General features: G+C 65.8%; 118 protein-coding genes, 4 pseudogenes and 1 riboswitch (1 of these 123 running past the window's edge). Of the genes and pseudogenes, 64 read left to right on the top strand and 58 right to left on the bottom strand.

Going from position 1 to position 110,552, the window contains the following annotated elements:
- The 9 genes from ACWEO2_RS20230 to ACWEO2_RS20190 all read left to right on the top strand — a co-directional run.
- Nucleotides 1–364, top strand: partial view of a DNA-formamidopyrimidine glycosylase family protein gene (locus ACWEO2_RS20230; RefSeq protein ID WP_452406709.1) — the 3' portion only. Its footprint begins 449 nt before the window's first position; only the last 364 of its 813 coding nucleotides appear in the window; the start codon falls outside the window, past its left edge; it ends in the stop codon at nt 362–364.
- Nucleotides 365–481: 117 nt separating this feature from the next.
- Nucleotides 482–667 (top strand): hypothetical protein, encoded by a 186-nt coding sequence (locus ACWEO2_RS20225; RefSeq protein ID WP_452406708.1) that lies wholly within the window; start codon nt 482–484, stop codon nt 665–667.
- A gap of 33 nt (nt 668–700) precedes the next feature.
- Nucleotides 701–1,267, top strand: a complete 567-nt coding sequence (locus ACWEO2_RS20220) for a TetR/AcrR family transcriptional regulator (protein ID WP_452406707.1) — start codon at nt 701–703, stop codon at nt 1,265–1,267.
- A gap of 111 nt (nt 1,268–1,378) precedes the next feature.
- On the top strand, nt 1,379–1,531 hold the full coding sequence (locus ACWEO2_RS20215) for a hypothetical protein (RefSeq protein WP_452406706.1): 153 nt from the start codon (nt 1,379–1,381) through the stop codon (nt 1,529–1,531).
- A gap of 77 nt (nt 1,532–1,608) precedes the next feature.
- A complete protein-coding gene (gene hpnE / locus ACWEO2_RS20210; protein ID WP_452406805.1) occupies nt 1,609–2,967 on the top strand; it encodes a hydroxysqualene dehydroxylase HpnE in 1,359 nt (452 codons plus the stop codon).
- Nucleotides 2,968–3,029: 62 nt separating this feature from the next.
- Nucleotides 3,030–3,611, top strand: coding sequence for a TetR/AcrR family transcriptional regulator (locus ACWEO2_RS20205; protein ID WP_452406804.1), 582 nt, complete (start codon nt 3,030–3,032; stop codon nt 3,609–3,611).
- Between the two features lie 94 nt (nt 3,612–3,705).
- Entirely contained in the window at nt 3,706–3,927 is a 222-nt protein-coding gene (locus tag ACWEO2_RS20200) for a hypothetical protein (protein ID WP_354958127.1), read from the top strand.
- A gap of 91 nt (nt 3,928–4,018) precedes the next feature.
- Complete coding sequence (locus ACWEO2_RS20195) at nt 4,019–4,693, top strand: winged helix-turn-helix domain-containing protein (RefSeq protein ID WP_452406705.1); 675 nt, start codon at nt 4,019–4,021, stop codon at nt 4,691–4,693.
- Nucleotides 4,690–5,961, top strand: coding sequence for a sensor histidine kinase (locus ACWEO2_RS20190; RefSeq protein ID WP_452406704.1), 1,272 nt, complete (start codon nt 4,690–4,692; stop codon nt 5,959–5,961). Before ACWEO2_RS20195 ends, ACWEO2_RS20190 begins: the two co-directional genes overlap by 4 nt.
- A 3-nt stretch (nt 5,962–5,964) precedes the next feature.
- On the opposite strand, the gene ACWEO2_RS20185 is transcribed toward ACWEO2_RS20190, so the two are convergent.
- On the bottom strand, nt 5,965–7,698 hold the full coding sequence (locus ACWEO2_RS20185; RefSeq protein ID WP_452406703.1) for a glycerol-3-phosphate dehydrogenase/oxidase: 1,734 nt from the start codon (nt 7,696–7,698) through the stop codon (nt 5,965–5,967).
- A gap of 262 nt (nt 7,699–7,960) precedes the next feature.
- Between ACWEO2_RS20185 and glpK the strand changes: the two genes are divergently transcribed.
- Complete coding sequence (gene glpK, locus ACWEO2_RS20180) at nt 7,961–9,481, top strand: glycerol kinase GlpK (protein WP_452406702.1); 1,521 nt, start codon at nt 7,961–7,963, stop codon at nt 9,479–9,481.
- Between the two features lie 124 nt (nt 9,482–9,605).
- Here the strand turns inward: glpK and ACWEO2_RS20175 are convergent, their stop codons facing one another.
- The 4 genes from ACWEO2_RS20175 to ACWEO2_RS20160 all read right to left on the bottom strand — a co-directional run bounded on the left by ACWEO2_RS20175 (nt 9,606) and on the right by ACWEO2_RS20160 (nt 15,033).
- Entirely contained in the window at nt 9,606–10,781 is a 1,176-nt protein-coding gene (locus ACWEO2_RS20175; RefSeq protein WP_452406701.1) for an aminotransferase-like domain-containing protein, read from the bottom strand.
- Nucleotides 10,782–11,006: 225 nt separating this feature from the next.
- Nucleotides 11,007–12,089 carry a hypothetical protein gene (locus ACWEO2_RS20170; protein WP_452406700.1) on the bottom strand — a complete coding sequence of 361 codons (1,083 nt, stop codon included), beginning with the start codon at nt 12,087–12,089 and terminating at the stop codon, nt 11,007–11,009.
- 73 nt (nt 12,090–12,162) lie between these two features.
- A complete protein-coding gene (locus tag ACWEO2_RS20165; protein WP_452406699.1) occupies nt 12,163–13,173 on the bottom strand; it encodes a hypothetical protein in 1,011 nt (336 codons plus the stop codon).
- Between the two features lie 456 nt (nt 13,174–13,629).
- Nucleotides 13,630–15,033, bottom strand: coding sequence for an NAD(P)H-quinone dehydrogenase (locus tag ACWEO2_RS20160; protein WP_452406698.1), 1,404 nt, complete (start codon nt 15,031–15,033; stop codon nt 13,630–13,632).
- A gap of 125 nt (nt 15,034–15,158) precedes the next feature.
- On the opposite strand from ACWEO2_RS20160, the gene ACWEO2_RS20155 reads away from it, so the two are divergent.
- Nucleotides 15,159–15,638, top strand: a complete 480-nt coding sequence (locus ACWEO2_RS20155) for a gamma-glutamylcyclotransferase (protein WP_355187001.1) — start codon at nt 15,159–15,161, stop codon at nt 15,636–15,638.
- Nucleotides 15,639–15,714: 76 nt separating this feature from the next.
- Here ACWEO2_RS20155 and ACWEO2_RS20150 read toward each other — a convergent pair whose 3' ends face one another.
- The 3 genes from ACWEO2_RS20150 to ACWEO2_RS20140 all read right to left on the bottom strand — a co-directional run bounded on the left by ACWEO2_RS20150 (nt 15,715) and on the right by ACWEO2_RS20140 (nt 19,041).
- Nucleotides 15,715–16,881, bottom strand: a complete 1,167-nt coding sequence (locus ACWEO2_RS20150) for a M20 family metallopeptidase (protein ID WP_452406803.1) — start codon at nt 16,879–16,881, stop codon at nt 15,715–15,717.
- Between the two features lie 89 nt (nt 16,882–16,970).
- The gene (locus ACWEO2_RS20145; RefSeq protein WP_452406697.1) at nt 16,971–18,242 is read right to left on the bottom strand and encodes a M20 family metallopeptidase; all 1,272 of its coding nucleotides are present in this window, start codon (nt 18,240–18,242) and stop codon (nt 16,971–16,973) included.
- Nucleotides 18,243–18,336: 94 nt separating this feature from the next.
- Complete coding sequence (locus tag ACWEO2_RS20140) at nt 18,337–19,041, bottom strand: enoyl-CoA hydratase-related protein (RefSeq protein WP_452406696.1); 705 nt, start codon at nt 19,039–19,041, stop codon at nt 18,337–18,339.
- A gap of 504 nt (nt 19,042–19,545) precedes the next feature.
- Between ACWEO2_RS20140 and ACWEO2_RS20135 the strand changes: the two genes are divergently transcribed.
- Together ACWEO2_RS20135 and ACWEO2_RS20130 are read left to right on the top strand one after the other, a co-directional pair.
- Nucleotides 19,546–20,325 carry a purine-nucleoside phosphorylase gene (locus tag ACWEO2_RS20135; protein WP_452406802.1) on the top strand — a complete coding sequence of 260 codons (780 nt, stop codon included), beginning with the start codon at nt 19,546–19,548 and terminating at the stop codon, nt 20,323–20,325.
- On the top strand, nt 20,326–21,822 hold the full coding sequence (locus ACWEO2_RS20130) for a phospho-sugar mutase (protein WP_452406695.1): 1,497 nt from the start codon (nt 20,326–20,328) through the stop codon (nt 21,820–21,822).
- Nucleotides 21,823–21,935: 113 nt separating this feature from the next.
- On the opposite strand, the gene upp is transcribed toward ACWEO2_RS20130, so the two are convergent.
- Nucleotides 21,936–22,559, bottom strand: coding sequence for a uracil phosphoribosyltransferase (upp, locus tag ACWEO2_RS20125; protein ID WP_452406694.1), 624 nt, complete (start codon nt 22,557–22,559; stop codon nt 21,936–21,938).
- 153 nt (nt 22,560–22,712) lie between these two features.
- Between upp and ACWEO2_RS20120 the strand changes: the two genes are divergently transcribed.
- From ACWEO2_RS20120 to ACWEO2_RS20100, 5 genes are read left to right on the top strand one after another with little or no spacing between them, the layout of a single operon-like run.
- Nucleotides 22,713–23,021, top strand: a complete 309-nt coding sequence (locus ACWEO2_RS20120; protein WP_452406693.1) for a hypothetical protein — start codon at nt 22,713–22,715, stop codon at nt 23,019–23,021.
- A 4-nt stretch (nt 23,022–23,025) separates the two neighbouring features.
- Complete coding sequence (locus ACWEO2_RS20115; protein WP_452406692.1) at nt 23,026–24,150, top strand: bifunctional WXG100 family type VII secretion target/C40 family peptidase; 1,125 nt, start codon at nt 23,026–23,028, stop codon at nt 24,148–24,150.
- Between the two features lie 20 nt (nt 24,151–24,170).
- The gene (locus tag ACWEO2_RS20110; RefSeq protein ID WP_354961722.1) at nt 24,171–24,521 is read left to right on the top strand and encodes a hypothetical protein; all 351 of its coding nucleotides are present in this window, start codon (nt 24,171–24,173) and stop codon (nt 24,519–24,521) included.
- Between the two features lie 55 nt (nt 24,522–24,576).
- Entirely contained in the window at nt 24,577–24,924 is a 348-nt protein-coding gene (locus ACWEO2_RS20105) for a YbaB/EbfC family nucleoid-associated protein (RefSeq protein ID WP_354961721.1), read from the top strand.
- 26 nt (nt 24,925–24,950) lie between these two features.
- Nucleotides 24,951–26,219: a primosomal protein gene (locus tag ACWEO2_RS20100; RefSeq protein ID WP_452406691.1), complete on the top strand. Its 1,269-nt coding sequence runs from the start codon at nt 24,951–24,953 to the stop codon at nt 26,217–26,219.
- A 277-nt stretch (nt 26,220–26,496) separates the two neighbouring features.
- Here ACWEO2_RS20100 and ACWEO2_RS20095 read toward each other — a convergent pair whose 3' ends face one another.
- The 4 genes from ACWEO2_RS20095 to ACWEO2_RS20080 form a co-directional block, all read right to left on the bottom strand.
- Nucleotides 26,497–27,159: a hypothetical protein gene (locus ACWEO2_RS20095; protein ID WP_452406801.1), complete on the bottom strand. Its 663-nt coding sequence runs from the start codon at nt 27,157–27,159 to the stop codon at nt 26,497–26,499.
- Between the two features lie 546 nt (nt 27,160–27,705).
- A complete protein-coding gene (locus ACWEO2_RS20090; RefSeq protein ID WP_452406690.1) occupies nt 27,706–28,803 on the bottom strand; it encodes an adenosine deaminase in 1,098 nt (365 codons plus the stop codon).
- Nucleotides 28,804–29,278: 475 nt separating this feature from the next.
- Entirely contained in the window at nt 29,279–30,562 is a 1,284-nt protein-coding gene (locus ACWEO2_RS20085) for a thymidine phosphorylase (protein ID WP_452406689.1), read from the bottom strand.
- A 347-nt stretch (nt 30,563–30,909) separates the two neighbouring features.
- A complete protein-coding gene (locus ACWEO2_RS20080; protein ID WP_452406688.1) occupies nt 30,910–31,311 on the bottom strand; it encodes a cytidine deaminase in 402 nt (133 codons plus the stop codon).
- A 298-nt stretch (nt 31,312–31,609) separates the two neighbouring features.
- On the opposite strand from ACWEO2_RS20080, the gene sdhC reads away from it, so the two are divergent.
- The 4 genes from sdhC to ACWEO2_RS20060 all read left to right on the top strand — a co-directional run bounded on the left by sdhC (nt 31,610) and on the right by ACWEO2_RS20060 (nt 35,074).
- Nucleotides 31,610–32,008, top strand: coding sequence for a succinate dehydrogenase, cytochrome b556 subunit (gene sdhC / locus ACWEO2_RS20075; protein WP_355187027.1), 399 nt, complete (start codon nt 31,610–31,612; stop codon nt 32,006–32,008).
- Nucleotides 32,009–32,090: 82 nt separating this feature from the next.
- Entirely contained in the window at nt 32,091–32,522 is a 432-nt protein-coding gene (locus ACWEO2_RS20070) for a succinate dehydrogenase hydrophobic membrane anchor subunit (RefSeq protein ID WP_354960950.1), read from the top strand.
- Nucleotides 32,523–32,537: 15 nt separating this feature from the next.
- Nucleotides 32,538–34,304 (top strand): succinate dehydrogenase flavoprotein subunit, encoded by a 1,767-nt coding sequence (gene sdhA, locus ACWEO2_RS20065; protein ID WP_452406687.1) that lies wholly within the window; start codon nt 32,538–32,540, stop codon nt 34,302–34,304.
- Complete coding sequence (locus ACWEO2_RS20060; RefSeq protein ID WP_354960948.1) at nt 34,304–35,074, top strand: succinate dehydrogenase iron-sulfur subunit; 771 nt, start codon at nt 34,304–34,306, stop codon at nt 35,072–35,074. The genes sdhA and ACWEO2_RS20060 overlap by 1 nt, the downstream gene beginning before the upstream one ends.
- A 67-nt stretch (nt 35,075–35,141) precedes the next feature.
- Here ACWEO2_RS20060 and ACWEO2_RS20055 read toward each other — a convergent pair whose 3' ends face one another.
- Entirely contained in the window at nt 35,142–35,825 is a 684-nt protein-coding gene (locus ACWEO2_RS20055; RefSeq protein ID WP_452406686.1) for a JAB domain-containing protein, read from the bottom strand.
- A 148-nt stretch (nt 35,826–35,973) separates the two neighbouring features.
- Between ACWEO2_RS20055 and ACWEO2_RS20050 the strand changes: the two genes are divergently transcribed.
- A complete protein-coding gene (locus tag ACWEO2_RS20050) occupies nt 35,974–37,512 on the top strand; it encodes an alpha/beta hydrolase (protein ID WP_452406685.1) in 1,539 nt (512 codons plus the stop codon).
- A gap of 8 nt (nt 37,513–37,520) precedes the next feature.
- Here the strand turns inward: ACWEO2_RS20050 and ACWEO2_RS20045 are convergent, their stop codons facing one another.
- Nucleotides 37,521–37,724, bottom strand: a complete 204-nt coding sequence (locus ACWEO2_RS20045) for a type II toxin-antitoxin system VapB family antitoxin (RefSeq protein WP_354960944.1) — start codon at nt 37,722–37,724, stop codon at nt 37,521–37,523.
- A 149-nt stretch (nt 37,725–37,873) separates the two neighbouring features.
- Here ACWEO2_RS20045 and ACWEO2_RS20040 point away from each other — a divergent pair, with 149 nt between their 5' ends.
- From ACWEO2_RS20040 to ACWEO2_RS20030, 3 genes are all read left to right on the top strand, one after another.
- Entirely contained in the window at nt 37,874–38,305 is a 432-nt protein-coding gene (locus ACWEO2_RS20040) for a DUF4396 domain-containing protein (protein ID WP_452406684.1), read from the top strand.
- A 63-nt stretch (nt 38,306–38,368) separates the two neighbouring features.
- Nucleotides 38,369–39,259, top strand: coding sequence for a phenylalanine 4-monooxygenase (locus ACWEO2_RS20035; RefSeq protein WP_452406683.1), 891 nt, complete (start codon nt 38,369–38,371; stop codon nt 39,257–39,259).
- 143 nt (nt 39,260–39,402) lie between these two features.
- Entirely contained in the window at nt 39,403–40,074 is a 672-nt protein-coding gene (locus ACWEO2_RS20030) for an ester cyclase (protein ID WP_354960941.1), read from the top strand.
- A gap of 22 nt (nt 40,075–40,096) precedes the next feature.
- Here the strand turns inward: ACWEO2_RS20030 and ACWEO2_RS20025 are convergent, their stop codons facing one another.
- Together ACWEO2_RS20025 and ACWEO2_RS20020 are read right to left on the bottom strand one after the other, a co-directional pair.
- On the bottom strand, nt 40,097–40,702 hold the full coding sequence (locus ACWEO2_RS20025) for a TetR family transcriptional regulator (protein ID WP_452406682.1): 606 nt from the start codon (nt 40,700–40,702) through the stop codon (nt 40,097–40,099).
- Nucleotides 40,692–42,236 carry an MFS transporter gene (locus ACWEO2_RS20020; RefSeq protein ID WP_452406681.1) on the bottom strand — a complete coding sequence of 515 codons (1,545 nt, stop codon included), beginning with the start codon at nt 42,234–42,236 and terminating at the stop codon, nt 40,692–40,694. Before ACWEO2_RS20020 ends, ACWEO2_RS20025 begins: the two co-directional genes overlap by 11 nt.
- A 199-nt stretch (nt 42,237–42,435) precedes the next feature.
- Between ACWEO2_RS20020 and ACWEO2_RS20015 the strand changes: the two genes are divergently transcribed.
- The gene (locus ACWEO2_RS20015) at nt 42,436–43,728 is read left to right on the top strand and encodes a serine hydrolase (protein WP_452406800.1); all 1,293 of its coding nucleotides are present in this window, start codon (nt 42,436–42,438) and stop codon (nt 43,726–43,728) included.
- A 338-nt stretch (nt 43,729–44,066) separates the two neighbouring features.
- Here the strand turns inward: ACWEO2_RS20015 and ACWEO2_RS20010 are convergent, their stop codons facing one another.
- Complete coding sequence (locus ACWEO2_RS20010) at nt 44,067–45,113, bottom strand: SEC-C metal-binding domain-containing protein (RefSeq protein ID WP_452406680.1); 1,047 nt, start codon at nt 45,111–45,113, stop codon at nt 44,067–44,069.
- Between the two features lie 397 nt (nt 45,114–45,510).
- On the opposite strand from ACWEO2_RS20010, the pseudogene ACWEO2_RS20005 reads away from it, so the two are divergent.
- Nucleotides 45,511–45,648, top strand: a pseudogene (locus tag ACWEO2_RS20005) (IS701 family transposase); the annotation flags it as partial.
- A gap of 139 nt (nt 45,649–45,787) precedes the next feature.
- Here ACWEO2_RS20005 and ACWEO2_RS20000 read toward each other — a convergent pair.
- The gene (locus tag ACWEO2_RS20000) at nt 45,788–46,462 is read right to left on the bottom strand and encodes a class I SAM-dependent methyltransferase (protein ID WP_452406679.1); all 675 of its coding nucleotides are present in this window, start codon (nt 46,460–46,462) and stop codon (nt 45,788–45,790) included.
- A 29-nt stretch (nt 46,463–46,491) separates the two neighbouring features.
- Nucleotides 46,492–47,409, bottom strand: coding sequence for an SDR family NAD(P)-dependent oxidoreductase (locus ACWEO2_RS19995; RefSeq protein WP_452406678.1), 918 nt, complete (start codon nt 47,407–47,409; stop codon nt 46,492–46,494).
- A 102-nt stretch (nt 47,410–47,511) separates the two neighbouring features.
- Between ACWEO2_RS19995 and ACWEO2_RS19990 the strand changes: the two genes are divergently transcribed.
- The 4 genes from ACWEO2_RS19990 to ACWEO2_RS19975 all read left to right on the top strand — a co-directional run bounded on the left by ACWEO2_RS19990 (nt 47,512) and on the right by ACWEO2_RS19975 (nt 50,295).
- Entirely contained in the window at nt 47,512–48,177 is a 666-nt protein-coding gene (locus tag ACWEO2_RS19990) for a TetR family transcriptional regulator (protein WP_452406677.1), read from the top strand.
- 821 nt (nt 48,178–48,998) lie between these two features.
- Nucleotides 48,999–49,877 (top strand): helix-turn-helix domain-containing protein, encoded by an 879-nt coding sequence (locus ACWEO2_RS19985; protein WP_452406676.1) that lies wholly within the window; start codon nt 48,999–49,001, stop codon nt 49,875–49,877.
- The gene (locus tag ACWEO2_RS19980; protein WP_452406675.1) at nt 49,874–50,077 is read left to right on the top strand and encodes a DUF397 domain-containing protein; all 204 of its coding nucleotides are present in this window, start codon (nt 49,874–49,876) and stop codon (nt 50,075–50,077) included. Before ACWEO2_RS19985 ends, ACWEO2_RS19980 begins: the two co-directional genes overlap by 4 nt.
- Nucleotides 50,078–50,094: 17 nt before the next feature.
- A complete protein-coding gene (locus tag ACWEO2_RS19975) occupies nt 50,095–50,295 on the top strand; it encodes a DUF397 domain-containing protein (RefSeq protein WP_452406674.1) in 201 nt (66 codons plus the stop codon).
- 140 nt (nt 50,296–50,435) lie between these two features.
- Here ACWEO2_RS19975 and ACWEO2_RS19970 read toward each other — a convergent pair whose 3' ends face one another.
- A complete protein-coding gene (locus ACWEO2_RS19970; protein WP_452406673.1) occupies nt 50,436–50,690 on the bottom strand; it encodes a hypothetical protein in 255 nt (84 codons plus the stop codon).
- A gap of 348 nt (nt 50,691–51,038) precedes the next feature.
- Nucleotides 51,039–51,470, bottom strand: coding sequence for a YbaB/EbfC family nucleoid-associated protein (locus ACWEO2_RS19965; protein ID WP_452406672.1), 432 nt, complete (start codon nt 51,468–51,470; stop codon nt 51,039–51,041).
- A gap of 85 nt (nt 51,471–51,555) precedes the next feature.
- Between ACWEO2_RS19965 and ACWEO2_RS19960 the strand changes: the two genes are divergently transcribed.
- The 5 genes from ACWEO2_RS19960 (at nt 51,556) to ACWEO2_RS19940 (ending at nt 56,534) form a co-directional block, all read left to right on the top strand.
- Nucleotides 51,556–51,873, top strand: a complete 318-nt coding sequence (locus ACWEO2_RS19960; protein WP_452406671.1) for a hypothetical protein — start codon at nt 51,556–51,558, stop codon at nt 51,871–51,873.
- Nucleotides 51,870–53,126: a DUF6973 domain-containing protein gene (locus ACWEO2_RS19955; RefSeq protein ID WP_452406670.1), complete on the top strand. Its 1,257-nt coding sequence runs from the start codon at nt 51,870–51,872 to the stop codon at nt 53,124–53,126. The genes ACWEO2_RS19960 and ACWEO2_RS19955 overlap by 4 nt, the downstream gene beginning before the upstream one ends.
- A gap of 35 nt (nt 53,127–53,161) precedes the next feature.
- Nucleotides 53,162–53,671 (top strand): hypothetical protein, encoded by a 510-nt coding sequence (locus ACWEO2_RS19950; protein ID WP_452406669.1) that lies wholly within the window; start codon nt 53,162–53,164, stop codon nt 53,669–53,671.
- Between the two features lie 1,070 nt (nt 53,672–54,741).
- Entirely contained in the window at nt 54,742–55,878 is a 1,137-nt protein-coding gene (locus tag ACWEO2_RS19945) for an LLM class flavin-dependent oxidoreductase (protein WP_452406668.1), read from the top strand.
- Nucleotides 55,875–56,534 carry an FMN reductase gene (locus ACWEO2_RS19940; protein ID WP_452406667.1) on the top strand — a complete coding sequence of 220 codons (660 nt, stop codon included), beginning with the start codon at nt 55,875–55,877 and terminating at the stop codon, nt 56,532–56,534. The genes ACWEO2_RS19945 and ACWEO2_RS19940 overlap by 4 nt, the downstream gene beginning before the upstream one ends.
- Before the next feature lie 335 nt (nt 56,535–56,869).
- On the opposite strand, the gene yhjD is transcribed toward ACWEO2_RS19940, so the two are convergent.
- The 3 genes from yhjD to ACWEO2_RS19925 form a co-directional block, all read right to left on the bottom strand.
- Nucleotides 56,870–57,889 carry an inner membrane protein YhjD gene (yhjD, locus tag ACWEO2_RS19935; RefSeq protein ID WP_452406666.1) on the bottom strand — a complete coding sequence of 340 codons (1,020 nt, stop codon included), beginning with the start codon at nt 57,887–57,889 and terminating at the stop codon, nt 56,870–56,872.
- 66 nt (nt 57,890–57,955) lie between these two features.
- Nucleotides 57,956–58,990, bottom strand: coding sequence for a tryptophan--tRNA ligase (gene trpS, locus ACWEO2_RS19930; protein ID WP_452406665.1), 1,035 nt, complete (start codon nt 58,988–58,990; stop codon nt 57,956–57,958).
- A 210-nt stretch (nt 58,991–59,200) separates the two neighbouring features.
- Nucleotides 59,201–60,133: an oxygenase MpaB family protein gene (locus ACWEO2_RS19925; RefSeq protein WP_452406664.1), complete on the bottom strand. Its 933-nt coding sequence runs from the start codon at nt 60,131–60,133 to the stop codon at nt 59,201–59,203.
- A 223-nt stretch (nt 60,134–60,356) separates the two neighbouring features.
- Between ACWEO2_RS19925 and ACWEO2_RS19920 the strand changes: the two genes are divergently transcribed.
- Nucleotides 60,357–61,310, top strand: a complete 954-nt coding sequence (locus tag ACWEO2_RS19920) for a TetR family transcriptional regulator (protein WP_452406663.1) — start codon at nt 60,357–60,359, stop codon at nt 61,308–61,310.
- Between the two features lie 48 nt (nt 61,311–61,358).
- On the opposite strand, the gene ACWEO2_RS19915 is transcribed toward ACWEO2_RS19920, so the two are convergent.
- From ACWEO2_RS19915 to ACWEO2_RS19905, 3 genes are all read right to left on the bottom strand, one after another.
- Complete coding sequence (locus tag ACWEO2_RS19915; protein WP_452406662.1) at nt 61,359–61,844, bottom strand: barstar family protein; 486 nt, start codon at nt 61,842–61,844, stop codon at nt 61,359–61,361.
- The gene (locus tag ACWEO2_RS19910) at nt 61,844–62,332 is read right to left on the bottom strand and encodes a ribonuclease domain-containing protein (RefSeq protein ID WP_452406661.1); all 489 of its coding nucleotides are present in this window, start codon (nt 62,330–62,332) and stop codon (nt 61,844–61,846) included. Before ACWEO2_RS19910 ends, ACWEO2_RS19915 begins: the two co-directional genes overlap by 1 nt.
- Before the next feature lie 130 nt (nt 62,333–62,462).
- On the bottom strand, nt 62,463–63,278 hold the full coding sequence (locus ACWEO2_RS19905; protein WP_452406660.1) for an exodeoxyribonuclease III: 816 nt from the start codon (nt 63,276–63,278) through the stop codon (nt 62,463–62,465).
- Nucleotides 63,279–63,346: 68 nt separating this feature from the next.
- Between ACWEO2_RS19905 and ACWEO2_RS19900 the strand changes: the two genes are divergently transcribed.
- Both ACWEO2_RS19900 and ACWEO2_RS19895 read left to right on the top strand, forming a co-directional pair.
- Nucleotides 63,347–64,201, top strand: coding sequence for an alpha/beta fold hydrolase (locus tag ACWEO2_RS19900; RefSeq protein WP_452406659.1), 855 nt, complete (start codon nt 63,347–63,349; stop codon nt 64,199–64,201).
- Nucleotides 64,202–64,289: 88 nt separating this feature from the next.
- Nucleotides 64,290–64,562, top strand: coding sequence for a hypothetical protein (locus ACWEO2_RS19895; RefSeq protein WP_452406658.1), 273 nt, complete (start codon nt 64,290–64,292; stop codon nt 64,560–64,562).
- 349 nt (nt 64,563–64,911) lie between these two features.
- Here ACWEO2_RS19895 and ACWEO2_RS19890 read toward each other — a convergent pair whose 3' ends face one another.
- The 7 genes from ACWEO2_RS19890 to ACWEO2_RS19860 form a co-directional block, all read right to left on the bottom strand.
- Nucleotides 64,912–66,198, bottom strand: coding sequence for an acyl-CoA dehydrogenase family protein (locus ACWEO2_RS19890; protein ID WP_452406657.1), 1,287 nt, complete (start codon nt 66,196–66,198; stop codon nt 64,912–64,914).
- Between the two features lie 26 nt (nt 66,199–66,224).
- Nucleotides 66,225–67,103, bottom strand: coding sequence for an SDR family oxidoreductase (locus ACWEO2_RS19885; protein WP_452406656.1), 879 nt, complete (start codon nt 67,101–67,103; stop codon nt 66,225–66,227).
- Nucleotides 67,104–67,130: 27 nt separating this feature from the next.
- Nucleotides 67,131–68,009, bottom strand: a complete 879-nt coding sequence (locus ACWEO2_RS19880; protein WP_452406655.1) for a MaoC/PaaZ C-terminal domain-containing protein — start codon at nt 68,007–68,009, stop codon at nt 67,131–67,133.
- 17 nt (nt 68,010–68,026) lie between these two features.
- Nucleotides 68,027–68,461, bottom strand: coding sequence for a type II toxin-antitoxin system Rv0910 family toxin (locus ACWEO2_RS19875; protein ID WP_433680814.1), 435 nt, complete (start codon nt 68,459–68,461; stop codon nt 68,027–68,029).
- Between the two features lie 57 nt (nt 68,462–68,518).
- Nucleotides 68,519–69,724 (bottom strand): lipid-transfer protein, encoded by a 1,206-nt coding sequence (locus ACWEO2_RS19870; protein ID WP_452406654.1) that lies wholly within the window; start codon nt 69,722–69,724, stop codon nt 68,519–68,521.
- 397 nt (nt 69,725–70,121) lie between these two features.
- Complete coding sequence (locus ACWEO2_RS19865) at nt 70,122–70,781, bottom strand: TetR/AcrR family transcriptional regulator (protein WP_452406653.1); 660 nt, start codon at nt 70,779–70,781, stop codon at nt 70,122–70,124.
- Between the two features lie 46 nt (nt 70,782–70,827).
- Nucleotides 70,828–71,388 carry a TIGR03086 family metal-binding protein gene (locus ACWEO2_RS19860; RefSeq protein WP_452406652.1) on the bottom strand — a complete coding sequence of 187 codons (561 nt, stop codon included), beginning with the start codon at nt 71,386–71,388 and terminating at the stop codon, nt 70,828–70,830.
- A gap of 180 nt (nt 71,389–71,568) precedes the next feature.
- On the opposite strand from ACWEO2_RS19860, the gene ACWEO2_RS19855 reads away from it, so the two are divergent.
- The 5 genes from ACWEO2_RS19855 (at nt 71,569) to ACWEO2_RS19835 (ending at nt 75,440) form a co-directional block, all read left to right on the top strand.
- On the top strand, nt 71,569–72,153 hold the full coding sequence (locus tag ACWEO2_RS19855) for a TetR/AcrR family transcriptional regulator (protein WP_452406651.1): 585 nt from the start codon (nt 71,569–71,571) through the stop codon (nt 72,151–72,153).
- A 96-nt stretch (nt 72,154–72,249) separates the two neighbouring features.
- Nucleotides 72,250–73,389 carry an epoxide hydrolase family protein gene (locus tag ACWEO2_RS19850; RefSeq protein WP_452406650.1) on the top strand — a complete coding sequence of 380 codons (1,140 nt, stop codon included), beginning with the start codon at nt 72,250–72,252 and terminating at the stop codon, nt 73,387–73,389.
- A gap of 3 nt (nt 73,390–73,392) precedes the next feature.
- Complete coding sequence (locus ACWEO2_RS19845) at nt 73,393–73,965, top strand: hypothetical protein (RefSeq protein WP_452406649.1); 573 nt, start codon at nt 73,393–73,395, stop codon at nt 73,963–73,965.
- A gap of 53 nt (nt 73,966–74,018) precedes the next feature.
- Nucleotides 74,019–74,915, top strand: coding sequence for a LysR family transcriptional regulator (locus tag ACWEO2_RS19840; protein WP_452406648.1), 897 nt, complete (start codon nt 74,019–74,021; stop codon nt 74,913–74,915).
- A 114-nt stretch (nt 74,916–75,029) separates the two neighbouring features.
- Entirely contained in the window at nt 75,030–75,440 is a 411-nt protein-coding gene (locus ACWEO2_RS19835) for a nitroreductase family deazaflavin-dependent oxidoreductase (protein WP_452406647.1), read from the top strand.
- Between the two features lie 3 nt (nt 75,441–75,443).
- On the opposite strand, the pseudogene ACWEO2_RS19830 reads toward ACWEO2_RS19835, so the two are convergent.
- Both ACWEO2_RS19830 and ACWEO2_RS19825 read right to left on the bottom strand, forming a co-directional pair.
- Nucleotides 75,444–75,629, bottom strand: a pseudogene (locus ACWEO2_RS19830) (MFS transporter); the annotation flags it as partial.
- A gap of 75 nt (nt 75,630–75,704) precedes the next feature.
- Complete coding sequence (locus ACWEO2_RS19825) at nt 75,705–76,922, bottom strand: helix-turn-helix domain-containing protein (RefSeq protein WP_452406646.1); 1,218 nt, start codon at nt 76,920–76,922, stop codon at nt 75,705–75,707.
- A gap of 236 nt (nt 76,923–77,158) precedes the next feature.
- Here ACWEO2_RS19825 and ACWEO2_RS19820 point away from each other — a divergent pair, with 236 nt between their 5' ends.
- The 3 genes from ACWEO2_RS19820 to ACWEO2_RS19810 all read left to right on the top strand — a co-directional run bounded on the left by ACWEO2_RS19820 (nt 77,159) and on the right by ACWEO2_RS19810 (nt 78,025).
- Complete coding sequence (locus tag ACWEO2_RS19820) at nt 77,159–77,383, top strand: hypothetical protein (protein ID WP_452406645.1); 225 nt, start codon at nt 77,159–77,161, stop codon at nt 77,381–77,383.
- Nucleotides 77,380–77,538 (top strand): hypothetical protein, encoded by a 159-nt coding sequence (locus tag ACWEO2_RS19815; RefSeq protein WP_452406644.1) that lies wholly within the window; start codon nt 77,380–77,382, stop codon nt 77,536–77,538. Before ACWEO2_RS19820 ends, ACWEO2_RS19815 begins: the two co-directional genes overlap by 4 nt.
- 241 nt (nt 77,539–77,779) lie before the next feature.
- Entirely contained in the window at nt 77,780–78,025 is a 246-nt protein-coding gene (locus tag ACWEO2_RS19810; RefSeq protein WP_452406643.1) for a hypothetical protein, read from the top strand.
- A 197-nt stretch (nt 78,026–78,222) separates the two neighbouring features.
- Here ACWEO2_RS19810 and ACWEO2_RS19805 read toward each other — a convergent pair whose 3' ends face one another.
- On the bottom strand, nt 78,223–78,549 hold the full coding sequence (locus ACWEO2_RS19805; protein WP_452406642.1) for a hypothetical protein: 327 nt from the start codon (nt 78,547–78,549) through the stop codon (nt 78,223–78,225).
- A gap of 330 nt (nt 78,550–78,879) precedes the next feature.
- Between ACWEO2_RS19805 and ACWEO2_RS19800 the strand changes: the two genes are divergently transcribed.
- Nucleotides 78,880–79,956 carry a serine hydrolase domain-containing protein gene (locus tag ACWEO2_RS19800; protein WP_452406641.1) on the top strand — a complete coding sequence of 359 codons (1,077 nt, stop codon included), beginning with the start codon at nt 78,880–78,882 and terminating at the stop codon, nt 79,954–79,956.
- 395 nt (nt 79,957–80,351) lie between these two features.
- Here the strand turns inward: ACWEO2_RS19800 and ACWEO2_RS19795 are convergent, their stop codons facing one another.
- The 4 genes from ACWEO2_RS19795 to ACWEO2_RS19780 all read right to left on the bottom strand — a co-directional run bounded on the left by ACWEO2_RS19795 (nt 80,352) and on the right by ACWEO2_RS19780 (nt 84,953).
- Nucleotides 80,352–81,485, bottom strand: coding sequence for an MFS transporter (locus tag ACWEO2_RS19795; protein WP_452406799.1), 1,134 nt, complete (start codon nt 81,483–81,485; stop codon nt 80,352–80,354).
- Nucleotides 81,486–81,618: 133 nt separating this feature from the next.
- The gene (locus ACWEO2_RS19790) at nt 81,619–81,765 is read right to left on the bottom strand and encodes a hypothetical protein (protein WP_452406640.1); all 147 of its coding nucleotides are present in this window, start codon (nt 81,763–81,765) and stop codon (nt 81,619–81,621) included.
- A gap of 187 nt (nt 81,766–81,952) precedes the next feature.
- Nucleotides 81,953–83,170, bottom strand: a complete 1,218-nt coding sequence (locus ACWEO2_RS19785; protein ID WP_452406639.1) for an NADP-dependent isocitrate dehydrogenase — start codon at nt 83,168–83,170, stop codon at nt 81,953–81,955.
- Nucleotides 83,171–83,459: 289 nt separating this feature from the next.
- Nucleotides 83,460–84,953 (bottom strand): MFS transporter, encoded by a 1,494-nt coding sequence (locus ACWEO2_RS19780; protein ID WP_452406638.1) that lies wholly within the window; start codon nt 84,951–84,953, stop codon nt 83,460–83,462.
- A 134-nt stretch (nt 84,954–85,087) separates the two neighbouring features.
- On the opposite strand from ACWEO2_RS19780, the gene ACWEO2_RS19775 reads away from it, so the two are divergent.
- The 3 genes from ACWEO2_RS19775 to metX all read left to right on the top strand — a co-directional run bounded on the left by ACWEO2_RS19775 (nt 85,088) and on the right by metX (nt 88,581).
- Nucleotides 85,088–85,840 (top strand): TetR family transcriptional regulator, encoded by a 753-nt coding sequence (locus ACWEO2_RS19775; RefSeq protein WP_452406637.1) that lies wholly within the window; start codon nt 85,088–85,090, stop codon nt 85,838–85,840.
- A gap of 43 nt (nt 85,841–85,883) precedes the next feature.
- Nucleotides 85,884–85,994, top strand: a riboswitch (SAM riboswitch).
- 86 nt (nt 85,995–86,080) lie between these two features.
- The gene (locus ACWEO2_RS19770; RefSeq protein ID WP_354960170.1) at nt 86,081–87,430 is read left to right on the top strand and encodes a bifunctional o-acetylhomoserine/o-acetylserine sulfhydrylase; all 1,350 of its coding nucleotides are present in this window, start codon (nt 86,081–86,083) and stop codon (nt 87,428–87,430) included.
- On the top strand, nt 87,427–88,581 hold the full coding sequence (gene metX, locus ACWEO2_RS19765) for a homoserine O-acetyltransferase MetX (RefSeq protein ID WP_452406636.1): 1,155 nt from the start codon (nt 87,427–87,429) through the stop codon (nt 88,579–88,581). Before ACWEO2_RS19770 ends, metX begins: the two co-directional genes overlap by 4 nt.
- Nucleotides 88,582–88,714: 133 nt before the next feature.
- On the opposite strand, the gene ACWEO2_RS19760 is transcribed toward metX, so the two are convergent.
- Both ACWEO2_RS19760 and ACWEO2_RS19755 read right to left on the bottom strand, forming a co-directional pair.
- Nucleotides 88,715–89,146 carry a hypothetical protein gene (locus tag ACWEO2_RS19760; RefSeq protein WP_452406635.1) on the bottom strand — a complete coding sequence of 144 codons (432 nt, stop codon included), beginning with the start codon at nt 89,144–89,146 and terminating at the stop codon, nt 88,715–88,717.
- Nucleotides 89,147–89,210: 64 nt separating this feature from the next.
- Nucleotides 89,211–89,894 carry a TetR/AcrR family transcriptional regulator gene (locus ACWEO2_RS19755; RefSeq protein WP_452406634.1) on the bottom strand — a complete coding sequence of 228 codons (684 nt, stop codon included), beginning with the start codon at nt 89,892–89,894 and terminating at the stop codon, nt 89,211–89,213.
- Nucleotides 89,895–90,057: 163 nt separating this feature from the next.
- Between ACWEO2_RS19755 and ACWEO2_RS19750 the strand changes: the two genes are divergently transcribed.
- Entirely contained in the window at nt 90,058–91,005 is a 948-nt protein-coding gene (locus ACWEO2_RS19750; protein WP_452406633.1) for an oxygenase MpaB family protein, read from the top strand.
- Nucleotides 91,006–91,204: 199 nt separating this feature from the next.
- Here ACWEO2_RS19750 and ACWEO2_RS19745 read toward each other — a convergent pair whose 3' ends face one another.
- Entirely contained in the window at nt 91,205–91,582 is a 378-nt protein-coding gene (locus tag ACWEO2_RS19745) for a winged helix-turn-helix transcriptional regulator (protein WP_452406632.1), read from the bottom strand.
- Nucleotides 91,583–91,651: 69 nt separating this feature from the next.
- Here ACWEO2_RS19745 and ACWEO2_RS19740 point away from each other — a divergent pair, with 69 nt between their 5' ends.
- The 4 genes from ACWEO2_RS19740 to ACWEO2_RS19725 all read left to right on the top strand — a co-directional run bounded on the left by ACWEO2_RS19740 (nt 91,652) and on the right by ACWEO2_RS19725 (nt 95,062).
- A complete protein-coding gene (locus ACWEO2_RS19740) occupies nt 91,652–92,296 on the top strand; it encodes a nitroreductase family protein (protein ID WP_452406631.1) in 645 nt (214 codons plus the stop codon).
- 132 nt (nt 92,297–92,428) lie between these two features.
- Complete coding sequence (locus ACWEO2_RS19735; protein WP_452406630.1) at nt 92,429–93,421, top strand: zinc-binding dehydrogenase; 993 nt, start codon at nt 92,429–92,431, stop codon at nt 93,419–93,421.
- 75 nt (nt 93,422–93,496) lie between these two features.
- Nucleotides 93,497–93,805, top strand: coding sequence for an EthD family reductase (locus ACWEO2_RS19730; protein WP_452406629.1), 309 nt, complete (start codon nt 93,497–93,499; stop codon nt 93,803–93,805).
- 261 nt (nt 93,806–94,066) lie between these two features.
- Nucleotides 94,067–95,062, top strand: a complete 996-nt coding sequence (locus ACWEO2_RS19725) for an RNA polymerase subunit sigma-70 (RefSeq protein WP_452406628.1) — start codon at nt 94,067–94,069, stop codon at nt 95,060–95,062.
- A gap of 33 nt (nt 95,063–95,095) precedes the next feature.
- Here ACWEO2_RS19725 and ACWEO2_RS19720 read toward each other — a convergent pair.
- Nucleotides 95,096–95,261: pseudogene (locus ACWEO2_RS19720) on the bottom strand (serine/threonine protein phosphatase); the annotation flags it as partial.
- A 311-nt stretch (nt 95,262–95,572) separates the two neighbouring features.
- Between ACWEO2_RS19720 and ACWEO2_RS19715 the strand changes: the two are divergent.
- Nucleotides 95,573–96,088: a hypothetical protein gene (locus ACWEO2_RS19715; RefSeq protein ID WP_452406627.1), complete on the top strand. Its 516-nt coding sequence runs from the start codon at nt 95,573–95,575 to the stop codon at nt 96,086–96,088.
- Nucleotides 96,089–96,127: 39 nt separating this feature from the next.
- On the opposite strand, the gene ACWEO2_RS19710 is transcribed toward ACWEO2_RS19715, so the two are convergent.
- Complete coding sequence (locus ACWEO2_RS19710; RefSeq protein ID WP_354960176.1) at nt 96,128–96,373, bottom strand: DUF3017 domain-containing protein; 246 nt, start codon at nt 96,371–96,373, stop codon at nt 96,128–96,130.
- Between the two features lie 286 nt (nt 96,374–96,659).
- Between ACWEO2_RS19710 and ACWEO2_RS19705 the strand changes: the two genes are divergently transcribed.
- Entirely contained in the window at nt 96,660–97,205 is a 546-nt protein-coding gene (locus ACWEO2_RS19705; RefSeq protein ID WP_452406626.1) for a carboxymuconolactone decarboxylase family protein, read from the top strand.
- A 131-nt stretch (nt 97,206–97,336) separates the two neighbouring features.
- Nucleotides 97,337–97,588, top strand: coding sequence for a hypothetical protein (locus ACWEO2_RS19700; RefSeq protein WP_452406625.1), 252 nt, complete (start codon nt 97,337–97,339; stop codon nt 97,586–97,588).
- Nucleotides 97,589–97,744: 156 nt separating this feature from the next.
- On the opposite strand, the gene ACWEO2_RS19695 is transcribed toward ACWEO2_RS19700, so the two are convergent.
- The 3 genes from ACWEO2_RS19695 to ACWEO2_RS19685 are packed head-to-tail and all read right to left on the bottom strand — an operon-like array spanning nt 97,745 to nt 99,391.
- Nucleotides 97,745–98,641, bottom strand: coding sequence for a helix-turn-helix domain-containing protein (locus ACWEO2_RS19695; protein WP_452406624.1), 897 nt, complete (start codon nt 98,639–98,641; stop codon nt 97,745–97,747).
- Nucleotides 98,578–99,084 carry a DUF6879 family protein gene (locus ACWEO2_RS19690; protein WP_452406623.1) on the bottom strand — a complete coding sequence of 169 codons (507 nt, stop codon included), beginning with the start codon at nt 99,082–99,084 and terminating at the stop codon, nt 98,578–98,580. Before ACWEO2_RS19690 ends, ACWEO2_RS19695 begins: the two co-directional genes overlap by 64 nt.
- Complete coding sequence (locus ACWEO2_RS19685; RefSeq protein ID WP_452406622.1) at nt 99,062–99,391, bottom strand: hypothetical protein; 330 nt, start codon at nt 99,389–99,391, stop codon at nt 99,062–99,064. Before ACWEO2_RS19685 ends, ACWEO2_RS19690 begins: the two co-directional genes overlap by 23 nt.
- A 222-nt stretch (nt 99,392–99,613) precedes the next feature.
- On the opposite strand from ACWEO2_RS19685, the gene ACWEO2_RS19680 reads away from it, so the two are divergent.
- Nucleotides 99,614–99,841 carry a hypothetical protein gene (locus ACWEO2_RS19680; RefSeq protein ID WP_452406621.1) on the top strand — a complete coding sequence of 76 codons (228 nt, stop codon included), beginning with the start codon at nt 99,614–99,616 and terminating at the stop codon, nt 99,839–99,841.
- Between the two features lie 536 nt (nt 99,842–100,377).
- Here the strand turns inward: ACWEO2_RS19680 and ACWEO2_RS19675 are convergent.
- On the bottom strand, nt 100,378–100,620 hold the full coding sequence (locus ACWEO2_RS19675; protein WP_452406620.1) for a hypothetical protein: 243 nt from the start codon (nt 100,618–100,620) through the stop codon (nt 100,378–100,380).
- Nucleotides 100,621–100,900: 280 nt separating this feature from the next.
- Between ACWEO2_RS19675 and ACWEO2_RS19670 the strand changes: the two are divergent.
- Nucleotides 100,901–101,095: pseudogene (locus tag ACWEO2_RS19670) on the top strand (carboxymuconolactone decarboxylase family protein); the annotation flags it as partial.
- 46 nt (nt 101,096–101,141) lie between these two features.
- Nucleotides 101,142–101,606: a tRNA (cytidine(34)-2'-O)-methyltransferase gene (locus tag ACWEO2_RS19665; RefSeq protein ID WP_452406619.1), complete on the top strand. Its 465-nt coding sequence runs from the start codon at nt 101,142–101,144 to the stop codon at nt 101,604–101,606.
- Between the two features lie 20 nt (nt 101,607–101,626).
- Here the strand turns inward: ACWEO2_RS19665 and ACWEO2_RS19660 are convergent, their stop codons facing one another.
- The 4 genes from ACWEO2_RS19660 to ACWEO2_RS19645 form a co-directional block, all read right to left on the bottom strand.
- Complete coding sequence (locus ACWEO2_RS19660) at nt 101,627–101,851, bottom strand: DUF167 domain-containing protein (protein ID WP_452406798.1); 225 nt, start codon at nt 101,849–101,851, stop codon at nt 101,627–101,629.
- The gene (locus tag ACWEO2_RS19655) at nt 101,814–103,019 is read right to left on the bottom strand and encodes a DUF4349 domain-containing protein (RefSeq protein WP_452406618.1); all 1,206 of its coding nucleotides are present in this window, start codon (nt 103,017–103,019) and stop codon (nt 101,814–101,816) included. The genes ACWEO2_RS19660 and ACWEO2_RS19655 overlap by 38 nt, the downstream gene beginning before the upstream one ends.
- Nucleotides 103,020–103,247: 228 nt before the next feature.
- Nucleotides 103,248–106,634 (bottom strand): error-prone DNA polymerase, encoded by a 3,387-nt coding sequence (locus ACWEO2_RS19650; RefSeq protein WP_452406617.1) that lies wholly within the window; start codon nt 106,632–106,634, stop codon nt 103,248–103,250.
- A 68-nt stretch (nt 106,635–106,702) separates the two neighbouring features.
- Entirely contained in the window at nt 106,703–107,158 is a 456-nt protein-coding gene (locus ACWEO2_RS19645; RefSeq protein ID WP_452406616.1) for a hypothetical protein, read from the bottom strand.
- A gap of 154 nt (nt 107,159–107,312) precedes the next feature.
- Between ACWEO2_RS19645 and ACWEO2_RS19640 the strand changes: the two genes are divergently transcribed.
- Entirely contained in the window at nt 107,313–108,293 is a 981-nt protein-coding gene (locus tag ACWEO2_RS19640; RefSeq protein WP_452406615.1) for an SDR family NAD(P)-dependent oxidoreductase, read from the top strand.
- A 119-nt stretch (nt 108,294–108,412) separates the two neighbouring features.
- On the opposite strand, the gene ACWEO2_RS19635 is transcribed toward ACWEO2_RS19640, so the two are convergent.
- The 3 genes from ACWEO2_RS19635 to ACWEO2_RS19625 all read right to left on the bottom strand — a co-directional run bounded on the left by ACWEO2_RS19635 (nt 108,413) and on the right by ACWEO2_RS19625 (nt 110,418).
- Nucleotides 108,413–109,330, bottom strand: a complete 918-nt coding sequence (locus ACWEO2_RS19635) for a sucrase ferredoxin (protein ID WP_452406614.1) — start codon at nt 109,328–109,330, stop codon at nt 108,413–108,415.
- Nucleotides 109,330–109,572, bottom strand: a complete 243-nt coding sequence (locus ACWEO2_RS19630; RefSeq protein WP_452406613.1) for a hypothetical protein — start codon at nt 109,570–109,572, stop codon at nt 109,330–109,332. The genes ACWEO2_RS19635 and ACWEO2_RS19630 overlap by 1 nt, the downstream gene beginning before the upstream one ends.
- Before the next feature lie 93 nt (nt 109,573–109,665).
- Nucleotides 109,666–110,418: an alpha/beta fold hydrolase gene (locus ACWEO2_RS19625; RefSeq protein ID WP_452406797.1), complete on the bottom strand. Its 753-nt coding sequence runs from the start codon at nt 110,416–110,418 to the stop codon at nt 109,666–109,668.
- Nucleotides 110,419–110,552 lie beyond the last annotated feature (134 nt).

Genomic DNA, 110,552 nt, shown 5'->3' with positions numbered 1-110,552 from the left:
TGCCCTGCTCGACCAGCGCAATCTGGCCGGCATCGGCAATATCTACCGCAGCGAAATCTGTTTCCTGCGCCGCGTGCACCCGGCCACCCCGGTCGGCGCGGTCCCTGACCTGCTCGCACTGGTGCACGAGGCGCATCGCGTACTCACCAAGGCCGCCACCGAACCGCCATGGCGGCCACTGGCCTACGGCCGGGCCCGCCGCCCGTGCCAGCGTTGTGGCACCCGCATGGTCGTCCATCTGCTCGGCGAACCCGAAGCCGAGCCCAAGCCCGGCCGAACCGCACGGATCACCCAGTCCGACCGCATCACCCAGCGCGAGCGCGGCATCTACTTCTGCCCGCGGTGCCAGCCCGAACCCACCTGAGCGCCGTCGCGCACAAGAACCAGCAGAATCATTTGCCATTCAGTTGCTAACACTTGTCCAATTTTCAACGACTAGCACCTTGGAACAAGCACCGAGGAGCTGGCAACAGTGATAGCAATGGGCACGGACGCGCGTCGCGCGATCGCGATTGCCAGTCGGCTGTTCACCGCGCTGCTCGCCATCGCCGCGACCGCGGTTTTCAGTTATCTACTCCTGCACGCATTTTCACCCGTCGGCGACGCGAGCACCCCGCAACCAACACCACCCACCACATCGACGGTGCGTCAGTCCATAGCTCACTAGACCGGTCGTCATAGTTCACGTACCGTAAGGCAGGTGGCACCTCGCACCGACTCGCGCCAACGCTTCATCGATGCCGCGGCCGACCTCTTCCATACCCAGGGCTATCACGCCACCGGCTTGAATCAACTCGTCAGCGCGGGCGGCGCACCCAAGGGCTCGCTGTATTTCCATTTTCCGGGCGGCAAGGAACAGCTCGCCGCGGAGGCCCTCGCCCAGTCGGGCAAACAACTGCACGACCAACTCGACGCGATCCTCACCAATGGCGGTGATATCAATGCCGTCTTCGACGCCCTGACCGCGCCGCTGGTCGATTCCGACTTCGAACGCGGCTGCCCGATCGCGACCATCGCACTCGACGCCGGACGCGAGAGCGAACCGATCAGGCAGGCCTGCGTCACCGGTTTCGAATCCTGGCGGGTGTCGATCGAAAAGTTCCTGCGGGACAAGGGGATCGACCGACCGCGCGCCGCCGAATTGTCCACCGTCGCGCTCGCCATGATCGAGGGCGCCCTGCTGCTCGCCAAGACCCAGCGCGATATCGCTCCGCTGCGGGCGGTCGCCGCTCATCTGCGCACCACCTTCGAACAGGAGCTTTCCTGATGCGAGTGCACCACCTCAACTGCGGAACCATGCGCCCACTCGGCGGGCGACTCGTACTTCCATCCTGGCGTCCTCGATCTGGTGCGTCCGCGTCAGCCCATCGGGACGGCGATGTTCGAAAAGAGTGCGCAGACACTTCCGACCGCGCGCATCGAGAATCAGCGGCGGATGGGCGAACTCGTACGCGACCACGTCGATGAGGTCACGGTGTTCTCCGCGCACAGCTCGATCGAATTCCATGCCCTGGAGCAGGTTGTCGTTTAGAAGACCCCGAAACCCTTGACGGCCCAAGCACTCCCGGTTAACTTGCAAAATGTAAGTTAACTAGGGAGGGCATCGTGCTGGATCCACGGCAGTACGTGGTCATCGGTGGCGGCCTGGCCGGACTCGCATCCGCGGTCTGGCTGGCCGAGGCGGGCAAGCAGGTCATCCTGTTGGAACGTCGTGGCAGACTGGGCGGCCGGACGCATGCGATGAAGGTCGACGCGGTCGACGACCTCCCCGATAACGGCCAACACGTGATCGCCAGCGGTTATGAGCATCTGTTCCGCTATCTGACCAGCGTCGGCACCCGCCAGCACGTCGCCTTCCCACACGGTGGGACGCTGCGCTGGCCCGGCGGGCGCAGCGTGTTCATGTCGACCAAGGGCTGGGGCGCATGGCGCACCCTGTTCGGCGCACATCCCGACGCGAGCCTGCTCGATCGGCTGCGCGCGGCCCGCGCCACCGTGCGACTGGGCTGGCAGAGCCTGCACCAGCCCGCCGACCTGGCCGACCTCACCACCGAACAGTGGTTCAACCGGGTGGGTATGCCCGCCGCGGCGCGAGAAGCGTTGTGGGACTGGCTCGCTCTCGGTCTCGCGGCCGAGCCGGTGCAGCTGGAATCGGCCAAGATCCTCGCCGATTTGCTGGCAACCGGCATCCGGCTCGGGATCGAACACCGCAGGGCGGTCACCATCGGCTACCCGACCACCGACCTCGATACGCTCTTCATCGGCGGCGCCCAAAGGGTTTTCGAGAAATTCGGTGTCGAGGTCCGGCACCGCGCGGTGGCTCGCCGCATCAATATCGACAATGGTGTTGTGACCGGGGTGGTACTCGCCGACGGATCGGTCGTCCCGGCCGATGCCGTCGTCTGCGCGGTGCCGAATTCGAATATCGGCGGACTTCTCGACGAACTGCCCGAACATGCCGAAATCTACGCCGCCGCGGACAAATTGGGCTACACGCCGATTGTCAGCACCAACCTCTACCTGGACCGTCCGCTCGGCACCAAGGCCGAATTCGAGGCGCTGATCGGCGGCACCGGCATTATCGACGAGGTCTTCGACCGGCAGTTGATGACCGGCCGCAGCACCGACCGGGCCTGGCTGTACTGCCTGACCACCAGCGGTGCCTACGAACAGATCCACAAGACCAACGAGGAGATCATCGACGAGCAGATGCGGCTGCTGCGCCGCTACTACCCCGCCGCGGAAAACGCGAAGGTCGTTCAGGGACACGTGGTTCGGATGCCGAAGGCAACCTTCTCGCAGGTAGTCGGCACTCACGGCCTGCGCCCGGACCAGCGCACCTCGATACCGACGCTGGTACTGGCCGGTGACTGGACCGCGACCGACTGGTCGGCCACCATGGAGAGCGCGGTGCAGAGCGCCGCCAAGGCGGTGGATCTGCTGCTTGCGCTACCGTCATTGCCGTGACCACGGAGCGCTCGACGTCCGAGCACCCCAGCGCGAAACCATGCACTACGCCCAAGCGCCGCATGTCCGCGGCCGACCGGCGCGCACAACTGCTGGACGTGGCGCGCGATATCGTCGCCGCCGACGGCTTCGGCGCGGTGAGCATCGAACGGGTCGCGCGCGAGGCACGGGTCGCGAGAGCCCTTGTGTATCAGCAGTTCACCGATCTGTCCGGGCTGATGACCGCCCTGGTGGATCGGGAATCGGCGATCGCACTCGCCGGCATCGGCAGTGTCGATCGGACCGGTACCGCCGACGACGTCGATGAGCTCGGCCGCGGCATCCTCGCCTATCTGCACACCGCGCCGACCAGTTGGCGGATCATTCTCAGCCCACCCGACGGCGGACCACCCGATCTGCGCGACCGGCTCGAACTCGGCCGGGCCTATGCGCGGGCCATCGGCGCGCGGCAGCTGTCGCGCTATGCCGGGGTCACGGTCGATCCGAACGGCGCGACCGAGCGCATCCTGCTCGCGGCATTGGAGGAGCTGGCCCGACTGCACCTGGCCGATGCGCAGCAATATCCGGATGAGCTTGTGCTGCACTATATTCGGTCCCTCATCGCGTGGGCGATTCACGTCGAGGCACCGAAAGATACGCACTGAACTGCGGTTTCACCTCCATCACGAAATTCTCATGGACGCATTGGTTTTCTTGTTCCAGCGCGGGAACGACCCGCGAGAACGAGAGGAAACGACCATGAAGATCCGCTCCGCAATCGCCGCCGGAATGTTCGCCCTCGGTGCCGTCGCCGCGGGCGCCGGTGTTGCCTCAGCCGCGCCGACCCCGATGCACACCCCCTTCATCGGCAACTACGCGACCTACGATGCCTGCGCCGCCGACGGGAATTCGCCGAAGACCGGTGGCACCCAGTGGGAGTGCCGCGAGGTCGCCGACGGCTGGGATCTCTACACCTACTGAGCACCACGTGCGGATCGAGTGGCCGGCAGGGGGTCGGCCACTCGGACTCCCCCCTGCGCACGGAGTGTGAAGTACCTTATTCTCGGACCTCGTGCGGGTGCTGGTGATCGAGGATGATGCGGGTCTTGGCAACGAAGTCGCCGCGGGATTGCGATCGGCCGGTTTCGCGGTCGACCTCGCACCCAACCTCGCGGATGCCGATTTCAAGATCTCCGTCAATGTCTATGACGTCCTTGTCGTCGACCGTGGCCTGCCCGACGGCGATGGCCTGCAATTGGTTTCGGCGCATCGGGCCAGGGGCCAGCGGGTTCCGGTGCTTATGCTCACCGCCCGCGACGCACTGGCCGATCGCATCGCCGGATTCGATAGCGGCGCCGACGACTATCTCGTCAAACCCTTCGCACTGCCCGAACTCGCGGCGCGGGTCCGGGCGCTGTCGCGGCGACGCGAGCATCCGGCACCGGCCCGGATCCTGCTCGGCGATATAGATATCGACCTGCCGCGCCGTCGGGTGCAGCGCGCGGGCATCCTGCGCTCGCTGACGCCGAAGGAATTCGCCGTCCTCGAACTGCTCGCCACCCGGGCCGGCAACGTCGTCTCGCGCTCGGAGCTGATCGAATGCTGCTGGGACGAAATGGCCGAACCCGCATCGAATGTCGTCGACGCCGTGATCGCGCAACTGCGCCGCAAGCTCGGCGCACCGCCGGTCATCGAAACCGTGCGCGGCACCGGCTTCATGATCGGAAGTGACCCATTCGCACCTTGATCTCCACGGCGGACGCCCGCCCCGCCGTGGCCCGGCTGCGCCGCACCCGCTGGCAGCTCACCGCGCTGATCACCGCGATCACCGCGACCTGTCTGATCATTCTCGGCATCGTCGCGGCGACCATCGACGCCCGCTCACGCGCGAGCGCCCTCGATGATTCCCTCGATCGGGTGGTGAGCGGGCTCGTCCGTGCTGTCGAACTGCCCGAGGGCGAGGAAACCGTCGATGTGAGCCAGCTCGAGAACGACGCACTCGCCAATGGTGAGATGGCGGTGCTGGTACTCAGTTCACCGGGCGACGGCAAGTGGCAGGAGGACTTCGCACATCTGCGCTCCTGGCTGCCCAAGGACGACGGTGCCGCGGGACTCGCCGATGATGCCGACCTGGCCGATGAAACCATCTTCCGCGACGGATACGACAGTGCCGGTCGCCCGGTCCGGATCGCGGCGACACCGATCAACTGGGAGGACTCCAAGACCAAGGCGGTCGTCATCGCGGGCACGAATCCCGGTATGTTCGACCGTGATCGGGCCCTGCTGATCTGGGGGCTCGTTGTCGGCGGGCTCACGTTGGTCGCGCTGTCCGCGGTGGCCGGACATCTGCTCTCGAGTCGGAGCATGCGCCAGGCCATCGTCATGCTCGAAGAGCAGGAGCGCTTCCTCGGCGACGCCGCGCACGAATTGCGGACACCGCTCACGACGCTCGGATTGGTCACCGCGCCGCGCCGTCGCAATCCGCATGAGGTCGAGCGGGCGCTGGCCGATGCCAGGGCGCTGGGCGCACGAATGGAGCGGATCGTCGCCGGACTGTTGGCGCGCGCCCGGATGCAGGCGGGCGTCACCACCATGGAGCAGGTGCAGCTGCTGCTGGATCAGCTCACCGAATCGGTGGTCGAGGAGTTCCCGAAGGCCGGTATCGTGCTGCGGGCCGATCCCACTGTGGTGGTCGGCGATCCGAATCTGTTGAGCCTGGCGGTGCGCAATCTCATCGAGAACGCGATCACCCACGGCGCGGTCAATCGTGGTGCGCCCGTTGAGGTGCATGTCGCCGACGGCCGCGTCAGCGTGCGCGACCACGGCGCGGGCCTGACGCCACAGCTGTCGAGCAATCCGTTCCAGCGCGGGGTGACCGCCGGTCGCGGCAGCGGCATCGGACTGGCCCTGGTGGCGTGGATCGCCGAACTGCACGGCGGCACCGCGACAATGGAACCGGCCGCCGGTGGCGGCACCATCGCATCGATCGTGCTGCCACCACCGCCGATCGGGTAATCCTCAGGTGTCCAACGGGACCGGTTCCAGAATCTCCGGGCGCGGTTCCGGGGCCACGATGCGCAGGGCGTCGGCGGATTCGTCGTCCGGCTGGGTCTGGGAACGGATCTCGGCCGCGACCCGGGCCTGATAAGTCCTTACCTCCCAATCTATTTCGTCATTGTCCCAGCCGAGCACCGGCGCAACCAGCCGGGCCACCTGCTCGGCGCAGTTGGCGCCGCGGTGCGAATATTCGATGGAGATCCTGGTCCGGCGGGCCAGAATGTCCTCGAGGTGCAGCGCGCCCTCCGCCGCCACCGCGTACACGGCCTCCACCTGCAGATACGACGGTGCGTCCATAATCGGTTGCAGCAGTTCGGGTTTGCCATCGGCCATGGCCATCACCTCGTCGATGAGCGAGCCGTAGCGATCGAGCAGATGCTTGATCCGGTACGGATGGACGCCGTATGCGTCGGCAAGCTGCACCGTCTGGTTGATGAGCGCGAAATAGCCGTCGGCGCCGAGCAGCGGGACCTTCGCGGTTATGGATGGCGAGACGCGCGCCGGAATATCCTGGGCCGCTTCGTCCACCGCGTCATAGGCCATTACCCGGTAGGTGGTGTACTTGCCGCCCGCGATGCCGACCAGCCCCGGTGCCACCCGCGCGACGGCGTGCTCACGCGACAGCTTGGATGTCGAATCGCTTTCGCCCGCGAGCAAAGGTCGCAGACCCGCGTAGACGCCGTCGATATCACCAGGGGTGAGCGGCGTGACCAGCACCTGGTTGACCCGGTTCAGCAGATAGTCGATATCGGCCCTGGTCGCCGCCGGATGGGCCAGATCCAGATTCCAGTCGGTATCGGTGGTGCCGATGATCCAGTGCGCACCCCACGGAATCACGAACAGCACCGAAGTGGCGGTGCGCAGAATGATCGCGGCATCGCTGACGATGCGGTCGCGCGGCACCACGACGTGCACCCCCTTGGAGGCGCGCACATGGAAGCGACCGCGATTGTGCGAGAGCGCCTGCACCTCATCGGTCCAGATTCCGGTCGCATTGATCACCACATGCGCGCGGATCTCGCCGGTGCGCCCGTCCTCGCTGTCGCGCACCTTCACCCCGACGAACCGGTCGGCCTCGCGCAGGAAACCGACGACCTGGGTGGAGGTGCGGATCACCGCGCTGTAGTGCGCGGCGGTGCGGGCGACCATCATGGTGTGGCGGGCGTCGTCGACGACGGTGTCGTAATAGCTGACGCCGCCGATCAGCGAATCGCGGCGCAGGCCGGGGGCCAGCCGCAATGCGGCGTGCCGGGATAGATGATGTTGGCCGGGAACGGATTTCGCGCCGCCCATGGTGTCGTAGAGCACCAGTCCGGCCGCCACGTACGGGCGCTCCCAGCCGCGATGGGTCAGCGGGTAGAGGAAGCGCAGCGGTTTCACCAGATGCGGCGCGAGGGTGGACAGTGCGAGTTCGCGCTCCCGCAGGGCCTCGCGCACCAGTCCGAATTCCAGCTGCTCCAGGTACCGCAGACCGCCGTGGAACATCTTCGAGGACCGGCTGGAGGTGCCGGAGGCGAGATCACGCGCCTCGACCAGCGCGACCTTCAGACCACGGGTCGCGGCATCGAGCGCGATGCCGGAGCCGACCACACCGCCACCGACGACGACCACATCGAAGTGATCCTTGCCGAAGCGCTCCCATGCCGTCGCGCGCTGCTCGGGGCCGAGAAACTGCGATTCCGGTTTCTTGTTCATGCTCGACTCCTCCCGCCGACGCGGCGTCGGGGTGTAGACGGCGTTTGTGGTCTTCGGGCATGCGCTCGAGCTGCACGGTAAGGCGGTGTTCTGTTGTACAGGCTAAGGGAGTCGGCCGGGATCCCCGGTCGAGGCCGAAGCCGTGTCGCCAACCTACGCTACCCGCCGGTAACCGATACCAACACTAGTCCGGCAACCCGCTGGCCGCGATGTGATGCGCGGTTTCCTACGCGGGCCGCGCCGCTTTTAGTAGCCTGCACGAATGCGTCGCTATGTGGCCGCCATCGATCAGGGCACGACCTCGAGTCGGTGCATCATCTTCGACCGGCAGGGCCGCGTCGTGGGTGTCGCGCAACGCGAGCACGAGCAGATCTTCCCGCGGCCGGGCTGGGTCGAACACGACCCGGAAACCATCTGGCGCAATACCGAATTCGTACTCGGCGAGGTGCTGCGGAGCACGGGTATCGCCGCCGATGAGATCAACGCGGTCGGGCTCACCAATCAGCGCGAGACGACGGTGGTGTGGGATCGGGCCAGCGGCAAGCCGATTCACCACGCGATCGTCTGGCAGGACACCCGCACCGATCGTCTGGTGAGCGAACTCGGCGGCGAATTCGGACCGACGCGCTACCAGGAGCGCACCGGTCTACCACTGTCCACCTACTTCGCCGGGCCGAAACTGCGCTGGATCCTCGACAAGGTCGAGGGCGCGCGGGCCCGTGCCGAGGCGGGCGAGCTGTGTTTCGGCACCATGGACAGCTGGGTGCTGTGGAATCTCACCGGTCAGCACATCACCGATGTGACCAATGCGTCGCGCACCATGCTGATGGATCTTCGTACGCTGCAATGGGATCCGCAGCTCTGCGCGGAATTCGGCGTGCCGGAGTCGATGCTGCCCGAGATCCGCAGCTCATCGGAGATCTATGCGGAGATCGGCTCCGGCCCGCTGGCCGGGATACCCGTCGCGGGCATCCTCGGCGATCAGCAGGCGGCGACCTTCGGCCAGGCCTGCCTATCCCCCGGCGAGGCCAAGAACACCTATGGCACCGGCAATTTCATGCTCCTCAACACCGGAACCACACCGGTATTCAGCAAGCACGGGCTGCTCACCACGGTCTGCTACCGGCTCGGCGGCGAGGCGGCGGTATACGCGTTGGAGGGATCCATCGCGGTGACCGGCTCCCTGGTGCAATGGTTCCGGGACAATCTCGGCATCATCTCCACCGCCGATGACATCGAGCCGCTGGCCCGCAGCGTCGAGGACAATGGCGGCGCCTATATCGTCCCCGCGTTCTCCGGCCTCTTCGCGCCACGCTGGCGCCCGGACGCCCGCGGCGTCATCGCGGGCCTGACCCGCTTCGTCAACAAGGGGCATCTGGCGCGGGCGGTATTGGAGTCCACCGCATTTCAGACGCGTGAGGTGATGGACGCCATGCGCGCCGACGCCGAATCCCAGCAGCTGCGGCTCGAACTGACCACCCTCAAGGTCGACGGCGGCATGGTCGGCAACGATCTGCTCATGCAGTTCCAATCCGATATTCTCGACGTCCCGGTGGTGCGCCCGGTGGTCAATGAGACCACCGCACTCGGTGCGGCCTACGCGGCCGGGCTGGCCGTCGGGCTATGGGAGAGCACCGATGACATCCGGGCCAACTGGGCCGCGGATAAGACCTGGCAACCGTCGATGTCGGCGGCCGACCGCGAAACCCAGCTCGCCGCTTGGAACAAGGCCGTGGAGCGCACGTACAACTGGGTGGGCTCCCCCGCCTCCCCGAATACCTAGCCGATCCTCGGGCACGTCGAAAGTCGCGGCGCGGGCCGGCGGTGGAGTGCCACGGCGGGTCCCGGTTGTACCCGGTGAGTTACCCATGTGCTCACAAAATCAGTTGTTGCGCTGAGCGGGTCAGCTACTCGGCAGCTCTGGCCATCCGATCGACGGCCACTTCGAGCGTCGCCGCTTCGAAAGTGGTGAAGCACATGCGCATCGAGTGGCTGTAGTCGGTATCGACGGCGAAGGCGGAGCCGGGCACAAAGGCGACGCCGTGGTCGATGGCGCGGGGCAGCAGGCGATCGGTATCGGTGCCATCGGTGAAATCGGCCCACACGAACATGCCGCCGGTGGCGTCGGTGCAGGTGACGCGATCGCCGAAGTGAGTGCGCACGGCGTGCACGAGCGCCTTGGCGCGGTCGCCGTAGGCGGTGCGGACGGTATCGATATGGCCGGTGAGCCACGGCTCGTCGGTGAGCAGTTCGGCGACGATCTGGTGGGTCAGCGCCGAACCGCACAGGTCCGCACCCTGCTTCAGCAATTCGACCGCGCGACAGACCCGGTCCTGGGCCACCATCCAGCCAACGCGCAGCGTGGGCGAGAGGATCTTCGAGGCGCTGGAGAGCCGGATCACATTGCGGGAATAGGTCGCCACCGGATCGGGCGAGGGCCGGTCGAACCAGAGCTCACCGTATGGGTCGTCCTCGATCACCCAGAAGCCGTACGCGTCGGCCAGTTCGGCCAACTCGCGACGGCGCGGTGAACTCATCGTGACACCACCCGGATTGTGGAAGTTGCTCACGGTGTGCACGACCGTCGGACGTTCACCGCGGGCCAGCAACTCCTTCAGCACATCCACCCGCATGCCATCGGAATCCAAGGGCACCGCCACAATTCGCGCTCCCGCCGCCCGGAACACCTGTAGCGCGCCGACATAGGCCGGATCCTCGACGACGACCAGTGCGCCCGGATCGAGCAGCACCTCGGCGAGCAGCGAAAGCGCCTGCTGCGAGCCATGGGTCACGAACACCTCACTGAGCTCGACCGGACGGCCCAGCTTGGCCGACTCGCGCTGCCGCAGCACATCGCGCAGCGGCGCCCACCCGGGCGACTCGGTGTACTGGAGTACCGCGGAACTGCGCAGCGCGGCCTCGGCCGCCGCGGCGAGCCGCTCACGCGGCATCAGCTGCGCATCCGGCAGCCCGCCCGCCAGGCCGATCACCTCGGCGCGGGTGGTCAGCGTCAACAGATCACGGATCGCCGAGCTCTTCAGTCCGGCCAGCTTGGCCGCGAGCGGTGGATTGGTCGGCGACATGGGAAACCTCCGGGAACGCCACAGTACGCGAAACCCCACTGTCCCACATCGCCGCCAAGATACGAAATATTCATCCCATGATCCGAAACCCGAGCCACTGCTCTCGCACCCACGTGGGTAACTCGCCGAGTACGCCCAGAACTCGATACCCGCCCGACCATCAGCCCGCGACGAGACCCGTCGCGGCACCCGGCGACCGGCAAAGACCCGCGGAGGCGGTCGAGCTCAGATGCGTTCCTTGATCGCGAAGATGACGGTCTTGCCGTCCCGGACCACCGTGGTGACGGTCTGCCGGTACACATTGGTGGTGCCATCGGGACGATGCTCGGTCAGGTCCACCTCGAAGGTGTCGCTGGCGACCTCGGCAATCCGCAGGCAATGCGTGGTGCCGACCGGAATCTGCTCGTTGATGGCCTGCTGGATGATCTCGGCCGTAGACACATTCTCCGCATCCGGCGCGACGTACTTCCTGGCCCGCTCGCCACTGCGGCCGACGTAGAACTCGTACTGGAAGCCGAGGATCGCGCCAGCGCCGCTCGCGGTGTCGCCCTGGCCATTGCCACGGGTCACCTTGCCATCCCTACTCGCCGGACAGCTCAGCGCGGCGGAGGTGCTCGGCGGCGGCGGTGGTGCCGCCTTCGGGCTGCTGTTGTCGTCGCGGCTGACCGCGACAAAGGTCACCACCAGCGCGAGGACCACCACGACGGCGGCGAGCACGCCGAGCACGATCCACCGGCCCCGCGAACCGGAACGCGACGAGGTCGCGCTGATCTCATCGGAGAGCAGCTTCGGCGCAAGGCGTTTGGCGATCGGATCATCGGACCAGGACAGGCCGGACGGATCGGACGGTGGTTTCGGCACACCGCCGGACTCGCTCGGGTTGCTCCACCAGGTCTCGCGCTGCTGCGGCGTCGCATGCCGGACGGTGGCCTCGGTGGGATCGGGTTCGGCCGGCGGCTCCGGCCGTCGCACGGCCGGTGGCTCCGGCCGTCGCGCGGGTGGCGGTGGCGCGTCACCGAATACCGTCGTATCCGGTGCGCGGTACTGCGGGGGTGGCGGCGGCACCGTCTGCGGTTCGTCGGCGGGACGCCAGATCAGCTCGGGGTGATCGGTGGCGGGCTCGGGCACCGACCACTGTGGTCGGACCTGCCCACCCGTCGGCGGACCGAATTCACCCACCGGTGGGCCGAATTCCGACACCGGCGGGCCGAATTCGGAGACCGGCGGGCCGAAATCGTCCAACGGAGGACCGAACTCCGACCCGGACTGGTCGGATTCGTTGTTCCTGCCATCACCCTCGGAGCCCACACCAAATCCTTTCCCCAGGACACACGTGTGGGGCGGTCGCGAACGACCGCCCCACCCGTCGAATCAGCTCGTGTCAGTACTGGAGCGACCCACCCCACTGAGTGGTGACCCCGGCAACGTTGACCGTCTGCGGAGCCAGTTCGCCTGGCGGCAACGGAAGTTTAACTTGCGCGGCGGCCTCGAGCGCAGCCGCGCCACCCGGCTGTTCCCGAATCCAGTGCTCGACAGCGGCCTTGGCCATATTCGCCTGCGTGGTGTCGAGGATCACCTCGGTCTTGTTGTCGGCCAGGCCCTCACCACCGGTGTAGGTGGTGACCTTGACGGTGTTGGCGCCGACGTATTCGACCGAGACACCGGCCTCGCCCTGCCCGGTCGGGGTGCGGTACCCGATGGTGCCGACGTAGCCAGCGGCATTGTTGAAGTGGTGGGTGTTGGCCACATAACCGGGCGCCAGGCTGCCACCGTCGATATTGGCGCCGATCTCCTGGTGCGGACCGTCCATCTCGACGACCGGTGCGGCCGGGGCCTGCTGCAAGCGCGGAGCCGCCCAGCGTGGCTGCTGCACCAGCGTTTCGGTCTCCGGCTGCTGCGCGGTCCTGGCATTCGGATCGCTCGGAGTGGACGCACCCGGCCCGGTGGTACCGGGCTGCGCGGGCTTCGGCTCGGTGCCGGGAGCCGTGTCCGGTACGACCGCGGGAACCGCGGGTCCGGTCTGCCCCGGAACCGGCAGCGGCGCGACGCGCGGGGTGGTGACACCCGGCTGGGTCGGCACCGACAGCTTCGGATCCTTCGGCGGATTCGGCATCACCTGGTTCGGATCCGGCGTCGTGACACCCGGCTGACTCGGTGTCGGCTGACTCTGCGACGGCTTGCCCGGATCCGGCTTGGTGGTCTCCGGCTTGCCCGGATCCGGCTTAGTGGTCTCCGGCTGGCCCTGATCCGTTGGCGCCGTGGTGCCCGGATCGGCCGGAGCCGGTGCCGGGGTGGTCGGTGTACTCGGCTGATCCGGAACCGCCCCCGCCGGTGCCGCGAAGAGAGTGGCCACGGCCGCCGCGGTGGCCAGTGGCAGCGATGTGCTCGCCATCGCTCGCTGCGCCCGACTCGGCTTACGATGTTTCACTTTTCGCAATCCCTTCCCGTGTGCGACCGGTGGGTCACACGCAGTTTTCCCTGGTGAGACGCTTAGCCCACAAACGAGGACCGGCGAACGACCAAGCGGCCGTTCGCCGTTCCCGTTGGAAAGGATCGATCCCCCCACACAGAACCTCACGATCGCCCGCCGATCGCATCTCTGCGGGAAGTGAACCACATGCGCGACCGACTGGCAACGCGGTGAAAGTCCAGACAAGACAGTAAGACTCGGGGCACTCGAGATCGACCGATAGTCCGCTCACCGCGGAGCGAGTTCTACGAGCGACGTTCGCGGCCCGTCTCCACCCGTCGCCCGACCACCACCCCTCATCGAATCGCTGCGCGATGCTGAATATTCGGGGCCGCGAACACGCCGCGCCGCAGGCGCGGCAAATCGAACACAGCTGTGTCAGTCCAGGTCGTCGTGACGCATGAGCAGGCGCGCGGCCTCGGTCACCGAGCCGGTGAGCGATGGATACACCGAGAAGGTCTGGGCGAGATCGGTGACGGTCAGATTGTTCTGTACCGCCAGGGCGATCGGCAGGATGAGCTCCGAGGCGATCGGGGCGACGACCACGCCGCCGATGACCACACCGGTCGCGGGTCGGCAGAAGATCTTGACGAAACCCCTACGCAGACCCGACATCTTGGCCCGCGGATTGGTGTTCAGCGGCAGCATCACCGTGCGCGCGGGCACCTCGCCATTATCGATGGCGGTCTGGCTCACGCCGACGGTCGCGATCTCCGGACGGGTGAAGACCGCCGAGGCGACCGTCTTCAGCCGGATCGGGCTGACGCCCTCGCCCAGCGCGTGGTACATCGCGATGCGGCCCTGCATCGCGGCCACCGACGCCAGCGGCAGCAGACCGGTGCAGTCGCCCGCCGCGTAGATGCCGGGCACCGAGGTCCGCGACACCCGGTCCACCCGCAGGTACCCGCCCCGGTCGAGTTCGATGCCGACCCGCTCCAGTCCGAGGTCGTCGGTATTCGGGATCGAGCCGACGGTCATCAGCGCATGCGTACCGGTCACGGTGCGGCCGTCGGAAAGTTTGACCACGATGCCCTCGGCGGTGCGCTCCACCGCATCGGCGCGGGCATGCTTGACCAGTTCGACACCGCGTTCGGCGAGTGCGTCCTCGAGTACCAGCGCGGCATCGGCGTCCTCACCGGGCAGCACGCGGTCGCGGCTGGAGACCAACTTCACCTGGACGCCCATCTCGGTATAGGCGGAGACGAATTCGGCACCGGTCACGCCGGAACCGACCACCACCAGGGTCTCCGGCAGTTCTTCCAGGTCGTAGAGCTGGCGCCAGTTCAGGATGCGCTCGCCGTCGGGCTCGGCGCCGGGCAACACGCGCGGGCTCGCACCAGTGGCGATCAACACAACTTCGGCCTCGATGGTCTCCTCGGTGCCATCGGCCAGCAGCGCGCGAACGCGGTGCGCGGCCAATCCGGTGGCCGGATCGCTGAGCTGACCGCGTCCGGCCAGCACCGTCACTCCGGCGGCCTGCACCTTGGATCGGATATCGGAGGACTGGGCCAGCGCAAGCGCCTTCACCCGCGCGTTCACCTGGCCCAGTTCGATCTGCGCCTGACTCGGATCGAGGGTGATGCCCAGGTCACGGGCGCGACGCAGATCGGTGCGCACGCCGGTCGAGGCGATGAAGGTCTTGGACGGCACGCAGTCCCACAGGACGCATGCCCCGCCGATGCCGTCGCAGTCGATCACGGTGACCGTTGCTCCGTGTTGGGCCGCAACCAAGGCCGCTTCATAACCGGCCGGTCCGCCACCGATGATCGCTATGCGGGTCATGGATACCTCCGCTCGAGCTGTTCGACCGGGATCTCCGGTGCCGGTAAACAACGTTAGCTGGCGAACACACGGTCATCTCGCCGGGATAGAGACGATGTGCGCAGGTTATTGGATACCCTTGCGTCGTGCCGATCTACGCCGCCTACGGGTCGAACATGGACTCGTCCCAGATGCTCGAGCGCTGTCCGCACTCCCCGATGTCCGGGACAGGATGGTTAGAGGGCTGGCGCCTCACCTTCAGCGGAGACGACATCGGCTGGGAGGGGCCGCTGGCGACCGTCGTCGAGGAGCCGGGCTCCCAGGTGTTCGTCGTGCTGTACGACGTATCCCCCGAGGACGAACAGCGCCTCGACCGCTGGGAGGGCTCCGACTTCGGCATCCACCGCAAGGTCCGGCTGCGCGTCACGCCGAGCCCGGGCAGTGGTTCCGACCCGATCCTCGCCTGGCTGTACGTACTCGACGCGTACGAGGGCGGGCTGCCCTCCGCGCGGTATATCGGTGTGATCGCGGACGCGGCCGAAAAGGCTGGCGCACCAGCGGAATATGTGCACGCGCTGCGCACCCGCAACAGCAAGAACGTCGGCCCGGGCTTCTTCGGCAGCTGAGCGGAGCTTCTTCGGCAGCTGAGCGGAAACGAAAGCGGCCGATCCGTTCGGATCGGCCGCCTCCAGGTGTTTGCCTTCAGCCCGCGTTCAGCACGATCTTGCTGAGCACCCGGATACCCACCGCGAGCGCGCGCTCATCGATATCGAATGTCGGCTGGTGCAGATCCAGCTGTTCGCCGTGTCCGGACCAGACCCCAAGGCGGGCCATCGCACCGGGCACCTCCTCCAGGTACCAGGAGAAATCCTCACCGCCGCCGGACTGCGGGGTGTCGGCGAGTGCGTCCGGGCCGAGTGCGCGGATCGCGTCCTCGAACATCCGGGTCGACTGCTCGTCATTGACCACCGGCGGCACGCCGCGCTTGTAGTTCAGCTGATAGCGCACCCCGGTCGGGGCGAGCAGGCCGTCCACGATCTCGCGCACCATCGGTTCCAGCAACGACCAGGTCGCATGATCGCCGGTGCGGATGGTGCCGGTGAGCATGCCGGTCTGCGGAATCGCATTGGGTGCCTTGCCAGCACTGACCGCACCCCACACCATGACGGTGCTGGTGCGCGGGTCGATGCGGCGGCTGAGCAGTCCGGGCAGCCCCGTGATCACGGTGCCGATGGCATAGACCAGGTCGCTGGTCAGATGCGGGCGCGAGGTGTGCCCGCCCGGCGAATCGAGCACCAATTCGATGGTGTCGGCGGCCGAGGTGATCGCACCGACCCGGATGCCCAGCCGACCGACCTCGAGGCGCGGATCGCAGTGCAGCGCGAAGATCCGGTCGACGCCCTCCATCGCACCGGCGGCGACCATATCGATCGCACCGCCCGGCATCACCTCTTCGGCGGGCTGGAAGACGAACCGCACGCCGACCGGCAGTTTCTGATCTGCCAGCGCGAGCGCGGTGCCGAGCAGGATCGCGGTGTGTGCGTCGTGTCCGCAGGCATGTGAGACGCCGGGGACGGTCGAGGCGAAGCTGAGTCCGGTGAACTCCTGTAGGGGGAGCGCGTCCATATCGGCGCGCAACCCGATCCGCGGTGCGTCGGCCGGACCGATGTCGCAGAGCACTCCGGTGCCGTTGGGCATCTTCTGCGGCGTCAATCCGGCCTTGGTCAGCCACGACGAGACGAACTCGGTGGTCGCGAACTCGGTGCGGGACAGCTCCGGATTGGCGTGGATATGTCTGCGCCACTGGACGAGGTCGACGGTGTGCTCGGCAAGCCATGCCTCGACCGCTTCCTGCCCGGTCTGTGCGATGTCCGCAGCGGCGCTGCGCGGATCAACCGTGATCACGCGTGCTGCCGCCTCGGGACCCGCCGCGCGCGCCGTGGGGCGGCCGGTAGTGCTCACCGAATGTCCTCCTGTCGTTGAACGAGCCGTTGCAACAACCTGTCTCTATGTACTGCATCGCGGGCCACCGCGATAGCGGTACGTGCGAGGGCGATCGCACCGTCGGTAACCGCGCGATCCGCCGAGGCGTTGATACTCGCCGCGGCGAAGCCGGGCTGATGAGTCACCGCCCCACCGGCATCGATGCCGATGACCGGATGGATGCCCGGAATGACGTTGGTGACGTTGCCCATATCCGTACTTCCGAGCGGTCGCTGCGCCTCGAGTTCCGGTGCGATCGGCACCCGGCCCAAGCCGATGATCTGCTCGCGATAGGCACACAGTAATGCCGAATCGGGAGTTAGCTCGGTATATGTCGGCGCAACCGTCCGGATTTCGTGCGTGCAGCCGGTCGCCAGCGCACCCGCCTCGAAACAAGCCGACGCCCGTCGCATCAGATCGTCGAGGGATGCGGAGTCGACTGCACGTAGGTAATACAGCAGTTCCGCACGTCCGGGAACGATGTTGGGGGCTACGCCACCGTCGCTGACTATACCGTGCAGTTGCTGTCCAGGGCGGAGATGTTGGCGCAGCAACCCCAGAGCAACCTGTGCGACGGTCACCGCGTCGCCCGCATTGCGGCCCAATTCCGGCGCGGCACTCGCATGCGCCTCCAGACCGTGGAACACCACCGCCAGATCCGCCAGGGCCAGCGAACGCGCGTCGACGATCTCGTAGGGGCCGGGATGCACCATCAGCGCCATCGCGACATCGTCGAAAGCGCCGCGTTCCAACATCAGCACCTTGCCGCCGCCGCTCTCCTCGGCAGGCGTGCCGAACACGACGACGGTGATGCCGAGCGCATCGGCCACCTCGGCCAGGCCCAGCCCGGCGCCGACCGCGGCGGCGGCGATGATGTTGTGCCCGCAGGCATGTCCGATCTCGGGCAGCGCGTCGTACTCGGCGCAGATGCCCACGGTGAGCTCGCCGGATCCGTAGCTGGCGCGGAATGCGGTCGGCAGTTCGGCGATGCCGGTCTCGATCCGGAAGCCGCGCGCAACCAGCGGCGCGATGGTCTTGGCGACGCTGCGAGTCTCCTCGAAGGCCAGCTCGGGTTCGGCGTGGATGGAATGCGAGAGTGCGATCAGTTCGGCCGCCGCGGCCAGGATCGCGGCATCCGAGGCCGCCGAATCCGCGCCGTCCGGATCGACCGGCGCGCAGTCGCCAGCGGCGTGCGCGGCCTGGTTATCCGTGCGTGATTCGGGCTGCCCGCTACGCGGTGGTGGCATGGCACACAGTGTTGCACTGCGCTGCCGATCGAGCGCACCCCGCGCCCCGGGCGCGATGTGCTAGCGCGCTCCCGAGATTGCGATCAGCCTGACGTTATTCCCCGGCGAACGCCAGATTCTCCACAGTGGTGGGCGTCGCGAGACCGACGAGCGCCTTGGCGTGCAGCGCGCGCTTGATCACCGGCAGATTCGGCTTGCGATTTGCCGCGAGTGCGGCAGCGCGCTCGATCGCGGACTTCAGCAACTCATCAGCATCGGCCTTCGCATCGACAATGCCCGCGGTAATGGCCTCGTCGGCGGCGAAGCGGTGCCCCGCGGTCATGGCCTGCACGCAGACCTGGTTGGTCAGTCGTTCGGTGAGCAGCGCGTTCATACCGACGGTGAACGGCATGCCGAGGTGCACCTCGGGCAGGCACCAGAAGCCGCGGTCCGCGCGCATCACCCGGAAGTCGTGCGAGGTGGCCAGCATGGCGCCAGCGCCGAAGGCGTGGCCGTTGACGGCGGCCACCGTCGGCATCTGGAAGGACAGCAGCCGGGTGTAGATGCTGTGCACCCGGTCGAGGTAGCCGTGCATCTTGTCCACATTGCCGAACAGCCAGTCGGTATCGAGGCCATTGCTGTAGAACTTCCCGGTCGCCGTGGTGACCAGCGCGGCCGGCCCCTCGGACGCCTCCACCTGGTCGAGCAGCCGGTGGAATTCATCGATCCAATCCGGATGGAAACGGTTCTCGCTGTCGGTCTGCCCCTCGCTCCCGAGGTAGACGACGAACACATCCCCTTCACGTTCCAGATACGGCATGCGTGCAGCGTAACGGGTGCACAACAGCACACCTACTCGCGGGTAGCAAACATTCGGCGGGCCTGTTCACGGCCCATCTCGCGTCCGGACGGAGCTGCGGCGATCGAACTCAGCTGCGTCGAAGCGCATGCGACGCAGGCACGAATCTCGGCCAATGGTGGGTGCACCTCGGCGCCACACTGCCTCCTAGAGGTGACCACCACGGAGCGAGTCTTACGAGCGACCGTTCGCGGCCCGTCTCGCGTCCGAGTCGTCGAAGCGCATGCGACGCAGTCGCGAATCTCGGCCAATGGGTGGATGCACCTCGGCGCCACACTGCCTGCTAGAGGTGACCACCACGGAGCGAGTCTTACGAGCGACCGTTCGCGGCCCGTCTCGCGTGCGAGTCGTCGAAGCGCATGCGACGCAGTCGCGAGTCTCGACGGCTCGGACGCGAGACACCAGGGGGCCGCGAACACGCCGCGCCGCAGGCGCGGCAAATCAAACACAGCTATCGTGACGTTCATGCTTGCCGAACAGGCCGCGAAGGCGATTGCCGAACGTACGGGAGTGGAGCGGCACCGGGTTGCGGTGGTGCTGGGATCGGGCTGGCAGGACGCGGCCGCGGAGATCGGTGCGCCGAGTGCGTCGATACCGATGCCGGAGCTGCCCGGATTCGGGACACCCAGCGCCCAAGGACATGTCGGGATGGTGCATTCGGTCGCCGTCGACAACACTCCGGTGCTGCTGCTGATGGGACGTCAGCATCTGTACGAGGGGTATCAGCCGAGCGAGGTCGTACATCCGGTGAGTGCCGCGATCGCGGCGGGCGCGGAAACCGTGGTGCTCACCAATGCCGCGGGCGGGATCCGCGACGGGCTGCGCGTTGGTGATCCGGTTCTCATCAGCGACCACCTCAATCTCACCGGCCGCACACCGTTGACCGGCGCGACCTTTGTCGATCTCGTCGACGCGTGGGATCCCGAATTGCGCACGCTGGCAAGGGAAATCGACCCGAGTCTGACCGAGGGTGTGTACGCGGGTCTGACCGGACCGCAGTACGAGACGCCCGCCGAGATCCGGATGCTGCGCACCATGGGCGCGGATCTGGTCGGCATGTCGACGGTGCTGGAGGTGATCGCGGCGCGCGCGCTCGGCGCCCGGGTGCTCGGCATCTCACTGGTCACCAACCTCGCCGCGGGCGTCACGGGTGCGCATCTGTCCCATGCCGAGGTGCTCGCCGAAGGACATGCGGCCGCACCGCGACTCGGCAAACTGCTGCGCGGCGTACTGGAACGGCTCTAGATGCTGCGCTTCGGCACCGCCGGACTCCGCGGGCCGCTGCAGGACGGCCCCGACGGCATGAACCTGGACACGGTCAGCCGGGCGACGGCGGGGCTGGTGGACTGGTTGCGCGGGCGCTGCCTGGGCGGCGGCGCGGTGGTCGTCGGACGCGACGCCCGGCACGGCTCTGCCGAATTCGCCACCGCCACCGCGGAAATCTTTGCGGCCGCCGGCTTTCCGGTGACGCTGCTGCCCCGTCCGCTGCCGACGCCGATCGTCGCCTATGCGGTGCGTGAGCTGGGAGCCGTTGCCGGAGTGCAGATCACCGCATCGCACAATCCCGCGACGGATAATGGCTACAAGGTGTATCTGGACGGCGGTTCGCAGCTGATCGCACCGGCCGATACCGAGATCGAGCGCTGCATCGAGGCGGTCGCCGAACCGATCGCCCGCACGCCGGTCGCCTCGGCCGACGATGATCTGGTGCGCCGCTACCTCGATCGGGTGGCCCGGCTGCCCGAGCTGATCGGCGGGCCCGGCGAACGCGCCGATATCCGCATCGTTTTGACCCCGCTGCACGGTGTCGGCGGCGATACGGCGGTGGCAGCCCTTGCCGCGGCCGGCTTCCAGCATGTGCACGTCGTCGGTGAGCAGTTCGCGCCCGATGCCGACTTCCCCACCGTCGCCTTCCCGAATCCCGAAGAGCCCGGTGCCACCGACCTGCTGCTCGCCACGGCCACCCGGATCGGCGCGGATATCGCCATCGCCCTGGACCCGGACGCCGATCGCTGCGCCATCGCCATTCCCGACGATCACGGCGGCTGGCGCATGCTGCGCGGTGACGAAGCCGGTGTGCTGCTCGGTGCTTGCGTATTGCGCACCGCACCGCCGGATTCGCTGGTCGCGACCACCGTCGTATCGTCGCGACTGCTCGCCAAGCTCGCCGCCGCCCGTGGCGCTCGCTATGCCGAAACACTCACCGGCTTCAAATGGCTGGCCCGAGCGGGCGACGGCCTGGTCTACGCCTACGAGGAGGCCATCGGGCACTGCGTGGACCCGGCCGCGGTACGCGATAAGGACGGCATCTCCGCGGCGGTACTCGCCACCGACCTCGCCGCCCGCCTGAAGGCGGCCGGTCGCACCCTCGCCGACGAACTCGACGACTACGCGGTCGAATTCGGCCTGCACGCCACCGACCAGGTCGCGCTTCGGCTCCCGGACCCGGCCGCCGCAGCGGAGCTGGCGAGTCGGCTGCGCGCCACGCCACCCGACGAAATAGCCTCCGAGCCGGTCAAATTAACCGATCTGCTCCAGGTTCGTGGTCGAATGCGCACCGACGCACTGATTTTCGAGGGAGCCAGCTCCCGGATAGTGGTCCGCCCATCCGGCACCGAGCCGAAACTCAAGTGCTACTTGGAGGTGGTCGAGCCGGTCGCCGACCGCGCGGCCCTCGCTGCGGCGAGAACCGCGGCCGGACAACGCATCGCCGAACTGCGCGCCTTCTGTCAAGAGCTCTGAGCCGAGGGCATCACTGCGGACTCGGTCGCCGAGCGAACCACCGGCACTTCAGGCCGACTCCCCATGGCACTCGGCCCGTCCGAAGCCACCGAGATGTTCGACGCGAAAGTGGCTCAGCGGGGACCGAATTGGCGGTCGCCCGCGTCGCCGAGGCCGGGGACGATATAGGCGTCGGAGTTGAGGCCGGTGTCGACGACGGCGGTGACCAGGCGCACGGGCAGGCCCGAATCGGCAAGGGCGGCAATGCCTTCAGGGGCAGCGACGACGCAGACCGCGGTGATGTCGGTGGCGCCGCGAGCGGCGAGCAGCTGCAGGGTGTGGCGCATCGAGCCGCCGGTGGCCAGCATCGGGTCGAGTACGAAAACCGGCAGGTCGGTCAGGTCGTCGGGCAGTGACTCCATATACGGCACCGGCTGATGGGTGGATTCGTCGCGGGCGATGCCGACGAAACCGACTCTGGCGTCAGGGATCAGCTCGGCGGCCGCGTCGACCATGCCGAGTCCGGCGCGCAGCACCGGCACCAGCAGCGGCGGCTGCGCCAAGCGCGTCCCCTCGGCGCTGGCCACCGGTGTGGCGATCGGGAAGTGGGCCACCGGCGCTTCGCGCAGCGCCTCGTAGATCAGGATTCCGGTGAGATCGCGCAGTGCCGCACGGAAGGCCGGATTGGCCGTGCGGGCATCGCGCATCGTGGTCAGCAGGGCGGCGGCGAGTGGATGGTCCACGGTGTGCGTGCGCATGAGGGAACGATAAGGTCGAAGTCGACTTCGGCGGCGAACCTCCACCCGAATTTTTTTCGAACGGCTGGAACCGATCGGTAAGCCAGCGCGTCGAACTAGGTGGATGACGTACTCTGCCTGGGAACGACAGATGGGGGAAGCACTATGCGAAAGATGTCGGCCGACACCGAGGGCATAACCGCCTACGGCGCGTCCGCCGGGGCCATGTCCGGTGATCTCGCCGCCGCCGGGGTGAGCGCCGCGGCCGCAGATCCCACGCTGCTCGGTCCCATCATGGGCGTGATCGGCGGTGATTTCATGGCCGCCTATGCCGCAGCGCACGCCGGGCACGTCGCGTCCATTGGTCAGTTGTCGGCGGTGCTCGCGAGCATGGGTGGTGCGGCCACCAGTTCGGCCGTCGTACTCGAGGAAACCGACCTGAACAATGCCGCCGGGCTGAACGCCACCGGACTGGACGGATGACGCGGTGATCGATGTCAGCGCCCTGGTCCAGCCACTGCTCGACCTGCTCTCCAGCTTCGGCACCGGCGTCCTCCCCACCGGCGGGCCCGCCGACGCACTGACCTCCACCTCCACCGCCATCGACCAGGTGCACGCGCTCGGCCGCAACAGCATCAACCAGGTGAACGACGCATGGGATGGCGAGGCCGCCGATGCCGTGACCGCGAAAGCGCTGCGGGTGCAGACCTCCGCCGCCACCATTTCCGACCGCGGCAACGATATGGCTACCGTCGTGAATCAGGCTGCCGCCCAGGTCGAATCGGGTCAGAAGGATCTGAACGGGATCGTCCAGTCGTTCGTGAACCAGGCCACCGCTCTGGGCCCGGCGCTGGCCACGCCGGAGGGGCTGACGGTGCTCGTCAGCTCCGCGATCGACCACATCGGTCAGGGGCTGAATGTGATCGGCCGCGTGCGCAATGAACTGGATACCCAGACCGCGTCGATGAACGAGCTGACACCCGCGCCGTCGACGCCGTCGCTGTCCAATGTCGCCAGCACGGTCAGCGCCGCCACCCAGGGTGCGTCGCAATTGTCGTCGACGGTGGGCACCTTCGCGAGCGGTGCGGGCAGCGTGCTGAGCAGTCTGATGAGCACTGCCAGCAAGGCGAGCACAACGACCGCGAGCACAGCCTCGACCACCAAACCGAATACCAGCACCACGACCGGGAACGGACAGTCGTCGACCTCCGGCAACGGTGTGAAGATCACGCTGCCCGACGGCAGTGTCGTGGAGGCCCCGAACGAGAAGGCGGCGACGGCGGTCAAGGCGGCCATCGGCGCCGTCGGCACGCCGTATGTGTGGGGTGGCAATTCACCCGGCTCCGGACTCGACTGCAGCGGCCTCACCAAGTACGCCTACGGCGAAGCGGGCGTCGACCTGCCCCGGCTGGCCCAGGAGCAGGGCAACGGCCATATGCAGGTGTCACCCGGTGATCTGATGCCGGGAGATCTGGCTGTCTGGGATGGCCACGTCGCCATGGTGATCGGCAACGGGCAGTTCGTCGAGGCCGGTAATCCGGTCCAGATCAGCTCGGTTCGAACGGACAACATGGGTATGAACTTCTACGGCTTCTACCGGCCGACCTCATAAGTGAGCGGAGCGAACGAATAATGTCCCAGCCCCAGACCCCGCCGATACCCAATGTGACGGTGGCGTCGAGCAGCAACCGATCGGGCACCATCTCGGTCCGTGCCACCGATCAGGGCATGCCGATCGAGATCAAGTTCGAGCGCAGCGAATACCGTTACGGCGCACAGACTCTCGCCGACGAGATCCTGCGGCTCACCAAGCGCTCCACCGTCGCCGCCCGGGCCCGCCGACGCGAACTGCTCGCCGAGGCGGGCATGCCCGCCGACATCCTGGACAAGCTCGGACTGCCCACCCGCCAGGCCGCGGTGGACGAGCTGGACCGGATCGATGACGCGGACACCGGACCGACGAGCTGGATGAGGCCGGTATGAGCGAGCCAACGATGAGCACAACGGCAGACGAGCTGGAGTCGAGCGAGGCGCGGGCATGAGTGCGGAGATGGACGCGTTGGTCGCCAACGCGACGGCGAAACTGGAGGCGCTCGAGGCCGCGCTGTACGGCCTGAAGCAGGTGCACGGCCGGTTCCGCACCGAGGACGGCACGGTCAGCGTCGAGGTGAACAGCGATGGCGCACTGGTCGCGCTGAGCCTGTCGGAGTCGGTCACCGCACTGCCGCCCGCCGAGGTCGGCCAGCTGATCGTATGGGCGTGTCGCCAGGCCGCCGAGGACGCGGGCGCACAGCGTTCGAAGGTCGTTGCGACACTGAACGAGTCGTTCGCGGTGGCGCCGGAGGGGGCCCCGGGAAGCGTTGGGGGCGGGCCGGATAGTCACTGACTCGGAAGGTCGATAGGCTTCCGCACATGGCTTCTGGAGACATCGTCCCGATCGAGCTCGGCCTGACCGACGGCGATCTCGTCACCCTGTGGGCACCGCGCTGGCGCGACGGTGACGACGAGTGGGAGGCGTTCCTCGGACATGAGGACTCCCTCTACGGTTTCGAGACCGTTGCGGAGCTGGCCGCGTTCATTCGGACCAACTCCGATAACGATCTCGTCGACCATCCCGCATGGAAGGTCGTGGCCGGGCTCTCGGCGGTGGAACTGGAGCCGGAGGAGAACTTCACCTTCGACCTGGTCGGTGTGCCGGAGCTGGTCGCGAGCGATCCCGATGTGGACACCATCGCCGAACTCGACGACACGCTCAGCATGGTGCGCAATATCGGCGAGGTGTGCGAGCTGGAGACGGTCACCAAGTTCTTCGGGTCGCATCCGGTGGTCGGCGCACTGGCCAGTGGCGTCAGCGCGTTCTTCGGGCGCGACGGCGAGGAGCTGTGGGATCAGATCGGCGCAGCCATCGCCAAGGGCTGGGACGACGTCCTCGACGCCATCGACTCCGTGGTGCAGACCCCTGAGGTCGACGCCGAGGCGGTTGCGGTTGCGGAGGCCGAACTGCTCGCCGCGGAGGAGAACGTCGTGGACGCCGACGACGCGGCCGATAGCGAGGAGGACGAGGAGTTCGAATCCGTCGACCTCGATGCGGACGACGAGGACGAGGAAGACGAGGAAGACGAGGAAGACGATTCGTTCTGGCACGAGGTCGGCATCGACCCGGTCAAGATCGTCACCTCCGACGGCACCTACTTCACGCTGCGCTGCTACCTCGACGACGAGCCGATCTTCCTCGGCAAGGACGGTGCCATCACGGTCTTCGGCTCCGAACGCGCACTGGCCCGCTATCTGGCCGATGACCACGAGCACGAGCTGGCGCGTGTGAGCACCTACACCGACGTGCAGACCGCAGCGGTGGACGGATCGCTCGCGGTCGAGGTCACCGACGAGAACGTCTACGTGCTGCCCGGACTCGCCGATGACCTGGCCGAAGGCCCCGAGGCGGTCGATATCGAACAGCTCGATCTTGCGGTCGAACTGTTCACCGACGCCGCCGATTACGCCGACGACGACACGGTGGAGCAGGCACTCGCCCAGTCGACCCCGCTCGGCTGGTACGTCTCCTACCTGCTCAACCCGGACCCGACCCGGATGGCCCCGAACCCGCCCTTCGCCGCCGAAGCCCAGAGCTGGCGCGAACTGGAGCGGAACTTCGAGTCCCGACTCACACCGCAGAAGTAGGTCCGCCCAGGCCGGGCACATGCCGCCGACCCGCGATTGCGGATCGGCGGCATTTTGCAACGGCTGAACCCACTCCGTCTCGGGCATCGCATGCGTCGCCGGATGAATGGCGTAGTTGCTGGTCGCCGGTCGGGCTCCCGCAACGTGACGGAAGGATTTGACCACCACCCGGTCACGATCAGCACACTTGCGACTGGACCGAACCCGAGTCCCATATTCACGTCGATCCGGTGATCCTTGCAGTCGACCGTGGCTGGTGGTCGAGCGGCGTCGGCGACTAGGACAAGCGGATCCAGATCTGTTCTGCTCGGCCCAGAAGGCGGTTGTCGGAGCCGTAGACGGCGGTGGACGCGAACGACTTGCGGCCTTGCTCGCCGTGGCTCTGCCCGACCACCACGCAGGGTTCACCGATCTCGGGCAGGTCGTGTACGGCGGCGGTCATGCAGCCAAGGAGGGCGGGACGGTCGAACATTTCGGGGAGGGACCAGCCACCGGGACAGTCCATCGCGGCCCACAGCACCGCGGGGCCCATCGGCAGTGAGTCGTCGGGGGTCCATGGCGCGGCGACGCGGTCTTCGCCGACCACACCCGCTTCGATACGCAGGCCGTCGGCACGGCCACTGCCACAGACGAAGCAGGACGCGAACATGTCATTGCTCTGATAGGAACCCGACGCCGCGGCGGCATCGGCATACTCGACGCGTTGCGGTGCGTCGCGCTCGAATTCGCCCGAACGTATCTCGGCGACCACCGTCTCGTCATCGAGCAACTTGCCGTCGCGAATCCACAACGGCGTCTCCAGCGGCGGCGGACTACGCAGAATCACGGTCACCGCACCGTCATCAGCCGCGTTTCCCGCCCGCTCGGCCAGCAGACCGCCCACATACCCGCCGTTCCCAGAGTCGGGCGGACCATTGAATCGACTCGGAATCAGCACCATCGTCACACTTGGCCACGGTAACGGCCTCGCCATCGGGCGCGTTCAGCGCATCGGAAAATGGCAGATCGCGAGGTGCGCACCAGCTCGGTTCGGCCCGATACTCAGCCGACTACCGACTCGGGCGCCGGAAGTTCATACCGCGCTCCCCCACAGTGCACGACACCAGCGGGCAACGCTGGAAATCGACAAACAGCTCTCGACATCCGCGAGCAATACCCGCCACGCGCGGGCAACACCGGACACGAGCTGGCCCGGCGACAGCGCTCTACATCGACGCACAACCCTCGACACCAGCGGATAACACTCCGCGCAGCAGGCAGTGCGCAAGACCGGTGAGCAACGCTGGAAACCGACAAACAGCTCGTCACCCGCAAGCAACACCGGCCGTGCGCGGGCAACGCTGGGCACGAGCTGGCCCGGCGACAGCGCTCCACACCGACGCACAGCCCTCGACACCAGCGGTGACACTCGGCGCAGCAGGCAGTGCACGAGACCGGTGGGCAACGGATTTCGTACCTGATACACGAAATCCGTTGCTGTGGAACGTTATCCGAGTAGGACCGCGTAGCCGGGCTTGATGATGTCGTCGATGATGCGCAGGCGGTCGGGGAAGGGGATGAATGCGGATTTCATTGCGTTGATGGTGAAGCGTTCGAGATCGCTCCAGCCGTAGCCGAAGGTTTCCACCAGCTTGAGCATCTCCGCGCTCATGCTGGTATCGCTCATCAGGCGGTTGTCGGTATTGACCGTGACGCGGAAGCGCAGCCGCGCCAGCAGATCGAAGGGATGCTTGTCCAGCGACGGGACCGCACCGGTCTGCACATTCGAGGACGGACACAATTCCAGCGGAATTCGCATATCCCGCACATAGTTCGCCACCAGACCGAGCTCGGCGTCCTCGATCGCACCCGGCACCTGGATATCGTCGGTGATCCGCACGCCGTGCCCGAGCCGGTCGCAGCCACAGAACGCCAGCGCCTCGTGGATGGACGGCAATCCGAATGCCTCACCTGCGTGAATGGTGAAATGCGCGCTATTGGCTCGCATGTATTCGAAGGCGTCCAGGTGGCGGCTGGGTGGGAAGCCCGCCTCCGCGCCCGCGATATCGAATCCGCCGACGCCTCGGTCGCGCCAGCGCACCGCGAGTTCGGCGATCTCGCGTGAACGTGCGGCATGGCGCATGGCGGTGAGCAGGCAGATCATCACAATCGGGCGCCCCGCCGCGGCCGCGGCCGCGGCACCCTCCCGGAATCCGGCGAGGGTGTGCTCGACCACCTCGTCCAGGGTGAGGCCGCGCTCCAGATGCTGTTCGGGCGCGAAGCGCACCTCGGCATAGACCACGCCATCGGCGGCGAGGTCTTCCGCGCATTCCCGAGCGACGCGACGCAGGCCCTCCGGGGTCTGCATCACCGCGACGGTGTGCGCGAACGTCTCCAGATAGAGCTCGAGCGAGCCGCTGTCGGCCGCATCGCGGAACCACGTCGCCAGCGCGGCCTCATCGGTGGCGGGTAGGTCGTCGTAACCGCAATCGGCGGCGAGCTCCAACACCGTCGCGGGCCGCAGACCACCGTCGAGATGATCGTGCAGCAGCGCCTTGGGAGCTTGGCGGATCGAGGCAAGGGTCAAAGGCATCGGTCCTGTCATGACCACACGTTAGCCGCACCGACCCCGCCATGCGGCTGTGATTGCGCTCTCCGCCGCCCGCACCCGAGACATCGCCCTCAATATGCCTGCTCGAGTGGCAGATCGCCGCACCATGCCGTATTGGAAACCCCCTACACCAGCCAAGAGTCAAACTAGCGGTCGGTTTCCTACCCGCCCCACTTCGGCCCGCGACCGGAAAAGGACCTGAGCCGTGCTACCGGCGGCCTGCGCGGTCGACTGCTCGATGAAGTCCGGATCGCTTTCAAAACCCCGCCGGCAACGCAGTGGGCCGCAATCAACTCGCGTATACCTCGGCTGATTTAGTCGCACCGCGCATCGGATTGCCAGTCGATCGGTGCACCGCGCAGCACCAGACCGTGGACAGCAAGCGATCCATGCGCGGCAGCGAGACATCGCGCAGTGTACGAAGCCGTGTTCAACAGGCGAATTCGATGCCGTGCTGGAGATTGCTGGGTCAGGGGGCGATGCGGTCCAAGACCAGTGGGGCTGGTGGGGGTGGGGTTCCGATGGTGATTGCGTCGACAAGGGCAGCGAGGGCACCGGGGAAGGCGGCAGGGGTGTCGGTGTGCAGGGTGAGGAGGGGGTCGCCCGATTTCACGGGATCGCCTGGCTTGGCGTGCATTTCGATGCCAGCGCCGAATTGGACGGGATCACCCTGCCGGGCGCGACCCGCGCCGAGCCGCCACGCGGCAATGCCGACGCCCATCGCGTCGAGGCGGGTGAGCACCCCGTCTTCGTCGGCCCGCACGATCTCGGTGTGCTTCGCGCGCGGCAACGGTGCGTCCGGGTCACCGCCCTGCGCCTCGACCATCGCGCGCCAGTGGTCCATCGCGCGGCCATCGGCGAGGACATCGGCCGGATCGATATCGAGTCCGGCCTGGGCGACCATCTCGCGCGCGAGAGTGAGCGTCAGTTCGACGACATCGGCGGGGCCGCCGCCCGCAAGCACCTCCACCGACTCCGCGACCTCGAGCGCATTGCCCGCGGTGCGGCCGAGCGGGGTGTCCATCGCGGTCAGCAGCGCCACCGTCCGGACCCCGGCGTCGGTGCCGAGTTCCACCATCGCCGTTGCCAATTCGCGTGCGCCGTCCAAGGTTTTCAGGAAGGCTCCCGAGCCGACCTTGACATCCAGTACCAGCGCGGCGGTGCCCTCGGCGATCTTCTTGCTCATGATCGAGCTGGCGATGAGCGGGATGGATTCCACTGTCCCCGTCACGTCACGCAGCGCGTACAGCCGCTTGTCCGCCGGAGCGAGATCTGCGCCCGCCGCGCACACCACGGCACCGATGCCGGGATCGGCCAATATCTCCCGCATCCGCGCCACCGGCACATCGGCCCGCCACCCTGGGATCGCCTCGAGCTTGTCGAGTGTCCCGCCGGTATGTCCGAGCCCGCGCCCCGACAGCTGCGGCACCGCCGCACCGCATGCCGCGACCAATGGCGCGAGCGGCAGTGTGATCTTGTCGCCCACCCCGCCGGTCGAATGCTTGTCCACGGTCGGCCGCGGCAGATCGGTAAAGTCCATCCGCCGCCCCGACGCGATCATGGCGTTCGTCCAGCGCGCGGTCTCCCGCCGCGTCATCCCCCGCCATACGATCGCCATCGCCAACGCCGCCATCTGCTCGTCGGCCACCGCCCCGTTGGTGAATCCATCCACCACCCAATCGATCTGCGCATCCGACAGTTCCCCGCCGTCCCGCTTGGCCGTAATGATCGAAACCGCGTCCACTGCCGTCACATCGGCCAGTCTGGCACGGGATACGCCTGAACCCTGGCACTTGTCGGTGCCCTCCGATAGCCTCTGCGCATCATCGAGTCGACGTTTGGGGGAGCAATGACGTACGCAAACATGGACCGCCGCGTGACGGATCTCGCGGCCCGTATCCGCGCGGTCGAGGAGGGCTTCGGTGAGTCCCAGTTGACACTGACGCGACGCGTCACGGCAATCGAAATCGTGCAGAAACGAAGCTTCTGCCGCATCCTCGAGCGCCTCGGCGTCCCTGCCGACGAAATCTCGCAGATCACGGTCACGACCGAGTCCGAGATCGACGCCGTCCTCGAAGAAGACTCTGAGGGGCGGCCGCCCTACTGCTGCCCGGCATCCAGATCGTCGGGCCCGAAGGCATCGGGCAGCAGGCTGCGCAGCGGAACGGGTCCGGCCTTGTGATCCACCAGGAGATCGGGTCCGCCGTGTTCGTAGAGCAGCTGACGACAACGGCCGCATGGCATCAGGATTTCGCCCCGAGAATCGGTGACGGAGAGTGCGAGCAACCGCCCACCACCGCCGGCGAATAAGTTACCGATGAGTACGCATTCGGCGCACAGGCCTAATCCATATGAGACATTTTCCACATTGCAGCCGCTCACAATTCGACCGTCCGAACTGAGAGCCGCGGCGCCGACCGGAAACCGCGAGTATGGCGCATAGGCATTGCGCATAACTTGAATTGCCTTGTCGCGCAAGATTTTCCAGTTAATTTCCGACATCGGTAACCCCTCGTGAGCCGAGCTTCACTTGCCCGCGCAAGGGCCACGACGAAACCCTTCACGCATCAAGAAAGGTAAACCTAACTCGCCCGACTGTAGCGCAACGCACGGCACGCCGAATTAGTTCCGCGATTCGGAGGGGATTAGAGTCCAGAACAGATCGGTTCAGGTTCCCGGCGGCGGGCCCCGCGCGAGCTATTTGGAGCAGCAAAGCGCAGCCACCTGGGCATTTACATCCACGTCGCCTGCCTCGGACTTGCAACCGGGTCCATCAACGACGTTGGAGGCACCGCACTCTATGACCACGATAGAAGCTCCGGCACAGCCGAAGCGGAAGACGCTGTACCGAGGCGACCCCGGAATGTGGTCGTGGGCGCTGCACCGGATCACCGGTGTCACCATCTTCTTCTTCCTCTTCGTGCACGTCTTGGACACCGCGCTGGTTCGGGTCAGCCCCGATACCTACAACCACGCCATCGAGACCTACAAGAACCCCATCGTCGCGCTGATGGAGATGGGCCTTGTCGTCTGTGTGCTGTTCCACGCGCTCAACGGCGTACGCGTGATCCTGGTGGACTTCTGGGGCAAGGGCCCCAAGTACCAGAAGACGATGCTCTGGGTGGTTCTCGCCATCTGGTTCCTGCTGGTGGTTCCGGCCGTCGGTCGCCAGTTCTTCTACCTGTTCACGGAGCACTGACCATGAGTGAGCGAAGCGAGCGAATCATGAACGCAGCCGCCAGTGCGGTCATGCCGGAACCGAGCGTCAGCGAGGCGCAGGCATGAGCGCACCTGTTCTCGGTAAGTCGTATGACCGGCCCGCGAGCCTGGATCTGCCCCGCTCGCCGCGTGCCCGCTCCAACAACAACTTCGAGAAGTACGCCTGGCTGTTCATGCGCTTCTCCGGCCTGCTGCTGATCGTGCTGGTCCTGGGCCACATGACGATCATGCTGCTGCTCGACGGCGGCGTGAAGCGCCTGAACTTCGCCTTCGTGGCGGGCCGCTGGTCCAGCCCGTTCTGGCAGTTCTGGGATCTGACCATGCTCTGGCTGGCTCAGCTGCACGGCGGCAATGGCCTGCGCACCGTGATCGCGGACTACTCGCGCAAGGACTCGACCCGGTTCTGGCTGAACACCCTGCTGGCCATTTCGATGGTCCTGATCGTGGGCGTCGGCACCTACGTCATCTTCACCTTCGACCCCAACATCAGTTAGGAACAGGCGAACTCGATGAGTGAATCCCGGATTCAGGAGCACCGCTACGACGTCGTCATCGTCGGTGCCGGCGGCGCCGGTATGCGCGCGGCGATCGAGGCCGGTCCCCGGGCCCGCACCGCCGTTCTGACGAAGCTCTACCCGACCCGTAGCCACACCGGTGCTGCGCAGGGTGGCATGTGCGCCGCGCTGGCCAATGTCGAAGAGGACAACTGGGAATGGCACACCTTCGACACCGTCAAAGGTGGTGACTACCTGGTCGACCAGGACGCCGCGGAGATCATGGCCAAGGAGGCCATCGATGCGGTGATGGACCTGGAGAAGATGGGTCTGCCGTTCAACCGCACGCCCGAGGGCAAGATCGACCAGCGGCGCTTCGGCGGCCACACCCGCGATCACGGCAAGGCCCCGGTTCGCCGCGCGTGCTATGCCGCCGACCGCACCGGCCACATGATCCTGCAGACGCTCTACCAGAACTGCGTCAAGCACGACGTGGAGTTCTTCAACGAGTTCTATGTGCTCGACCTGATCATGTCCGAGACCGATCGCGGTCCGGTTGCGACCGGTGTGGTCGCCTACGAGCTGGCCACCGGCGAACTGCACGTCTTCCACGCGAAGTCGATCATCTTCGCCACCGGCGGTTCCGGCCGGATGTACAAGACCACCTCGAACGCGCACACGCTGACCGGCGACGGCATGGCGATCGTGTTCCGCAAGGGTCTGCCGCTGGAGGATATGGAGTTCCACCAGTTCCACCCGACAGGTCTTGCCGGTCTCGGCATTCTGATCTCGGAGGCGGTCCGCGGCGAGGGCGGCATCCTGCGCAACGCCAGTGGCGAGCGTTTCATGGAGCGCTACGCCCCCACCATCAAGGACCTCGCGCCGCGTGACATCGTCGCCCGCTCGATGGTGCTCGAGGTGCTCGAGGGCCGCGGCGCCGGACCGAACAAGGACTACGTCTATATCGACGTGACCCACCTCGGCGAGGACGTGCTCGAGGAGAAGCTGCCCGACATCACCGAATTCGCGCGCACCTACCTGGGCGTGGACCCGGTGAAGGAACTGGTTCCGGTCATGCCGACCTGTCACTACGTGATGGGTGGCATTCCGACCCGGATCCGCGGCGAGGTGCTGCGCAACAACACCGATGTGGTGCCCGGCCTGTACGCCGCCGGTGAGTGTGCGTGCGTGTCGGTGCACGGCTCCAACCGTCTCGGCACCAACTCGCTGCTGGATATCAACGTCTTCGGCCGCCGCTCCGGTATCGCCGCCGCCGAACATGCCCTGCGCACCGAGTTCGTCGACATGCCGGAGAACCCGGCGCAGATGGTGCAGGACTGGCTGGCCATGCTGCTGTCGGATCACGGCAACGAGCGCGTCGCCGATATCCGCACCGAGCTGCAGTACACGATGGATATGAACGCCGCCGTGTTCCGCACCGAGGACACCCTCAAGCAGGCGCTCACCGATATCCACGCGCTCAAGGACCGCTACACCCGAATCACGGTGCAGGACAAGGGCAAGCGCTACAACAGCGACCTGCTCGAGGCCGTCGAGCTCGGCTTCCTGCTGGAACTGGCCGAGGTCACCGTGGTCGGCGCGCTCAACCGCAAGGAATCGCGCGGCGGTCACGCCCGCGAGGACTATCCGGACCGCGACGACGTGAACTTCATGCGGCACACGATGGCCTACAAGGAGGGGGCGGAGCTCATCTCCGATATCCGCCTCGACTTCAAGCCGGTGGTGCAGACCCGCTACGAGCCGATGGAGCGTAAGTACTGATGACTGCCGTACTCGAAACACCCCCGCAGAAGTCCGCACCGGTCCCCGAGGGCTCGGTCATGGTCGACGTGAAGATCGCCCGGTTCAACCCGGAGGACGATAAGGGCGCGCACTGGGAAACCTTCCAGGTGCCCGTGCTGTCGACCGACCGGTTCCTGAACGTGCTCATCTACATCAAGTCCTACCTGGACGGCACGCTCACCTTCCGCCGCTCCTGCGCACACGGTGTCTGTGGTTCGGACGCCATGCGGATCAACGGCGTCAACCGGCTGGCCTGCAAGGTGCTGATGAAGGACATGCTGCCCAAGGGCGGCAAGAGCCTGACCATCACCGTCGAGCCGATCCGCGGCCTGCCCGTGGAAAAGGACCTCGTGGTGAACATGGAGCCGTTCTTCGACGCGTTCCGCGCCGTGAAGCCCTATCTGATCACCACGGGTAACGAGCCGACCCGTGAGCGCATCCAGAGCCAGGCCGACCGCGCCCGCTTCGACGACACCACCAAGTGCATCCTGTGTGCCTGCTGCACCACCTCCTGCCCCGTGTACTGGAGCGACGGCAGCTACTTCGGCCCGGCCGCGATCGTGAACGCACACCGCTTCATCTTCGACAGCCGTGACGAAGGCGCCCGCGAACGCCTCGACATCCTCAACGATGTCGAAGGCGTCTGGCGCTGCCGCACCACCTTCAACTGCACCGAAGCCTGCCCCCGCGGCATCGAGGTCACCAAGGCCATCCAGGAAGTCAAGCGCGCCCTGCTCTTCGCCCGCTGACCAAGGCCACACCGAAGGCCGTCTTCATCGAAAGATGAAGGCGGCCTTCGTCGTTTCCGCGACCGCGTCATTCGCTGGATCTGGTCAGTGCGGCGGCGCTGGCCCATCCCGCGCCCGCGATCACCACATGGTCCAGGAAGCGCAGGCCGACGGTGCGGGCGGATTCGATCAGGAGGGTGGTCGCGCGGCGGTCGTCGAAGCTGGGGGTCGGGTCGCCGGAGGGGTGGTTGTGTACGACGGCGAAGGAACGGCCGTCGTGGCGCAGTATGGTGTTCAGGATTTCGCGGACGGGGACGGCGACCCGATCGATCGCACCCTCGGCGACGAATACCTTGTGCCGCAATCGATTCTGCGCATCGCACACCAGTACCAGGAGCCGTTCCACGCGGGCGCCGGTGAACAGCGGCAGTGCTACCCGGACAATATCGGCGGCCCCGTCCAGGCGCGGTGCGGTGTCCGGGCGGTCGCGCGCTCTGCTACCGAGATGGAAGGCGGCGATGATCGCCGCGGCCTTCGCCACCCCGATCCCCGCCCGTCGCGACAGTTCCTCGGGCCGCGCCGCCGCCAATCCGGCGATACCGCCGTGCTCGGCGAGCAGTTCGGCCGCCATCTCCAGCACGCTCTCCCCGCGCCGCCCTTGGCGCAGCAGCACGGCGAGCAACTCGCTATCGCTGAGCGCGTGCGGGCCGAGGGTGAGCAGCCGTTCCCGTGGCCGTTGACCGAATGGCAGCTTGGCGATGGGTACCGACATCAATCCCCCTCGAATGCGGTGCGATGCCCGCATCATGCCAGCCGCCACCGACAGGTCGGCCGTGGTCCGGATGCGACCGCGCGCACGGCCTGCGCACCGGCACCGGGTCGGGCAGACTGAGGCGAGCAGTTCCGACGATGGGGATCGAATGCTGAACTGGCGCAATCGAAGTGCGCGAAGAATCGGACAACCGGCTTGGCTCGCTACGGTACTCGTACTCGCGGCCGCCTGCGGCGCGCAGCCCGAGACGGTGCAGAGCCCGCAGCTCGAGAACACTCCGGGTCTGGGCAAGTACTACCGCCAAACGCTGGTGTGGGGCTCGTGCGAAAGCTTCGACGGCGGTGCGCATCTCACCTCGGCCGGACTCGAATGCGCTCGGGTCTCGGTACCCATCGATTACGCCGCGCCCGACGGCAGAACGGCGCGCGTCGCGATCTCACGACTGCGGGCACGCGGGGCGAAGGTGGCATCGATCCTCACCAACCCGGGCGGACCGGGCGGTATCGGCCTGACGCTGCCCGCCGAACTCGCGCAGACACCGCTGGCCGAACGCTTCGACGTGATCGGCATCGACCTGCGCGGGCTCGGTGCCTCGACGCCGAAGCTGATCTGCGACACCCCCGAGGAAGTGGCGGCCGAACGTGCCGGTCGCAGCTCCGAATACCTGCCCTTCTGGATGTCGCGTGCCGAACACGACAGCATGAATCTGGCGGCCAATTGCGTGCAGCGCACCGGATTGGAGCTGCTGTCACATGTCGGAACCCGTGAATCCGCCGCCGATCTCGACATCATCCGAGGGGTGCTCGGCGAAGAGAAGCTGACCTACTTCGGCGCCTCCTATGGCACGCGGCTCGGCTCGACCTATGCCGAGCTGTTCCCGGACCGGGTCCGGGCCATGGTCCTCGACGGCGCGGCCGATCCCGCCACCGATATCGCCGATCCGGTCATCGTCTACACGGGCCTGCAGCATGCGTTCGACGCCTACGCCGCGGACTGCGTCAAGGCCCCGGGCTGCCCGATCGGCACCGATCCGGCCAAGGCGTCCGAGCGCATGGCCGCATTGCTGCGCCCGTTGACCGACCGGCCCGCCAGTACCAGCGACGGCCGCGGCCTCGACTACTCCGACGCCTCGACCGCGGTGATCTCGACGATGTACACCTCGAAGGCCTGGCCCGTGCTGACCCGCGGGCTGACCGAACTGACCAAGGGCAACGGCGACATCCTGCTCACCCTGGCCGACGGCTATCTCGCGCCCGAGGTGATCGATACCGGCTACCAGACCGCGGTGCGCTGCCTCGACGACGAGCGGATCACCGATCGGGACAGCGCATTGCAACTCGACCGCCGCGTCCGCGCCGCCGCACCCGCCTTCGACAGCGGCCACCCGAGCAAGTGGGTTCCCCTCGACGCCTGCGCATTCTGGCCCGTGCCCCCAACCGGCCACCCGCACGTTCCCACGGTGATCGGGCTGCCGAAGGTGGTGGTCGTCTCCTCCACCGGTGATCCGGTTACGCCCTATGCGGGCGCGACGAATCTCGCCCGGGCGTTGGGCGCGGTCCTGGTCACTTATGAAGGCGTCCAACACGGTTCGTTCCTCGACGGCATCAAATGTGTCGACGAACCGGTGCTGAAGTACCTGATCGAGCTGACCCCGCCGCGGGATGGGCTGCGCTGCCCGGCTCAGTGAACCGACCGTCAGCTGTCTGCGGTGATCACCTCCGGGCCGGGCAGGGCACACAGCACACCGGAGGCCAAACGCTCCAGATGGTGAAGTTGCCGCTCGTGCACAACGATTCGGCGCAGCGCCTCGTTGATGGTGGCGCTGCTCGTCGACGTGCCCATGATGGCGGCAGCGGCGGCGAGCAGTTTCTGGTCGAGATCGATCCGCACGGATTTCATGCGCCCTCCTTCGTACATTCGCCATATTGCTTTATGGCGCCCGCTCATGTGCGGCAAATCGGATACAACGTTGAAGCCCGGATTTGCGTGAGCCGCGCAGGCCGCCCTGCACTGCCGCACCGGCTGCGCCATCGGCGAAATCCTCGCCCGTGCTGATCGGCACCGCGCTCGGGCGGAACAACACCGCGACCATGGTGCTGGCCATCGTGGTGGCATCCTCCTTCGGCTTCGCGCTGACCATGCGCGGCGTGCTGCAGGCCGGTCTGCCACTGGCCGCGGCGGTCACCACCGCGCTGGCCGCCGACACCGTGTCGATCACGGTCATGGAGATAGTCGACAATGCCGTCATTCTCGCCGTGCCCGGCGCCATGGACGCACACCTGGACACGGTCATGTTCTGGGCGACACTGGCCTTCTCCCCGGTGGTCGCGTTCGTCCTCACCACGCCAGTCGACAAGTGGATGATCGGGCGCGGCAAGGGCCACGCGGTGGTGCACTCATTGCACAGGACCACTGATCAGCTCGCCACCGCAAGGCCCGGCACACGGCCGGTAATCACGAGAAGAAGCCCGCCCAGCTAGGCAGTTTGACCACCTGGGCGGGCTTTTGTTGTCGCATCAGCTCGGCGGTGCTTGCATCGAGGTATGTTCAACGAAGCTCAGCTGTACTCGCCGGTCACCAGGTCCGGCGACGGCGATGTCGTGGTGCACCTGAGCGACGAGCACCCCGGCGTACACGATCCGGACTACCGGACGCGCCGCAATGCGATCGCCGCGCTGGCACTGGATTACGCACCGGGTAAGCCGATGCCGCAGATCGAATACACCGATGAGGAACAGCAGGTGTGGCGCATCGTGTCGGCCGAACTCGCGCGCAAACACCAGAAGTACGCCTCCGCCGAGGTGCTCGCGGCCGCGGCCCGGCTCGCGCTGCCGACCGATCGCATTCCGCAGCTGGACGAGGTCTCCGCGGCCCTGTATCCGCTGACCGGATTCCGCTATGTCCCGGCCGCGGGCCTGGTGCCGCTGCGCGAGTTCTTCGGCTCCTTCGCCGACCGGATCTTCCACTCCACCCAGTACATTCGGCACCACTCCGCTCCGCTGTACACCCCGGAACCCGATGCCATCCACGAGATCATCGGGCACGCCAATCAGATCGCCAGCCCGCGCTTCGCCGCCATCTACGAAACGGTCGGCGCGGCGGTAGCCCGATTGACCACCGAGACGGCGCTGAAGTTCCTCGCCGATGTCTTCTGGTTCTCGATGGAATTCGGCGTTGTTCGGGAGAAGGGTGAAATCCGTTGCTACGGAGCGGGATTGCTCTCCTCCTACGGTGAGATCGAGGAGTTCCGACACGCCGAGCTGCGGCCGCTCGATGTCGCGGCAATGGGCTCCGCAGTCTACGACATCACGCACTATCAGCCGATTCTGTACTGCGCACAGTCGATTTCGGAGATCGAGGATGTGATCGGCGACTTCTTCGCCACCATGGACGATGACTCGCCGCATCGCGCGCTGCGCGATAAGGTAATGTGACACATCATCGTTTAAAACTCGAATGTTGCTGGTAGACACTAGAGTTCGAAAGAATCTCACGCCCCGAGACACGCCGCGACAACGGACCGCACGACTGTTAGCCTGCCTCGCGTCCGATCTCCTTTGAAGGGGCGAGAGCCGAGATGACAGTTGATACAACGGATTCCACACCCGAGACGCCGCTATGGCTGCAGGGCCGGGACGCGGTGGTTGCCGCAACACCCGCCGAGGATTGGCGGGGCAACGCACCCGACTACCACCTGACCAACGAAATCGTGCCGCGCGAGCGCACCACAAAACACGAGGCCGGCTCACTCGAGGCCATTGTCGAGGATCTGGTGCGGGTCTTCGAGATGGAGGTCTCGCACAAGAAGGATCCGGCGACCTGGGTCTCGCTGGTGGCCGAGCACTACCGCGGCCGAGTCAACGGCGGACCGTGGCAGGACGCCGAGGAGTTCGCCAGGATCGGCAGCTACAACATCCTGATCGGCGACAACCCGTACTACGAGGTCGAACAGGAGACCTTCGAGTCCTCACACAAGGTCTTCCACACCGCATTCCCGAACGGCTTCTTCTGGGAGGTGCTCGAGGTGCTGGCCGGACCGCCCGCGGTCACCTTCCGCTGGCGGCACTGGGGTCGCTACGACGGCGAGTACAAGGGCCACCAGCCGACCGGCGAGTTGATCGAGATGTTCGGCGTGACCATCGCCAGGGTCAGCGACGACCTGCGCATCCTGGAACTCGAGCACTTCTACGACAACAACAAGCTGCTCGGCCCGCTGGCGCACGGGTGCCCGGTTACCAAGTCCGCCTGACGTTCTCGCATCGCTCGGCAGGCTATTGCTTGCCGAGCGGTAACCCCGCCTCCAGAAAATCCATTGCCCGACCGAGGTTCTCGGCGTTGAGCGGGGCGAGCGGCGAAAGTCCCAGCGCTATACCCGCGATGGCACCGGCTGTCACCCGCACCTCGAAATCGTCCGGATCCCGACCCACATGCTCGGCGAGCAGGCTCGCCATCAGGTCGACACCGCGTTGCATTTCCAATCCGATGGCCGCGCGCAGCTCCGGTACGTGATACACCAGAGCCTGACGCTCCTGCTCGAATGCCATTTCGGCCGGTGACAGCTTCGAGAACACCTCCGTCACCGCGTTGCGGAAGGCGGTCAGCGGCGCGGCATCGCGCCGCTGCGCCCGTATCGCGTCGATCATCAGCGGATCGAGGTCGTCGGCGAGTACCAGCTGTTCCTTGGTCGGGAAATAGCGGAAGAAGGTGCTCGGTGATACCTCGGCCGCCGCGGCGATCTGCTCGATGGTGGTCTCGGTGTATCCCTGCTCACGGAACAGCCGGAATGCTTCTACGCGAATCGTCCGGCGGGTCCGTTCCTTCTTCCGCTCGCGCAGGCCCTGCGCGGCCGTCCCGTTCGCGGGCAGCTCAACCGACATGTGTCGATTCTGGCCCATCGACCCCAACCAGTGCCGCCGGTATCGCCTCCGCGCTGTCCGATGCGGCCGCGGCCCGCCGGGGCAGCACCCGCAGCGCCAGCGGTACCGCTACGGCGCAGATGGCCGCGCATACCCACAGCATCGCGCTCATCCCGCTGACGAAGGCCGACTGCACCTGCTCCAGCATGGCGGCGTTGCCGGTCGACTTCGCCACCGCCACACCGGCATTCACGCTGTCGCCGACCGGGTCGACATTCAACGCGCCGAGCTCGTCGCGGTACACGGTAGCCAGCACGGTGCCGAGCAGCGCCACCGCGATGGTGCCCGCGGCCTGCCGCATCGCCTGCAGCAATGCCGAGCCGACGCCCGCGCGGGCCACCTCGAGATCGTCCATCGCGACCGCCATGCCGACCGGCAGCGCCAGGCCCATGCCCGCCCCGGTCAAAGCGACCCAGAGGGCGACGAACCAGTACGAGGTTCCCGGCTCGGTCAGCGCGCCCAAGCCGAGGCCGAGCGCCAGCACGGCCAGGCCCGCGGCCACCATCAGCGCCGGTCCCAGCTTCGGCCGCAGCCGGTCCCCCAGCCGCGAACCGATCAGCAACCCACCGATCATCGGCAGCAGCCGCAACCCGCTGCCCAGCGCGTCGACGCCCAGGACCGCCTGGTAGTACTGCGGCACGGTGAAGAACAGGCCGAACATGCCGAAGGTGATGATCACCGTGAACACCGCGCCCCAGCGGAAGCCCGGGCTGCGGAACAGGCCCAGATCGACCAGCGGGGAAGTGGCGCGCCGCTGCCAGGCGATGAACACCGCGACTATCACCGCGCCGCCGAGCAGTGCTGCCCAGCCGAGGCCATTGCCCCAGCCCTTATCGCCGAGCCGGATGAATCCGTAAGTGACACCGAGCATTCCGAGAATCGAGAGTGCGGTGCCCGCCAGATCCAGCGGCCGCTGCTGCGGGTTGCGTGATTCCGGAACCAGGGCCGCGACGGCCGCCGCGCCGATCACCACCATCGGGACATTGATCAGGAATACCGAACCCCACCAGAAGTTATCGATCAGCCAGCCGCCGAGAATCGGCCCGAGCGGCAGCCCGAGCGCGGTCGAGGTGATCCAGATATTCATGGCCTTGGCACGCTCGTCCGAATCCGGGAACAGCACCGGCAGCACCGCCATCGATAGCGGCATCATGATCGCCGCCGCGACGCCGAGCACCACCCGTGCCGCGATGAGCTGACCGGCGCTGGCGGCAAAGGCGCAGGCCAGCGAGGCCGCTCCGAACAGCACCAGCGCGCCGAGCAGCAGCTTCTTGCGCCCATAGCGGTCGCCGAGTGCACCAGCGGGCACCATCACGGCCGCGAGCGCCAGCGTATAGGCGGTGCTGAACCACTGCAGCGCGCCGGAATTCGCGTTCAGATCGACCGCGAGAGTGGGCAGCGCAACCGTCAGCACGGTCATATCCAGGCCGATGGTCAGCATGGCCACGGCCAGCGCCCCCAGCGCCAGCCAGCGGCGAGTCGAGTTTGTCGTCATAGGCCCTCCTGAAAATGATAGTAACAACTTTTTGATAGTAGCTCTCATTTACTAGTGTCTGTCAATAGCCGGAACGCGCCGGGAACGGCCGCGCCAGGCCGGCATCGGCCCACCGCACCCAGTAGGCTCTGAGCCGATGACGATCCGGGACCTCCGCCTCTTCGCCAGGCCGAATCGCGGTTCCGTGGGCACTGCGCCGATGCGAATCCGGGATATCCGCCGCCTCACCGTGCTCTGCCTCGGGACCGTGCTGGCCGCTGCCGCAGTGACCTGGGGTGCTGCGACGACACCGTCACAGGCGACGCCGTCGGCCACCACGACAACGCCGTTCACCACCCCGAATACCGACAGCTGCCCGCAGAAGACGAAGCCGCCCAATCCGATCGACGAATCCGAGGTGCCCGAACCGGGCCAACCGACGCCGACACCGCTGGCCGTGCCGATTCCGCCGGTCGGGGGCTCACGCCTGGGCGAATGCGGTGTTGTCATCCCGCGCGGCGCGCCGGCTGTGCCGCCGGAGATTTCGGCGACGGCCTGGCAGGTGTCGGATCTCGATACCGGTGAGGTGCTCGCCGCCAAGGATCCGCACGGGCGCTACCGGCCGGCCAGCACGATCAAGGTGCTGCTCGCGACGGTCGCACTGCGCACCCTCGATCTGAACAAGACCGTCATCGGGACGCAGGAAGACGCGAACGCCGACGGCACCCGGGTCGGCATCGGCCCCGGCGGCCACTACACCAACCGCCAGCTCATGCAGGCGCTGATCATGGCCTCGGGCAATGACGCCGCGCACGCCATCGCCGCCCAACTCGGTGGCGACGCCGGTGCCGTGCAGAAGATGAACGAACTGGCGAAGTCGTTGTACGCCTTGGACACTCGCACCGCCAGCCCCTCCGGACTCGACGGTCCAGGTATGAGCACCTCGGCCTACGACCTGTCGGTCCTGTTCCGCGAGGCGATGACCATTCCGCTGTTCGCCGAACTCATCCACACCGAACAGGTCGACTTCCCCGGCTTCCCCAAGGACCCGAAAGACCCTGACGACAAAGACCGTCCGGGCTTCCCCATCGCCAACGACAACCACCTGCTCTACGACTACGAGGGCGCGATCGGCGGTAAGACCGGCTTCACCGACGACGCCAGGCAGACCTTCGTCGCCGCCGCCCAACGCGACGGTCGCCGGTTGGTCGTGACGCTGCTGAAAGCCGATGTGCGGCCGCTGCGCCCATGGGAGCAGGCCGCCCACCTGCTCGACTACGGCTTCGCCCTTCCCAAGAACGCCACCGTCGGAAAGCTCCCCGAAGCCAATACCACGCCTGCCAAAGCCACTGTGGGACTTGCCTCCCCACCTGCGCAGGGCACCGGCTACGAGGCGCAGCCTGCGGCCGAACCCGACAACCACGCGGGCATTCGCACGCCGTTGCTGGTCGGCGGTGTGATCCTGGTGGTCGCCCTGCTACTGGGCGCCCGCCGCGTCAAACGCCACCGATAGCGCACCGCCGACACCGCTCGAAGGTCCCGCCGCGCCACCGCCCGCCGCCATGACTTGCGGGCGCTGCGCGGCGGGGTATGTTCCTCCGCAGTCCGGGCCGCCGAGCTGGATGCTCGGCACCGAACACAGCCGAACCCGCCGGCGCGCACCCCGGCTGCGGCCAGCCGAATCCATATCCAGTTGCTGCCCAACAATATCCACCGCAGGGCTATCGGACGAAGCGTCAGCCGCCATCCCAACCCATACCCGCCGAACCACTATCCGCCACGCCGCTGAGATCGCCGCAAGTACATCCGATCCGAACACGGGCGCAACCCACCATCACGTTGCGAACCGGCTCAGTCGTTGAGCGGCCTGCCGCAGCATTTCTTGTATTTGCGGCCCGAACCGCACCAGCAAGGCTCATTGCGACCGGGTGGCCAGATGAGGACGTTGCCGGTCTCAGCCAGTTCAGCGGCGTATTCGGCCCGCGTCTGCGCCAGGGCCGGGTCCACGTCGATGGACTCGGCATAGTCGATGAGGCCCGCGACGGTCGCCACGGCGATGCGCGCCGCCGATGGCAGATCTCGCAGCGTGCGCTCCACCAGCTTCCGGTGCTCATCGTGAGTCTCGTACTGGTCGCGCAGCGTCGGCCAGCGCTTCAGTGCAGCGGCGAATTCGCTTTCCGGCCAGTACAACACCGATGTCGCGGATGGGTGTGCTGCCCTGGGACGCCCGCCGATGATCTGATCGAGCCACTGTTGTCTGTCCTCTTCCGCGGCGCGATCGATCGAATCCTCCGGCAAGCCCAGGGCGTCGCGAATGCGACCGCGGGCGATCGCAAGTTCTTGCAGGCCGAGATACGGTTCGGACGTGTCATCAGCGAGCGCGAGCTGCTGACCCAGCCCGGCCTCGAGCCAGCGCAGAGCCGCATCGAATTCGCCGCGCTCCTCGAACATTTCGGCTGCGGTCAGGTAGGCGACGTGATCGTCGGTCCCCTCTGCGAGCACGGTTTCGAGCAGAGCCAGCCCCGTCCGTTCGGCGTTATCGGTGAGTTCAGTGCCGTGATCGAGCAGGAAGGTCGCGTACCAAACGCGGGCATCGCCGACAACCGGCCCGCCGTCGGCGACCGCCGCACGATGCAGCCGCAGCGCTCGCTCCAGATCATCGGCCATGACCCAATGGTCGGCCGCTTCGGTCAGATACTGCGCCCGCTCAGCTGGGTTGTCAGCCGCCTCGAGTTCGAGCTGACGAGCGATTTGCTCTGGGGAGTCGCCGAAATCGGCCAACTCGTCGTGCAAGCGATCACGTTCCGCGAGCAGCCGCGCATGCTCGGCAATCAGCGCCGCGTGCTCCGCTCGCTCGGCATCCGCCCGTCCCACCACGGTGACTCCTCTCGTACTCATCGCCGCTACCTCGCTCTCGGTGAGGCCGACACGATATATCAGCAGGTGGACCAGATCCAGCGGCAAGGAATCTCGCGGTGGAGCGGGCATACCTCGATTCGGCGATACGCCGTCGAGGACGCACTGCCAGAAACACTCGTCGGTGGCAATTGGTCGCGCAGAATATGTGACCAGAGTGCGGCCCGATAACCGGTTCGATCGGCTGGATGTGAGATGCGAGTGCGCAGAATCCGTCCGTCCGGGAGGCCGAATTCGTATGTCACATGATGTGTTCCGTTGCAGCCACGTGCACCTCGCACCCGTTCCCAGCCCTCGACCTTGCAGAACTGCTCATATCGCTCCCTGGTCGGCTGCGGCCACTTCACCGGCTGCCTCCGAGTAGCCAGTCCCGAAGTTGGGGTTGGAGCGCAAGAACGGGTGGACGCAGGCCGAACGTGCTGGTGACGGCCGTCCTGATGGGATGCAGCGACTGCTGCGCAAGGCGGACTGGGACGTCGACGGGGTCCGTGACGACGTGCGTGCGTATGTGGTCGATACCGGATCGCAGCTGCCCGCCATCGCCTGACCCGCTCGGGCACCGGCCCCAAACGGAGACCCGGAGCTCACGGTGTCGGCTCAGTCCGTGTTGTCGGCCGGGCGCTTGGCGAAGCTCCCAGCCGCGACGTTGCTGCCGCTCATATCCCTACTCGAGCCGGATAGCGCTCGCCGAGTCCGCGCGTTGGCACCGCGGCGGCAGCATCGTGTGTGGCCGGCAGGTGACGTCGTGGTCGGCGGCAGACGTAGATGAACGCCGGAGGCAGGTTTGCCCACACAGTGCGGCGCGGCAGTACCTCCTCGAAGTGGTCGGTGAGGGAGTGCCGCAAGCGGCGTGCGGGCGGCATCCACTGCGTCGAGGTGTAGGCGAAGGTGGTGAACGCCCCGTCCGGGGCGAGGCCGTCGACGATCGCGTTGAGCAGGCTGTCTTGGTGGCCGGGAGCGAACGCGGCCCACGGGAGACCGCTGACGATCACGTCCGCCTGGCGGTGGCCGTTCGCGGTCATGATCGTCTTCAGGTTTCGCGCGTCGCCGGCGGCCACTGTGACTTGCGGGAATTCCGCTGCCAGACGGTTTGCGAAGCGGTCGTTGATCTCGATGGCGAGGTGGTTGCCGCGCCCCGACAAACGTTGCTGGATCGCGGCAGTGAAGGAACCGGTGCCGGGGCCGAGCTCGAGGACCATCGGTGCACCGGCGAGCGGTATCGGCGAGGTGACGGCCGCCGCCAGAGCTGCACTGCTGGGCGCGATCGCGGCGACGGTGCGTGGGGCGCGCAGGAATTCGCGTAGGAATCCGGGGCGGGGACGATCGGTCATCGGATTTCTCCTGGGATGTGTTGCTCGAGCTATGGGGTCACCGCTTCACGGCATGGGAACGTCACCCCGGTGAGCTCCTCGGAGACGGTCCACAGGCGCTGCTGGACGGCCTGGTCGTGGGAGTCTGGGCTGGAGGTGACCAGCTTCGGGTAACCGCGGATCTCGCCCCGGTTGCCAGGGCCGTAGTACTGGCCGCCGGCGACCGCCGGGTCGGTGGCGGCGCGCAGGGTGGGCAGGGCGCCCATCTCGGGCGTCTGCGCGAGCAGCGGCGCGATCCAGGTGATCGGCAGGCGGAACGCGGCGGGTGAGTTGCGGATGAGTTCGGTGTTGGACACGCCGGGATGGGCGGCGACCGCGACGGTAGTGCCGTGCGGTGCGAGCCGGCGCTGCAGTTCGTAGGTGAACATCAGGTTGGCGAGTTTGGACTGGCCGTAGGCGGCGGCGCGGCTGTATGAGCGCTCCCATTGCAGGTCGTCGAAGTGGATGGCGGCCCGGATGCGGTGGCCGGTGCTGCTGACCGTCACGACGCGGGAGCCGGGGACGGGCAGCAGCCGGTCCAGCAGCAGGCCGGTGAGGGCGAAGTGGCCGAGGTGGTTGGTGCCGAACTGCAGCTCGAAGCCGTCGGCGGTGGTCTGTCGCGGGGTGTACATCACACCCGCGTTGTTGATCAGAAGGTCGATGCGTGGGTGGGCGGCGCGCAGGTCGGCCGCCGCGGATCGGATCGAGTCCAGGGAGGTCAGGTCGAGGGACTGGACGGTGACGTCGCCGGTGATGCGGGTGGCGGCCAGCTTGCCCTTCTCGACGTCGCGGACGGCCAGGACCACCGCCGCCCCCCGTGCGGCGAGCATCCGGGCGGTCTCGAAGCCCAGCCCGGTGTTGGCGCCGGTCACGATCGCGACCCGGCCGTGCTGGTCGGGGATGTGTTGCTCGGTCCAGTTGTCACTCATGGCATTTACTCCTAACGAACCATCGGTCTTTTACAAGCCCAACCGTAAGAGACCGGCGGTCTCCTGTCAAGGGACCGGCGGTCTTTAAGTTAGGATGGCGGCGTGACATTTCAGCGGGCGCGCAGTGAGGAGCAGAGGGAGATCCGCCGCCGGGTGATCCTGGATACGGCGGCGGAGATGCTCGACGAGATGCCCGTGGCCGAGGTGAGCCTCAACGAACTCAGCCGCCGGGTGGGCCTGGCCAAGTCGAACGTCCTGCGGTATTTCGAGTCGCGCGAGGCGGTGCTGCTCGAACTGCTGGACCATTTTCTGGAGAGCTGGCTCGCCGAGCTGGCCGATGAGCTGGCCGCGGGCATCGAGGCGCAGGCGGCGCCGGAAGCGCGGGCGGGCCAGCTGGCCGAGATCCTCAGTCGATCGCTAGCGGGCCGGGTGGTCCTGTGCGACCTCTTCGGAGCGCAGGGCGGCGTCCTCGAGCACAACGTCTCGGTCGAGGTGGTCAAGCGGCACAAGCGTTCCTCCCTCGCGCGGCTCGCGGACATGACCGAACTCGTGCGCCGCCACGTGCCGGAGCTCGGCGACCGCACGCAGCTGTTCTGCCTGATGAGCCTGGTCTCGGCGGGTGCCCTGTCGGCGTACATCCCGCCGCCGCCGAGCCTCCTTGCCGCCTACGAGGATGAGCCCGCCCTCGGCGTGCTCCACTTGGATATGCGTGAGGCTCTGCGGGACTCCTTCACCTCGACGCTCCTGGGCGTGCTGCCGCGCGCCTGAACCTTTCTGTTTGCTGTGCGCGAAAACGGCCCACGCACGTAGCCCTGCACCCGTTCGCCCGCTCTGCGGCAGGAATCGCCGAGCGGTGCGAACCGGTCTCGGTAATGCCACCTGTAGGTCCGTGAATTCCGTCGACGGCACAACTCGATTCGCAATGTCTGACGGGAAACCTCTTGGCAGGATCTGACTGGCCGCAAGATCAACGCCGTGGACGCCGAGGGCGCTCACGACCGCGCGGTAGTGCCGAGCTGAGGATGCCGTTCGGTTGCCAAAACCGTAATGCCCGCTGGCGCTTCGCGGTTCAGCATGTTCGTGCCTGTAGGCAAGGTCATCGAGAAAGTGGCCGAGTTGTGCCGGTGCCTGGACGTGGCCCAGGTGTCCTTGGTTGGGCAGTTCGTATCTCACTGAGCCTGGAGCTCCACTTTTCGCTTCCATTGTCCTTGCGGCACAGGCATTTCGCTTCGGGACACCTCTTGGGGCATCAAGTTGAAATCGCTTCCATGGAAGCAGGTTCTGCAGATCTTTCCGCGCGACTTCCGCTTCTCCGGCACACTCACGTCCAAGGCTCGGCAGGTGGGAATGCGGTGCCGCCGCTGATGGCTCAACGCATCGGTGAAGGACTCGCGGCGGGTGTCTGATCCAAGTTACCCACATTTCGGGCATCCGGCTCTCTGGCAATCGAAAGCCCCAGCGAATATGCCACTGGATGCAATCTGTCCTGGGGTTATGTCCTGATTGCATGGAAATCCGCATTGTGGTCGCCGGACGGGATCGCAGCGTGATCTCCTGATGCGAACAGTGAATCCTGATGGGAGGCAGGCATGTCGGAGGACGGATCTACCCTCGCACGGCGACAGTTGGGGAAGTATCTGCGCGATGGAAGGGAGGGGCGCGGGCTCACGCTCCAGGAGGCGGCCAAGCTGATCCAGCGCAGTGCCAGCACCCTCCAGCGCATGGAGAAGGGCGGTGTGGCCCAAATGCGTGATGTGGACATCGATGCGCTGTGCCAGATCTACGAGTTCGATGCCGATCACGCCGCGGCAATGAAAGGGCTTGCGGCACAGGGAAACGAGCTGAGCTGGTGGTGTGAGTACGGCGATCTGTTACCGGCGAACTTCAACTTCTATGTTGGGCTGGAGTCATCGGCGCAGCGTCTGACGACCTATGAGCCCGAACTCGTGCCAGGGCTGTTGCAGACCCCGGCGTACGCGAGCGTACTTATCCGATCGGTGTACCCCGACGACGACGCCGAGGAGCATGCGCGCAGGGTGAGGTTGCGAATGCGAAGGCAAACCAGAATCACCCGCAAGTACCTTCCGGCATCGCTCGAAGTGATCCTTCGAGAGTCGGTACTGCGGGGAATGGTTGGCGGGCCGCACATCATGTCGCCCCAGATGAGGCATCTCGCCGACATGAGCACCCGCCCCAACGTGAACTTGCAGATCCTTCCGTATAGCGCGGGCTTTCCGCTCGGCACCGCGATTGGCCCGTTCGTCATCGTCGAGTTCGGCGCGAACAAACACGGACAGATGCTCGAGCCGCCAGTGGTCTATACGGAGAATTTCACCGGGGATTTGTATCTTGCGAAATCAAGCTCTGTCGAGCGATACCATCATGCCTGCCAGAGTCTCCGGCGAAGGTCGATGGACCCGGTGGCCAGCCGAGTTCTGCTCAGGGAGATGGCAAAGGAGTATGCGTGAACATTGATCTAGCTGGTGCCGTGTGGTTCAAGAGCAGCCGCAGCGGCGGTGACAAGAACTGTGTCGAGGTCGCCTTCCTCCCGAACACCCTTGTCGGCGTTCGCGATTCGAAGAACCCGTCCAGCCCCGCACTGGTGTTCACCCCGGCCGAGTGGTCGGCCTTCACCACCGCGATGACTCGCGGAGAGTTCGACCACTGATCTCGGAGAGGCACCCCATGGCGAATCTCTCGGACGCGACGTGGTTCAAGAGCAGCCCCAGCGGTGCCCCACTCGAACTGGGTCGAAGTCGCTTTCGCCCGAACAGCCATGTCGGCGTTCGCGATTCGAAGAACCCATCCGGCCCCGCACTGATGTTCACCCCAGCCCAATGGTCGACCTTCACCGCCGCGACCACTCGCGGAGAGTTCGACCGCTGACGGCCTGCCGGTCTCGTGGCAAGCGGGTCGTCTGCGCTGAGGCTCTGTCCTGCTTACTGTTCGACGGACATGGCACAGCTTCACGTTGAAGCGGAATCCGACCACGTGGCTCAGCCGAATAACCCCACCAACCTGGGCTCCTATGGTGCCGGTTCCAACCTGTCGTGCCCTGGCCGAGGCACCAGCACCGATTCGGCGGTCAGTGCCCCGCGGTCGCGTACTTCGAGGGGCTTCCGATCGCCGCTCCAAGAGACGACCTGGACCGGCTTGCCTTTGTCGACGAACACGTAGTAGCCCTGCTCCGGTCCTTCCCGGTAACCCATTGTGGGGAGATGCTTCCAACACTGACCTGGCGTGTTCGCGTTCTTGTTGAGGTCGGCCACTTCGGTGGACACACGCACCTCCACCAACCGCTCCCAGCCATCAGTCCAACCAGCCGCACGGGTTATCTCGATCAGCGTGGCTCCATCCGTACCTTTCGCCACCTCACGCAGCGCGGCGTCGAAACGTTGTTCGATCCAATCGGCTCAGCTCGGGGAGAGCCGAAATCGAATGTGCCAGTGCAAGTTCGGTCGTTTGCGCGATCAGTGCAGGAAGTGCAGGCGTTCAGCGCCGACACGGCCCGCGCCGCCAGCCCAGTGCACCTTTACAGTCACGTCACCGATCTCGTCCGCACACGTCTGCCCGAACTCTGCCGATCCGAATCATCCTGCGCCGCAGGCATTCAGAGGTGGCCAGAGCTCCTACCAGTACGACTGGTTGCGCCGCTGGTTCTGTTCGATCAATTCTTCTTCGGTGAGCTCGTCGTCGGACGGTTCGTGCCTCGCCGTAGGCTCGGATGGGATCGGGTACGGGCGTTCCGCGGCCAGCCCGAGGGCCTCGACCGCCGCTGCCATGCGCGGGTCGGCGCTGAGTTCGGCGAGACGCTCACGCGCGTTCCCGCGAGCCCGGTCCAGGGCCTCGTGCACGAGCTCGGTGATCAGATTGCCCAGTGTGGCACCGAAAGGTGTGACGCTCTCGTCGATTCGAACTGCTTGGAGCGTTCCGTCCGCAAGCACGTCGACCGCAACCCCGTAGCGCGATGCGGTGGACCGGTCGGTCATCAGGGCGCGTTGCACGGCATCCATCTGATTGGTGATCGGGTCGATATCGCCGTTGTTCGGGTACAACTGCACTGCACGCTCCCCATCGTGGCTGGTACGACAGTGCTATCGTAGCAACACATTTCGTGGGACAAGATTCGTGGTGAGGGGGTCGCGAGTGTCCGATCTGTATGTGGATCAGGCAGCGCTCGAGGGCATGGTTGCCGTGTTGAACGCTGCGCATGACGCACTTGCTGCCGTGAAGGCGACGAGTTCCATGTGGGCTATCGAGGATGCGCTGCCCGGGTCCGGCCTCGGGCACGCCTTCATGAAGGCCGGTGCACGGGCCGAGCTCAGCGTCCGCGGTGTCAACGTCCAGCTGAAGGAGATCAACGACTCGGCGGGTATCTGCATCGCGGAGTACAACAGGCAGCAACAAGAGCAGGCGCAACGAATCGCCGAGTTGTCCGAATCGCTGGAGTCCGGTCCGCGATGAGCTGGGTACCGCCGACGAAGACTCAAATCCGCAGCTGGACCTTCGATGCGTTGACCTCCCAAGCTGGGGAATGGGGCCAAGGCGCACAGAAGATCACCGAGCAGCGCGCCGTCGTCTCCCAGCAGCTCGCGGATTCCCCGGGTTTCTGGCGCGGAGGCGCTGGAGACTCGATGCGATGGAAGGGTGACGAAGCTAAATCGTCATTGTCGAAGGTGGTTTCGGCCTTCGACAACGCTCAGCAATCCACGTCACAGATCATCGCCTCGCTCAGTTTCGCCAAATCCGCTGCGGTCAACGCGATTCAGGATGCCGAGGACGCGCGGTTCACCGTCGCTGAGAACGGCACGGTCAGCTTCTCCGAAGACGTCCTCGCATGGATTGCGCAGGAAAACGACATCCGCAGTCCGATGATCGCCAGGATGGTGGTGACGCGTGTCGCCAACCAGTACGAGGACAAGATCAAGAAGTGCCTCCGGGAGGCCGGCGATGCCGCGGGGGCTGCCCGGGAAGCGATCGAGAAGGTGTTCGCTGATGTTCCGGTGCCGCTGGGTAGTGACCTCGAAACCATCTTGACCTCATACCAAGTCGATGACGGCGACAAGCGCTACGTGATGTGGCCTGACGCCGACAAGATTGCGCAGTGGAAGAAGTGGTCCCTGGGAACGATCGACATCGAGCCCAAGCAGGTCACCGCTGCGGAGGCGGAAATGCTGAACAACTTGAGCCTTTGGGACCAGTGGCAATTCAAACAGATTTCGGAGAAAGCGCAGGAGGAAGCCGAAAAGGTATTTCCTCCGGTACAGATGCTGGATTCCGCAGGCAACCCTGTGTTCGATAAGGACGGCAAGCCTGTTATGAATAACCAGGACAACCACACCGACGCGTTCCGCCATGCCTACTGGAATGCCCTGTTGACCCGTGAATTCGGCGAGGATTGGACCAAGGAATACACTTCGAAGCACGAGATGCGAGACGACAACCGCTCGGTGCGCGAGGCGATGGACCTGTACAACAACGAGGTCGGGCGCAAGATTGCCGTCGACAATCCGACAAAAAACGGGTACAGCCCCTTTGGGAGCGACTTGAGCGATGTCGTCAAAGAAGCTGTCTTGCGAGGCGACACAGTACTGATCGACAAGAATATGAATCTGAACTGGACCAACCAGGTGAAGATCGGCGAGGCCGTGAACTCGGCAGCCTTCGACGACCAGCCGGACAGCCGCTTGCCGGGCGCCCCTGTGGCAGAGAAATGACTGTCACCCAAACGATCTAGCTCAGTTAGGAATTCATGCGGAGTAATCTGACCCCCGGTATGCGTTTGCTCTCTGTGCTCGGGCTGGCGGCAATCCTGCTCCTGCCCGCCGGGTGCGATCTGTCGTCGTCCGGCGAAAAAGTCATCGTCGAACAAGAGAGTCCAGCTCTGGCGGCAGCATTCGAACGTGTTCGGAACTCTCGCGGCACAGCTCGACTCGGGGACCTCATTACCGAATCCGGGATTCCGGTGGGTTCGTGGGACCGGATGTACAGCTTTTCGTCCGCCACAAAGGAAAGCCTCAACGATGGTCTCGGGACGAAAGGATTGGACTGGTGGGGTCTCCCTTTTACGTCCGACTCTCTCATACAAGTATTCGTCAATAATGGCAAAGTCGTGTACGCATACAGTGACCGCAACCCACGGTACGCGGCTTATAGGGGCGCAACACCAGAGTCCGAGGTGAAAGCCGTGGAGCGAACGGCAGTGGGAACAACGGAAAGCGACACCTATTGGAGCATCCAAATCGAAGAGTTCCCAAAATAGGGTAGACGCAATGCAGGCGACCCTACGAAAGAGCTACTCCCGTTTCAGTTCAGGTGTGGCAGTTCCAAGTGCCCGACTCTATTGCCCAAGGTAGCGAGTCAACCTGATGCAGAATTCAGCAGCTTGCTGCAACTGTTCATCGGTTAACCTCAGGCGGCCGCTGGGAGTCTGTGCGCGCTCTTCATATATTTGGATTACCCCTTCCCGCTCGCTGCTGTGGGTAGCGATTTCGACAAGACCCTGGGGCCGATTATCGAAGAGCCAGATTGGTTCCGACGTGCCGCTGATCCGCTTCATCATAGGGCTAGGGGTCCAAGGTGTACTTGGATTAGGAACACGTGTGATCGAAGCACGTCCGACCATTTCTGAATTCGAATCTACGAAACAGTCTCCAGCCCCGTAGATTGTTGATCCAAGATCCCGGTCGGCCCGGATCCTTATGTCTTGCACCTTTAGATCGTTCACAAAAATACTTGACAATGCATTGCACAGATCTCTCAGCGTGGATGCTGCTGGCGCGGTTGGAACAGGCTGGGCGACAGTAGGGGCGGGGGCGGCGTAGGTTCTGCGCACGCCGCAGAAATCGCTAGAACAACAGCACCAAGAGCCGCTCGTGTGAGTTTCTTCATTACTAACTTGCTTTGTGCTTCCAGTCCGAACCGGACACCTCACGGCGGTGTTTGCCGCCACGCGCGGACGGCGTTTTCGTCCGGTGAACCTGCATCGAATCCCCCATTCGCTTCAGTTGGTTAGTCAGGCAGCAGCCGCGACCACCCTCGCCGTCTCCTGCGGGTTTGTCAACCCGGGGGGCCGGAGAGGGGCTCGCGAAAGTTGTTGCGACAGAGTGACTTAGCCTCGATTTTGCGTGCCGCCGACAATCAGCAGCTCGAGCCGCCGAGCACCCGCAAGTTCACGGCGGCAAACCCGTTCGGACTGGGTCGGGCAAGAGTTGTCGTTCCGGACGCACCATCCGACCCCGATCGGCGTCCGCGGGACTCGTCGGAATAACCGGCAAGGCACCACGGTTAACTTGGTTGCCATATCCACCAAATGCAAGCCGAGGAGAGGCCGTGCAGTTCGGAATCTTCACCATCGGTGACGTCACCACCGACCCGACCACCGGTCGGACGCCCAGCGAGGCCGAGCGGATCAAGTCGATAATCGCGATCGGCGAAAAGGCCGAAGAGGTCGGCTTGGATGTGTTCGCCACCGGTGAGCACCACAATCCGCCGTTCGTGCCGTCGTCGCCGACCACCATGCTCGGCTACCTGGCCGCCCGCACCGAGCGGTTGATCCTGTCGACCGCAACGACGCTGATCACCACCAACGACCCGGTCAAGATCGCCGAAGACTTCGCCATGCTGCAGCATCTGGCCGACGGGCGGGTCGATCTGATGCTCGGCCGCGGCAACACCGGACCGGTGTACCCGTGGTTCGGCAAAGACATCCGCGACGGTATTCCGCTGGCGATCGAGAACTACCATCTGCTGCGACGGCTGTGGCGCGAACCGCGAGTCGATTGGGAGGGCAAGTTCCGCACCCCGCTGCGCGGCTACACCTCCACGCCCGCGCCACTGGACGGGACCCCGCCGTTCGTCTGGCACGGTTCGATCCGCTCCCCGGAGATCGCCGAGCAGGCGGCCTATTACGGCGACGGGTTCTTCCACAACAACATCTTCTGGAACAAGGAGCACACCGAGCAGATGGTGCGTCTGTACCGGCAGCGCTTCGAGCACTACGGGCACGGCGCCGCCGACCAGGCCTTCGTCGGGTTGGGCGGGCAGGTTTTCATGGCCGAGACGGAAGCGGCGGCGAAGAAGTTCTTCCGCCCCTACTTCGACAACGCCCCGGTGTACGGTCACGGGCCCTCGCTGGAGGACTTCAGTGAGCTGACTCCCCTGACCGTGGGAACACCCGAGCAGGTTATCGAGCGCACGCTCGGTTTCGCCGATTACGTCGGCGACTATCAGCGCCAGCTGTTCCTGATCGACCATGCCGGGCTGCCGCTGGAGGTGGTGCTGGACCAGATCGAGATCCTTGGCCGCGAGGTTGTTCCGGTGCTGCGCACGGAATTCGAGTTGCGCCGCCCACAGCATGTGCCCAGCGATCCGCCCACCCACAGCAGCCTCGTCGCGGCGGGCCCCGATGCCCCATACCATCTGGTGGAGCCTGCTCGGGAGCGCATCGAATCGGAGTTGAGCCGATGAGCCGCAGAATCGTGGTGCTCAGTGCTGGAGTATCGCAACCATCGTCGACTCGGATGCTCGCCGATCAGCTCGCCGCCGCCGTCTCCGCGGCGGTCGGCGGGCGCGGCGAGAGCATCGAGCTCGAGGTGATCGAAATTCGAGAATTGGCCACCGATCTCGCCACCACAGTCATCACCGGCGGGCTGCCGACACCCGCCGTCGCCGCGGCCCGGGAGAAGGTCTCCGCCGCGGACGGCCTGATCGCCGTGACTCCGGTATTTGCCGCCAGCTACAGCGGTCTGTTCAAGATGTTCATCGATATCCTCGACACCGATGCCCTCAACGGCATGCCGATACTGATCGCAGCCACCGCCGGGACCGAACGGCACGCGCTGATACTCGATCACGCGATGCGTCCGCTGTTCACCTACCTGCGAGCGGTTGTCGTGCCGACCGGAGTGTTCGCTGCGACAGCAGATTTCGGATCGACCGGGCTGACCGAACGCATCCACCGTGCCGCGGCCGAACTCGCGACGCTGATCGTTGCCGAACCGCCTGCGGTAGCGGGCCTTCTACCGGACATACCGCCGCGCCACCGTACTTCCGGCAACTCCCTCGCCGCCGTGACACCGTTCAGCAAGCTGCTGGCTGGCCACTCCGGCGACGGCCGCACCTGATTCTCATCGTCAGGACGCACGGCGGGTGCGGCCGCGCCTCGACGCTGTCGAGCACACACGGCAGCTCGAGGTCGTCGGCCGGCCATCGCACGAGCAAAGGTTCGGGGCGGTCGGCGGCGTCCGCACCGCACGAAAACACCAGCCCCCAGCCGCGTCCAGCTAGCTTCCGCCGTATCAAGCCCTGGGCCTGGGGAGTTCCGTCGAACGCAGTCAAAGGGTGGTCGCACACGCCCCAATCGACTGCTCTATCACTACGCTCGGCGAGCACCTGGACTGGATGGCGCAGCAGCAACCTATCTGGACGGGGGCAATAGGTTTGTGCACCGGTAGCCCGATCAGCGGCGGCGAAGTCCCGAAAATAGTAGCGCCGCAAGAGCACCCGCGCCGAAGTAGGCCGCGCCGATGCCCATCGAGATGTCGGCGGCGCTCACGCGGGGCTTGATCACGGCGGCTGCGGGAGGGGAAATTTCGGCTTCGGGCTCGTTCTCCGATGCCGTTGCGGCCCAGGCGGTTGCGAACAGGAGGATTCGGTAGGTGATGTAGGTGAACACCATCAGGCCGATGATCGAGCCGAATGTTGCACCGGCGGGGCTGGTCAGGACCGTCTGCAGGTAGAACGACGCGACGTATTTGAAGATCTCGAAAACCACCGCGGCCAGTGCCGCCGCCCGTGCGGCGCTGCGGAGAGTGACCGGCTCCCTGGGCAGACGCGCGATCATCCAGGCGAGTACCGCCCAGGAGGCGAGGAAGCCGAGCAGCATCGAGATGAGCACCAGCATCAGCCGTGCCCCCGGTAGGTCCTCCAGGTGGATCGTGATCAGCACGCGCGCACCGAGGGTGCTCGACGCCAGCGCGGACAGGCTGATCGAGACGACGAAGGCCAGCCCGAGACCGATGAGCGCACCGAGGTCGGAGATCTTGTTGAACAACCAATTGTGTTCGGGGCTCTTCTGCTCCCACTGTTCGGTCAGTGCCGCCCGCAGATTCGCCATCCAGCCGAGCCCGGTGTAGACACCGACCAGCAGACCCAGTAGGCCCACGGTGCCGCGCGAGCGCACCGCCTTTTCGATCAGATCGTTGATCTGCGTGCCGAGCGATCCCGGAATATTCTCCACGATCTTGTTCTGCAGATCGGTGAACGTGTCCGGATGACCGGACAGCACGAATCCGGCGACCGCGAAGGCGACCATCAACAGCGGAAACAGCGATAGCACCGTGAAATACGTGATCCCAGCCGCGTAATAGTCTCCGCGTTGCCGCTGATACCGCTCGCCTGCCCGAACCAGATGATCGAGCCACGGCCGCGACTGGATCCGTTGTTCTACCGACGCCTTGACATTGTCGATCACCTGCACCTGTCACGCCCCTTCAACAGAGACCACGGTGTTGATCCGCAAGCGGTCGATACCGGTATTCCCCAGCTAGCGAGCCAAAAACCCGACCCGGTCGTAAACCTGCGCCAGCGTGTTGCCAGCGATCTCGCGCGCCCGCTCGGCACCGGCGGTGAGAATGCGGTCGAGTTCACCCTGATCCGACAGGTACTCTTCCACCTTCGCCTGTAGCGGCGTGACGAATTCCACCAGCGCGTCGGCGACGTCGGACTTCAGATCGCCGTAACCCTTACCCGCATAATCGCGTTCGAGCGTGACGATCGGGGTGCCGCTGAGCGAACCGAGGATCACCAGCAGATTGCTGACGCCCGGCTTGGCTTCCGGGTCATAGCGGATCTCGCGCTCGGTATCGGTGACCGCGGAGCGAATCTTCTTCGCAGTGATCTTCGGATCGTCGAGCAGGTTGATCAGACCGGCGTCGGTGGAGGCCGACTTACTCATCTTCGACGTCGGATCCTGCAGGTCGTAGATCTTCGCGGTGCCCTTGACGATATGCGCCTCCGGCACCACGAACGTCTTCTTGAACCGAGTGTTGAAGCGCTGGGCCAGATTTCGGGTCAGCTCCAGATGCTGGCGCTGATCCTCGCCGACCGGCACCTGATGCGCACGGTAGAGCAGGATGTCCGCGGCCATCAGCACCGGATAGGTGAACAGTCCGACGCTGGCGTTCTCCGCGCCCTGTTTGACCGACTTGTCCTTGAACTGGGTCATCCGGCTGGCCTCGCCGAATCCGGTGATGCAGCTGAGCACCCAGGTCAGCTCGGCATGCTCGGGAACCTGGCTCTGCACGAAGAGCGTGGAGCGCTTGGGGTCGATGCCGAGCGCGAGCAGCTGCGCGGCCGCCGCCTTGGTACGGGCGCGCAGTTCCTTCGGATCCTGCGCCACGGTAATCGCGTGCATATCCGGGATGAAGTAGAGCGCATCGTAGTCGTCCTGCATGGTCACCCAGTACTGCAGCGCCCCAAGGTAGTTGCCGAGATGGAAGGACGCGCTGGTGGGTTGGATCCCGGACAGCACCCGCTGTTTGCGTTCGGCGGCCGGGGTCGTCTGAGCAGGACTGGACATATCCCGATCTTCGCATGCTGTATCTGATCGGCGGCGTTCGCGTCCCTCCGCGGCTACGCTCCGCTACCACCTCCGAGCCCATCGCCCACACCGCGTATCTGATCGGCGGCGTTCGCGGGTCTCTCCGCGGCTACGCTCCGCTACCACCTCCGAGCCCGTCGCTCACACCGCAGGTCCGATCGGCGGCGTTCGCGGTCGGCTCCCGCCCGGTCATGCGGAATTTCGCGACGCCCAGTTGCGCGGGTCGACACCCGGCATGCTCGGACGGCCGGTGCTGAGAAGTTCGTGTTCACGCTTGGACAGCAATCGGTAGACGGGCGCGCTCGGACCGGCCAGCGTGCCGCGCAATACCGGCGGCAGCAGCGGCGGGGCGATATGCGCGGTGCGCACACCCTGGGCCAGTGCGCGGAAGGCGAGCTGTTCGGGAAGTCCCCACCGCATCCCGTACATATCGCGGATCCGTGGCGGCAGGCTGCCCTGCACCAGCAGGTAGAACGCGTCGACCACCCGGCGCAGCGGCCTGCGCTGCGGATAGGGCACGCGCTGACCGGCCAGATATGAGCCGACCAGCCGGGCCTCGTCGGTGAGGAACAGCTCGTCCGAGGCCAGGTAGTCGTCGAAGGATGTGCGGAACAGCCGGTAGCTGCCGGGTGCGGCCTCGCGCGGCATGCCGAACAGTTCGGCCCAGCGGACGTAGTCCTGGTACAGGCCCTCGCGTTCGCCATCGGTCAGCGGGCGGACCAGCAGATCGTGCATCGCCTCGGCGGAGTCGAAGGTGAAGGCCATGGTCATGTACATCAGGTGCGGGTCGAGCGCGGAGTAGCCGGTGCCCGCCGGATGATGCGCACCCGCATCCTCGGGCAGCGCGCCGACGACCTTCGCATGCTTCTTGGAGGTGAAGGCCAGCGCCCGGTCGGCTTCGTCCTTGGTGCCGAGGAAGACGGCCTCGAAGAGCTTGCCGGTCAATGCGAGTCGCGTGTAGGGGGTCGTCCGATGTTCGGTGCTCTCCGCTGTTCCGACATAGAGCAGCGGATGCACGGCGCCGACGACCAGGGCGCGCTGACCGTAGGTGAGACCCACCGCGCGCTTGCCCATGACCCGTCGGGCCATCGAATTGTCGGCGAAGTAGCCGGCTTCGGACATCGCTGCCTCCTCATTGAGCGCGTGTCGTCGGGGCGCAATGGGCATTGCGATCCAGACGGCCATCACCCCGGCGCACGCCGGGTTACACAGCATCTGGCAATAGAATCTCCCAGAATTTACGATCTGGCAATAGCTTCTGCCAGATTGTGCTCGGATCGGATCCGGCTACCGCGTCGAACCGCGATCCGGTCAGCCACGACCGCACCCGTGCCAGAATCGCCGTATGGCAGCATCGCGCAGCGATTCGGTGGGACGTAGTGGTCGGGCGACCGGTGCGCCAGGCCACAGCGAATCCGCGAGCGATCGGCCGACAGGTAGCTCCGCAGCGCGCAGCGAATCTGCGGGGGATGGTGGCCGGGCGACTAGTAGGTCAGGATCGCGCAGCGACTCCGCGGGAGGCAGCGGTCGGGCAACGGCCAGGTCAGGATCGCGCAGCGACTCCGCGGGAGGCAGCGGTCGGGCAACGGCCAGGTCAGGATCGCGCACGGACAGTTCGGCGGCACGTAGCGACTCGGCGAAGGATGGCGGTAAGGCGGCGGGCGGCCCAGCGAAGCGGACCTACGGTGGCGTCTCCGCCGACGAACGCCGGGCCCAGCGGCGCGCGGCGCTGCTGGATGCCGCGCTGGAGATCATCGGCACCCAGGGCATCGCCAAGCTCACCGTTTCCGGACTGTGCGCGCAGGCCGGACTCAACGAGCGGTACTACTACGAAAGCTTCGACAGTCGCGACGCGGTGCTGGCCGCGCTGATCGACAGAATCGCCGAGGAGATGGCCGCGACGATCGTCGGCGCTTTGCAGGCCGCCCCGGCGGACACCCGGTCCAAAGCACATGCGGCGATCTCAGCGGGCATTCATCTGCTCACCGACGATCCGCGCAAGGCGCATGTCGCGCTGATCGCTGGCATGGCGACCCCGGAGTTGCGCGCGCGCACGAACCAGACTGTGCGGGTATTCGCCCGACTCGTCGCGGCCGAGGGCATCGACTTCTACGGCATCACCGATCCGGAGCCGGATCCCACCATCGACTTTCGTGCCACCTACCTCGTCGGCGGATTGGTCCAAACCCTGACCGCCTGGCTACAGAACGACCTCCCCCTGACCCGCGACGAACTGATCGAGCACACCACCGATGTGTTCGTCCTCCTCGGCGAGGATCTGGCCCGCCGCCTCCTCTGAGTGAGCGCCGAATCGAATGGCCAGCTCGCCGAGAGCGGTCATTCGGCCCTACGCCCTCAGCCGGACGATCTGCGGATCGGCCGGTTCGCCTTGCAGGACAACGCGGAAGGCCAGGTCCTGGTTGGACCAATAGTCGGCGGCATCGCGCATTGTCTCGGCGAACCAGTCGCGCTCTTCCAGTTCATCGACCAGCAGTTCGGCCGAATCACGGATCACGGCAACGTATCCGGTGGCGGAGCCGACGAAATCATCCAGGTCGCGCAGACATTCGTCGAAGGCGTCCTTATTCGCGCCGAAGTAGTACGGGAACTGAAAAGCGGCGGCGAATTCGTCGAAAACGCCCGCGGTGGTACGCATCTTGCGACCGCGCAGTTCACGCACCACATAGCCGGAGGGTACGTCGTAGCGCACGCCGCTGAATGTCGTCGCGTCGACGGGGAGAGCACCGAGTACCGGTGTGCGTGCCGAGGGCACCGCGGTCGAGGACCGACCGGCCTCGGGGCGGGCAAGGAACTGCGATAACGAGACTGTCATCAGCGCATCCTCGTGAAGGTTTCGTAGTGGTCACCGGTGTACCAGGCGGAACCGTCGCTGCCGGTGACAATGCGCTCGGCGTCGCGAGAACGGTTGCGCTGCTTGGGGTTCACATCCCATTCCTGATAGGTGATGGGTTTGCCTGCCGAATCCTTGGCGGCCAGCGTGCCCGCGCGGTTCATCCAGGTTTCGCCGCCCTTGGTGCCCGGCGCGTTGGCCGAATCCGGCCAGCGGCCCGCATCGATCTCGACCAGGGTCGCGTATGCGCGGTCCGGTACACCGGGAGCTCGGGTCGCGGCGGGCGCGGTGGTCGTGTCCGGTCCGCGCACCGGTACCACCACGCTGGTGCTGCGCGCGGTCGAGGCGACCGAGGCGACGGTCGGTTTGCTGTCCCCGCCCCCGCGCGACGCGAGCACCGCGATCACCAACGCCAGCACCGCAACGCCCAGCACGGCGAGCGAGCGAACTCGCTTGGACGTCGAATTCATCAGCACTCCACCGCATTCCCCAGCGTCACCGCACCGTGTCGGGCGCGGGCATGAACTGTCTTCGACGTGCGGTTCATCGGCACTTCGCCGCTGTCCCCCGCATTGCCGTGCTTCATTATCGACGCGAACCTCATCGGTACTGCACCGTGACCGGAGCGTGGTCGGACCAGCGCTCGGCGTAGGTCGCGGCACGCTCGACCACTGCCTGCTTGGCCCGGGTGGCCACCTCGCCGCGCGCCAAGTGGTAGTCGATGCGCCAGCCGGCGTCATTGTCGTAGGCGCGACCGCGATAGGACCACCAGCTGTACGGACCGGGGACCCCCGGGTGCAGACTGCGCACCACATCCACATATCCGGCGGCGAGCATGTCATCAATCCAGGCCCGCTCGTCGGGCAGGAAGCCGGAGTTCTTCAGGTTGCCCTTCCAGTTCTTGATATCGAGTTCGGTATGGGCGACATTCCAATCGCCGCAGATCACGAAATCGCTGGTCTGCGCCTTCATATGCGCGCCGATATCGTTCAGGAACCGATACTTCTCATCCTGCATCGGCGTATCCGCCTCGCCGGTGTGCACATACACGCTGGCCACCGTCAGCTCGTCGAATTCGGCCTCGACGTAGCGCCCACTCGCGGCGAATTCGGCGCTGGGATGCCAGACACCGTCCTGCCAGCTCCCTATGCCGATGCGCACCGAGCGCGGTTCGCGACGAGACAAAATACCGACCCCGGCGCGCCCCTTCGACCCGGGCTCCGCATGCGTCAGATGCCAACCGGAATCCAACGCCGGAGCGAGCGCGGCGCGCGTCTGCTCATCGGTTGCCCGGGTCTCCTGCAGGCAGATGATGTCAGCCTCGGTGGCCGCCAGCCACTCGAGCATCCCCTTCCCCGTCTTCCCCGTCGCCGCCCGGACGCCGTTCACATTGATCGTGGAGATGATTGTCGGCACCTAACGACCGTACAATGCTGGTCAGACGAACTCCCCCGGACATCGCCGTCCAGAGAGGGGTGTTGACAATGATGTCAGGCACCACCAAATCCTCCGCCCGTCGCGCGCCGATCAAAGCGCTGCATGTCGGATCCGGTGACCCGGTCCTGTTGCTGCACGGGTTCATGCTCTCGCCGCATTGCTGGGAACAGGTCGCGCTGCGGCTTTCCTCACATTGCGAGGTCTTCGCCCCGGCCTTTGCCGGCCACTGGGGCGGCGAACCGATCGACGGCTGGTCCATCGATTTCCATGCCCTCGCCGACCGGATCGAGGATCAACTCGACGAACTCGGCTGGCGCACCTGCCATATCGCGGGCAATTCGCTCGGTGGCTTGGTCGGCTTCGAATTGGCCCGGCGCGGGCGAGCCCGCACGCTGACCGCGATCGCACCGGCGGGCGGCTGGCAGTCGCCGTCGCTTGCGCAATTGCGCGTCGGCGCGAAGTTCCTGGCCCTGGTGCCGATCGTCGAAATCGGCAAGCGCCTTGGCGGATTCGCGATCGACAATCCGATCGCCCAACGCCTCGCGCTGCTCGCGTTGAGCAAGAACGTCGCGGCCGTCTCCCGACGTGACGTCGCCGCCATGATCACCGCGGCCCTGCACTGCGACGCCATGCTCCCGATGATCGTCGGCAGCACACGTGGCCCGGCACTCGACGACCTCTCGAACCTCTCCACCCCCGTCCGCCTCCTGATGGCCGAATACGACCGCATCATCCCGAACCGCGCCTACGCGCGCCGCTTCCTCCAAGAACTCCCCGACTCCGCCGACCGCATCCTCGTCAACGGCGTCGGCCACGTCCCGATGCTGGAGGCTCCCGACCGCATAGCCACCCTGATAGCCGAACACATCTACGCCAGCCGCACCCATTTGCGCGCGGTCTGACACGCCGAATATCCACAGGTCAGCGAGTCGTCCACGGATCGCGGCAACCGAGTGATCCGCGAGTACCGGGCGACTACCCTTGCGCGCCATGAGGAGCCGAGAAATCGAGCATGCGATCAGCCAGCTCCGTGGCGACATCGACAGCCTGTGCGAGCTGGCCCACGCGACCGATAGCGCCGCCAAAGCCGCAAACCGCACGGTGCGCACCGCTGATCTACAACTGCGGCGGCTGGAGCTGAGGACAGGTACGCAACTGGCTGACCTCCTCGCTGCCCGGCGTTCGCACGGGATGGCGGCCCGGCATCTCGGTTGTCGGCATGCGAATGTCAACGCGGATGTGCGGCAACTGCAGGCCGGTTGAGCCGACTGGCTTATCGCATCGATCGCCTGTGTGATCGCACGAGCCGAATCAGGATGCAGGGCGACGCACTCGACCAGCGGGCGGGCGTATCCCGCAGACGCAGGGCCCAATTCGAACCACGGCTGAGCCAGCTCCACGCGCAGACTCAGCAGCTGATCGGCCGAGTCCATGAGCTCGAACGAGAGAATCGACGGCTGCAAGCGCGGCTGGCACAACTCGACCGTCGGGTTGCCGAGGTCCTGTCGCGGGTCCGGTAGCACTGGCCGGCTCTGGACCGACGGCACATGCCGATCCGTCACCACACATGTATCGCATGTGTGCCGGTGGCGAAAGGCATGTGCCGTCCGGACTACTGAGCGAGTAGGCCCTTCGCGATGTGAGTGACCTGGATTTCGTTGCTGCCCGCGTAGATCATCAGGGACTTCGCGTCGCGGGCGAGTTGTTCCACTCGGTATTCGGTCATGTAGCCATTGCCGCCGAAGAGTTGTACCGCGTCCATGGCGACGTCGGTGGCGGCCTCGGAGGCGTAGAGCTTCATGGCCGACGCCTCGGCGAGGGTCGGCGGCTTACCCGCCTTGCCGCGCTCGAGGGTGTTGAAGACCATGTTCTGCACGTTGATGCGGGCGATCTCCATCTTCGCCAGCTTGAGCTGGACCAGTTGGAAGCGGCCGATCTCCTGGCCCCACAGCTTGCGGCTCTTGGCGTATTCCACACAGAGCCGGTGACATTCGTTGATGATGCCGAGCGCCATGAAGGCGACGCCGATGCGTTCGGCGGTGAAGCTGGAGCGGGCGCTCTCGCGGCCGTCGCCGCCCTTGTGCTCCTCGGTCTCACCGAGCAGCCGGTCCCGACCCAAACGCACATTGTCGAAGAACAATTCACCGGTCGGCGAGGCGTGCAGGCCCATCTTCTTGAACGGCTTGCCCTGGGTGAGGCCTTCCATATCCTTGTCGAGGACGAAGGTGAGCACCTTGCGCTCGCGCTTGTCGACCGGAGCGGAGCCTGCAGAGGAGGCTGCGCCGCCCTCGTCGAGCTTGGCGTAGACGATCATCACATCGGCATACGGGCCGTTGGTGATGAAGGTCTTCTGGCCGTTGAGGATGTAGTCCTCGCCGTCACGCTTGACATAAGTCTTCATACCGCCGAATGCGTCCGACCCCGAATCGGGCTCGGTAATCGCCCACGACGCAACCTTTTTCATGGTGACGATATCGGCGAGCCACCGCTCCTTCTGCGCGAGTGTGCCGCGCGAGAGGATAGTGGTGGCCCCGAGACCGATACTGACGCCCATCGCGGTGACCAGCCCCATGCACACACCGGACAGTTCCCCGATGAGCACCGCCATCAGCGATTCCTGCCCCGCGAACGGACTACCGCCGGAGGACTTCTCGGACTTCTCCGGCGGCGGCTCCCCCGCCGCGAGCGCCTCGGCCTTCTTGCGCTCCTTCGCCAGCAGGCGTTGGACCGCCTCACCGCCCATCGCATCGATCCCGAAGTCGCTGAACAACTTCCGGATGATCGGATACGGCGTCAGCTCGCCGCTCTCCAGCGCGTCGAGGTGCGGGCGCACCTCCTTGTCGATGAAGCTGCGCACCGCCTCGCGGATCATCTCGTCGGTCTCGGACCATTCGAACATCGTCGTCTCCTAACGTTCCCGCGAGATCAAGGCAGCCGAGCGGCGATATCGTCGATGAGCCAGGGGCCCTCGGTCTCGATCGTCCGCACGTCGTGCCAGCCTGCCAGCTCGGAGATGGCACCGCCCTGTACTGCGAAAACCTTGCCGGTGAGCGGGCATTTATCGGTCGCCAGGTAGGCGACGAGCGGGGCGATATTGGCCGGGCTGAACGCGTCGAAATCGCCCTCCTCGATCGCCGCCGCCTCGGCGGCCATGATCTCGCCCATACCGGGTGTGGCGAGAGTGAGCCGGGTGCGTGCAATCGGTGCGATGGCATTGACCCGGACGCCGTAGCGGGCGAGTTCATCGGCCGCGACCAGGGTCAGCGCGGCGATTGCGGCCTTGGCCGCGCCGTAGTTGGCCTGCCCCGCATTTGGGACGGTCGTTCCGGAGGCGGACGCGGTATTGATCACCGCGGCATTCGGCTGGTTGCCCGCCTTGCTCTGCCCCTTCCAGTACGCGGCGGCGTGGTGCAGCACCGCGGCATGGCCCTTGAGGTGCACCGCGATCACCGCATCCCACTGCGCCTCGTCCATGCCAGCGATGAACGCATCGCGCAGGATACCCGCGTTATTGACCACGATATCGAGGCCACCGAACTCCGCAATCGCCTGCGCGACAGCATTTTCCGCGCCATCCCAGTTCGCGATATTGTCGGTGTTGGCCACCGCCCTGCCACCTGTCGCGATGATCTCGTTCACGACCTCCTGGGCCGGACCGACATCGGAACCCGCACCGGCATTGCTGCCGCCGAGGTCGTTCACCACGACCGCCGCACCTTCGCGGGCGAACAGCAGGGCGTGCGCACGCCCGATGCCACGGCCCGCGCCGGTGATGACGGCGACCCTTCCTTCTAGTGCACCCATCTGTATGGCTCCTAATGTGTTCGGTGATCAGTCGGCGACTTCGGCGCGACCGTCGCTGAGAACGACATCCGTCCCGCGAACGGTTTCGAAGGCGTAGGTGGTGACGCCATCGGCGGAACCGACCTTCCAGATCCGGGTCTCCAGGTCGTCGTTGGGGAAGACCATCTTGGCGAAGCGCACGGCAAATCGCTTCAGCCGGTTGACATCCGAACCGGCGACCTCGGTGAGTACCGCCCACGACGCGAAGGCCATGGTGCACAGTCCGTGCGCGATGATCCCGGGCAGACCCGCATCCCTGGCCACCTGCTCGTCGAGATGCAGCGGCACCGGATCGCCGGAGGCCGGTGAATAGCGATAGGTCTGGTCGAGATCGACGTGCTGTGGCACCACCGCGAGCGGATCCCCGGCCCGCAGACTCTCGTCGAACTTGTGCGCCGGAGCCGCGACACCAACCGTCCTACCTGCGTCGATATTGCGGAAGAAGGCGGTCAGATACTGCTCATTGACCAATTCCCCGGCCTCGGTGCGACATTCGATGAGGATGGTGATGGTGCTGCCGTTCGAACGGCTGGCGTAGCCGATCGCCTTGGCCCGCGACACCAGCCGGTCCCCGGGCCGGATCGCGCGGTGGAAATGGAAATCCTGCTCCCCGTGCACAACTCGGCCGAAGATGTCCATCGGCGCGACATCGATCACCGGCATCATCATGGCTTCGAAGACCGGAACGATGCCGAATATCGGCGCGGCCACCTTGCCCGCCAGGTGCGCCTCGATCGGATCATTGGTGGCGGCGGCATATTCGGCGATTCGTTCTAAAGTGACTTCGAAACTTTCTTCGTCACACCAGATTTCGAGCCCGCTGTCGTCGAATTCCACCGGCCGCGCCGCTGCGGCCTCCGCTGTCATCGCCCGCTCCTTCCGGCTCAGGCCGAGGCCAGCGCATCGAGCTGCTCGAGGGACCTGTCCAGCTGCTTCAGACCGTCCTTCTCGACCGCCTTGCCGAGTGCGCCCTTGATCAGCGCGCCCTCGAAATCGCCGGAGACCAGGATGGTGCTGCCATCGCCCTTGGGCTGGATATCGAAGGTGAATTCGGTCTTCACCCCGGCCATTCCGGTGCCGCCAAGGGTGAGCTTGCTGGGCTGCTCGACCGCTACCACGGTCCATTCCAACTTGTTCGCCATCCCGAGCATGACGATCTTCGCGACCAGCTTGGCCCCCTCGGCCAAGGTGGCGGGCGGCTCCTCCATGAACCGCTCGTGGATGGTGAACCATTTGTCCCAGGTCTGCGGGTCGGAGACCACCGCCCAGAGGGCATCGGGGGTGGCGTTGACGTCCTTGGTGGCTTCGATATGGCCCATCAGTTGACTCCTCGTCGAGTGAATGTCGATGCTGTGCAACGGCTTTCGCCGGTCGGATCAGCGGTCGGCCCGCTGGTAGGCCGTGACGACCGCGGCGCCGCCGAGGCCGATGTTGTGCTGCAGGGCGGCGGTGACGTTGTCGACCTGCCGCTGGCCCGCGGTGCCGCGCAGCTGCCAGGTGAGTTCGGAACACTGCGCCAAACCCGTAGCGCCCAGTGGATGTCCCTTGGAGATCAGCCCGCCGGAGGGGTTCACGACCCACTTGCCGCCGTAGGTGGTCTGGTCGTCATCGATGAGCCTCCCGGCCTCACCCTTGCCGCAGAGCCCGAGCGCCTCGTAGAGCAGCAGTTCGTTGGCGGAGAAGCAGTCGTGCAGTTCGATGACCTGGAAGTCCTCCGCACCGAGCCCAGCCTGTTCGTAGACCTTGTGCGCGGCTCGGACATTCATGTCGTAGCCGATGAGGTTCTTGGCGGTGCTGTCGAAGGTGGAGGCGAAGTCGGTGGTCATCGCCTGGCCGACGATCTCCACCGCCTGCGCCGCGAGGTCGTGCGAGTTCACGAAGTCCGCGCTGGCCAGGATGACCGCGCCGGAGCCGTCCGAGGTCGGCGAGCACTGCAGCTTGGTGAGCGGGTCGTAGATCATCCGCGAGCCCATGATGTCCTCGAGCGAATACTCGTCCTGGAACTGCGAATACGGGTTGTTCACCGAATGCTTGTGGTTCTTGTAGCCGATCTTCGCGAAATGCTCAGCGGTGGTGCCGTATTGCTTCATGTGCTCGCGACCGGCGGCACCGAACATCCACGGCGCCACCGGGAACAGCACCTCGGAGATCTCGGCCAGCGCCATGATGTGCCTGGCCATCGGCTGCTCGCGGTCGTCCCAGGTGGAGCCGAGCGAACCCGGTTGCATCTTCTCGAAGCCGAGCGCCAGCGTGCAATCGGCCAGGCCGCCCCGAATCGCCTGTGCCGCAAGGAAAAGCGCGGTAGATCCGGTCGAGCAGTTGTTATTGACATTGACCACCGGAATACCGGTCATACCGAGTTCGTAGACCGCGCGCTGACCGGAAGTGGATTCGCCGTACACATACCCGACGTAGGCCTGCTCGACCTCGCGATAGTCGATTCCAGCATCGGCGAGCGCCTTGGTACCCGATTCCCGCGCCATATCCGGGTAATCCCACGCGCTGCCATCTTCGTTCTTGCGGCGGCCCGGCTTCTCGAACTTCGTCATGCCGACGCCGACGACGTAGACCTTGTTCGTCATCGAACTCCCTCAGATAGGGCCGTCCGCGCCAGCGGCGAACGACAGTGGCCGATCCAGCGGGATCAAACTGCTAACAAACATACAAAGCTGTATGTAACTGCGCAAGATGCACACTTGGTCGGCATCACAATGCCGGCAAGTAACCAGATAGTTCCAGCTCGGACATCACATACAGCTGGACGTGTATGTACAGCCAATAGGCGCTGGTAACAGGCATCACGACATGCTCCGGCCAACGGATCCGACCCCAATTGCCGTGACACGCGTCACGCAATGGGGTGGGTATCGAGAGCTCCGCTATCGCAAGTCGCCCAGCTGCATCTATACCGACGCACACGCCGAAGAACGCACACAAGCACAGGGCTGCCGCGCAGACCAGCATCCGCGACGCAGCGACCTATTCGACCGACGTCCGATCCACCAGCGATTGCGCGGCCAGCGCCGCCGTCGCGACCTGCCGCAGATGCGCCGAGGCGCGCCGCCACCGCCGGTGCGCCCGTGCGGTATCCGGATCGATGAAGTTGGAGACCAGAATGCCGCGCAGCGCGTCCATCGCGGTGTAGATGAAATCGCGAGTCTCCTTGCGCCGCATCTCATCCGGCACGAATCGAGCGACCGCCATCAGCACCGCGTTATTGACGAACGGCTCGACCTTCTCCATGGCCGAGGCGAGCACCGGATCGGTCCGGCCCGCCACCCACAACTCGACCGTCGCGATGAACAGCGGCCCCTGATGCAGCTCCCAGAGAAATTCCAGGGCCACGCCGACCGGATCAGCACCGGCCTGGACCTTGGACATCTCCCGCATCGCGGTCTCGGCCCGCAGCTGCGCCAGATGACTGATCGCTGCCACCACCAGATCGGTCTTGGACCCGAAGTGATGCACCTGCGCCCCACGGGTGACCCCGGCTCGCTCGGCGACCCGGGGCGTCGTCGTTCCCCCATAGCCGTACTCGACCAGGCAGTCGATGGTCGCGTCGAGCAGCCGCGTCCGCATCTCACTGCTACGCTGCTCCTGCGTACGGCGCTGCCGTTTGGACGCTGCGGGCCTGGTCATTCCGGCGATTCTACACTTACATACAGCTCTGTATGTTCATTGGATATCAGCAGGCTCGGCCGAGGTAGGCGCAGAGCCTGCGATGCGCGGGGGCGTCCTCGGACATCGGCAGCTCGGGACCGAACATGCCGGGCGCACGGAAGTTGTCCATGCCCATGTCGCGCATGGTCGCGAGCATGTCCGCGCAGAGCTCCTCATCCAACAGCCGCTCCTGTCCGGTGGCGACCGCGAGATCGACGCCGTGCACGAGCACTTCGGTCAGATGGATCACCGCCGCCATCGGACCCGGCACACTACCGAATCCGAGATGGATATCGCGTTCCAGCGCGTCGGGGAGATGCCATGCCGCACTGTCGATTACGGCCGCGTCGGCGTAGGCGGCGTGCGGATCGACGCCGAGCCAGTCGTCGTGGTGCGCACGATCCGGTTCCACACCACGCAGTTGCGCGGCGAAGATGTTCATCCCGCCCACCAGATGATTGAGCAACTCGTGCACATCCCACTCCACACAGGGCGTCGGCGCGGTCATGCGGGCAGCCGGAATGCCTTTGACGATGGCGGCCGTCATTTCGATGGCACGGTCGATGCGGGCGATTACGGTGTTCATGCGGTACTCCAGAAGTGTTGACGGCCAAAAAGATTCGGTTCAGATGCAGGTTGTCGAGCCGCGGTCACAGAGCTGACCGGTCCCATCGCCAGCTCCTAAACGCAGTTCGCAACGGCGTTAATGGCAGCGTAACGCCGAACCGGCAACAAACGCAAGTACGAACTGCGTTAAGGTGGCTACATGACGGAACAGTCGCGCACCCGACGCCCGGGCGGCCGCAGTGCCCGCGTGCGGGCTGCGGTGCACCAAGCGGTCACCGAACTCGTCGCCGAACGCGGCTACGGGAAGTTCACCGTCGCCGAGGTCGCGGCCCGCGCGGGTGTGGCGGACACCAGCATCTACCGCCGCTGGGGCAATCTCGAGGCACTGGCCATGGAGGTCACCGTCGACCGGCTCACCACCGGATCGGCCATGCCGGATACCGGCGACCTGGCCGGCGACCTGCGCGCCTATGCCGCACAGGCGGCCCGAGATGTGAACGGCCCCAACGGACTCGCCCTGCTGCGCAGCATCCTCGCACTCATCGATACCGGCGAAGCTGGCGAACTAACCCGCGATCGGTTTCTCGCCGACCGGGTCGAACAGATCCAGCGCATGCTCGACCGGGCCACCGCCCGCGGCGAAAACGCCCCCGACGTACTGCAAGTGGTCGACATCATCCTGGCCCCCATGTACACCCGCACCCTCTTCGGCACCGGCCCGCTCACCGACGACTACGTCGACATGCTGGTCGACCGCCTGTTGCGCATCGGAGCCATTCGATAAGTAGAAGTTATCGGACCGGCTCGAAAACGGCGTTGTTCCCGCATTGCCGCTGACACAGGCTGAAGCGGCATGTTGGAACGACCCAATGGAGCCGAATTGTCCGAGATCAAACCCTTCCGCATCGACATTCCGCAGGCCGATCTCGACGACCTCGCCCTGCGCCTGCTGCGCACCCGGCTCGTCTCGGAACTGCCCGCCATGGCATTCGCGGGCCGGGGGGACGACGGCATACCGGTACGGCCCGATTCGGAATACGGAGTTCCGCTGTCGTATGTCGGTCCGCTGCTCGAATACTGGCGCGACATGTTCGATTGGCGCGCACAAGAGCGGCGACTCAACTCCTTTGCACAGTTCACCACCGAAATCGATAGGCAGAAGATTCATTTCGTGCACGTCAGGTCGCCGGAGCCGGATGCGATGCCGCTACTGCTGGCCCATGGGTGGCCCAGCACGTTCACCGAATTCCTCGGCCTGGTAGGCGAATTGACCGATCCGCGCGCTCATGGCGGTGATCCGGCAGACGCCTTCCACGTGGTGATACCGTCGTATCCGGGCTTCGCGTTCTCCGGGCCGACGCGCATAGCGGGCTGGCATCCGGTACGGATGGCGGCGCTCTTCAACGAGCTGATGATCCGGCTCGGCTATGACCGTTACGGTGTGCACGGCAATGACAGCGGCGCCACCGTCGCACCCGAAATGGGCAGGCTCGCACCGGAGAACGTGGTCGGCGTGCACGTCGACCAGATCTTCTCCTTTCCGAGGGGCGAGCCGGGCGAGTTGGACGGACTCACCGACCAGGAGCTGATGCTCATCCAATTCGGCCGGAAATTCCGCGAGTACTCCGGCACGGACTTCACCCGGCAGGCCCGGCCGCAGGCCCCCGGCCATGCCCGCTCCGATTCGCCGATCGACCAACTCGCCTGGAGCGCGCAGCTACTCACCGACTCCATGACCCGGGATGAGATCCTGACCAACGTCTCGATCTATTGGTTCACCAACACATCGGCGCCCGCGTGCCGGTTCTACTTCGAGAGTGAATATTCGACCCCGACCACTGTGCCGCTCGGGCTCGCCTCCTTCGGTCACGACTTCAAGCCACCGCGCAAGTTCGCCGAACGCGATCACAGCAATATCGTGCAGTGGCACGAATACACCCGCGGTGGACACTGGGCCGCCTACGAGGCGCCGGACCTGCTGCTCGCGGACATTCGCGATTTCTTCCGGAAAGTCATCTGAGATATGGGTATTCGACGTGTGGTCACCGGCCATGACGCGCAGGGCAAGGCCATTGTCGTCAGCGATGCGGAGCTAGCGCCGAGCGGGCATGGTCCGGAATCCATCTGGGCGACCGACACACCAGCTGCACTCCCCGACGCCGGGGCCCGGCCCGAGTTCACAGGTCCGCTCATCCCGCTCCCCGGGGGCGTGCACGTCATCCGGCTGGTCTTCCCACCACACTTCGACCCGGACGACTGGGCCGACTCCGCGGATCCGGTCCAGGCCGCGGCCGCCGCCATGGCACAGCTGTCCTCCTCGGTGGCCATCGTCGATGATCCGAACCCACCCGGAACCTACGGCGCGGCAGCGGGTTTCACCGGGTTCCACGCGACCGCGTCGGTGGACTGCCTGATGCAGCTCACGGGTGAGTCGGTGTGCCTGCTGGAGGACACCGAGATTCGTTTGGCACCCGGGGACTGGCTCGTCCTCAACGGTGTCGTGCACGCCTGGCGCAACGACAGCAGCCAAGAGGCGGTGTTGATCGGCGTGATCGCGGGCGCGAAGCACGGGGGCGCGCCGCTGCGGGCGCACTGACGACGACGTAATGTTCGGATCGCACAGCTGGCCGACCGAGCGGGAGGAACTCGATGGAGCTCAGAGACATCGAGATCTTCCTGACGCTGGCCGAGGAACTGCATTTCGGCAGAACCGCGCAACGGCTGCATCTGTCCCAGGCACGGGTCAGTCAATCCATCAAGAGTCAGGAGCGCCGCATCGGCGGTCGTCTGGTGGATCGTTCCAATCCCCGCAACGTCCAGCTCACTCCGCTCGGGCGCCAACTCCTGGCCGGACTGCTCCCGAACTATCGGGGCGTGGTCCGGGCGATCGAGCACGCCCGGCGCACCGCACGGGGCATCTCCGGCGTGCTGCGCGTCGCGATGATCGGCTACAACCCCTATGACTACCAACCCTTCTGGGATGCCTTCCGCAAGCGACACCCGGATTGGGAGCTGCAGATCCGCAGTAGCGAATTCGGTGACCAGTTCGGCCCACTGATGCGCGACGAAGCCGACATCGTCATCGCCTGGGTGCCGGTCGAAGAACCCGGCCTGACCGTCGGGCCGATCATCGCCATGGAGCCGATGGTGGCGATGATGCCCGACCGCCACGAGCTGGCTGGCGAGAAGTGGGTATCGCTCGAGGTCTTCGGCGACCGCGGCGTGCTGGAACCCAGCAACCCCCTGCCCGACTACTGGGAGGACGCCGTCAGCCCCTTCTACACACCCTCGGGCCGCTCCATCCACCGTGTCGCGCCGATCTCGACGCTCGAGGACATTCTGGCCACCGCCACCACCAGCGACGTCTTCACCAGCTGCATGAGCCACATCGCCCGCTACTACAACCGACCCGGCATCTCCTACCTGCCCATCACCGATTCCCATCTGGTTCGGTGGGCACCGGTCTGGCGCAGCGACTCCGAAACAGAGCAGATCCGTGCATTCGCTCAGGTGATCCGCGATATGGGCTGCCTCGTGCAGAAGTGAGCCCCCGGCCGCTCTTGGCACCGGGAAATCGACACCAGGCTGTCGACATTGCCCCCGCAGCGCACCGCCATCGGCAAGGATTACCGGGTAACCCGATCTCGATCGAGGAGCGATATGACCGACTGGAACAAGAACATCATCGAGGAGTTCCGGACCAATAATGGCAAGGTAGGCGGCCCGTTCGAAGGCAAGGACCTGCTGTTGCTCACCACGACCGGCGCAAAATCCGGACTGCCGCGGACCAATCCGACGGCCTATATCCGCGACGGCGACCGCCTGGTGATCATCGCGTCCAAGGGCGGTGCACCCGGCAACCCGGACTGGTACCACAATCTGCTCGCGAATCCGAAGGTCAAGCTGGAAATCGGTACCGAAACCATCGAGGCGACCGCCACCCCGATCACCTCCGGCCCGGAACGCGATCGGCTCTACGCCGCGATGGTGGCGGCCATGCCCGGCTTCGCCGAATACGAGACCAGGACCAGTCGGGTGATTCCGGTCGTCGCACTGCAGCCGAGCACCTGACGCCTACGTTCGACGCGCGGCCCAGACCGTGAGGGTGAACAACAGCACGCCGAGGACGGCCAGCCCCGCGCCGACGGTGGCCGGAGCGGTGTAGCCGAGATCCGCCGCGATCACGAGCCCGCCCAGCCACGCGCCCGCGGCATTGGCCATATTGAGGGCGGCATGATTGAGCGCCGCGGCGAGTGTCTGATCAACGTGTCAGGTTGCACGCCTTTAAAGGCACTGGTCACAGCGAATGTCCTCGACCGTGCCGCTGTACTGCTCTCACTTGGGCACGACGCCGACCCGCCGAGCGAGCCGCCCGAGTTCCCCGGTGGTCAGGTCGCGCCGCGCGGTCCGCATCATGTGGCCGACCAGTTCGCGCACCGGAGACATGGTGCGGACATGCTGGGGCGCGGCGTGTTCAGCCCGCAGCAGGGCGTACAGCGAGTCGCGGTAGTTTTTCTGCATGGCGTGCGCCTTGCCGATTTCCACGAAGTACTGAGCGCGCCGCCCCTCGTTCGGCAGGTCGTCCGGTGACAACGTCGGCGCGAGGACGAGCACTTGACCGGGTTCGCGCCGCTCCATGGCAGCGGACATACGCCACAGTGCGACGTTCGCCGGGCCGAACGAATCATTGTGTGCCACAGATGTATTCGGTTCGGCCCCGGCCAACCGGTCGGCCTGTTCGGCTGCCTCCACGAGATGCGGTTCCGGGTCGCCGCCCATCGTCGCGGCCACCATCGACGCCTGAAGGTGCAGCATCCCGTACGTCTCGATCTCGCCGACAGTGCGCACATCTGCCGCGATCTTCTCGGCGGTGCCGATCGTCGTGGCCAATGCGGCAGGCAACGCACCAGGACGCGACAGCATGATCTGACCTTGGCTGAACGCAGCCGCAGCGAGCGCGGCGGGTGCACCGACATGTTCCGCTGCGCGTTCGGCCTCCTGTGCCGCAGTCCAGGCCAGAGCGTGATAGCCACGCGCCCGCAGCGCCGATGCGACCCCGTAGGCCACGACTCCTAATACGTCCCATGCCCTTTCAGCGTTCGCGCTATCGGTATCGCGCACATGCCGGTAGGCGTCGATCAGCATCGGTGCGAGCATCGGCCCGAGCGTCATGTAATCGCAGTCGTTGCGGAGCTTGGTTGCCGTGCGGGTCAGCGCCGCCAGTTCGTCAAGGGTGCGCGGCGCTCTGGTGTCGGTCACATTGCCCCGCGCCCACAGGACGGTTTCCAGCTCGGGCACGGCCGCGTGGAATCCGGCGGTGGACGGGTCGAGCTTGTCTTGCTCGTGGCCGGTCAGGTCGCCGATGGTGACGCCGAGTCCCGCAGCCAGGGCATGCAACGTGCGTCGCGAGTCGACAGGTCGTTCGCCGTTCTCGTACTTGGCGATTGCCCCACGACTGAGCTCTGCCCGATCGGCAAGCACCTGTTGCGATATGCCCCGCCGCGCCCGGATCGCGCGTACCCGCTGGCCGATGTACCGGTCTTCGCTGTTCATGTGCGCTCCCTCGATGGCACTGACAAGGCACATGTTACGTGCGATGTCCCGCTGTGGGGCATCGCGCGGTCGCCGCAGCGCCAAGCTTCTGCATAGCCCCGCCGCCGGGTAGACAGCGCTCCTCGGCGGCGGGTGCCTACCAACTGGACAGCGGAAGGCGCAGGGGAATGGAAGCGCTCGCATGGTTAGACCCGACATCACCGACTTCGGAATGGGACGAGGCCCAAATTCGTCGTTTGGCGCGGCGATTGGGCTACGTGCTGCACTGGGCCGACGCAGGCTCAGTACTCGGTCTGGTCGAACAGGCCGCCGGGCTAGGCGTCGACGTGGTGCTGTTGCCGTCCTCGGCACACCTGAACGCCCAAACCCTGAATCGACTGATGGGGTTTACTGATGTCGAATGCGCCTGCCCGCGTGAGTCTTTCGCCCGCTGGTCCGCGCTCGGCGGGGTGCACCGATGATCGCGCTCGGGTGGATGACCGTGTTCGGCCTGCCCCTGACCGTGGTGTTCGCGGCGATCTTCTGGCCCGAACGCATCCCGAAAGACCAGACTGTCGAGGCCATTCGGCGGCAGGTCGAGTCGGAGGAATCCGACTGCCCGGAAGACAATTTCTGACCGCCGATCGCGAAAGATCAGCGAGGCAAGGGGATTGGCGCGGCACTGCTGGACCACTGTGTGCACACGTACGTATCCCACGAAAATTAGGGCGTTGGAAATCATGGCGTTTCGATCCGGTCGATCGAGGCTACCGTCTACCAGGTCTCGATTCCGCGCTTGGCGCTGGACCGGACAGGGCCGCCTGTGCGACATGCAGCGCGGCCATGGACACCTGTTTACGGAGAGGATCTGTGGGGTAATGCGAATCATTGCGAATGCTGCTGTGCTGACCGCGATTTCAGCGGGGATGCTGGCGGGCGTCGGCGCTCCGGCGACGGCCATGGTCGTCGACCGGCTCGGCGAGGCCGCACCGGTGGCGGGGACGACGGGGTCCAGCTCGGGCTCTGCTGGACCCGCGCTGAATGCGCTGCTGTGTGCGCTGCTAGGTGGTGTCACCGGCTCGACCGAGACGACCCCACCTCAGTGTCACCTACCCACCACCTAGGCCACAGGAAGGACAGTGCTGCCTGTCCCCTACTCCGTCATCATCGTCTGATGCGATTCTCCAAGCGCTGTGGGCTGGTCCCTGTCAGGTCCGCTGTCCTCGGTTTGAAGTGTCGAGATCGGCGTGACGCTGCTGCGTACAGCGCCGAACTGCGGAAACACCGTGCAGCCCAGGGCGTCTCGCGGACGTTCGTTACCTCACGGTCCCGGAGGGAAGACGCCCTGGCCCGGAGTGAGGATTCCGTCGGGGTCGTAGCGTTTATGGGCCGCCTCGAAGGCGTCCCATGCGGGGCCGTAGTGGGTGCGCCACTCCTCATGTGTGGTGGGTATGGAGCCGACCGGGTACTGGTAGCCCCCGACGGCTTGGGCGCGCAGGTAGAGGGAGCGGTTGGCCTCCACCATGTCCTGCGGGCTCTCGGCTCCGTGCGAAGCGGTTCTGAGCAGTGTGAAGAGGAAGACCGTCTCCTCGTCGGGCAGGCGCAGCAAGGGCAGGCGCAGGCGGGCGCGGGGGAAGGGATAGAGCATCGGGCGGAATTGCTCGCCGCGAGACGCCGGGATTCTCGGGATGGGTCGTCCAAGAGACAGATTCAGCGCAGGCACCGGGTCGGATACCGGACGGTCTGCCATCGAGGCGGCGCGCCGGATACATCTCGCGGGTGAGGCACGCCTGGCCCTCGAGTATCGAAAGACGGTGTGTCAGTTGGCTCTCGGGGGTGACGTGTGCCCTGGCCGGGGCTGCCTAGCATGAGGTCCGCCAAGCTGTTGGAGGACAAAATGCTCGGATCCGGGAAGGTTTTCGGCTCTGTGTGCGTCGCGGCGGCGTTGACGCTGTGCGCGTGCGGGACAGACAGCGACGTGAGTACCCCAGCACCACCCGGCTACACCGATGTGCGCACCATCCTGCAACGGTTGACCGGCGCCGGCGGCGCACCCGGAGTGCTGCTCGCGGTGCGCGACGCGCGCGGCCGGACAGTGCTGACCAGCGGCGTCGCGAACATCGAGACCCACGCACCGATCGCGGGCGACAGCCGGTTCCGCATCGGCAGCATGACCAAAATGTTCGTCGCCACTGTGGTGTTGCAACTCGTGGCCGAGCGTCGGGTCGTGCTCGACGCACCGGTCGAGCAGTATCTGCCCGGCGTGATCAGTGGAAACGGCAACGACGGGCGCGGCATCACGGTGCGGCAGCTCCTCCAGCACACCAGCGGCCTGCCCGACTATCTGGAGTACCTCAGCTTGGGGGAGGTACTGACAGATCCTGTCGCGCACCATGATCCGCTGGAACTCGTGCAGATCGCGCTCGCCCACCCGCGACTGTTCGCCCCCGGGACCGGCTGGCAGTACTCCAGCACCAACTATGTGCTGGCCGGAATGCTCATCGAGCAGGTCACCGATCGACCGTACGAGCAGGAGATCGAGCAACGCGTCATCGGGCCGCTCGGCCTCCACGACACCTTCGTCCCCCGGGACGAATCGGCAATCCCCGGCACCCACCCGCAGGGATACGCCGAGCCGGAAGGTTCCCTCATCGATACCACCGAGGTCAACCCGTCGATCGCGGGCGCCTCCGGAGCAATGATCTCCAGTGCCGCGGATCTGGATCGTTTCCTCGACGCACTCGTGAACGGCGGGCTCCTTCGCCCGTCCGAACTGCAGGCGATGATGACGACCCACCCCACCGGCAGTTCATCCGGCAGTACCTACGGCCTGGGCCTGGAGAGCTCATCTCTACCGTGCGGCGGCATGTACTGGGGACATGACGGCGGGATCTTGGGATTTCAGACCCTGGGCGGTGTGACGACCGACGGCCGCAGCGTCACCGTCATGGCCAATCTGTACCCGGGTGGCAGAGACGCACCGGTGGGGGCGGACATGCGCACCGCCCTCACCACTGCGCTGTGCGCAAGCACCCCCTCGAAGCCCAAGCCCTGACCGTGTGCGGCCGACATCGACTGCGGCGCAACCAAGTCCTGGACGAAACACGCTGCTGCCGAAGCTACTTCGCGCCTCCTGAGAGTTTCTGGATTCCAGGGCCGACAAGCGCACCTTCTGCAGCACACCTACAGGGGGCCACACTCCCGAACCAGACAGTCCCCGAACACCTCCCATCCCGACACCGGCAGTTCAAGCGACACACCACTCGGACGATGCCCAATTTCACGACCAGAACACGGCCTCAGACCCATCGAACCGACACTCGAATCCGCGACCAACTGACGCCGGAACGAGAGCCATCTGTGCTGCTAGCGGGCCTCATCCGACAGACGCGATTATTACCAGAACCGCAGATAATGAGACTTGTCGCACTGCAACCGAGCACCTGACGCCTACGTTCGACGCGCGGCCCAGACCGTGAGGGTGAACAACAGCACGCCGAGGACGGCCAGCCCCGCGCCGACGGTGGCCGGAGCGGTGTAGCCGAGATCCGCCGCGATCACGAGCCCGCCCAGCCACGCGCCCGCGGCATTGGCGATATTGAGGGCGGCATGATTGAGCGCCGCGGCGAGTGTCTGCGCGTCGGCGGCGACATCCATCAGCCGGGTCTGCAGGGCTGGCGCGAGCGCGGCGCCCGACGCGCCGATGAGGAAGGCGCCGACGCCCGCGGTGTACGGATTGTGCGCGGCGGCAACGAATCCCGCGAGAATGACCACCATGGCGATCATCGAGAGGTAGATCGCCCGGTCGACGCCGCGGTCGGCGAGAATGCCGCCGACGATATTGCCCGCGACCATGCCCAGGCCGAAGAGCATGAGCACGAACGGAACCAGACCCAGCCGCATGCCCGCCACATCGGTCAGCGTGGTGGTGATGTAGGTGTAGACGGCGAACATGCCGCCGAAGCCGATCGCACCGACCAGCAGGGTCAGCAGTACTTGCGGGCGACGGAGTGCGCCGAGTTCGGTCATCGGATTGGTGATCCGGATGCCGTGCAGTTCGGGAACGAACCGAATGAGGGCGGCGACCGTGACGATGCCGATCACCGCGACCACCACGAAGGCGTCGCGCCAGCCCAGATGCTGGCCCAGCCAGGTGGCGCTGGGAACGCCGACGACATTGGCGGCGCTCAATCCCAGCATAACCGCAGCAACCGCCTTTGCGCGCTGCCCTACCGGAGCCAATGTGGCGGCGGCCAGCGAGGCGACACCGAAGTACGCGCCGTGCGGCAGGCCGGAAACGAATCGGGCGACGACGAGGGTTTCGAAGGAGGGCGCGCCAACGGTCGCCGCATTTCCGATGGTGAACGCCACCATCAGGGCAATGAGCAGACGTTTGCGCGGCACCCGTGCGGCCAGCGCGGCGATCACCGGAGCTCCGATGACCACGCCGAGCGCATAGGCCGATACCGCATGCCCCGCGGTCGGCTCGGATACCTTCATGGCGCTGGCGATATCGGGCAGCAAACCCATCGTGACGAATTCGGTTGTGCCGATTCCGAATCCGCCGAGGGCCAGTGCCAGCATCGCCGGAATATGCCAGTCCGTCCGTTCGGCCTCGGCGGGTGCTGGGGTCTGGGTGGCAACGGAACCGGTCACGTACTCATGTAACCGCCCGACGACTCCTGTCGCTTCCCGGATCGGCGTGAGTTCCCCCACGTCAGCATCGAGAATTCGGACGAACCACGGCCGCACCGCGCATATCGGGCAGCCCGACGGCAACATGTCGGCTGCGGGCACCCAGCAGGCAGATGCGGATCACGTGCAGGGCCGCCGCACGCGCGGGTCGCGGAAACAGTGCGGGCACCCTTACCACCGTCGTGGTGCAGGTGCCCGGCTCAGCACCGATGCTCCGCGCTGTAGGTGGAGCCCGGCTTTCACATCAACACGGGTAACTCGTCGGGGACGCCCCGACCTCAGCCGCGCACTTACCGGCAGCCCGGTGCGAAGATCTGCACCGACGACCGGCAAGAGGCGCGGAGAGGCGGGGAAGCTCAGCGCAGGGCGCGGGCCAGGTTGGCGTCGAGCGCACCGAGGAATTCCTCGGTGGTCAGGTAGCCCTGGTCGCCGCCGACGAGCAGCGCGAGGTCCTTGGTCATCTGGCCGCCCTCGACGGTCTTGATGACGACGTCCTCGAGGGTCTGCGCGAAGCCGATCACCTCGGGGGTGTTGTCCAGCTTGCCGCGGTGCTCGAGGCCGCGGGTCCAGGCGAAGATCGACGCGATCGGGTTGGTCGAGGTCGGCTTGCCCTGCTGGTGCTGGCGGTAATGCCGGGTGACTGTGCCGTGCGCGGCCTCGGCCTCACAGGTCCTGCCGTCCGGGGTGAGCAGCACCGAGGTCATCAGGCCGAGCGAACCGAAGCCCTGGGCCACGGTGTCGGACTGCACGTCGCCGTCGTAGTTCTTGCAGGCCCAGACGTAGCCGCCCTCCCACTTCATGGAGGAGGCGACCATATCGTCGATCAGGCGGTGCTCGTAGGTGAGGCCCGCGGCGTCGTACTGGGTCTTGAACTCGGTATCGAAGACTTCCTGGAAGGTGTCCTTGAACATGCCGTCGTAGGCCTTCAGGATGGTGTTCTTCGTCGACATGTACACCGGGTAGTTCTGCTGCAGCCCGTAGTTGAGCGATGCGCGCGCGAAATCCTCGATGGACTTCTTGAAGTTGTACATGCCCATGACGACGCCGCCGTCCTCGGGCATCTTCACGACCTCGTGCACGATCGGCTCGCTGCCGTCGTCCGGGGTGAAGGTGAGGGTGACCGTGCCGCCCTGGAACACCTTGAAGTCGGTGGCGCGGTACTGGTCACCGAACGCGTGACGGCCGATGATGATCGGCTTGGTCCAACCGGGGACCAGACGCGGCACATTCGAGATGATGATCGGCGCGCGGAAAATGGTGCCGCCGAGAATATTGCGGATGGTGCCGTTGGGCGAGCGCCACATCTTCTTCAGGCCGAATTCCTCGACCCGGGCCTCATCGGGGGTGATGGTGGCACATTTGACACCGACGCCGTGCTCTTTGATGGCGTTCGCGGCGTCGATGGTGACCTGGTCGTCGGTCTTGTCCCGATACTCGATACCGAGGTCGTAGTACTCCAGGTTCACATCGAGATAGGGGTGGATCAGCTTGTCCTTGATGAACTGCCAGATGATCCGGGTCATCTCGTCGCCGTCGAGTTCGACGACTGTGCCTTCAACCTTGATCTTGGACATGGATCTTCGTGTCCTCCTAGGATGGTGCCCTTATTGCACGGCCAGGCGAACACGCTTGTGAGCGGACCCTAGCTGTTCCAACAGACAACGTATATGTCCCGCGTTGTCCACGAGACATGTGGTGCAAACAAGACAAGCGTACTGCTGCCATTGACCGCGCCGCGCGAGCAGCCCCCCATGTGAAGACGCTCGAAATTGTTACCGACAAGTAGGTCGGCAGTGACGCGCACCACCGCGAAATAGCAATGTCCGGGTATCCCGAAGGACACCCGGACCAGCTATTTCATGATCAGACCGCGAGCGGAATCCGCGAGCCCTCCTCGGATCCCTCGATCAGGTTTTCCGGCTTGTCCCGAATCATCAACGCGATCACTGGAATTGCGGCGAGGAAGAATCCGGCGCCGACATAGAACGCGACGTCATAGCTGTGGATCGAGGCACGGGCCATCAGGTTGTCGACCGTCGGGTTGTTCTGCGCGAAGGTCTTGGCCGTCTGCACCGAGATCGTGGTGAGCAGCGCGGTACCGACCGCACCGCCGACCTGCTGGGCCGCGTTCAGCAGCGCACTGGCCACACCCGAATCCTCCTCCTCGACCTGATGCAGCGCGACGGTCTGCATGCCGACGAACAGCGGGCCCATGCCGAGGGCGATCAGTACCTCCGCGGGCAGCACAGTGGCCGCGTAGCTGTCGCCGAAGCTCAGCTGCGCCAGCCACACCAGTCCCAGCACACCGAGCGCGGCACCCGCCACCATCAGCGGACGCGGGCCAAGCTTCGGCAGCAGCGCGCTGGTGACACCGGCGGAGATCGCGATGCCCGCCGGGAACGGCAGGAAGGCGAAGCCGGCCTTCAGCGACGAGTAGCCGAGGGTGATCTGGAAGTAGTAGCTCAGGAACAGGAACATCGCGAACATGGCGATCGGGATCAGCAATGCGGCGATGAAGGCGCCACCGCGGTTGATCTCACCCGGAATATGCAGCGGCAGCAGCGGATTCGTCGAGCGACGCTCGATGACGACGAAGGCGATCAGCAGTGCGACACCGACGATGAGCAGCCCAAGGGTGCTCCCGGCCAGCCAGCCGTCCTCGGCGGCCCGGCTGAATCCGTACACGATGGCGATCAGACCGAGCGTCACGGTGACCGCACCCGGGACGTCATAGCCGCCGGTACGCGGGATCGGCACATCCTTGACCACGAACGCCAGCGTGCCGAGCAGCGCGAGCAATGCGACGGGGGTGTTCACCAGCAGGCACCACCGCCAGGAGGCGTACTCGGTCAGTGCGCCACCGATGATCAGGCCGAGCGCCGCGCCACCCGCGGAGATTCCGGCGAAGACGCCGAACGCGGTCGCACGCTCCTTCGCCTCGGTGAAGGTCACCGAGAGCAATGACAGCGCCGCCGGTGCGAGCAATGCCGCGAACGCGCCCTGCAGCGCACGCCCGGCAAACAACTCGGCGCCGTTCTGCGCCAGACCGGCCACCGCGGATGCCCCGGCGAAGCCGACCATGCCGACGATGAAGACTCGCCGACGTCCCATGTAGTCGGCCAGCCGTCCGCCGAGCAGCAGCAGACCGCCGAAGATCAGCGTGTATGCGGTGAGCATCCACTGCCTGTTGCCGTCGCTGATGTTGAGATCCTGCTGCGCGAAGGGCAGCGAGATGGTCACGATGGTGGCGTCGAGAACCACCATGAGCTGGGCGAATGCAATCACCCCCAGTGCCAGCCAGCGCGTCGAGCTGGCCTGCCTTTCCGGAACTTCCACCACTGTCGCGGTCTCGCTCACTGTCTTCTCCTAGCCGTCTGAAGTCGTGCAGTCATCCTGTCATCGACAGACATTTGTCGTCAAGAGAAAAATGTCGCACTCGGACATTTGGCCGTAAAGGACACAAAATGTCCCGATTGCGATAGCATGGGGACATGCTCGAGTCATCAACGCCGATCGTCGCGAGCGCCGCGGCCAACGATGCTGTGCGCGCCACAGCAAACCAAAACCCAGGTTCGTCTCCCGGCGGCGCGAGCGTGGGATTGCGCGAACGCAAGAAGCAGCAGACCCGGCTGCGCATCATCGAGGTCGCATTGGACCTGTGCGACGCACAGGGATTCGACGCGACGACGGTCGAGCAGATCGCGAACGGCGCGGACGTATCACCGCGCACCATCAACCGATACTTCGACAGCAAAGAGGACATCGTCCTCGGGCCGGTCAAGGATTTCGGCCTGGCCATCGCCGAATGCCTGCGCGGACTTCCGGTCACCGGCAATGAACTGCAATCGCTGCGCGAGGCATTCCTGCAGGTCGTCGATCACGCCGCGAAAAGTGTCGATGGCCCCATCTCGTTCCGGCGCTTCCAGCAGATGCAGCGGATCCTGCGCAGCAGCCCGACGGTCAGCGCGCAGAGCATGGAACTCGCCGACGATAAGAACGTCGCGATCGCCGAAGTGATCGCCGACCGACTCGACACCCAGCCCAACGCGTTGCCGGTCCGCCTGGTCGTCGGCGCCTGGCAGCTGATCGGTCATCTCAGCATGGAATGCTCGAACTCGATCTTCGAGGATGCCGACGCCTCGGCCGCCGCTGCCGACGCCCGCAATGCGTTCACCACATCATTCGACGAGTTCATGCGGGTATGCACCGGGCGCACCGACGCCGCCACGGCGGAAAACCGGTAACGGATTTCGGCCGACGACCGCACTCCGGTTACCATGTCGGTCAGGTCATGAGTGCCAGCGCGAAGCCCCGGCTTGCTGGACGGCAACCCTCCAGCTGCGGTGGGGTGCTCCGGGTGATGACCGGGCTCTCGAAAGCCGAGAGCAAGCGCGCACTTCAGGAGGTTCCCGCCATGTGTTGTTGTTGTACGTCACCCGCATCCCATTGAAACCTGCTGGCGAACAACCTCTTTGGAGCAAGTCATGAGTGACCCCAACGCGTCCGCGACCGATATCGACGCCGCCGGAACCGATCCGGCGCAGTGGTCCTTCGAGACCAAGCAGATCCACGCGGGCCAGACCCCCGACGAGATCACCGGCGCACGCGCACTCCCGATCTACCAGACCACTTCGTACGCCTTCCGTGACACCGATCATGCAGCCGCGCTGTTCGGGCTGGCCGAGCCGGGCAATATCTACACCCGGATCATGAACCCGACCCAGGACGTGGTCGAGCAGCGCATCGCCGCCCTGGAAGGCGGTGTGGCCGCGCTGTTGCTGGCATCCGGTCAGGCCGCGGAGACCTACGCGATCCTCAATCTCGCGGCCGCTGGCGATCACATCGTCTCCAGCCCGCACCTCTACGGCGGCACCTACAACCTGTTCCACTACTCGCTGCCCAAGCTCGGCATCGAGGTGTCCTTCGTCGAGGATCCGGACGACCTCGAGCAGTGGCGCGCGGCAATCCGGCCGAATACCAAGGCCTTCTACGGCGAGACTATCGCCAACCCGAGCAGCGCGATCTTCGATATCCGCGGCATCTCCGCGATCGCACACGCGGCGGGCCTGCCGCTGATCGTTGACAATACGGTCGCGACCCCGTACCTGATCCAGCCGCTGGCCCACGGCGCGGACATCGTCGTGCATTCGGCGACCAAGTACCTGGGCGGGCACGGTTCGGCGGTCGCCGGCGTGATCGTCGACGGCGGCACCTTCGACTGGACCGTGCGCGACGCGCAGGGTGAATCCCGCTTCCCCGGTTTCACCACCCCGGACCCGAGCTACCACGGCGCGGTCTTCGCCGATCTCGGCGCTCCGGCCTTCGCACTCAAGGCACGGGTGCAACTGCTGCGTGACCTCGGTGCGGCGGTATCGCCGTTCAACGCGTTCCTGATCAGTCAGGGCATCGAAACACTGAGCCTGCGGCTGGAGCGTCACGTCGCCAACGCACAGGCGGTGGCCGAATTCCTGAGCACACATCCGGCCGTGGAATCGGTGTTCTACGCGGGCTTGCCATCCTCGCCGTGGCATCGACGCGCCGCCGAGCTGGCGCCGAAGGGCGCGGGCGCGATCGTCGCGTTCGAGCTGCGCGGCGGCGTCGATGCGGGCAAGAAGTTCGTGGACGCGTTAGCCCTGCACAGCCATGTAGCTAACATCGGGGATGTGCGTTCTCTGGTAATCCACCCGGCGTCGACGACACACTCGCAGTTGACGCCCGCTGAGCAACTGGCCTCCGGCGTCACCCCTGGGCTGGTCCGGCTCGCCGTGGGTATCGAGGGGATCGATGACATCTTGGCCGATCTGCGAGCCGGTTTCGCGGCGGCCACGACGTGACTGTGAGTGCCGACCCGAGTACCGCCCGTTCGTCCGCGGTGGCCCTGCCGCCGCCGGACGGGCGGCTCGGCATCATCGCCATCGGGGATGTGCGGCTGGAGAACGGCGCGGTCATCCCGGACGTCCATCTGGCCGTGCAGCGCTGGGGCGAGCTCTCCCCCACGCTGGACAATGTGGTGCTGGTCGAGCACGCGCTGACCGGTGACTCGCACGTCGTCGGGGTGCCCGACGATATCCACCCGCTGCCCGGCTGGTGGGACGGCATGGTCGGCCCCGGTGCGCCGGTGGATACCGACGAATGGTGCGTCATCGCGACGAATGTGCTCGGCGGCTGCAAGGGCAGCACCGGGCCGTCATCGCTGGCGCCGGACGGAAAGCCCTGGGGCGCAAGGTTTCCGGAGATCTCCATCCGCGATCAGGTGACCGCGGAAGCGGCGCTGCTCGATCTGCTCGGCATCGAGCGCCTTGCCGCCGTCGTCGGCGGTTCGATGGGCGGCATGCGCGTGCTGGAGTGGATGGTCGGCACTCCGGAGCGGGTCGGATCCGCACTGGTGCTGGCCGTCGGCGCACGCGCCACCGCCGACCAGATCGGCACGCAGACAACGCAGATCGCCGCCATCAAGGCCGATCCGGACTGGCAGGGCGGCGACTATCACGACACCGACCGCGCCCCCATGACCGGCATGGGCATCGCCCGGCGCATCGCGCACCTGACCTACCGGACCGAGGGCGAACTCGATCACCGCTTCGAGAACCACGCGCAGGGCGATGAGGATCCGTGGCACGGCGGCCGCTACGCGGTGCAGAGCTACCTGGACCACCAGGCCCAAAAGCTCTGTAGCCGTTTCGATCCCGCCACCTACGTACTGCTCTCCGAGGCGATGAACCGGCACGATATCGGCCGCGGCCGCGGCGGTGTATCGGCCGCGCTGGCCGCCACCCCGGTCCCGTGCGTGGTCGGCGGTGTCGATTCCGATCGCCTGTACCCATTGCGAACCCAGCAGGAATTGGCCGACGGCCTCCCCGGCTGCGAAGGTTTGGAGATCGTGCACTCCCGCGACGGACACGACGGCTTCCTGACCGAAGCGGCAGCGGTCTCGAAGCTGCTGACCGAAACCGTGCGCCTGGCGCGGATCAGCCGCACCCGCTGAACTCTCGCCGCGATAGTCAGCGGTTCGACATCGGTGCTGCCACGCGACTCCGGTCTGTCCGCGAGCGGTTGGTCGGACAACAGCGCCCCGGGCCAGACTGCTGGGCCCGGGGGCTATTCGGCGTCCGAGTGGGTCAGCCGAAGCTGCCGGTGCTCGGCTTGCCGGTGACGTCGATGGTGATGATGTCGGTGGTGGAGGCGTAGTCGTGGTTGCCGGTTGGGCGGTCGAAGGCGCAGGCGCCGCGGACGTGTACCTGGCCGGTGGGGAGGTTGCCGTTGCCCAGGGAGGTCTGGACCATCTTGCCGTCGGCGATGGCGAAGGAGGTGGGGTTGTTGCCGCCGAAGATTTCGCCGGTGTCGGCGTTGTAGACCCAGCACACGCCACGGTCGTTCGGGTTGTGGAACTTCGCCGAGACGGTTCCCGTCAGCGCGAAGACCTCTTCCATCACCGGGGGCTCCAGCCCGCTGGCAGTGGCGGTGGCGCCCGAGCCGAAGGCGATTGCGAAGGCCCCAAGCGCGGTCAGCGCGAGTGCGGGAAGTCGTCGATCGGTCATGATCGAGATCATGCCATTTCCATCGGCGTGCCCATGTCTTCCGGGCTGGGAAATCTAATCGAGTTGGACCGCAACATTATTCAGCTCGCGGTGTGGCTGCGTCGGGCGCGCCGACGAGCAACTGCACGATGGAGCGGACGAAGCCTTCGAGTCGCTCGCGGGGGTATTCCTCGGGTGCGCTGACCGCGAGCCTGCCGAGCATTTCCGCAACGCTCAACAGCGAGTTCGTGAGCAGTCCGGAATCCATCCCCGCCCAGCGCGAATCGACCGCCATACCCATGCGCACCAGCGACTCGGCCTGATCGAAGACGCCGGTGCGCGAATCGACAAGTGCCGCACGGTATTCGTCGGGGGCAGTGCCCGGTCCGGCGAGGATCAGCCGCCAGCGCGTCGGATTCTCCAGTGCGACACCGACAAACGCTGCAACAGTCGCGGAGGCGACCACGACGGGATCCGCGCCGAGCAGATCGGTCGGCAGTGTCGCGGCCACCTGTTCCAGGCCGCGCTCGCGTTCGCGTTCCAATAGTGCGGCAACGAGTTCGGCGCGCGTCTTGAACACGGTGTACAGCACGGGTTTTCCGACACCCGCCTCGTGCGCGACCGCCTCCATGCTCAGTTCGTGCAGTTCCATTCGGCTCAGCACCGCGTAGGCGGCGTCGAGCAGTTGGGCGCGACGCTCGTCGGGCGGCAGGCGAGGCGCGTATCGCCGTCGCGGGCGGTCCGATGCGGCCTGCTTCGGCGCGGAATGCGATTCGGTCACTGTCGGTTCACCTCCATTCCGCGTCCATCCTGTCAGCACCGGCCAGGGATTCGGAATCCGTCCGCGGATAAATGCTACGGATGCGTTGTATTGTCCGATCACAATTGCTACGGTTGCGTTGCATTCGCCGCTCAGGGAAGGCGAGCAGGCAAAGGAGCAGCAGATGGCCTTCGATCCGACCACACTTCGCCGGGACGACTACGGTTTCTTCGGCCCGGATTCGCCCAGTTGGAAGATCTGGACTGCACCGACCGCCGTAATCGGCTTCCAGCGCGCGGTCGTCCTCGAGCATTTCGATCCATTTCTGACCGCGGCCGTCGCCGACTCGCAGGGCATCTACACCGATCCGCGCAGCCGCCTCGACCACACCTTCGCCTACTTCCTGCTCGTCGCGATCGCCGACGGCCGCACCGCCATCCAGGCCGCGGAACACCTGATGCAGGTGCACGCCCCGATGACCGGCATCGAACCGATCAGCGGTCAGCGCTACCGCGCGAACAGCCCGGAAACCCAGCTGTGGATCCATATCACCGGCTGGCATTCGGTACTCAAGGCTTATGAGGTCTTCGGACCAGGGCCGCTCGGCCCCGAGCAGGAGGCGCGCTACTGGCAGGAGTGCGCGATCGCCGCCGAGCTGCAGACCTGCAAGCCGGAGGAGGTGCCGCGCTCGCGCGAGGAGGTGCGCGCCTACTTCGCGAAGGTCCGCCCGCGCCTGTGCACCTCCGAGCGTGCCGAGGAGGGCATGCATCACCTGCTGTGGACCTCCCCGCACAATGGCGCCGGGATCAGCTATGCCCTCGGCAGTCGGTTGCTATCGATGGCTTCGATTGCCACGCTGCCGAAGTGGATGCGTAAGCTCGGTCGCTTCGATCGGCCCGGAATCGTGGATCTAGCGGCTCGCCCGGCCGCCAAGATCATCGTGTGGGGCACGAAGGCGTTCAACTCGTTCGGACTGATCGTCGCCGCGCCGTACATCGCGCCGATGGCGGGTCAAATTCTGCAACAGCATCTGAAGGGCGAATCGCCGACGCGACCGGAGACGGTTACGCCGAGCGAGGCGCGGCAGTTGTACGGCGGGCGCGGACGGCGTGCGGTCGCCGAGGCGGGCTGATCCGAATCCGTTCGGGGACAATAGAATATGAACCGGATGGCCCGGCGCGATCACGATGCGCCGGGCCATTCGGTCAAGATGGCTTGCACGCGTTATGGATTCGCCTCGAGATCCGTCTTGCTTTGCACTGAGTCGCGGAACGCAGCGTAGCGGCATCTGCGAGATACGTTGCGCGGCTGCCGAATCCGTATTCCTACGGTCAGCCCACAGCGCGGCGGCGAGCTTCCTCGATACGATTGATATTGACCTCGATCCAATCGCGCAGCGCGGCGATGGGAGTACGCAGGCTGTGGCCGAGGTCGGTGAGGTCGTAGTCGACGCGGGGTGGAACCGTGGGATGCACTGTGCGCGTGACGAATCCGTCGGTCTCGAGTTGCCGCAGCGTTTGGGTGAGCATCTTCTGCGAGATGCCCTCGATGCGGCGGTGCAGATCGGTGTAGCGCATGGTGCCGTCGGCGAGGGCGTCCACGATCAGCACGGTCCATTTGCCCGCGACATGGTCGAGTACCTGTCGGGTAGGGCATTTCGCCGAGTAGACATCGGCAGGCAGCCCACTGGCCTCGATCACCGTACGCACTTTTCGGAGTGTAGCGCACTATCAAGTGCTGTCTTCCCAATAGTGCGCCACTCTCCAATAGTAAGAATCATGAACGCACAGACACTTTCGGTTCCCGCCGCGATCCGCACTCGCCGCACCACCCGCCACTACCGCCCGGATCCGGTGCCGCCCGAACTGCTCGCCGAACTGCTGGATCTGGCGGTGGAGGCGCCCACCGCATGGAATATGCAGGACCGTTCGATCGTGGTGGTGACCAGCGCATCCGGTCGCCACGAACTGTCGAACGCCGCCTTCGGCCAGCCGCAACCGCTGGAGGCGCCGGTGGTGCTGGTCTTCGTTGCCGAGACGGCAGCCTGGGCGGCGGAGAACGCCGATATCGCCGAACTGGCCGGTCGCAATGGCGCGTGGAATGCGGAGTTCACCGCGATGTTCGCCGCGCGCGCCGAATTCCACTCGCTGCGCGAGCGCGGACTGCTCCGGGAGAACGCCGTGAAGAATGCGATGATCGCCGCGACCTACGTCATGCTCGCCGCCACCAGCCTCGGTCTGTCCTCCGCGCCGATGAACGGCTGGGACCCGGACCTGGTCAAGCAGGCCATCGGCATCGATGACCGTCCCGACCTCGCCATCGCGGTCATGGTCGCGGTCGGCTACAGCGACACCGCCCCACCGCACCCGGGCCGTCGCCCGCGCGAGCGCACGGTATTCACCGAACGCTATCCGTCGAGCTGACTCCGCATTCGGCGCTGATACGTCGGGGCAGCCGATTCCTTTCCGCAGCGGCCGGGGTCTACATGGTTGGAAGGAGCGGCCCGCTGGACGGGCCGGTCTCGATCACGCACCGAGAAAAGAAGGCTGATCACGATGAGCATCCCCGCCACCATGCGCGCCCTGCGGCAGACCTCCCTCAACGGTCCACAGGACATGTGTCTGATCACCGACGCGCCGGTGCCGGTGCCCGGCCGGGGCGAGGTCCTGATCCGGGTCGGCGCCGCGGGCGTCAACTTCGCCGATATCTCGCGGGCCTACGGCACATTCCTGGGCGGCCCGCGGCCGCCGTACCTGGCGGGTTTCGAGGCTGCCGGCGAGGTCGTAGCCGTGGGCGACGCGGTGACCGGCCCGCAACCGGGAGCCCATGTCGTCGGCGTCGGCGACGGTGCTTTCGCCGAGTACATGGTGCTGCCCGCGGCCGCGGCAGTGCCGGTGCCCGCGGGTTGGACGGCACCGCAGGCGCTGGGTCTGGTCGTGAACTGGCCCACCGCGTTGGCAGCACTCAGGCCTCTGGGCGGCATCGCCGCAGGGCAGACCGTGCTGATCCACGCCGCGGCGGGCGCGACCGGCCAAGCCGCGGTCAGGATGGCCGAGCACTACGGCGCGACGGTCATCGCCACCGCTTCGCCGGGCAAGCACGAGACGGTGCTGGCACTGGGCGCCGACCACGTCCTGGACTCCCTCGGCGGCGACCTCGCTGCCGAGGTGCTGCGGCTGACCGGCGGCGCCGGTGCCGATCTGGTGTTGGAGTCGGCGGGCGGGGCCACCTTCGCCGCCAGCCTGGCCGCCACCAAGCGGGTCACCGGTCGGGTCGTCGTCTACGGCGTGGCGGGCGGCGAAGCCGCGATCACCAACTGGGAGCTGGTGTACAAGCATCAGGTCCACATCATCGGTCTCAATATCGGCGTGCTGATCCAGTCGGCACCGCAGCTCTTCGGTGAGCTCATGGGTGAGCTGTCCGCGCTCATCGCCGCCGGCGTGCTCACCCCTGGCCGCCCGACCACGTACGAACTGGCCGACGGCTCGAAAGCGCTCACGGAACTGGAAGCCAGGGCCACCGTCGGCAAACTGGCTCTGCTGCCCTGAAACCCCAGCCATCCCTCGAGCTGAGGAGCGGAATTAGTGAGCACAGAAATGCAGAACCGGCAGACCACCGCGCAGATGGCGCGATTCGTGGTGATGTACGACAAGCCGTCGGATATCGAGGCGTTCGAACGTCACTATCGCGAAGTTCATATTCCGCTGGCCAAGCAGCTTCCCGGCCTGCGGCGATACACGATCAGCCACGATGCGACGCCGGTGATCGGCGAGCCCTGCTACCTGGTGGCAATGCTCGACTGGGATGACATGGAATCGCTTGGCGCGGCGCTGGGCTCCGAAGCCGGCGACAGGACGGCCGAAGACGCCATCACGAATCTGTCCCGATACACCACGATTCGCGGCATGATCGTTCAACTCGAAGACACGTGATCACCCCCGCGCTCTGCCGGTGACGTCACGGGCGGTTGCCTCCGCCTGAATACCGGCTGACCTGCGGTTCGATTCCTTCGCCGCGGCGTGGCGGTCGTAATGGGCGACGGTCCCGACCAGCGGGGCCGGTCGTGAGAAGGAGCAGCCCATGGTGAGCAAGCAGTCGATGGTGGTGCAGTTGTACCGGCGGTTGACGGTTCCGACGGCGGACCTGTGCTGGACGGCCCGACGCCGACCCGCGGACCGGCTCAGGCTCGCCGCATGACGTCGCACGCGCGGACGGCACCGAACCGAGACCACTTCGCCGCCGAGACCGAGCGGTTCCGCCGGGAGCTGTTGGCGCACTGCTACCGCATGGTCGGCTCGGCGCACGATGCCGAGGATTTGGTGCAGGAGACCTATCTGCGGGCGTGGCGGTTCTACGGCGGCTTCGACGGCCGCGCCTCGATTCGGTCCTGGCTCTACAAGATCGCCACCAACGTCTGCCTGACGTCGTTGCAGCGGCAGCGGATCCGGGTGCTGCCCTCGGGGTTGACCGGTCCCTGCGACGGACCCGACCGTCCGCCGAGTTCCGTTGCGCCGGGCGAGGTCTCTTGGCTGGAACCGCTGCCGGACAGCTGGATCGTCCCGGCCGACGACGATCCGGCCGCAGTGGTGGTCGCACGCGAGTCGCTGCGGCTGGCACTCATCGCAAGCCTGCAGCACCTGCCCGCCCGCCAACGCGCGATCCTCATCCTGCGCGAGGTGCTGGCGTTCTCCGCGGCCGAGACCGCGGAGATCCTCGACACCACCACGGCCGCGGTCAAGAGCGGTCTGCAGCGCGCCCGCGCTCGGCTCAACGAGCTGGAGCCGGAGCCCGAGGAACTGCTCGAACCAACCGACCAGCGGGCACGCGCGCTACTCGACGGCTATATCGCGGCCTTCGAGCGCTCCGACGCCAACCTTTTGGAACAGGTGCTGCGGACGGACGCAACGCTGGAAGCGACGCCATTCCGCGAATGGCAGGCGGGCCGGGCGATGTGCATCCACATGCTCGACGCATACGTGCTCGGCACGCCGGGCGACTGGCGGATGATCCCCACCACCGCCAACGGCCAACCGGCAGCCGTTGTGTACCGCAGGGACGGGGATGGCGAACTCCGGGCGAGCGGCACCGTGGTGCTGTCCCCGACCGCCGCCGGTGTGTCCCGGGTGATCGCGTTCGAGGATCCCGCACTGGTCGCGACGTTCGGATTCCCGAATGTGCTCGCGGACTGACCCTGGCTCGGCGTAGCGACGGCACACCGGGGCGACCGCCAGCACGATCCAGCGCAGCCGGTGGGATTTACTCGGCGGCGGCGTCTCGGGCGTGGCGGCGGCGCGGCTCTGCCCGCGGTGGACGCATCGCCGCGGCGCGACCGGCGTCGGTATTCGGCGGCGGGGTGTCCTCGTCCTGACCGGAGGCCGCACCCACGACGCGGTGCATGCTCGGCGGCATGCCGCAAGAACGAGCCTGCGGGGCTGGTCATCGGCGCAGCACCCGATGGAGGGCGTTCCGCCAGTGGGTTACGTCGGGAGGGGTGGGGTCGCGAGGTGAAAGTCGTTGCGCCTCAGCCGACATCGCGGAATGGCGGTGACGCATAGGCTGCACCTCGGCCTATGGATGCCGCCTTGACGGGGCGAGTCGCCGATGGGCAGACTGGGCCGATATCGCGCCCGGGCGAGTCGACGGGCATTCCGGTTCATGGACGAAATTGGGGGTAGACCATGGGTATTCACCGTGCCGTCATGACGTTCGCGCTGCTGGGCGCGGTATTCACCGGTGCGACAGCGTGCTCGGACGAGCCCGCCGCGACGAGCCCGGTAGCGGTGTCGACCACGGCGGCCCCGGCGCCGACCGTCCTCGGCCCGCTCGGCTTCGGCAAGCTGCAACTCGGGATGAACCGCGCCGAGGCCGAGGCCACCGGGGAAATCGCTGCCTTCGCCGACACCAACGATCCGCCCGGCTGCGGCCGATACACCGCGCGCGCGGGCTGGCAGGGCTTTACCAATACCGGCGAAATAGTCGCGATCATGCCCGGCAGGCTTGTGGCCCGCACCCCCGAGGGCATCGGCGTCGGCTCCACCGTCGACGAAGTCCGCGCCGCCTATCCCACGCTCGAGATCGGCTACAACTGGAGCTCCGCCGCGGTCCCCGACCACTCCGCACACTATGGCTTCCTCGGCATCTACCGGAATATGCCGGCCGATGCCAAGGTCACCCAGCTGATGCTCTACAACGACAGGGACACCTGCCACAACTAGTGTGTCGGCACCGCCGGATACGGCGAAAGTCGTTGCGTCTCAGCTGACACCGAGGGTGTTGATGGTGGCGGCGATGAAGACGATGGCGGCGCCGAGGATGCTCAGCGCGGCAACATCGAAGGGCTTGCTACGCACCGCGAGCAGTCCGACCCGCGCGGTCGGCAGGCACAACCGGAATGTGGCCGCGAGCAGTGTCGCACCACCGAAGAACAGCGCACCACGACGCCACCGGTCCCAGGCCACGAAGACGACCGCGAGCAGAATGACCGCCGTCACAACCAGCATCGGCAGGTGGCAGCGCAGGAACTGCTCACCAGGGCTGTTCCTGTCGGACTGCCGCTCGCTGGCAGTCGAGTCCACGTCGGTCACGCCCCGATTCTTGCAGACGGCCCGCAGCCGCTCACAGCAGTACGATGCGTCGGCGCATCCACGCACCGAGTGGCCGTTCATAGCTACTGTCCCGCAATAGGTTTCGTGGCGAGTGACACGTGTGCAATCAGACATTGCCCTCACCTACTACACGGCGTAGTTTCAACATGAAGAATCCATCCGGCACAAGGGGGCACGGACAATGCGAGCACTGACCCGGATTCGGCACTATGTACGGGCGCTTCGGCAGGCGAAACGGAACCGATCCGACCTATTCGGCTGGCTCATCCGCCGCCCACAGATCCTGCTCGGCACGGTCGGCTACGAGACGGCAATGCTGTTCAGCAACCAATTGGATCCGAAGCTCAAGGAACTGGCCGAACTGAAGACCGCCGGGCTGGTGAACTGCGAGTTCTGCCTGGATATCGGCTCGGCACTGGCGCAATCGAACGGTCTCACCGAACAAAAGCTCGTAGACCTGCCGCGCTACCGCACCAGCGATGCCTACACCGACCTGGAAAAGCTGGTCATCTCCTTCGCCGAAGCCATGACCGTCACCCCCGCCGTCGGCATCGACGACCTGCGCACCCAATTGCTGATCCACCTGTCCAAGGCGCAGTTTGCCGAGTTGGCGGCCACCATCGCCTGGGAGAACCAGCGCGCCCGGCACAACCAGGGGCTCGGCGTCCGCCCGACCGGTATGGCCGAAGCCGGGGCATGCGCCCTGCCGGAGCGCCCGGCGAAGTAGACCACGCCGTTCCCGGCCAGCCCGACCGACCTGGTTGACTGCACTGGTGTTTCACGATTAGAACATCGTCTACGGTTTGAATCATTGATGGCGCGGGCGCGGACGGTGGCCCGCCCTTAAGAGTCAGTGTTATGACCGCAGCGCATGACTACGACGACCTGCACAGCCTGGTCGATCGGCTCACGCCGGACCAAGCACATGCACTGCGCGCCGTCGCCCTACAACTAGTCGTCTCCGATGCCACTGAACGTAGCCCAGTAAGTGAACTGATCGGTGAGCGGCGCAGGCGTCTCTCCTTCACAGGCTTGATGCATGCCGAGTCCGATCTCGCCGCGAAGTCAGAGGAAGTCCTGCGCGAGGAACGTGGCGGGCAAGCCGAGTGATCGTCTGCGACACAAGCCCACTCGTTGCAGTGCTCACTCCGAGAACATCAACTGGGAGACGAGGGGTTACCCGGATACCCCGAACCGTGACGGACGTGCCCAGAATCGAAATTGGAGCCTTTTACGGGGCTCCGGGAGCGCTGGCGCTTGGGCCTATTAACGGGCTCTGGAATCGAGAGCCTTACGGATCAAAGCGCGGGCGGCCTCACCTGTAACCGATTGACCGGCAAGCACATCGAACGCCCGGCCGTACTGGGCTATCTCCCTCGGCTGAGTAACCGTAATGCTCGCTGTGTGACCTTCAACCTTCACCAATCGGTTGTCGTACATGAAAAAGTTCTCGACTATAACCAGTCCGTCATACTGTCGCGGGACGATTCCCACGGTCACGCGCGCCATTCCGATAACCGAGTACAGCCGGTCGAGTTGACCAAGCATCACTTGGTCGTTCCCGACAGTGGTGTACAACGATTGTTCAGCTAAAAGGATATGGAACCGCTTACCGGGCTGGTATAAGACTCTTTGACGTTCCATCCTCTTAGCTACCGCCGCGTCTACGTCATCGGGTATCTCATAGAACGAAACAACATTACGCATCAATGCAGTTGCATAGTCCGCGGTTTGAAGCAAACCCGATACAATCATCGGTTCCCAATTACGGATAAGCCCCGCCTGCGATTCGAGTTTCAGGGTTTGTTGTTGACGGTTTTTCATACCGGAACTAAGGGCCTGTCGCCATTCGACATACGCGGAGTCGATATGATGCAGGGCGGCTAGCAAGTCTTCGAGCTGATCGTTAGCGCCGGAGAGTTTGCAATACGCGCGTATATCCACATCTGACGGGCGTAGCTTCCCGTATTCAATCTTTGAGATACGCGACTCATGAACGCCCAGGTGAGCGGCAAGCTCCCGACCAGAGACCCCTCCGCGTCTGCGTAGCTCGCGAAGACGTTTCCCGAAAGCTTGCCGCTGTTCCTGTACTGAACTTGTCACTGCACGTACTCGGTGTACAGCGTCGACATGCCCCACAGCCGTTCTTTGATCCGGAGGCATTGACCAACAATTACGGGGTCGGTGGTCACCGCTGAACTACCGGTGCCCCGACCATCTTTGTCTGACAAGTTGAAGGCAACTGCTTTGTTGTCCAGCAACCAATAATCATCGGTAGGGACTCCCCCGGCGAGATGCCGGGGTAAATACCTGATTTCCTCGCCAGCTTCCACGTTCAATCCGGCGATAACCAGTGACCAGCGTTGATAGTCCGTGTGTGGAACCGTGACGACTCGTACCCGACTCATGGATACTCCGCGCCCGGTCAATTCCTGCACGAACCGGTACCAATCTTGGAACCACTCACGGTAGTCGTATGGTTCGTTAGCGATAAACGCCCGGAACGCTTCATCTTCATCGGGCACCCCGTACGTGTCCTGAACTTCTAGGTGGAATGCCTCGGTTTGGCATTCCCGGAGTAGTTCAGTCGTCGGTCGGAGTTCCAAAGTACGTCCTCTCTTTCCGTGGCACTTCGATTGCCGTTTCGTAGGTTTCCATCGTGAGCTGATCGAGCGTGTCCGAGTCTGTGAGCGGTGCGCCGGACACGGTGAACGTGCCTCGGCCAGTATCGGTGAGCGTGGCACCGATGTACGTGCGTGGCTGAAGGTATCCGGTCAGCAAGTGCGGTATCTCTACCGTCTCTGGCCGATCGGTTCGCCAACCGAGCACTACATAGGTGTCCTGGTCGGTGGCGAACAGCGAGGGGCAACCATCCTTGTTCGATCCACCTTTGCCAAGGAACGTTAAGCGCATAGCCGTACCTTTCGTCTAGGTGTGTGCCACTACTTGCGGCCTACATGTCTCATGGTGCCGCGTAGGTGTCCACTTCGCACCAGAACAACAGCAGTATTGGCAAGTAGTGGCACATTCGTGGACCGGCTGGGGAGTTGGTTCGTAGCTTCGGTGTTGGCCCCCGTGACATGTGGCGACAACCGGTCACGGGGTGCCTACCAACATCGGACTACAGGAGTCGAGATGGACGGGCGCACACGACTGTTCGTGTTCCCAGGCGGGTTGTTGGAGGTCGCCGACAACGGCGATACCGACGGATCGGTGTACCTCGAGCCGCTGACGCCAGACGATCGTGTTCTACCACAACGGGTTCCGGGTGCCGCCCTCGTGAATCACCCGGTCGGCCCTGCTGAACCTGCCGACGCCGAGACGTGCGCCGAGGTACTTCGATTGCTCCGAGATCTGCCCTGATCGCGCTCGGCTGGGTTGTCGCGATCGGGCTACCGCTGGCGGTGTTCGCTGTGGCGGTGTTCTGGCCTGAGCGGATACCGAAGGACCGGACCGTTAGCGGAATCCGCGCGCGGATCGAGTGCGAGGACACGGGCCAGATGCAGCCCGATGTATCACGGGAGTACTGATCGACTGCCGGCTGGTCAGCCTATTTTAGAATGGGGAAAAACGTTGCGGTACAGCCTTTCTCGTCTAATCATCATCGTCGTAGCGCTCGGCGCGACGCTGACTTCCGGCAACATCGCGAGCGCTGATCCGTGGTTTACAGAGGCTGAGAAGCCCATATGTGACAACGGGTTCAGCCCTTGGACTACACCGACGGTTTTGCCGCCCAAGATCGAAGGCTACGGCTGGGCGAAATGCGATCTCCCTGCTGATGGGGACCCCGGTCTTACACACAACTACTACCTGAGCTTGCAGCGCCGTAACTCGTCTGGTGGCTGGGATTCCGTGGGTGAACACATCCGAACCAGCCTCGTGCCGTGGTCCCGTCAGACCTACACGGCCAGTGCGCCTTGCTCGGCCGGATACTGGCGGATCGTCTCGTCGGTGAGCGGTACCATCCAGGGCAGGCAATACGGGCCAATCGAAACCGCATCCGATTCACGGGTCGTCACAGCGGCTGAATGCGGATAGAGGGGTATGACATGGATCTGCCGAATGGACGCCGTTACGCCGAGTACATCGGCCCAGTCAGCACGCGCGAGCGGGTAACCGGTTTGGTGCGTGCGCTGTCGCATGCATTGCCGCGTCGGCGGAAACTGCATCCGCAGGATGCGGGCGGCGGGTACCAAGGCGTTCGCCGCGAGTTCGGCAGGTGGGTTGTGCGACCGATGACCGGCCCTGGTTCTCGCCGTTGGGTCAGCAAGCCGCATTACGCGACCCGTGCTATTCCCGCGCACGATCGCGAAGCGGCAACTAACTGGATGCTCGAGACTCTCGGGCTCTGACAAGTCCGACATAGAGCTCCTGGCAGCTTGCGAGCCGCCAGGAGCTTTGTCGTATACCTACCCAGGACACGCCACCCCCGCCGTCGGCATCGACGACCTGCGCACCCAATTGCTGACCCACCTGTCCAAGGCGCAGTTTGCCGAGTTGGCGGCCACCATCGCCTGGGAGAACCAGCGCGCCCGGCACAACCAGGGGCTCGGCGTCCGCCCGACCGGTATGGCCGAAGCCGGGGCATGCGCCCTGCCAGAGCGCCCGGCGAAGTAGACCACGCCGTTCCCGGCCAGCCCGACCGACCTGGTTGACTGCACTGGTGTTCCGTCTGATGTTTCACGAGCCAGTCATCCCGGGTAATACCGGCAATGCGATTCGCCTGGTCGCCGGAACGGGGTGTGAGCTGCATCTGATCGAGCCATTGGGGTTCGATCTTTCGGAGGCGAAGTTGCGGCGGGCGGGATTGGACTACCACGATCTGGCTTCGGTGACGGTGCACAAGAATCTCGCGGCGGCATGGGATGCGGTGCGGCCCGAGCGGGTGTTCGCGTTCACGACGCAGGCGAGCAGGCGGTATACGGATGTGGCGTATCGCGAGGGTGATGTGCTGCTGTTCGGCACCGAACCGACGGGGTTGCCCGCGGAGGTGCTCGACGATCCGCACGTCACCGACCGACTGCGCATTCCGATGCTGCCCGGTCGCCGCTCGATGAACCTGTCCAATGCCGCCGCCGTCACCGTGTACGAGGCTTGGCGCCAATCCGGTTTTACGGGCGCGGTATAACGCCTGTGCCGGAATGAGTTTCAGCGGTCGACCTCGAAGCGTTTGAAGCGCGAGGTCGCGCCTGCGGCGAGGCGGACGGCCGATTTGGGAACGCCGTAGTGTTCGGCTAGGAGTTCGATGGCGGCCTTGTTCGCCTTGCCCTCCACGGCGGGAGCACGGACGTACAGCTGCAGGGTGCCGTCGTCGAGGATTTCGACGAGTGGGCCCTTACGGCTGTTCGGTTTGATCGTCGCCCTGACCACCATCGGCACCTGTATCTCCTATCGTCCCAGTACTTTTCGCCGCCCCAGCGCCTTTCGCCGTGTCAGTGCCTTTCGCCTTGTCAGTGCCTTTCGGCGTGTCAGTGCCCTTCGCCTTGTCAGCGCCTTTCGCCTTGTCAGCGCCTTTCGCCTTGTCAGCGCCTTTCGCCTTGTCAGCGCCTTTCGCCGTGTCAGCGCCCGCACCCGTCCCGGCACTCACACCTGAATCGGCACCTTCCGCTGCCGTTGCGCCAGCACGGACCGGCGCTGCGGAGGTTTCGGACCCGCCGGTGGATTCTTCCGGACTCGCGGCCCCGCCCTTGCGCGCACGCCGTATGCCCCGCACCACACCCCACACCACCGCGCCGATCGCCACGACGAACCCGAGCCATGGAATCGCCTTCCCGGTGAATACGACCGCATCCTTCAGCCAATCCACCAGTGAATGCCAGCCGGAGACGATGCCGTCCCAGAAATTGGACGGACCCGCATCGGACTTCTTGTCCTCGGTGGTGATTTCGATGGTGAGCGTGGACAGCGCGACCTGATCGTCGAGATGGCGCTTCTGCGCGGTGAGGCTGTCGAGTTCGCCTTGACGACTCGACAGCGCCTGTTCGGCGGCAATGAGATCCGCGGTATTGGTCGCCCCGGCGATGAGCGCGCGCAGCCGGTCGACCGAGGCCTGCAGCGCCTTGATCCTGGCGTCGAGGTCTTCCCACTGCATGGTGACGTCATCGCGGTTGGTGCTCATCCGGGTGACCCGGCCGACGCCACTGAGGCCGTCGATGAATTTATCCGTCTTATCCGCGGGCACCCGAACGGTGAGCGTGGCCTCTGGATCGGTGTCGTCGGTCCCCGGCTGCTCGGTGCGGCTGTCGACCCGCCCGCCGACCTCGCGCACCCGATCGGTCACCTGACCGGCCGCCTTGATCGGATCCCCCGCGGTGATATCGACGCTGCCGGTAATGACCTCCTTGCGCGACTCGACGGTGTTCCCGCCGGTATCGCCCTTCGCCGGGGATCCCTCGCGCAGGCTCGGCGGCGGCGCCATCGGCGCGATGGTCGCCATGCTCGACCGCCCCGAACCGGTACTGTCGCCGCCCTTCTCATCACCACAGCCGACCAGCAACGTCACACCCAGCAGGCCGATCACCAGCACAGCAAGCTTCCGCATGGACGCAGGGTAGCCGCTGTAGTGCATTCGGTCACGAAGCTCGTCGCGGGCCGTCCCCCGAGGTCGGAGCCATACCGACCAGTTCGACGGGGAATCGTTCGATCTGATCGGCGAGCGGCGGCCAGATCGGATATCTTCCGCCTCGACGAGGGCAAGCTGGTCGAACACTGGGATGTCATCCAGCCGGTCCCGGAGCAAGCCGTCGATGCAAACGGAATGTTCTGAGCATCAACGGAAGTCGCGCGACTTCGAGTCGACGCGGAGGTCCATGCGCTGTAGATGTTCGGCGACGACGCTGACCGCGCCCTCGGCGTTCTGGACCCGGCCGCGAATGAGCAGGGCGGTGGCGCTCTGGGCCAAGCGGCGGTAGCGGGTCCAGAGGCCGACGGAGCAGACGACGTTCACCATGCCGGTTTCGTCCTCCAGGTTGAGGAAGGTGACACCGGCGGCGGTGGCGGGGCGCTGGCGGTGCGTGACGGCGCCGCCGACCAGGACACGCGAGCCGTCGGGCACATCGAGCAGTCCGGCGGCCGGGATGACGCCGAGCGCATCCAGTTGGGGGCGTAGGAATTCGGTGGGATAGCTGCCCGGAGAGACGCCGGTGGCCCAGACATCGGCGGCGGCCAATTCGAGTTCGCTCATACCGGGCAGGGCCGGTGCGGTGGTGGCGGCGCCGGTGCCGGGGAGACGGTCGGGGCGCTCGCCCGCCGCGGCGCCCGCCGCCCACAGCGCCTCGCGGCGGGTGCTGCCGAGACAACCCAAAGCGCCTGCGGTGGCGAGGGATTCGGCTTGAGCAACGGTGAGTTCCACCCGTCCGGTCAGGTCGAGAAATGAGGTGTATGGACCCGTCGAGCGGGCGGCGACAATGCGTTCGGCAAGGTCGGTGCCGATGTGCCGGATCGCCGCGAGACCGAGACGCACCTCCGTACCGCGGTTTTCGAGGGTGGGTTCGGCACGGCTGGCGTTGATATCGGGGCCGTGCACCAGAACGCCGTGCCTGCGGGCGTCGGCAACCAGCGACTGCGGGGAGTAAAAACCCATCGGCTGGGCGCGCAGCAGTCCGGCACAGAAGGCCGCCGGATGGTGCAGTTTGAACCATGCCGAGTAGAACACGATCGAGGCGAAGCTCTGCGAATGGCTTTCCGGGAAGCCGAAATTCGCGAAGGCGTAGAGCTTCTCGTAGATGCGGTCGGCGACCTCGCCGGTAATGCCGTGCAGATCGCGCATGCCTTGATACAGCCTGCCCTTGAGGCGCTCCATGCGTTCCGGGGAGCGTTTGGAACCCATGGCACGGCGCAGCTGATCGGCCTCGGCGGCGGTGAAACCGGCGACATCGATGGCCATCTGCATGAGCTGTTCCTGGAACAGCGGCACGCCGAGCGTGCGTTCCAGCGAATTCTCCAGCGCCGGATGGTCATAGCGCACCTTCTCGAGGCCATTGCGGCGCCGGATGTAGGGATGTACCGAGCCACCCTGGATCGGGCCGGGGCGGATCAGCGCCACCTCGACCACCAGGTCGTAGAACTTCCGCGGCCGCAGTCGGGGCAGGGTGGCCATCTGCGCCCGCGACTCCACCTGGAACACCCCGACCGAATCGGCGCGCGAAAGCATGTCGTAGACGGCGGCTTCGGTCAGGTCCAGCTTGTGCAGCTCAACCGTTTCACCCATGTGCTCGTGCACCATATCGATCATGTAGTGCAGCGCGGAGAGCATGCCGAGGCCGAGCAGGTCGAACTTCACCAGATCTATTGCGGCACAATCGTCTTTATCCCACTGCAGCACGCTGCGACCGGGCATGCGCGCCCACTCGACCGGGCAGACATCGGCGATGGGCCGGTCACAGATCACCATGCCACCGGAGTGGATGCCCAGATGCCTCGGCAGACCCTCGATTTCGGCGGCCAGCTCCAGCACTTCGGCGGGAATATCGGTGCCGTTCTCGGTGCCGACTCCCGTCCAGCGGCTGACCTGCTTACTCCAGGCATCCTGCTGTCCAGGCGAAAAGCCCAGTGCGCGTGCGGCATCGCGGACCGCGGACTTACCGCGATAGGTGATCACATTCGCCACCTGAGCGGCATACTCCCGGCCGTACCTGGTGTAGACGTGCTGGATCGCTTCTTCGCGGCGATCGGATTCGATATCGACGTCGATATCGGGTGGGCCGTCGCGCTCGGGTGCGAGGAATCGTTCGAACAGCAGGTCGGCGGCGACCGGATCGACATTGGTGATGCCGATCGCATAGCAGACGGCCGAATTGGCCGCCGAACCCCGGCCCTGGCACAGGATGTCATTGTCCTTGCAGAAGCTGACGATATCGTGCACCACCAGGAAGTAGCCCGGAAACTTCATCCGGTTGATGATCGCGAGTTCGTGCTCGATCTGCCGATACGCCTTGGGATTTCCCTCCGGCGGGCCGTAGCGCCGGGCTGCGCCCGCCAGGGTGAGTTCACGCAGCCACGACGCCTCGTCATGACCATCGGGCACATCGAACGGCGGCAGCTTCGGCGCGATCAACTTCAGATCGAAGGCACATTCGCGGGCCAGCGTCACCGCATTCGCCACCGCCTGCGGACAGGCGGCGAACAACTGCGTCATCTCCGCACCGGAGCGCAGATGCGCGCCGCCGGTCGGCGCCAGCCAGCCAGCGATCTCGTCGAGGCTCCGGCGCGCCCGGATGGCCGCGAGCGCCATCGCGCGGCGACGCTGCGCGGGTGCGGCGAAATGGGCTCCGGTGGTGGCCAATACGGGCAGGCCGAGGCGGTCGGCGAGGGCGATCAGGAGGGCGTTGCGTTCGTCGTCCTCGGGGATGCCGTGGTGGGTGAGTTCCACGCTCACCCGGTCGCTGCCGAAACGCTCGGTCAGATCGCGCAGCGCGGCCTCCGCCCGCACGAGCCGGGTATCCCCCGCCCGCAGATCGTGGTCGAGGGCTTGGCGCACATGACCTTTGCGGCAGCCGGTCAGGATGTGCCAGTGCCCGTCCGCCGCCGCGGTGAGCGCGTCCAGGTCGTAGCGCAGGATGCCCTTCTCACCCGCGGCCATATGCGCTGCCGCGATCTCGCGGGACAGGCGACGGTAGCCCTCTTGGCCGCGGGCCAGGACCAATAGATGCGGACCTGCCGGATCCGGCGCACCGGTACGCGGCATCGAATCCGGGGCGCCCGCATGGCCCTCGGCCACCGGACCACGCACGGACCGACCGCGCCGCACGGACTCCGAGCCACCCTGCGATCCGAGCGACAACTCCGATCCGAAGACCGTCGGCATACCCCATTCCCTGGCCGCCTCGGCGAAGCGCACGGTTCCGTAGAAGCCGTCGTGGTCGGTGAGCGCAATCGCCTCCAGCCCCAGCCGCACCGCCTCCTCCACCAGTTCCTCCGGCTGACTCGCACCGTCGAGAAAGCTGTAGGCCGAATGCGCGTGCAACTCGGCGTAGGGCACCGCCGGTGCACCGGTTGGTTCGACCGGCTCGGCCCGATACTCCCCGCGCTTGCGCGACCACGCCGGACTGTCGCCACCGTCGCCCGGATACATCGCGTCCGGATTCGTCCGGCCGGGACGCCCGGAGAGCACCCGCTCCATCTCCGCCCAGGTCGGCGGGCCGTTGCTCCAACCCATGACACATCATCTCCTCACATAGTCGAACATACATTCGAATTGCGCAGGAGGTGCGGACACCCGCCGAATCAGGCGGCCGGGAGCGGCTCCGTCGACTTCCCAGCCAGCGCGGCCTCGACCTTGTCCAGACTCGAGCGGATCACGGCGCCATAGGCGTCGTTGGCGAGGACATCGAGATGGCCCCGCGCGATGGTCAACTGCATATAGGCCACATCGAAGTCACCCACGCGACGATGACTGTCGGCGAGGTTCAGGTAGAGCGAGGGCAGGAATCCGCGTAGCCCCTCATCGAGCGGAACGCCGGGGCCGAATACCGCGGCCAGCGCGCGCTGATCCCAGCGCAGCGCATCTTGGGCCGCATTCTGCAGATCGGCAAGGTGATGCGCAATCACACAGCGCTGCAACGGATCTCCACCGTCGCCGAGCTCGTCCCACAATCCCTCCAGCATTCGCCGCGCCGCCTCCGGATCACTGCCGGAGAGCCGCACCGCGGCAAAGATTTCCGCCATCCGATCGTCCGCCATGCGCAGAGTATCGCACATATGTTCGATAGATTCGAGGCCGACTCGAACACCTCGGCGCGCCCCCGGTTCGAACGCTCGACGTGACGAACCGCACTTGGCAGGTAAACTTACTTCAGAGTAAGTTCATGCCAACTCGACCTGCAAAGGAGCAGCGATGACCCGAGCTTCCGCTGACGACACCCACCTGCGCGGGCAGATCCGGCGCAACCGCGACCTCACGGGGCGGCATGTGCTCATCACCGGCGCGTCCTCCGGCATCGGCCGGGCCGCCGCGCTGGCCGTCGCGGATAAGGGCGCCATCGTCTTCCTGCTCGCCCGGCGCGCCGACGAACTCGCGGCCGTGGTCGAGGAGATCCGGGCCGAGGGCGGCACCGCCTACGGATACCAATGTGACGTAACCGATTCCGATTCCGTCGACCGCACCCTCGAGACCATCCTGGACGAGTACGGCCACGTCGACATGCTGGTGAACAATGCGGGCCGCTCCATCCGCCGCGCCATCCACCGCTCCACCGACCGGCTGCACGATTTCGAACGCACCATGGCGGTCAATTACTTCGGCGCACTGCGATTGACACTGGCACTGCTGCCGCAGATGCGCGAGCGCAAGTTCGGCCACATCGTCAATATCAGCAGTGCCGGCGTGCAGGTGGCCACCCCGCGCTTTTCCGCCTATCTCGCCAGCAAGGCGGCGCTGGACAAGTTCACCGAGGTCGCCGCGGTCGAAACCATGGCCGACGGCGTCACCTTCACCACCATCCACATGCCGCTGGTGCGCACCCCGATGATCGCACCGAGCGGTGACCAGGGACCGTCGGAATCGCCCGAATGGGCGGCGGCCACCATTGTGCGCGCGCTGACCGAACGGCCCAAGCGCATCGACGTACCGCTGGGCACCTTCGCCGAATACGGCGCGCTGCTCACCCCGAAGATTCGCGACCGCATCCTGCACCGCTACTACCGCGCCCTGCCCGATTCACCCGCCGCCAAGGGCGAGCAGGTGGATGCCGCGGACGACGAACCCGCGCAATCCCCTGCTCCGCAGCGTGAACCCCGCCCGCTGTCGACCGCCCGCCGGGTTACCGGCACCGCCGTGCGCCGCGCCGCCCGCTGGGTCCCCGGCACCCACTGGTGATCCCGCGACCTTCATCCCGCAGGGGGCGATAAAGGTCGCCGCGAACGGGATATGGCCGCGGTGGCTTTCGAAGACCGCCGCGGCCATGTCCCGTTCGGCGTTCTCAGCCGGAGACGCAGTCAGCCTGTGGTCAAGGGCTGGATCCGGTCGGCGACGAGCGCGGTGACCGGTTTCGGGGCGGCACCGCAACTGGCCTGGCGCGGAGGCAATCCGACGGTACGAACTGTCACGCGCCAGCGGCGGCCGTCGCGATGGGTTACCACCGCGACCCCGGCGAGGGTGGGATCGGTTGCGGTGGAGTCGGTTTCGAGTCCGACGGTGAGATCACCGACGCCCGCCGAAACCTGTTCGCGTACCGCGATTTCGGCGACCTGCTCGACCGGCCCATGCCCGCTGCGACCGCGCAGACCGGCCAGCGAGACGGTGCCGCGGCGCGCGGCCTCGACCGCCGCGATGGCGGCCGCGGTATCGACGCGGCCATAGGTCAGACCGGAGGGCAGCAGCACCATGGCCGGAGCGAAACGATGGCCGCCGGTGTGCGAGCATTCCCAGACCTGGTCCGGATAGTCCGCGGCCAGATTCGCGGCGACCGGGCGGCCGAACAGCGCACAGCATTGATCGCGTTTCCCGTGCGCGCAGACCAGTATCAACGGATCACGCACGGGCGCGCCGATTCCCGGCGGCGGTCCGTTCAACAGTCGCAGGTCCAGCTCGAGCAGCTGCTTCAGATCGGTGATCTCGAAGCGCTCACACCAGGAGCCCTGTGCACCCGAACTGGCGAGCAAAACCGTTCGGGTGCCGGTAAATTCGCTGCGGCCCGGGCGTCGGATCAGCGTCGGGCGCACCTTCGCCGCGGACGTGCGGGCGGCGAGTTCGGCGGTGATCTCCCGGCCGAGCACCTCGTCACCGATCACATCCCGCCCCCACGCACCCGGCTGCTCGACGCACAGCCACCCCGTCACCCGAGTTGCCGTGCCGGGCAGGGGCACATCGACCGCGGCCGCAGCCGAGCACAGCATTCCTTCGAATCCGGCCATCAGTCCGACGTCTGTCCGTCGGCGAACCGCTGTCCGAACTTCTCGATGCGCCGCGCCCTGGTCTCGGGTTTCCCGGCGTCGGCGAGCGAATAGCCGAGGTCGGCCCGCTGTTGGTTGCGTCCGGAGCCCTTTTCGGCGAAGCGCAGCCAGACCCCGTCCACCGAGGCGTGGTTGTCGACGGGACAGTCGCGGAACGACTGCTCGTCGGCGAGAAATAGAACCGGACGGTCTAGCACGGACATCGCTTCACTCTAGAATCCGCCACCCCGGGACCGCGCCACGCACGGCGAAATCCACGTCGATTGTGAGTCGGAACGCCGGGACCAGGGTGCGGCTCAGTACGCGGCGAGGAATGGCAGAACGGTGGCCTCGAATTCGCGGTAGCGGTCGCGGTGAATGCTGTGACCGCAACTGAAGGCGGCCATCGCGCAGTTCTGGATGGCGGTGCGCATGGTCGTCAGCTTTTCCGGATCGACCATGCCGCCGGGCCCGCCGCGCAGCACCAGGGTGGGCGCGGTGATATCGGAGAGCCGATCCCACCACTCCGGATTCGGTTTGCGGAACTGCTCGAGCGCGGTCCGCGTCATCGAGCGATCGAAGGCCAGCACCGCGCGTGGATGCCGGATCAGGCTGGTGGTGGCGTGCCAGAGTTCCGGAATCGTCGGAAAGCGACGGGTCAGCTTCACCTCTTCATCACCCGAGCGCAGCGGCATCGGGCACTCCTCGATGACCAGCCGCCGCACCAGCTCGGGCCGCTCCTGCGCGACACAGGAGACCGCATAACCACCCAGCGAATGCCCGACCAGATCCACCGAATCCAATCCGAGCCGGTCACACAGGTTCAGCAGGTCGGCGCCGAATTCGGCGAACAGATACGACTCGGTATGCGCACTACGCCCGTGTCCGCGCAGATCGGGAATGATGACCCGCCGCCCGGACCGCACCAATGTGTGCGCGAACCGATCCCAGGTATGCCCGTCCCCGCCCATGCCGTGCACCAACACGACCGGCGTGCCAGCGCCGACCGCGGAATCCCGATAGGCGATCTGCACGCCGTCGAACGCAGCCCTGGTCACCGTGAGATCCACGATTTCCGAGGTTACCGGCTCTGTTATCGGCCGCGCGGGCGCGGCGTGTTCGCGGCCCCCTTGGTCTCGCGTCCGAGCCGCCGAGACTCGCGCCTGCGGCGCATGCGCTTCGACGACTCGGACGCGAGACGGGC

Source organism: Nocardia sp. NPDC004278 (assembly GCF_053602975.1).
This window is presented reverse-complemented; position numbering and strand designations above follow the sequence as displayed.

Bases quoted from the DNA above. Each gene is read 5' to 3' on its own strand.
- ACWEO2_RS20225 (WP_452406708.1), top strand. From the start codon at position 482: ATGGGCACGGACGCGCGTCGCGCGATCGCGATTGCCAGTCGGCTGTTC.
- ACWEO2_RS20215 (WP_452406706.1), top strand. From the start codon at position 1,379: ATGTTCGAAAAGAGTGCGCAGACACTTCCGACCGCGCGCATCGAGAAT.
- ACWEO2_RS20205 (WP_452406804.1), top strand. From the start codon at position 3,030: ATGTCCGCGGCCGACCGGCGCGCACAACTGCTGGACGTGGCGCGCGAT.
- ACWEO2_RS20200 (WP_354958127.1), top strand. From the start codon at position 3,706: ATGAAGATCCGCTCCGCAATCGCCGCCGGAATGTTCGCCCTCGGTGCC.
- ACWEO2_RS20185 (WP_452406703.1), bottom strand. From the start codon at position 7,698: ATGAACAAGAAACCGGAATCGCAGTTTCTCGGCCCCGAGCAGCGCGCG.
- glpK (WP_452406702.1), top strand. From the start codon at position 7,961: ATGCGTCGCTATGTGGCCGCCATCGATCAGGGCACGACCTCGAGTCGG.
- ACWEO2_RS20175 (WP_452406701.1), bottom strand. From the start codon at position 10,781: ATGTCGCCGACCAATCCACCGCTCGCGGCCAAGCTGGCCGGACTGAAG.
- ACWEO2_RS20165 (WP_452406699.1), bottom strand. From the start codon at position 13,173: ATGGCGAGCACATCGCTGCCACTGGCCACCGCGGCGGCCGTGGCCACT.
- ACWEO2_RS20160 (WP_452406698.1), bottom strand. From the start codon at position 15,033: ATGACCCGCATAGCGATCATCGGTGGCGGACCGGCCGGTTATGAAGCG.
- ACWEO2_RS20145 (WP_452406697.1), bottom strand. From the start codon at position 18,242: ATGCCACCACCGCGTAGCGGGCAGCCCGAATCACGCACGGATAACCAG.
- ACWEO2_RS20140 (WP_452406696.1), bottom strand. From the start codon at position 19,041: ATGCCGTATCTGGAACGTGAAGGGGATGTGTTCGTCGTCTACCTCGGG.
- ACWEO2_RS20135 (WP_452406802.1), top strand. From the start codon at position 19,546: ATGCTTGCCGAACAGGCCGCGAAGGCGATTGCCGAACGTACGGGAGTG.
- ACWEO2_RS20130 (WP_452406695.1), top strand. From the start codon at position 20,326: ATGCTGCGCTTCGGCACCGCCGGACTCCGCGGGCCGCTGCAGGACGGC.
- upp (WP_452406694.1), bottom strand. From the start codon at position 22,559: ATGCGCACGCACACCGTGGACCATCCACTCGCCGCCGCCCTGCTGACC.
- ACWEO2_RS20120 (WP_452406693.1), top strand. From the start codon at position 22,713: ATGTCGGCCGACACCGAGGGCATAACCGCCTACGGCGCGTCCGCCGGG.
- ACWEO2_RS20110 (WP_354961722.1), top strand. From the start codon at position 24,171: ATGTCCCAGCCCCAGACCCCGCCGATACCCAATGTGACGGTGGCGTCG.
- ACWEO2_RS20105 (WP_354961721.1), top strand. From the start codon at position 24,577: ATGAGTGCGGAGATGGACGCGTTGGTCGCCAACGCGACGGCGAAACTG.
- ACWEO2_RS20100 (WP_452406691.1), top strand. From the start codon at position 24,951: ATGGCTTCTGGAGACATCGTCCCGATCGAGCTCGGCCTGACCGACGGC.
- ACWEO2_RS20095 (WP_452406801.1), bottom strand. From the start codon at position 27,159: ATGGTGCTGATTCCGAGTCGATTCAATGGTCCGCCCGACTCTGGGAAC.
- ACWEO2_RS20090 (WP_452406690.1), bottom strand. From the start codon at position 28,803: ATGACAGGACCGATGCCTTTGACCCTTGCCTCGATCCGCCAAGCTCCC.
- ACWEO2_RS20080 (WP_452406688.1), bottom strand. From the start codon at position 31,311: ATGTCGGAAATTAACTGGAAAATCTTGCGCGACAAGGCAATTCAAGTT.
- sdhC (WP_355187027.1), top strand. From the start codon at position 31,610: ATGACCACGATAGAAGCTCCGGCACAGCCGAAGCGGAAGACGCTGTAC.
- ACWEO2_RS20070 (WP_354960950.1), top strand. From the start codon at position 32,091: ATGAGCGCACCTGTTCTCGGTAAGTCGTATGACCGGCCCGCGAGCCTG.
- sdhA (WP_452406687.1), top strand. From the start codon at position 32,538: ATGAGTGAATCCCGGATTCAGGAGCACCGCTACGACGTCGTCATCGTC.
- ACWEO2_RS20060 (WP_354960948.1), top strand. From the start codon at position 34,304: ATGACTGCCGTACTCGAAACACCCCCGCAGAAGTCCGCACCGGTCCCC.
- ACWEO2_RS20055 (WP_452406686.1), bottom strand. From the start codon at position 35,825: ATGTCGGTACCCATCGCCAAGCTGCCATTCGGTCAACGGCCACGGGAA.
- ACWEO2_RS20050 (WP_452406685.1), top strand. From the start codon at position 35,974: ATGCTGAACTGGCGCAATCGAAGTGCGCGAAGAATCGGACAACCGGCT.
- ACWEO2_RS20045 (WP_354960944.1), bottom strand. From the start codon at position 37,724: ATGAAATCCGTGCGGATCGATCTCGACCAGAAACTGCTCGCCGCCGCT.
- ACWEO2_RS20035 (WP_452406683.1), top strand. From the start codon at position 38,369: ATGTTCAACGAAGCTCAGCTGTACTCGCCGGTCACCAGGTCCGGCGAC.
- ACWEO2_RS20030 (WP_354960941.1), top strand. From the start codon at position 39,403: ATGACAGTTGATACAACGGATTCCACACCCGAGACGCCGCTATGGCTG.
- ACWEO2_RS20025 (WP_452406682.1), bottom strand. From the start codon at position 40,702: ATGTCGGTTGAGCTGCCCGCGAACGGGACGGCCGCGCAGGGCCTGCGC.
- ACWEO2_RS20020 (WP_452406681.1), bottom strand. From the start codon at position 42,236: ATGACGACAAACTCGACTCGCCGCTGGCTGGCGCTGGGGGCGCTGGCC.
- ACWEO2_RS20015 (WP_452406800.1), top strand. From the start codon at position 42,436: ATGCGAATCCGGGATATCCGCCGCCTCACCGTGCTCTGCCTCGGGACC.
- ACWEO2_RS20010 (WP_452406680.1), bottom strand. From the start codon at position 45,113: ATGAGTACGAGAGGAGTCACCGTGGTGGGACGGGCGGATGCCGAGCGA.
- ACWEO2_RS20000 (WP_452406679.1), bottom strand. From the start codon at position 46,462: ATGACCGATCGTCCCCGCCCCGGATTCCTACGCGAATTCCTGCGCGCC.
- ACWEO2_RS19995 (WP_452406678.1), bottom strand. From the start codon at position 47,409: ATGAGTGACAACTGGACCGAGCAACACATCCCCGACCAGCACGGCCGG.
- ACWEO2_RS19985 (WP_452406676.1), top strand. From the start codon at position 48,999: ATGTCGGAGGACGGATCTACCCTCGCACGGCGACAGTTGGGGAAGTAT.
- ACWEO2_RS19975 (WP_452406674.1), top strand. From the start codon at position 50,095: ATGGCGAATCTCTCGGACGCGACGTGGTTCAAGAGCAGCCCCAGCGGT.
- ACWEO2_RS19955 (WP_452406670.1), top strand. From the start codon at position 51,870: ATGAGCTGGGTACCGCCGACGAAGACTCAAATCCGCAGCTGGACCTTC.
- ACWEO2_RS19950 (WP_452406669.1), top strand. From the start codon at position 53,162: ATGCGGAGTAATCTGACCCCCGGTATGCGTTTGCTCTCTGTGCTCGGG.
- ACWEO2_RS19940 (WP_452406667.1), top strand. From the start codon at position 55,875: ATGAGCCGCAGAATCGTGGTGCTCAGTGCTGGAGTATCGCAACCATCG.
- trpS (WP_452406665.1), bottom strand. From the start codon at position 58,990: ATGTCCAGTCCTGCTCAGACGACCCCGGCCGCCGAACGCAAACAGCGG.
- ACWEO2_RS19925 (WP_452406664.1), bottom strand. From the start codon at position 60,133: ATGTCCGAAGCCGGCTACTTCGCCGACAATTCGATGGCCCGACGGGTC.
- ACWEO2_RS19920 (WP_452406663.1), top strand. From the start codon at position 60,357: ATGGCAGCATCGCGCAGCGATTCGGTGGGACGTAGTGGTCGGGCGACC.
- ACWEO2_RS19915 (WP_452406662.1), bottom strand. From the start codon at position 61,844: ATGACAGTCTCGTTATCGCAGTTCCTTGCCCGCCCCGAGGCCGGTCGG.
- ACWEO2_RS19910 (WP_452406661.1), bottom strand. From the start codon at position 62,332: ATGAATTCGACGTCCAAGCGAGTTCGCTCGCTCGCCGTGCTGGGCGTT.
- ACWEO2_RS19900 (WP_452406659.1), top strand. From the start codon at position 63,347: ATGATGTCAGGCACCACCAAATCCTCCGCCCGTCGCGCGCCGATCAAA.
- ACWEO2_RS19895 (WP_452406658.1), top strand. From the start codon at position 64,290: ATGAGGAGCCGAGAAATCGAGCATGCGATCAGCCAGCTCCGTGGCGAC.
- ACWEO2_RS19890 (WP_452406657.1), bottom strand. From the start codon at position 66,198: ATGTTCGAATGGTCCGAGACCGACGAGATGATCCGCGAGGCGGTGCGC.
- ACWEO2_RS19885 (WP_452406656.1), bottom strand. From the start codon at position 67,103: ATGGGTGCACTAGAAGGAAGGGTCGCCGTCATCACCGGCGCGGGCCGT.
- ACWEO2_RS19880 (WP_452406655.1), bottom strand. From the start codon at position 68,009: ATGACAGCGGAGGCCGCAGCGGCGCGGCCGGTGGAATTCGACGACAGC.
- ACWEO2_RS19875 (WP_433680814.1), bottom strand. From the start codon at position 68,461: ATGGGCCATATCGAAGCCACCAAGGACGTCAACGCCACCCCCGATGCC.
- ACWEO2_RS19870 (WP_452406654.1), bottom strand. From the start codon at position 69,724: ATGACGAACAAGGTCTACGTCGTCGGCGTCGGCATGACGAAGTTCGAG.
- ACWEO2_RS19865 (WP_452406653.1), bottom strand. From the start codon at position 70,781: ATGACCAGGCCCGCAGCGTCCAAACGGCAGCGCCGTACGCAGGAGCAG.
- ACWEO2_RS19860 (WP_452406652.1), bottom strand. From the start codon at position 71,388: ATGAACACCGTAATCGCCCGCATCGACCGTGCCATCGAAATGACGGCC.
- ACWEO2_RS19855 (WP_452406651.1), top strand. From the start codon at position 71,569: ATGACGGAACAGTCGCGCACCCGACGCCCGGGCGGCCGCAGTGCCCGC.
- ACWEO2_RS19845 (WP_452406649.1), top strand. From the start codon at position 73,393: ATGGGTATTCGACGTGTGGTCACCGGCCATGACGCGCAGGGCAAGGCC.
- ACWEO2_RS19840 (WP_452406648.1), top strand. From the start codon at position 74,019: ATGGAGCTCAGAGACATCGAGATCTTCCTGACGCTGGCCGAGGAACTG.
- ACWEO2_RS19835 (WP_452406647.1), top strand. From the start codon at position 75,030: ATGACCGACTGGAACAAGAACATCATCGAGGAGTTCCGGACCAATAAT.
- ACWEO2_RS19825 (WP_452406646.1), bottom strand. From the start codon at position 76,922: ATGAACAGCGAAGACCGGTACATCGGCCAGCGGGTACGCGCGATCCGG.
- ACWEO2_RS19815 (WP_452406644.1), top strand. From the start codon at position 77,380: ATGATCGCGCTCGGGTGGATGACCGTGTTCGGCCTGCCCCTGACCGTG.
- ACWEO2_RS19810 (WP_452406643.1), top strand. From the start codon at position 77,780: ATGCGAATCATTGCGAATGCTGCTGTGCTGACCGCGATTTCAGCGGGG.
- ACWEO2_RS19805 (WP_452406642.1), bottom strand. From the start codon at position 78,549: ATGCTCTATCCCTTCCCCCGCGCCCGCCTGCGCCTGCCCTTGCTGCGC.
- ACWEO2_RS19795 (WP_452406799.1), bottom strand. From the start codon at position 81,485: ATGCTGGCACTGGCCCTCGGCGGATTCGGAATCGGCACAACCGAATTC.
- ACWEO2_RS19785 (WP_452406639.1), bottom strand. From the start codon at position 83,170: ATGTCCAAGATCAAGGTTGAAGGCACAGTCGTCGAACTCGACGGCGAC.
- ACWEO2_RS19775 (WP_452406637.1), top strand. From the start codon at position 85,088: ATGCTCGAGTCATCAACGCCGATCGTCGCGAGCGCCGCGGCCAACGAT.
- ACWEO2_RS19770 (WP_354960170.1), top strand. From the start codon at position 86,081: ATGAGTGACCCCAACGCGTCCGCGACCGATATCGACGCCGCCGGAACC.
- ACWEO2_RS19760 (WP_452406635.1), bottom strand. From the start codon at position 89,146: ATGATCTCGATCATGACCGATCGACGACTTCCCGCACTCGCGCTGACC.
- ACWEO2_RS19750 (WP_452406633.1), top strand. From the start codon at position 90,058: ATGGCCTTCGATCCGACCACACTTCGCCGGGACGACTACGGTTTCTTC.
- ACWEO2_RS19740 (WP_452406631.1), top strand. From the start codon at position 91,652: ATGAACGCACAGACACTTTCGGTTCCCGCCGCGATCCGCACTCGCCGC.
- ACWEO2_RS19735 (WP_452406630.1), top strand. From the start codon at position 92,429: ATGAGCATCCCCGCCACCATGCGCGCCCTGCGGCAGACCTCCCTCAAC.
- ACWEO2_RS19730 (WP_452406629.1), top strand. From the start codon at position 93,497: ATGGCGCGATTCGTGGTGATGTACGACAAGCCGTCGGATATCGAGGCG.
- ACWEO2_RS19725 (WP_452406628.1), top strand. From the start codon at position 94,067: ATGACGTCGCACGCGCGGACGGCACCGAACCGAGACCACTTCGCCGCC.
- ACWEO2_RS19715 (WP_452406627.1), top strand. From the start codon at position 95,573: ATGACGTTCGCGCTGCTGGGCGCGGTATTCACCGGTGCGACAGCGTGC.
- ACWEO2_RS19710 (WP_354960176.1), bottom strand. From the start codon at position 96,373: ATGCTGGTTGTGACGGCGGTCATTCTGCTCGCGGTCGTCTTCGTGGCC.
- ACWEO2_RS19705 (WP_452406626.1), top strand. From the start codon at position 96,660: ATGCGAGCACTGACCCGGATTCGGCACTATGTACGGGCGCTTCGGCAG.
- ACWEO2_RS19700 (WP_452406625.1), top strand. From the start codon at position 97,337: ATGACCGCAGCGCATGACTACGACGACCTGCACAGCCTGGTCGATCGG.
- ACWEO2_RS19695 (WP_452406624.1), bottom strand. From the start codon at position 98,641: ATGCCTCCGGATCAAAGAACGGCTGTGGGGCATGTCGACGCTGTACAC.
- ACWEO2_RS19685 (WP_452406622.1), bottom strand. From the start codon at position 99,391: ATGCGCTTAACGTTCCTTGGCAAAGGTGGATCGAACAAGGATGGTTGC.
- ACWEO2_RS19680 (WP_452406621.1), top strand. From the start codon at position 99,614: ATGGACGGGCGCACACGACTGTTCGTGTTCCCAGGCGGGTTGTTGGAG.
- ACWEO2_RS19675 (WP_452406620.1), bottom strand. From the start codon at position 100,620: ATGCGACAGCGCACGCACCAAACCGGTTACCCGCTCGCGCGTGCTGAC.
- ACWEO2_RS19660 (WP_452406798.1), bottom strand. From the start codon at position 101,851: ATGGTGGTCAGGGCGACGATCAAACCGAACAGCCGTAAGGGCCCACTC.
- ACWEO2_RS19655 (WP_452406618.1), bottom strand. From the start codon at position 103,019: ATGCGGAAGCTTGCTGTGCTGGTGATCGGCCTGCTGGGTGTGACGTTG.
- ACWEO2_RS19650 (WP_452406617.1), bottom strand. From the start codon at position 106,634: ATGGGTTGGAGCAACGGCCCGCCGACCTGGGCGGAGATGGAGCGGGTG.
- ACWEO2_RS19645 (WP_452406616.1), bottom strand. From the start codon at position 107,158: ATGGCGGACGATCGGATGGCGGAAATCTTTGCCGCGGTGCGGCTCTCC.
- ACWEO2_RS19640 (WP_452406615.1), top strand. From the start codon at position 107,313: ATGACCCGAGCTTCCGCTGACGACACCCACCTGCGCGGGCAGATCCGG.
- ACWEO2_RS19635 (WP_452406614.1), bottom strand. From the start codon at position 109,330: ATGGCCGGATTCGAAGGAATGCTGTGCTCGGCTGCGGCCGCGGTCGAT.
- ACWEO2_RS19630 (WP_452406613.1), bottom strand. From the start codon at position 109,572: ATGTCCGTGCTAGACCGTCCGGTTCTATTTCTCGCCGACGAGCAGTCG.